This is a genomic window from Acinetobacter sp. CIP 64.2, from assembly GCF_000369645.1.
GTDB lineage: Bacteria > Pseudomonadota > Gammaproteobacteria > Pseudomonadales > Moraxellaceae > Acinetobacter.
Window position 1 is genome coordinate 448048 of the sequence record NZ_KB850122.1, and the last position, 115343, is coordinate 563390.

General features: G+C 39.5%; 101 protein-coding genes, 5 pseudogenes and 1 other annotated feature (2 of these 107 only partly in view). Of the genes and pseudogenes, 36 read left to right on the forward strand and 70 right to left on the reverse strand.

All coding sequences use genetic code 11. The features are described from left to right. The 3 genes from F895_RS08960 to F895_RS08950 all read left to right on the forward strand — a co-directional run. Positions 1-366, forward strand: the 3' end of a protein-coding gene (locus F895_RS08960) for an MBL fold metallo-hydrolase (RefSeq protein WP_005241566.1). It extends 654 nt beyond the left edge of the window; the window shows 366 of its 1020 coding nt (coding positions 655-1020); its start codon lies off the left edge, out of view; the stop codon is at positions 364-366. 198 nt (positions 367-564) lie between these two features. Next, entirely contained in the window at positions 565-1113 is a 549-nt protein-coding gene (locus F895_RS08955; protein ID WP_005241568.1) for an RrF2 family transcriptional regulator, read from the forward strand. Positions 1114-1271: 158 nt separating this feature from the next. Beyond that, positions 1272-2477: an NAD(P)/FAD-dependent oxidoreductase gene (locus tag F895_RS08950; protein WP_005241570.1), complete on the forward strand. Its 1206-nt coding sequence runs from the start codon at positions 1272-1274 to the stop codon at positions 2475-2477. Between the two features lie 683 nt (positions 2478-3160). Here F895_RS08950 and F895_RS20165 read toward each other — a convergent pair. After that, a complete protein-coding gene (locus tag F895_RS20165; RefSeq protein ID WP_193787490.1) occupies positions 3161-3550 on the reverse strand; it encodes a hypothetical protein in 390 nt (129 codons plus the stop codon). A gap of 155 nt (positions 3551-3705) precedes the next feature. On the opposite strand from F895_RS20165, the gene F895_RS0118940 reads away from it, so the two are divergent. Continuing rightward, positions 3706-4218: a DUF4377 domain-containing protein gene (locus tag F895_RS0118940; RefSeq protein ID WP_005241575.1), complete on the forward strand. Its 513-nt coding sequence runs from the start codon at positions 3706-3708 to the stop codon at positions 4216-4218. Between the two features lie 147 nt (positions 4219-4365). On the opposite strand, the gene F895_RS08945 is transcribed toward F895_RS0118940, so the two are convergent. The 3 genes from F895_RS08945 to F895_RS08935 form a co-directional block, all read right to left on the reverse strand. Continuing rightward, a complete protein-coding gene (locus tag F895_RS08945) occupies positions 4366-9522 on the reverse strand; it encodes a DUF4011 domain-containing protein (RefSeq protein ID WP_005241576.1) in 5157 nt (1718 codons plus the stop codon). A gap of 172 nt (positions 9523-9694) precedes the next feature. Continuing rightward, a complete protein-coding gene (locus F895_RS08940) occupies positions 9695-11029 on the reverse strand; it encodes a flavin monoamine oxidase family protein (protein ID WP_005241577.1) in 1335 nt (444 codons plus the stop codon). Positions 11030-11164: 135 nt separating this feature from the next. After that, positions 11165-12691, reverse strand: coding sequence for a TerC family protein (locus F895_RS08935; RefSeq protein ID WP_005241578.1), 1527 nt, complete (start codon positions 12689-12691; stop codon positions 11165-11167). A gap of 502 nt (positions 12692-13193) precedes the next feature. On the opposite strand from F895_RS08935, the gene F895_RS08930 reads away from it, so the two are divergent. Beyond that, complete coding sequence (locus tag F895_RS08930) at positions 13194-13625, forward strand: SgcJ/EcaC family oxidoreductase (RefSeq protein WP_005241579.1); 432 nt, start codon at positions 13194-13196, stop codon at positions 13623-13625. A gap of 137 nt (positions 13626-13762) precedes the next feature. Here F895_RS08930 and F895_RS08925 read toward each other — a convergent pair whose 3' ends face one another. After that, positions 13763-15961 carry a TonB-dependent siderophore receptor gene (locus F895_RS08925; protein WP_005241581.1) on the reverse strand — a complete coding sequence of 733 codons (2199 nt, stop codon included), beginning with the start codon at positions 15959-15961 and terminating at the stop codon, positions 13763-13765. A gap of 314 nt (positions 15962-16275) precedes the next feature. On the opposite strand from F895_RS08925, the gene F895_RS08920 reads away from it, so the two are divergent. From F895_RS08920 to F895_RS08885, 8 genes are all read left to right on the forward strand, one after another. Then, on the forward strand, positions 16276-16866 hold the full coding sequence (locus F895_RS08920; RefSeq protein ID WP_005241582.1) for a hypothetical protein: 591 nt from the start codon (positions 16276-16278) through the stop codon (positions 16864-16866). Between the two features lie 281 nt (positions 16867-17147). Further along, a complete protein-coding gene (locus tag F895_RS08915; protein WP_005241583.1) occupies positions 17148-19379 on the forward strand; it encodes a TonB-dependent receptor in 2232 nt (743 codons plus the stop codon). A gap of 465 nt (positions 19380-19844) precedes the next feature. Further along, positions 19845-21356, forward strand: coding sequence for a hypothetical protein (locus F895_RS08910; RefSeq protein WP_026040221.1), 1512 nt, complete (start codon positions 19845-19847; stop codon positions 21354-21356). Between the two features lie 211 nt (positions 21357-21567). Then, positions 21568-22428, forward strand: coding sequence for a siderophore-interacting protein (locus tag F895_RS08905; RefSeq protein WP_005241585.1), 861 nt, complete (start codon positions 21568-21570; stop codon positions 22426-22428). A gap of 233 nt (positions 22429-22661) precedes the next feature. After that, entirely contained in the window at positions 22662-23123 is a 462-nt protein-coding gene (locus F895_RS08900) for a DUF2946 family protein (RefSeq protein ID WP_005241586.1), read from the forward strand. A 146-nt stretch (positions 23124-23269) separates the two neighbouring features. Beyond that, entirely contained in the window at positions 23270-24712 is a 1443-nt protein-coding gene (locus tag F895_RS08895; protein WP_005241587.1) for a cytochrome ubiquinol oxidase subunit I, read from the forward strand. Further along, positions 24705-25709 carry a cytochrome d ubiquinol oxidase subunit II gene (gene cydB, locus F895_RS08890; RefSeq protein WP_005241588.1) on the forward strand — a complete coding sequence of 335 codons (1005 nt, stop codon included), beginning with the start codon at positions 24705-24707 and terminating at the stop codon, positions 25707-25709. The genes F895_RS08895 and cydB overlap by 8 nt, the downstream gene beginning before the upstream one ends. Before the next feature lie 468 nt (positions 25710-26177). After that, positions 26178-26609 carry an SRPBCC family protein gene (locus F895_RS08885; protein ID WP_005241590.1) on the forward strand — a complete coding sequence of 144 codons (432 nt, stop codon included), beginning with the start codon at positions 26178-26180 and terminating at the stop codon, positions 26607-26609. Positions 26610-26674: 65 nt separating this feature from the next. Here F895_RS08885 and mhpT read toward each other — a convergent pair whose 3' ends face one another. Continuing rightward, positions 26675-27931 carry a 3-(3-hydroxy-phenyl)propionate transporter MhpT gene (gene mhpT, locus F895_RS08880; protein ID WP_005241591.1) on the reverse strand — a complete coding sequence of 419 codons (1257 nt, stop codon included), beginning with the start codon at positions 27929-27931 and terminating at the stop codon, positions 26675-26677. A gap of 163 nt (positions 27932-28094) precedes the next feature. Between mhpT and F895_RS20290 the strand changes: the two are divergent. After that, positions 28095-28528: pseudogene (locus tag F895_RS20290) on the forward strand (hypothetical protein). On the opposite strand, the gene F895_RS08875 reads toward F895_RS20290, so the two are convergent. From F895_RS08875 to F895_RS08825, 11 genes are all read right to left on the reverse strand, one after another. After that, a complete protein-coding gene (locus F895_RS08875; protein ID WP_005241593.1) occupies positions 28523-29197 on the reverse strand; it encodes a YjjG family noncanonical pyrimidine nucleotidase in 675 nt (224 codons plus the stop codon). The pseudogene F895_RS20290 and the gene F895_RS08875 sit on opposite strands and share 6 nt — an antisense overlap. 113 nt (positions 29198-29310) lie before the next feature. Then, complete coding sequence (locus F895_RS08870) at positions 29311-29757, reverse strand: YbaN family protein (protein ID WP_005241595.1); 447 nt, start codon at positions 29755-29757, stop codon at positions 29311-29313. 28 nt (positions 29758-29785) lie between these two features. Next, positions 29786-30385 carry a biliverdin-producing heme oxygenase gene (locus tag F895_RS08865; protein ID WP_096911078.1) on the reverse strand — a complete coding sequence of 200 codons (600 nt, stop codon included), beginning with the start codon at positions 30383-30385 and terminating at the stop codon, positions 29786-29788. 31 nt (positions 30386-30416) lie between these two features. Then, positions 30417-31331, reverse strand: a complete 915-nt coding sequence (locus tag F895_RS08860; RefSeq protein WP_005241598.1) for an energy transducer TonB — start codon at positions 31329-31331, stop codon at positions 30417-30419. Between the two features lie 10 nt (positions 31332-31341). Next, a complete protein-coding gene (locus F895_RS08855) occupies positions 31342-32832 on the reverse strand; it encodes a hemophilin secretion modulator (RefSeq protein WP_005241607.1) in 1491 nt (496 codons plus the stop codon). An 83-nt stretch (positions 32833-32915) separates the two neighbouring features. After that, positions 32916-33707, reverse strand: coding sequence for a Slam-dependent surface lipoprotein (locus F895_RS08850; RefSeq protein ID WP_005241609.1), 792 nt, complete (start codon positions 33705-33707; stop codon positions 32916-32918). A gap of 187 nt (positions 33708-33894) precedes the next feature. After that, a complete protein-coding gene (locus F895_RS08845; protein WP_010589931.1) occupies positions 33895-37053 on the reverse strand; it encodes a hemophilin receptor HphR in 3159 nt (1052 codons plus the stop codon). A 201-nt stretch (positions 37054-37254) separates the two neighbouring features. Next, complete coding sequence (locus F895_RS08840; RefSeq protein ID WP_005241614.1) at positions 37255-38265, reverse strand: FecR family protein; 1011 nt, start codon at positions 38263-38265, stop codon at positions 37255-37257. Then, positions 38266-38787 (reverse strand): sigma-70 family RNA polymerase sigma factor, encoded by a 522-nt coding sequence (locus F895_RS08835; protein ID WP_005241616.1) that lies wholly within the window; start codon positions 38785-38787, stop codon positions 38266-38268. 145 nt (positions 38788-38932) lie between these two features. Beyond that, positions 38933-39337, reverse strand: coding sequence for a hypothetical protein (locus tag F895_RS08830; RefSeq protein WP_005241618.1), 405 nt, complete (start codon positions 39335-39337; stop codon positions 38933-38935). A gap of 81 nt (positions 39338-39418) precedes the next feature. Further along, the gene (locus tag F895_RS08825) at positions 39419-40111 is read right to left on the reverse strand and encodes a type 1 glutamine amidotransferase domain-containing protein (RefSeq protein ID WP_005241620.1); all 693 of its coding nucleotides are present in this window, start codon (positions 40109-40111) and stop codon (positions 39419-39421) included. 92 nt (positions 40112-40203) lie between these two features. Between F895_RS08825 and F895_RS08820 the strand changes: the two genes are divergently transcribed. Beyond that, positions 40204-40617 (forward strand): MerR family transcriptional regulator, encoded by a 414-nt coding sequence (locus F895_RS08820; RefSeq protein WP_005241621.1) that lies wholly within the window; start codon positions 40204-40206, stop codon positions 40615-40617. 107 nt (positions 40618-40724) lie between these two features. Next, complete coding sequence (locus tag F895_RS08815) at positions 40725-41525, forward strand: type 1 glutamine amidotransferase domain-containing protein (RefSeq protein ID WP_005241622.1); 801 nt, start codon at positions 40725-40727, stop codon at positions 41523-41525. A gap of 222 nt (positions 41526-41747) precedes the next feature. Here the strand turns inward: F895_RS08815 and F895_RS08810 are convergent, their stop codons facing one another. Both F895_RS08810 and F895_RS08805 read right to left on the reverse strand, forming a co-directional pair. After that, entirely contained in the window at positions 41748-42986 is a 1239-nt protein-coding gene (locus F895_RS08810; protein ID WP_005241623.1) for an NADH:flavin oxidoreductase/NADH oxidase family protein, read from the reverse strand. Positions 42987-43143: 157 nt separating this feature from the next. Further along, on the reverse strand, positions 43144-43974 hold the full coding sequence (locus F895_RS08805) for an alpha/beta fold hydrolase (protein ID WP_005241624.1): 831 nt from the start codon (positions 43972-43974) through the stop codon (positions 43144-43146). Positions 43975-44396: 422 nt separating this feature from the next. On the opposite strand from F895_RS08805, the gene F895_RS08800 reads away from it, so the two are divergent. Next, positions 44397-45293, forward strand: a complete 897-nt coding sequence (locus F895_RS08800; protein ID WP_005241626.1) for a hypothetical protein — start codon at positions 44397-44399, stop codon at positions 45291-45293. 37 nt (positions 45294-45330) lie between these two features. Next, a complete protein-coding gene (locus tag F895_RS08795; protein ID WP_005241628.1) occupies positions 45331-46575 on the forward strand; it encodes a saccharopine dehydrogenase family protein in 1245 nt (414 codons plus the stop codon). A 293-nt stretch (positions 46576-46868) separates the two neighbouring features. Here the strand turns inward: F895_RS08795 and F895_RS08790 are convergent, their stop codons facing one another. After that, complete coding sequence (locus tag F895_RS08790; protein WP_005241630.1) at positions 46869-47843, reverse strand: NAD(P)H-dependent flavin oxidoreductase; 975 nt, start codon at positions 47841-47843, stop codon at positions 46869-46871. Between the two features lie 434 nt (positions 47844-48277). Between F895_RS08790 and F895_RS08785 the strand changes: the two genes are divergently transcribed. Beyond that, positions 48278-48577 carry a DUF3817 domain-containing protein gene (locus F895_RS08785; RefSeq protein WP_005241632.1) on the forward strand — a complete coding sequence of 100 codons (300 nt, stop codon included), beginning with the start codon at positions 48278-48280 and terminating at the stop codon, positions 48575-48577. 74 nt (positions 48578-48651) lie between these two features. On the opposite strand, the gene F895_RS08780 is transcribed toward F895_RS08785, so the two are convergent. The 5 genes from F895_RS08780 to F895_RS08760 all read right to left on the reverse strand — a co-directional run bounded on the left by F895_RS08780 (position 48652) and on the right by F895_RS08760 (position 51448). After that, complete coding sequence (locus tag F895_RS08780) at positions 48652-48834, reverse strand: zf-HC2 domain-containing protein (RefSeq protein WP_005241634.1); 183 nt, start codon at positions 48832-48834, stop codon at positions 48652-48654. Beyond that, positions 48828-49448 carry an RNA polymerase factor sigma-70 gene (locus tag F895_RS08775; RefSeq protein WP_005241635.1) on the reverse strand — a complete coding sequence of 207 codons (621 nt, stop codon included), beginning with the start codon at positions 49446-49448 and terminating at the stop codon, positions 48828-48830. Before F895_RS08775 ends, F895_RS08780 begins: the two co-directional genes overlap by 7 nt. Then, positions 49445-50257: an HvfC/BufC N-terminal domain-containing protein gene (locus F895_RS08770; RefSeq protein WP_005241636.1), complete on the reverse strand. Its 813-nt coding sequence runs from the start codon at positions 50255-50257 to the stop codon at positions 49445-49447. The genes F895_RS08775 and F895_RS08770 overlap by 4 nt, the downstream gene beginning before the upstream one ends. Then, entirely contained in the window at positions 50208-51071 is an 864-nt protein-coding gene (locus F895_RS08765) for an HvfB family MNIO-type RiPP peptide maturase (RefSeq protein WP_005241644.1), read from the reverse strand. Before F895_RS08765 ends, F895_RS08770 begins: the two co-directional genes overlap by 50 nt. A gap of 68 nt (positions 51072-51139) precedes the next feature. Then, on the reverse strand, positions 51140-51448 hold the full coding sequence (locus F895_RS08760) for an HvfA family oxazolone/thioamide-modified RiPP metallophore (RefSeq protein WP_005241645.1): 309 nt from the start codon (positions 51446-51448) through the stop codon (positions 51140-51142). A gap of 162 nt (positions 51449-51610) precedes the next feature. On the opposite strand from F895_RS08760, the gene F895_RS08755 reads away from it, so the two are divergent. From F895_RS08755 to F895_RS08745, 3 genes are all read left to right on the forward strand, one after another. After that, the gene (locus F895_RS08755) at positions 51611-52225 is read left to right on the forward strand and encodes an HvfX family Cu-binding RiPP maturation protein (protein WP_005241653.1); all 615 of its coding nucleotides are present in this window, start codon (positions 51611-51613) and stop codon (positions 52223-52225) included. Between the two features lie 154 nt (positions 52226-52379). Next, on the forward strand, positions 52380-53063 hold the full coding sequence (locus F895_RS08750; RefSeq protein ID WP_004653555.1) for a heavy metal response regulator transcription factor: 684 nt from the start codon (positions 52380-52382) through the stop codon (positions 53061-53063). Continuing rightward, the gene (locus F895_RS08745; protein ID WP_005241655.1) at positions 53053-54435 is read left to right on the forward strand and encodes a heavy metal sensor histidine kinase; all 1383 of its coding nucleotides are present in this window, start codon (positions 53053-53055) and stop codon (positions 54433-54435) included. Before F895_RS08750 ends, F895_RS08745 begins: the two co-directional genes overlap by 11 nt. 61 nt (positions 54436-54496) lie before the next feature. Here the strand turns inward: F895_RS08745 and F895_RS20060 are convergent, their stop codons facing one another. Beyond that, a complete protein-coding gene (locus F895_RS20060) occupies positions 54497-54646 on the reverse strand; it encodes a hypothetical protein (RefSeq protein WP_005241657.1) in 150 nt (49 codons plus the stop codon). A gap of 364 nt (positions 54647-55010) precedes the next feature. On the opposite strand from F895_RS20060, the gene F895_RS08740 reads away from it, so the two are divergent. From F895_RS08740 to cueR, 3 genes are all read left to right on the forward strand, one after another. Beyond that, positions 55011-56543 carry a flavin-containing monooxygenase gene (locus tag F895_RS08740; protein WP_005241658.1) on the forward strand — a complete coding sequence of 511 codons (1533 nt, stop codon included), beginning with the start codon at positions 55011-55013 and terminating at the stop codon, positions 56541-56543. Positions 56544-56725: 182 nt separating this feature from the next. After that, positions 56726-59212 (forward strand): heavy metal translocating P-type ATPase, encoded by a 2487-nt coding sequence (locus F895_RS08735; RefSeq protein ID WP_005241659.1) that lies wholly within the window; start codon positions 56726-56728, stop codon positions 59210-59212. Between the two features lie 11 nt (positions 59213-59223). Further along, positions 59224-59682, forward strand: coding sequence for a Cu(I)-responsive transcriptional regulator (gene cueR / locus F895_RS08730; protein ID WP_005241660.1), 459 nt, complete (start codon positions 59224-59226; stop codon positions 59680-59682). A 91-nt stretch (positions 59683-59773) separates the two neighbouring features. Here cueR and F895_RS08725 read toward each other — a convergent pair whose 3' ends face one another. The 3 genes and pseudogenes from F895_RS08725 to F895_RS0118950 all read right to left on the reverse strand — a co-directional run bounded on the left by F895_RS08725 (position 59774) and on the right by F895_RS0118950 (position 63461). Continuing rightward, a complete protein-coding gene (locus F895_RS08725; RefSeq protein WP_005241661.1) occupies positions 59774-59962 on the reverse strand; it encodes a heavy-metal-associated domain-containing protein in 189 nt (62 codons plus the stop codon). A 163-nt stretch (positions 59963-60125) separates the two neighbouring features. After that, positions 60126-62330, reverse strand: a complete 2205-nt coding sequence (locus F895_RS08720; RefSeq protein ID WP_005241662.1) for an OsmC domain/YcaO domain-containing protein — start codon at positions 62328-62330, stop codon at positions 60126-60128. A gap of 258 nt (positions 62331-62588) precedes the next feature. After that, positions 62589-63461 (reverse strand): annotated as a pseudogene (locus F895_RS0118950) (LysR family transcriptional regulator). 89 nt (positions 63462-63550) lie between these two features. Here F895_RS0118950 and F895_RS08715 point away from each other — a divergent pair. The 3 genes from F895_RS08715 to F895_RS08705 all read left to right on the forward strand — a co-directional run bounded on the left by F895_RS08715 (position 63551) and on the right by F895_RS08705 (position 65345). Continuing rightward, positions 63551-64444 carry a DMT family transporter gene (locus tag F895_RS08715; RefSeq protein WP_005241665.1) on the forward strand — a complete coding sequence of 298 codons (894 nt, stop codon included), beginning with the start codon at positions 63551-63553 and terminating at the stop codon, positions 64442-64444. Positions 64445-64537: 93 nt separating this feature from the next. After that, positions 64538-64897 (forward strand): ArsR/SmtB family transcription factor, encoded by a 360-nt coding sequence (locus F895_RS08710; RefSeq protein ID WP_005241666.1) that lies wholly within the window; start codon positions 64538-64540, stop codon positions 64895-64897. Beyond that, on the forward strand, positions 64875-65345 hold the full coding sequence (locus F895_RS08705) for an SRPBCC family protein (RefSeq protein WP_005241667.1): 471 nt from the start codon (positions 64875-64877) through the stop codon (positions 65343-65345). The genes F895_RS08710 and F895_RS08705 overlap by 23 nt, the downstream gene beginning before the upstream one ends. 68 nt (positions 65346-65413) lie before the next feature. On the opposite strand, the gene F895_RS08700 is transcribed toward F895_RS08705, so the two are convergent. The 6 genes from F895_RS08700 to F895_RS08675 form a co-directional block, all read right to left on the reverse strand. Then, on the reverse strand, positions 65414-66580 hold the full coding sequence (locus tag F895_RS08700) for a hypothetical protein (protein WP_005241668.1): 1167 nt from the start codon (positions 66578-66580) through the stop codon (positions 65414-65416). After that, on the reverse strand, positions 66580-67893 hold the full coding sequence (locus F895_RS08695; protein WP_005241669.1) for a TolC family protein: 1314 nt from the start codon (positions 67891-67893) through the stop codon (positions 66580-66582). Before F895_RS08695 ends, F895_RS08700 begins: the two co-directional genes overlap by 1 nt. Further along, positions 67890-69476: a GH3 family acyl-acid amido synthetase gene (locus tag F895_RS08690; protein WP_005241671.1), complete on the reverse strand. Its 1587-nt coding sequence runs from the start codon at positions 69474-69476 to the stop codon at positions 67890-67892. Before F895_RS08690 ends, F895_RS08695 begins: the two co-directional genes overlap by 4 nt. Beyond that, complete coding sequence (locus F895_RS08685; RefSeq protein WP_005241673.1) at positions 69473-70294, reverse strand: hypothetical protein; 822 nt, start codon at positions 70292-70294, stop codon at positions 69473-69475. Before F895_RS08685 ends, F895_RS08690 begins: the two co-directional genes overlap by 4 nt. Before the next feature lie 153 nt (positions 70295-70447). Beyond that, positions 70448-71995, reverse strand: coding sequence for a DHA2 family efflux MFS transporter permease subunit (locus tag F895_RS08680; protein ID WP_005241675.1), 1548 nt, complete (start codon positions 71993-71995; stop codon positions 70448-70450). A 24-nt stretch (positions 71996-72019) separates the two neighbouring features. Then, positions 72020-73081, reverse strand: coding sequence for an HlyD family secretion protein (locus F895_RS08675; protein WP_005241676.1), 1062 nt, complete (start codon positions 73079-73081; stop codon positions 72020-72022). Between the two features lie 740 nt (positions 73082-73821). Between F895_RS08675 and F895_RS0118955 the strand changes: the two are divergent. Further along, positions 73822-74494 (forward strand): annotated as a pseudogene (locus F895_RS0118955) (bile acid:sodium symporter family protein). 49 nt (positions 74495-74543) lie between these two features. Here F895_RS0118955 and F895_RS08670 read toward each other — a convergent pair. The 11 genes from F895_RS08670 to F895_RS08620 form a co-directional block, all read right to left on the reverse strand. Continuing rightward, the gene (locus F895_RS08670) at positions 74544-75557 is read right to left on the reverse strand and encodes a 2-dehydropantoate 2-reductase (RefSeq protein WP_005241677.1); all 1014 of its coding nucleotides are present in this window, start codon (positions 75555-75557) and stop codon (positions 74544-74546) included. Between the two features lie 116 nt (positions 75558-75673). Beyond that, positions 75674-76375: a winged helix-turn-helix domain-containing protein gene (locus tag F895_RS08665; protein WP_026040170.1), complete on the reverse strand. Its 702-nt coding sequence runs from the start codon at positions 76373-76375 to the stop codon at positions 75674-75676. Positions 76376-76597: 222 nt separating this feature from the next. Beyond that, positions 76598-77473, reverse strand: a complete 876-nt coding sequence (hchA, locus tag F895_RS08660) for a glyoxalase III HchA (protein ID WP_005241680.1) — start codon at positions 77471-77473, stop codon at positions 76598-76600. 99 nt (positions 77474-77572) lie between these two features. After that, complete coding sequence (locus F895_RS08655; RefSeq protein ID WP_005241681.1) at positions 77573-78586, reverse strand: NAD(P)H-quinone oxidoreductase; 1014 nt, start codon at positions 78584-78586, stop codon at positions 77573-77575. Between the two features lie 4 nt (positions 78587-78590). Further along, entirely contained in the window at positions 78591-79469 is an 879-nt protein-coding gene (locus tag F895_RS08650) for an AraC family transcriptional regulator (RefSeq protein ID WP_005241682.1), read from the reverse strand. A gap of 147 nt (positions 79470-79616) precedes the next feature. After that, complete coding sequence (locus F895_RS08645; RefSeq protein WP_005241684.1) at positions 79617-80321, reverse strand: GntR family transcriptional regulator; 705 nt, start codon at positions 80319-80321, stop codon at positions 79617-79619. Positions 80322-80327: 6 nt separating this feature from the next. Further along, positions 80328-83933 (reverse strand): urea carboxylase, encoded by a 3606-nt coding sequence (gene uca / locus F895_RS08640; protein ID WP_005241686.1) that lies wholly within the window; start codon positions 83931-83933, stop codon positions 80328-80330. An 18-nt stretch (positions 83934-83951) separates the two neighbouring features. Continuing rightward, positions 83952-85778 (reverse strand): allophanate hydrolase, encoded by a 1827-nt coding sequence (gene atzF / locus F895_RS08635; protein ID WP_005241687.1) that lies wholly within the window; start codon positions 85776-85778, stop codon positions 83952-83954. Between the two features lie 249 nt (positions 85779-86027). Next, positions 86028-86384 carry a winged helix-turn-helix domain-containing protein gene (locus F895_RS08630; RefSeq protein ID WP_005241689.1) on the reverse strand — a complete coding sequence of 119 codons (357 nt, stop codon included), beginning with the start codon at positions 86382-86384 and terminating at the stop codon, positions 86028-86030. Between the two features lie 58 nt (positions 86385-86442). Beyond that, a complete protein-coding gene (locus F895_RS08625; RefSeq protein WP_026040171.1) occupies positions 86443-87552 on the reverse strand; it encodes an S-(hydroxymethyl)glutathione dehydrogenase/class III alcohol dehydrogenase in 1110 nt (369 codons plus the stop codon). A gap of 48 nt (positions 87553-87600) precedes the next feature. After that, positions 87601-87876: a metal/formaldehyde-sensitive transcriptional repressor gene (locus F895_RS08620; RefSeq protein ID WP_004653592.1), complete on the reverse strand. Its 276-nt coding sequence runs from the start codon at positions 87874-87876 to the stop codon at positions 87601-87603. A 293-nt stretch (positions 87877-88169) separates the two neighbouring features. Between F895_RS08620 and F895_RS08615 the strand changes: the two genes are divergently transcribed. Further along, positions 88170-89678, forward strand: coding sequence for a phospholipase D family protein (locus F895_RS08615; RefSeq protein ID WP_005241691.1), 1509 nt, complete (start codon positions 88170-88172; stop codon positions 89676-89678). 20 nt (positions 89679-89698) lie between these two features. Here the strand turns inward: F895_RS08615 and F895_RS08610 are convergent, their stop codons facing one another. From F895_RS08610 to F895_RS19915, 4 genes are all read right to left on the reverse strand, one after another. Beyond that, positions 89699-90289: a uracil-DNA glycosylase family protein gene (locus tag F895_RS08610; protein ID WP_005241692.1), complete on the reverse strand. Its 591-nt coding sequence runs from the start codon at positions 90287-90289 to the stop codon at positions 89699-89701. Between the two features lie 249 nt (positions 90290-90538). After that, the gene (locus F895_RS08605) at positions 90539-90838 is read right to left on the reverse strand and encodes a hypothetical protein (protein ID WP_005241693.1); all 300 of its coding nucleotides are present in this window, start codon (positions 90836-90838) and stop codon (positions 90539-90541) included. A gap of 83 nt (positions 90839-90921) precedes the next feature. After that, positions 90922-91647, reverse strand: a complete 726-nt coding sequence (locus F895_RS08600; protein WP_005241695.1) for a phage antirepressor KilAC domain-containing protein — start codon at positions 91645-91647, stop codon at positions 90922-90924. After that, positions 91644-91802, reverse strand: a complete 159-nt coding sequence (locus tag F895_RS19915; protein WP_005241696.1) for a toxin-antitoxin system HicB family antitoxin — start codon at positions 91800-91802, stop codon at positions 91644-91646. Before F895_RS19915 ends, F895_RS08600 begins: the two co-directional genes overlap by 4 nt. A 113-nt stretch (positions 91803-91915) precedes the next feature. On the opposite strand from F895_RS19915, the gene F895_RS08595 reads away from it, so the two are divergent. Next, positions 91916-92212: an Arc family DNA-binding protein gene (locus F895_RS08595; RefSeq protein ID WP_005241697.1), complete on the forward strand. Its 297-nt coding sequence runs from the start codon at positions 91916-91918 to the stop codon at positions 92210-92212. A gap of 117 nt (positions 92213-92329) precedes the next feature. Here the strand turns inward: F895_RS08595 and F895_RS08590 are convergent, their stop codons facing one another. From F895_RS08590 to F895_RS08580, 3 genes are all read right to left on the reverse strand, one after another. After that, entirely contained in the window at positions 92330-93226 is an 897-nt protein-coding gene (locus F895_RS08590; RefSeq protein ID WP_005241698.1) for a hypothetical protein, read from the reverse strand. Positions 93227-93341: 115 nt separating this feature from the next. After that, a complete protein-coding gene (locus F895_RS08585; RefSeq protein WP_005241699.1) occupies positions 93342-93932 on the reverse strand; it encodes a hypothetical protein in 591 nt (196 codons plus the stop codon). A 230-nt stretch (positions 93933-94162) separates the two neighbouring features. Continuing rightward, positions 94163-94966: a hypothetical protein gene (locus tag F895_RS08580; RefSeq protein ID WP_005241700.1), complete on the reverse strand. Its 804-nt coding sequence runs from the start codon at positions 94964-94966 to the stop codon at positions 94163-94165. A gap of 426 nt (positions 94967-95392) precedes the next feature. On the opposite strand from F895_RS08580, the gene F895_RS08575 reads away from it, so the two are divergent. The 3 genes and pseudogenes from F895_RS08575 to F895_RS08560 form a co-directional block, all read left to right on the forward strand. Beyond that, a complete protein-coding gene (locus F895_RS08575) occupies positions 95393-95731 on the forward strand; it encodes an NERD domain-containing protein (protein ID WP_005241701.1) in 339 nt (112 codons plus the stop codon). Positions 95732-95743: 12 nt separating this feature from the next. After that, positions 95744-96963 (forward strand): IS3 family transposase gene (locus F895_RS08565; RefSeq protein WP_107114716.1). Its coding sequence is split into 2 segments (ribosomal slippage): positions 95744-96020 and positions 96020-96963, totalling 1221 coding nucleotides; the frame shifts between segments, so codons are not numbered across the junction. Further along, positions 96019-96135: a sequence feature (AL1L pseudoknot), on the forward strand. It overlaps the preceding gene by 117 nt. Before the next feature lie 38 nt (positions 96964-97001). After that, a pseudogene (locus F895_RS08560) lies at positions 97002-97847 on the forward strand (molybdenum cofactor biosysnthesis protein MoeA); the annotation flags it as partial. A gap of 173 nt (positions 97848-98020) precedes the next feature. On the opposite strand, the pseudogene F895_RS20295 reads toward F895_RS08560, so the two are convergent. Next, positions 98021-98149: pseudogene (locus F895_RS20295) on the reverse strand (glycoside hydrolase family protein); the annotation flags it as partial. Between the two features lie 181 nt (positions 98150-98330). Here F895_RS20295 and F895_RS08555 point away from each other — a divergent pair. Continuing rightward, a complete protein-coding gene (locus tag F895_RS08555) occupies positions 98331-99131 on the forward strand; it encodes a GNAT family N-acetyltransferase (protein WP_005241704.1) in 801 nt (266 codons plus the stop codon). Positions 99132-99190: 59 nt separating this feature from the next. On the opposite strand, the gene bla is transcribed toward F895_RS08555, so the two are convergent. The 4 genes from bla to F895_RS08535 all read right to left on the reverse strand — a co-directional run bounded on the left by bla (position 99191) and on the right by F895_RS08535 (position 103705). Beyond that, positions 99191-100048 (reverse strand): class A beta-lactamase, encoded by an 858-nt coding sequence (bla, locus tag F895_RS08550; protein ID WP_005241705.1) that lies wholly within the window; start codon positions 100046-100048, stop codon positions 99191-99193. A 207-nt stretch (positions 100049-100255) separates the two neighbouring features. Next, the gene (locus tag F895_RS08545; RefSeq protein ID WP_005241706.1) at positions 100256-101368 is read right to left on the reverse strand and encodes an OmpW/AlkL family protein; all 1113 of its coding nucleotides are present in this window, start codon (positions 101366-101368) and stop codon (positions 100256-100258) included. Positions 101369-102161: 793 nt separating this feature from the next. Then, positions 102162-102422 carry a hypothetical protein gene (locus tag F895_RS08540; protein WP_005241707.1) on the reverse strand — a complete coding sequence of 87 codons (261 nt, stop codon included), beginning with the start codon at positions 102420-102422 and terminating at the stop codon, positions 102162-102164. A 185-nt stretch (positions 102423-102607) separates the two neighbouring features. Next, a complete protein-coding gene (locus F895_RS08535; RefSeq protein WP_005241708.1) occupies positions 102608-103705 on the reverse strand; it encodes an LLM class flavin-dependent oxidoreductase in 1098 nt (365 codons plus the stop codon). A 303-nt stretch (positions 103706-104008) separates the two neighbouring features. Between F895_RS08535 and F895_RS08530 the strand changes: the two genes are divergently transcribed. Further along, positions 104009-104494, forward strand: coding sequence for a DUF2867 domain-containing protein (locus tag F895_RS08530; protein WP_005241709.1), 486 nt, complete (start codon positions 104009-104011; stop codon positions 104492-104494). Positions 104495-104574: 80 nt separating this feature from the next. Here F895_RS08530 and F895_RS08525 read toward each other — a convergent pair whose 3' ends face one another. The 12 genes from F895_RS08525 to F895_RS08470 form a co-directional block, all read right to left on the reverse strand. Continuing rightward, the gene (locus tag F895_RS08525; RefSeq protein WP_005241710.1) at positions 104575-106905 is read right to left on the reverse strand and encodes a TonB-dependent receptor; all 2331 of its coding nucleotides are present in this window, start codon (positions 106903-106905) and stop codon (positions 104575-104577) included. Positions 106906-107068: 163 nt separating this feature from the next. Continuing rightward, positions 107069-107941, reverse strand: coding sequence for an MBL fold metallo-hydrolase (locus F895_RS08520; RefSeq protein WP_005241714.1), 873 nt, complete (start codon positions 107939-107941; stop codon positions 107069-107071). Beyond that, positions 107922-108362 (reverse strand): YeeE/YedE family protein, encoded by a 441-nt coding sequence (locus F895_RS08515; protein WP_005241716.1) that lies wholly within the window; start codon positions 108360-108362, stop codon positions 107922-107924. The genes F895_RS08520 and F895_RS08515 overlap by 20 nt, the downstream gene beginning before the upstream one ends. After that, positions 108362-108778, reverse strand: a complete 417-nt coding sequence (locus F895_RS08510; RefSeq protein ID WP_010590017.1) for a YeeE/YedE family protein — start codon at positions 108776-108778, stop codon at positions 108362-108364. Before F895_RS08510 ends, F895_RS08515 begins: the two co-directional genes overlap by 1 nt. A gap of 205 nt (positions 108779-108983) precedes the next feature. After that, positions 108984-109736 carry an ATPase gene (locus F895_RS08505; RefSeq protein WP_005241718.1) on the reverse strand — a complete coding sequence of 251 codons (753 nt, stop codon included), beginning with the start codon at positions 109734-109736 and terminating at the stop codon, positions 108984-108986. A 4-nt stretch (positions 109737-109740) separates the two neighbouring features. Continuing rightward, the gene (locus F895_RS08500; protein WP_005241725.1) at positions 109741-109995 is read right to left on the reverse strand and encodes a hypothetical protein; all 255 of its coding nucleotides are present in this window, start codon (positions 109993-109995) and stop codon (positions 109741-109743) included. 78 nt (positions 109996-110073) lie between these two features. Then, positions 110074-110550 carry a DUF6438 domain-containing protein gene (locus tag F895_RS08495; protein WP_005241726.1) on the reverse strand — a complete coding sequence of 159 codons (477 nt, stop codon included), beginning with the start codon at positions 110548-110550 and terminating at the stop codon, positions 110074-110076. Between the two features lie 149 nt (positions 110551-110699). Continuing rightward, positions 110700-111404 carry a 2-C-methyl-D-erythritol 4-phosphate cytidylyltransferase gene (gene ispD / locus F895_RS08490; protein ID WP_005241727.1) on the reverse strand — a complete coding sequence of 235 codons (705 nt, stop codon included), beginning with the start codon at positions 111402-111404 and terminating at the stop codon, positions 110700-110702. Continuing rightward, a complete protein-coding gene (ftsB, locus tag F895_RS08485; protein ID WP_005241728.1) occupies positions 111388-111759 on the reverse strand; it encodes a cell division protein FtsB in 372 nt (123 codons plus the stop codon). The genes ispD and ftsB overlap by 17 nt, the downstream gene beginning before the upstream one ends. 125 nt (positions 111760-111884) lie before the next feature. After that, positions 111885-113174: a phosphopyruvate hydratase gene (gene eno / locus F895_RS08480; protein WP_005241729.1), complete on the reverse strand. Its 1290-nt coding sequence runs from the start codon at positions 113172-113174 to the stop codon at positions 111885-111887. A 45-nt stretch (positions 113175-113219) separates the two neighbouring features. Beyond that, positions 113220-114077 carry a 3-deoxy-8-phosphooctulonate synthase gene (kdsA, locus tag F895_RS08475; protein ID WP_005241730.1) on the reverse strand — a complete coding sequence of 286 codons (858 nt, stop codon included), beginning with the start codon at positions 114075-114077 and terminating at the stop codon, positions 113220-113222. A 33-nt stretch (positions 114078-114110) separates the two neighbouring features. Further along, positions 114111-115343 carry the 3' portion of a CTP synthase gene (locus F895_RS08470; RefSeq protein WP_005241732.1) on the reverse strand. It continues 399 nt past the right edge of the window, so only the last 1233 of its 1632 coding nucleotides appear in the window; its start codon lies off the right edge, out of view — the gene reads right to left on this strand; the stop codon is at positions 114111-114113.

Genomic DNA, 115343 nt, shown 5'->3' on the forward strand with positions numbered 1-115343 from the left:
ATTGATAATGATCTACGGGTATTTTTTAGTGGTGATACTGGTTATTTCGATGGATTTAAAGAGATTGGACATCGTTACGGTCCCTTCGATCTCACCATGTTAGAAACTGGTGCCTATGATCCAGAATGGCCAGATGTTCACATGCAACCTGAACAAACTTTACAAGCACATCTCGATTTAAAAGGACGTCATTTGTTACCTGTCCATAATGGGACTTTTGACTTGGCGCTTCACGCTTGGGACGATCCGTTTGAACGGATCGTGGCTTTGGCTCATCAAAATAACTTGGCGATTAGTACACCTCAAATGGGTGAAGTATTGAACTTAAACGAGCCAAATGTCGAAAACCATTGGTGGCGTTCGTAATTTTATCCGATAATTTTTAAATTATTTACGGCCCCCAATCTTCGTTTAAAGGTATTTAGATTCAGTGATATAGCGCTATTCTTTTGAACTTGCATAATCTCTCAATGAAACTAGGACTAATGTTGTCTTAGTTTTATTGCTGACTTAAAACACAGACTCTATTAGTCTGTGTTTGTAATTGATCAATTATGAAATTAAATGGCTTATATCACTAGTAGCGTCGAGTATGCGATTCACTGTCTTCTTTTTCTTGTAAATAATGAAGATAAACCATTGAGTAGTAAGGATCTGGCTGAATTGCAAGGCGTTTCGCCAAGCTTTATGGCCAAGATTTTTCCTAAACTTGAAAAGGCAAAGCTTGTTTTGGCACAAGAAGGTGTTCGTGGTGGGTATTTACTGGCTCGCCCTGCTCATGAAATCAGTTTTCTTGATATTGTGAATGCAATCGAAGGCGAAAAACCACTTTTTGAATGCCAGGAAGTTCGTGGCAAATGTGCGGTCTTTAATAATACTCCCCCAGATTGGGCAACACATGGCGTGTGTGCTGTACATGCGGTTATGTTGCAGGCCGAGAAAGCCATGCGAGATGCGTTAGGTGCACATACATTGGGAGATATTGCAGACCGTTTTGGTCGTTATGCCCCTGATGTATTTTTTAGTGATGTAAATGGCTGGATCAATGAACGCATCGAAGGAAGAACAGCAAAAATGCGGAAAAGTAAAATCTCACGGGATACTCCCGACTAATTAGCTATAGGGCTTCGTGCCCTCAAATAATAACCTCCCCTAACTTTTTAACTCCTTCTCAGATTTTTTGGACAGTCAGAGAAAGGATTCGCTCATCCTAAATTTTATGATGAGTAGAAATTTGTGTGTCCGAATCAATCGACCAAAAGGATCATTAAATGAGTAAGCGTATTATTATTGCCGGTTCTGGCTTTGCTGGTCTATGGGCTGCACTTGCCGCACAACGCGCAATTCACTTAGCGGCACAAGAACAAAATATTGAAGTTCTGATGATTTCCCCTAGTCCGAATGTTGATATTCGTCCCCGTCTTTATGAAGCTGTACTTGAAAATATGTACCCTGACATTTTAGATATATTAAATGTTGTTGACGTTAAGTATGTCGCAGGTTGGGTGAATGAAGTTGATGCAACGGCCCAAAATATTATGATTACAACAACTCAGGGTGATCAACAAAGTTTAAGTTATGACCGTTTTATTTTGGCAACAGGCAGTACTGGCTATATGCCACCAATACCTGGTCTTAAAGACTTTGGATTTAGTGTAAGTACATTAAATGATGCAGAAAAATTAGATCAACATCTTAAAAGCTTGGCTAATAAACCTGTAAGTGTGGCTCGTAATACTGTGGTTGTTGCAGGTGGTGGACTCACGGGTCTTGAAACAGTCACTGAAATGCCTGAACGCCTGCGTAGCATTTTAGCTGAAACTGATATTCGTGTAGTTTTGGTTGATTCATCAGCAGAAATTGGTGCGGCAATTGGTGAGGAAGCAGCAGCTGTGATTCGTGAAGCGCTCACCGAACTCGGTGTTGAAGCTAAAGCTGGGTTACGGGTTACTGCACTTGATGCTACTGGTGTCACCCTTTCTAATGGTGAGAGAATTGAGACCAAAACTGTCATTTGGACAGCAGGTATGCGAGCTAATTCGCTTACTGCTCAAATTGTAGGTGAAAAAGATAATTTGGGGCGTATTCTAGGTGATGCTTATTTACATGCACCTGAAGCAAAAAATATTTTTGTGACAGGCGATACGGTAAAAGTTCCAACTGATGATTTAGGTAATTTTAACGTCATGTCTTGCCAGCATGCTATGAGTTTAGGCCGTGTCGCAGGTTATAATGCAGCTGCAGAGCTGGTAGATTTACCATTACATCCATATAGCCAGCCGAAGTATGTGACTTGTGTTGATTTAGGTCCATGGGGTGCACTATATACTGAGGGTTGGGATCGACAAGTTCAGTTTGTGCGTGAAGAAGCGAAAAAAATTAAACAAGAAATTAATACCGTATGGATTTATCCACCAGTTGCAGACCGTGAAGCAATTTTTGCAATAGCAAACCCTGATTTTGTTATTGTTCCTTAATATTTAGATATCCTAAAAGCAAAGCCATCGATGGTTTTACTTTTAGGATTTATTTTTGAGTTATTAAATTATAACTATTTTATTATCATGGTCTTTAAATAATAAATTTTTTATTCAAAATATGAAAAACTAAAAAACATCATTTCTAATAGCCCATACAGCCACAATCAAAGAAAAGGTAGTTAACAAGCTAAAAATCAAAGACATAAATAAAGCATATATTGCTAATTGATTAGGCCCGTTTATTGTAAAAAAACTCATATTGTTCCAATCTTCAGGAAAAAGAATTGAAAAAACAAATAAAGACAGTAAAAAGCTAAAAGAAAAACAGAATGGTGTTAAATACCTTAACTTCCATTTTGTCTTATGCAAAAAATATCCGATTATTAACAAAGTTGCAAAAAAATACCAAAATTTAAAATAGACATGATTTCCTCTTTAAATAGGCAAACGACACATATATGTACAACCTAGCTGAAGAGTACCACCAGAATTAAAATAGATTGTTACGCCTGTCCCGCTATACACACCATTAATATACATATCGACATATCCAGCACGGTATCCATTATCTTGATATCCTTTAAAGCCCAAATAATCAGAACCTTGAGGTAATCGTACTCGATTAGCTTCTCCACCACCGTATCTAGATGATGAATTCCGCTCGTTAGTATCATTTAATATTAAATTTGTAGTTTTTTACCTACGAGCATATTACCCATTAAAACCATATCAGCAGGCCTAGTTAGCTCTCTGAGCTTATTAACTTTAGTACTTTGCACCATATTATTGACAGCATTTAAACCTTTTAGCCCCCACTGCTTTATAACAGATGAACCTTGTGGAATCGCTGTAGGTACCGCTTTACTAACAACATGTACATCTGCTGCTAGAAATGCAGCTTTACCAATACCACCAAAAACAGCGCCTACAACCATTTGTTGTCCTAATTTTTTAATCGAGAATGAGTTTGAAAAATTATTAACTATTCCTGCTGCTCCAGTATTATCAGTATATGCATCATATACAGCCCCAATAAAAGTTTCTCCCGTATAAAATATACCTCCAACCACGGCACCCCATTGCAATTAAAATTGGATTCTCACCTGTCATATCGACATACCATGACAGGATGGGTTTAAGCCACCAGCTAAACCTTCAATACCAACCACTGTTTTAATATTGGATAGATCCAGCTCAATCAGATTTTTCCAGGACATTTCCGAATATGGGTGCCCATGAAAACACTTATTTTTTTAACAATATATTACTTCATCATTTATTTAAGTCTTATATGATCAAGTCTTCAACATTAAAATTGCAGATTAAAATGAAAAAATTTTTATATATTACAGTACTGGCTTTAGCATTAGTTGCATGTTCTAAAGAAGCAAACAAGTCTACAGAAACTCAGGCTGCAACTGAAGACAAAACCGTTGTCGCCCAAACTCCAAATAGAATCTCATATCTTGAAATTTCCCCTAAAACCGTAAAATGTGATGCTGGGGCGGCTCAACTTGATTGCTTGCAAGTAAAAAAAGTCGAATATAAAGATGGGAAAAAAACCTATTTGAGTCAAGATTGGGAAAACTTCTACACTGAAATTGAAGGATTTAATCACAACAATAATGAGCAGGTTTTCATCAAAGTAAAAGAATTTGATATTCCGAATCCACCTGCAGATGGATCAAGCATTCGCTATGTGCTTGACGAAGTTATCGAGCAAACTCCAAGTAAATAGGATGGATAGAAAAATCCTATCTGATAATACGGGGATTTTTCTTATGAAGATCTCATACCTTGATTTAAAAATGCATTCATGAGCTTGCATATTGTTATTGCTGTTCTACCCCCTGTCTTTTTGTGACATAAAGACAGGGGGTTATCGTTAGGCAACTGATTGTGATGCTTTTAACTCCAGCAATAATTTATTCAGATTTTCCATATTTTGTTCTGGGTCTAACCACCAATCTACAGTCCAAACGGATAAAACTTGCCAACCTAATCCATTTAATACCATTGGTCTGAGCTGATCTCGATCTCTTGCAGTCGCTGCTTTGGCATAGTTTTCACCATCGACAAGAATACCCGCAATATAACAACCCGAATTTAGATCATCTTTTATCGCTAAGTCTACACAGCTATCACCTTGACCGATCTCTATATCGACATTCCAACCGCGTTTTTCCAACATGGTTTGTAAATATTGTACAAGTTCTTTTTTAGCTTGCTTTTTCGCTTGATCGACATAATTCAGGTGTAATTGACCACTTCTGGCAAATATCAAAAAGTCTTTTAAATCCCGAACACCTTCGCTATTGGTACGTGCTAAATTAATTTCTTCTGGGCTTAGGGCAGAAAAAACATGTAAACCTTGCCGTGCACGAGTAATCGCAACGTTTAGACGGCGTTGTCCACCTTGCCGATTCAGTGCACCAAAATTCATTGATAAACGACCATTCTGATCTTTGGCATATGTAATTGAAAAAACAATAATATCTCGCTCATCGCCTTGTACATTTTCCAAGTTTTTCACGAATAAGGGTTCAATACCTGCTTTACTTAAACTTTCTAGTTCAGGCTGATGTGCCAGTTCATTATCCAGCAAGTCCTCGATCAGTTTCTGTTGAGTCATATTGAAAGTTACAACCCCCAAGGTCAAAGGATTCTCTTGTCCTAACTGTGACTGTAAATGCTGAATAATGAACTCTACAATCGCTTTTGCTTCATTGCTGTTGGTTCTTGTATCACCTTTATCGTAAACACCCTCAACCATATGTAATTTTACAGCGGTATCCTTGGCAACTGGCGCAGGGAAAGTAAATAACCCCCCTTTGTAATACTTTTGATTACTGAATTGAATCAGGCTTTCATAACGGCTACGATAATGCCAGTTTAAAGCCAGCTCAGGCAGTTGGGCAGCAAGACATTCATCCAGAATACTTTCCAAGTCTTCAGTAACTTCTTCATCAACCTCTTCTTCAGAATCACCTTTACCAAAGAAACTTGTTGGTGGCATTTGCTTATTATCTCCCACCACAATCGACTGCTTACCTCTGGCCAATGCACCAATCGCATCCCATACTGGAATCTGGGAGGCTTCATCAAAAATCACCACATCAAATTTTGCCTCTGTATCCAGATATTGAGCAACAGATAAAGGGCTCATTAATAAACATGGCTTTAAACCGACCAAGACATCTGGAATTTGACGCATCAATTCGCGAACAGGAATATGACGGCGTTTTTTGCCTAATTCTTTGTTTAATACTGTCCATTGCGCTTTATATTGATTCTGCTCAGTAAAAATATGATTCCATCGATGGATAATTTCCTGACTTGCAGCAAGCTGATGCTGTTTATCTTGCTGAGCAAAAGATTTTACCTTTTGCTCATGTTGTTGACTGTTGAACTGATTGAGTTCCGGATGCTGGCTAAATTGATGGGTAATCCAGTGTCTCGCTATATTGATATTTAGGCGCTTTAATGCCTCATCCAACGCGAATGGAGCCTGTAGCAGCTCAAAGGCCAATGGTTTTAAACCATTTTTAACCAATTGCTCTTTCATTGCTTGCCAATTTAACCAATGTCTCCAAGCTGAAACGTGATGCTGTAATTGCTGTTGTCTTTCAAGAATCTCTTCAAAATTAATATTTTGATATTCAGTGATTAGACCATCTTTTTGCAGTGCATGATCATTGAGCAATTGACTGAATGAAGTTTTCACATCCGTTATATTTTGTATGAGCGCATCCAAATCATGATTCTGACTAAATGCTAAAGCTTTGAATAAGGTTGATTGATTCGTGCTGGTTGCTGCCATAATCTGCATAATCTCTTGCCACTGATTATGCATCTTTTCAAAACTTTGCCATGCACTGTCTTCACCCTGCCAGTAACCACCAAGTTTAGCTGCTAACTGATTTTCACACTCAGTAAATTGATGTTGTTGGCGCTGAATATTCTGTAAAATTGGCAAGTCATGTGCAACGGCCGACGTTGTCGGGCGTTGTGCTGAAATTTGGTAGGTTTTAACCAGATTTCTCAACTGGAACTTCGCAAACCATGAAAATGGAAAAATTTTTGCTTCCGCTTCGCGCCATTTAAATGCAATTTGATTTAAGTCGACTTGATATATTTGAGGCTGATATTGTCCAATCAACTCGGCACGTTGTTGTTTAAGATCTTGAGCCAACTGTTGTGCATGCGTAATAGTTCTTAAATCAATGTCCTTCATCAGCGCTAATAATTTTAAATCTGTTTGCTGGACAAGAACAGATAAGGCCTTAAAAATTGAAACATCTTGTTCAACCTGACCCAGATTGTGCTTTTTATCAAATTCAAAAACATCTTGCCAAGCAGAAATGGACTTTTGCAAATTCTGTATTTGTACTATCAGTTGGTCTTGTAATCGTTGATATTGTTCCTGCCACGCTAAACTCCAAATTGGTTCGGATAGACCTTCTGCAAAACCATTTAAGACATTTTTAGCATTTTCATTTACTAGCTGACGTAAGCTCACCGCCTGTGTCACAGTCTCATTCAGTAACTCGCGTTTCTGAGCTGTCAGGGTGGCAATATTGAGATCAGGAAAACGTAATTGAGGCGTTTCCCGATAGCGGAGTTCATCACTCATTGCAGCGTACAGACTCCAGCCAATTGCATGTGTTGTATGAAGATTTTTTACATGCTGATTCAGTTCATCACGAGTGTGGACTAATTGATCTGAAAGTTTCTGCCATTCTGTTTTTTGGGGTTGAGTAGTTAAAAAATAAGGATCATTGTTTTTCTGAGCCCGTTCTCTCAGTTGATCCAGCACCTCCATTTTTTGTGCTTTAGAGGAGTGTAGTTGCAAACACAATTCGCTTAAGCCGATTTGTGTCAGGCGACGATAGACGACTTCTAATGCCGCCATTTTTTCAGAAACGAATAATACCGATTTACCATCAGCCAAACACTGCGAAACCATATTGGTAATGGTCTGTGACTTACCTGTACCTGGAGGGCCTGACAATACAAAAGTACGTCCCAAAGCAGCGGACATGACTGCGGCTAACTGCGAAGAATCAGATGATAAGGGTGTAAATAATTGTTGGGGTTGATATTTCTCATCTAGCTGAGTTGGTTGTGGAAACTCAGCTTGTTTAATAAACGGTTCGCGTGGAGATTCAATCAGATGGTTAACTACAGCCTGATTTTTTAGCTGATCCATTCTTGAAGATAAATCAAGCCACATTAAATATTTTGAGAATGAGAACTGGCCAATAGCAGCCTCTGCTTTTACTTCCCAGCCTGCAATATTGACAATCGCCTTACGAACAATATGTAATATCTGATTGACATCCACACCAGACTCATCAGTTGGTAACGGATTTAAACCCGCAATGTCCAACTCAAAATCCTGTCTTAATAATTGTAATAATGTGGAGTTAAAACGCGGCTCATCATCATATATAAACAACCGATAACCGGTTTTAGCTGTCTCACGGGTGATTTGTACCGGGATTAGTAGAAGCGGTGCTTTAAAGGTACGTTTCGAACGTTCTGACTCTTTCCATTCTAAAAAGCCAATTGCAAGAAATAATGTATTCGCACCACCTTCTTCCAAAGCAGTCCGTGAAGCACGATAGACTTCAATCAACCGCTTTTCCAATAAAGGTGTTTCAAGTGGACTAAATAATAATTTTCTAGACAGGCTTTCATCGACATATTGGTCGATATGCTGGCTTTCATTGTCGCGTTGAACATCTTTAAGCGAAATACTTTCAGTGCTCTTAAATAAAAAGCCTTCCTGATTCGCCAACGCATCTTCCAGTTTGCTTAAGGTAAGTTCAGAGCACTGTAAGGGAATGCTGTAACGATTATCTTTAAAGTTTAAGAGCTTATTGCGAAGACTTAAATCCAATAAACGACGTAGCCAACGGTCAACTCGCGTAGTTTTATTTTCAATGGGACGTTCAATATCGTAAACAGGAATAGATGCAGATGCCCATTCTATCTCAGTTTCATCTAGATGATTTCTCTTCTCCAAATAAGCAGCAATTGGTTTAATACCACGTAATCGAGACTGCCGCACATCAATTGCAAGATAGAATTCATTTTGGCGGGATTCATCCTTAATGTATTGTTTCGCTGTTTCAAGTGCCGAAATAAATTTTGCTTGTTGTGTGATGAGCGTCGTTTCTATAAAAACAATCTCACCTAAATCGTAACGCTTTCTTAAAAGCTGAATATCATCAATGATTAAATCAGCATTGGGCGTTTCATTTAACCAGACCCCAAGATATGCGTGTCGCTCTTCAATAATAACCAGAGTATCTAAACCAATCTGTTCCGCCAAGGCACTTAACAACAATGTGGAGTCTAAACAGCATGCTAGTTTTTCTTCAAAAACTTGTTTTGCCAAACGGACGCGTTGCCCTGCTTTTACAAAACTTGCAGGGCTTACAATGTAATGAATCTGTTGCTGTAATAGCGACTCCCAGAGGGCATTCAACTGAGATAAAACAGCATCCCGATCTCGCTCCAGATATCCAGTTAATGAACCTGATTGCTTGTTTTTTAGAATTTCACTGGCTTTAACCAGAACGGGGCTGAGGGCTGCTGCATTGGGTTGCGAAAAACTGGCCAACAATTCAATTGGCTGACGTTCCCCACCCCATGTATCAATGGTCAACAGATCAATCTCTACCTGTTGTTCTGCTAGTACCTCGCCTTTTTCATTTACCCAAATGGCTTCGATATGCCCCTTTATATTTTCAGGTAACTCTTGCAATAACTTGATATCAAAAACTAATTTTGGCTTATCAAGTGCCAAAACTTGATTAGCCGCCAGATTTGCAATATGAATGGTGTGTGCTTTGAAATATTCTGGATTAGAACGCAGAATGACTTTTGAATCGGTAATATTGTCTATAGATGAGATTAAGATTTGTCTGATTAGAGGGACTGAATTTTGCTGTAAAACAAAATTTAAAGCTGAAGTGCAATCAACTTGTAATGAATATTTAGAACCAAGTTGTTGTTTACTTTCAACTTCTGACATTATTTTCCCCTTATCGATTTTATAGGATCTAATTAAAGACATGCTTAAAAATTAAAGTCACAATATTAAATGATTTATCTCATATTTAAAAATTAAACCTGATATTGAACAAATAAAGCTTATACATATAAAAACAGCCTATTCATGGTCGGCTGTTTTTTATCACTTCAAGCTATTTGGTGTATTTTTGAATCGCTTCGCTTACTTCTAGACCAGAATGATAAGCACCATGTACCGTTCCGGCTCCAAATGAAGCCAAATGTTCGCCTGCAAAAAATACTTTGTTCTGGATAGGTTGCTTAAGTATTTCAATCTGATCTGACGTCTGCCCAACAGAATGATAACTAAAAGAGCCTTCTGAAAATTGATCTTTCCCCCATTCAGTCTTAAATATCTGTATTGGTTGAGGAATTTCATCAAAAATGAGTGCTAAAGATACTTTAATGTTGTGCCAAACCTCTTCACAACTTGTATCTTCAAGCCAAGTTGCAGATGCACCACCGAATAAAAATAATAATGTTGGCTGATGATAAAGTTCACTCACATCTAAAAAGTTGAGCCAACCATGCTGGTTATGAATATAGATGTTTTTGCTTTGGTCATATTGTGCCGATTTCCAAAAATTTTGATCAAAACTCACAAAAAGTTTATTAAACGTGCCAAATCCTAAATGGTTAATGACCTGCTTTTTTTCTTGAGATAAATCTGGAAAAAATTGGAGACGCTGCTTTTTAAGCACGCCCAATGGCACAGTAACAATGACCTGACTTGCACAGAAGCATTCGGCATTTTCAGTAAAAATTTGAATTGTATCTTGAGTATAGTCAATCTGTTGAACAACTTTGTTGGTCAATACCGTAATGTTTCTAGACAAGAATTCGATTACCTGTATATAACCTTGAGGAAAAATAACTTCATCTCCAGGGTAATACCCTTCATTTTTCCAAAATTCAGCAGATAAATGCGCTAAATCACTTGCACAAGGGTCTTCCGCTAATAGATTAAAAAAATCAAACAGCATTTTTTTCAGTTTTATCACTGCTTGTTCATCGAGATCAAACTGCGTGTTTATATACAGCAAAAATTCTTCTTCATTCATCCACAGTTGTAAGGCTGCTAATGCATGAGGATAGTGCTCATGTGGATCAATTTCTTTAAACCGATTCAACAAATAGTCCAGACTTGTTTCAAAAATTAATTTTTCTTCTGAATTAAAGGGTTGCTGTTTACCTTGGTAGTAAATGGACTGATCATAATTAAATACGGTAGTTTGAATCTGATTATGCTGAACAATGTTCCAGATTGGATTATTTTCAATCCCATGAATCCATGAAGCACCAAGATCATAACACTCGTGCTTAATTTCTTGACTAAAAATGCGACCGCCCAATCTATCTCTGGCTTCTAAAACCAGTACCCTTTTCCCCATCTTTTTCAGTTCACGCGCAGCTGTCAGGCCTGCTACACCAGCGCCAATTATAATAATAGGCTCTTGACTTGTATTCATTGGAAAATCACCTTTAGCGCACTTAAAGAAATGATTAAGGCCGCATTGAAATGAAAAAAGCAGCATGTATGTCACATGCTACTTCTGGTATTCAACTACAGTCTTAATATTAATCTAATGCTTTTATTAAATTAACTAGTTAAAATTAATGATTACCGTTTTAATCCGATTACCATCCATCTCGGTCACTTCAAAGTTTAAGCCTTGATAATCGATAACTGTGCCAGCGTCAACGATCCCATCCAGCTTATCTAAAATGAGTCCAGACACGGTAATGTATCCTGTTTCATCATCAATTAAATCTACCCCGAGCTGTAACTCGAGTTGATACAAATCTAAGGTGCCGGATGCTTTCCACGTTGTTTCCCCCACCTTGATCAATTCAAGCTGCTCATCTGCATCGGGAAACTCACCTGCGATTGCTTCAAAAACATCCAAAGGGGAAATTAAGCCCTGTACATTGCCAAACTCATCATTGACTAAAACCAATGAACCTTTCGATGTACGTAATGTATTGATGACATCAATGACTTTCATCTTTTCAAAAATAAAAATCGGTCGCTGTGCTTTGATCAGAGATTTTAATTCTGCTTCATCATCCAATACATCCAAAATTTCTTTTGCACGAACGACACTCAACACCTTATCTAAGCTGCCACGGCATACTGGAAATAAGCTATGCGGGACAGATAAAATTTGCTCGCGTATTTTTGCTGACGTTTCATTGATATTGATCCAAGAAATTTGGCTGCGTGGCGTCATGATCGATGCAACAGATCGTTCTGCCAGCATTAAGACGCCCCCAATCATATAACGTTCTTGGTCAACAAAGGTGCCTTGTGCTTCTGCATGCTGCAGAGGACTTGTCGTGGTCGTTTCTGATTTCCCACCCATCAACTTTAAAATCGTATCTGCAGTACGATGACGTAATGGAATCTTAGATTCATGCTTTGATCTATTCCGTTGTGTGAATTGATTGAATGCTTCAATAACAATCGCAACACCAATACCTGAGTAGATATAACCTTTAGGAATATGGAAACCAAAACCTTCGGCAATCAAACTAATCCCGATTAACAATAAGAAACTTAAGCAAAGAACAATCACCGTTGGATGTCGATTGACAAAGCTGGTCAATGGTTTCGAGGCAAGCAGCATCACAAGCATTGCCACGACCATTGCGACCATCATGACATAGATATTATCGACCATACCAATTGCTGTAATGACGGAATCTAATGAGAATACAGCGTCCAGAACAACGATTTGTGCCACAACTGCCGTGAAGCTTGCATAAACAACATTGGTTGTAATTTTGACTTCAGGTTTACCTTCCATTCGCTCATGTAATTCACTGACTGCTTTATACAGTAAGAATAAGCCACCAAACAAAAGAATCAGATCACGACCAGAAAAAGACCAGTCAAAAATAAAAATAAGCGGTTTTGTTAAGGTGACTAACCAAGAGATGGCGAACAATAGACCTAAACGCATAATCAATGCGAGAGATAAACCAATGACTCTGGCCTTATCCCGTTGGGAAGGAGGAAGTTTATCTGCCAAAATGGCAATAAAGACGAGATTATCAATCCCTAAAACAATCTCTAAAACGATCAGAGTAAGCAAACCTACCCAAATCCCAGGATCTAATAAAAATTCCATTATTTACTCCCTAAACAAAAATAAGGAGTCATGAAACTGTACTTTAAGATCTTCCCAGGCGAAGGATCCATATATATTGACCTTTTCTACAATAGTTGCCTTGATTATGCCTAAGTTTTAAATGCTAAGTTTATATTTTTAAAAAAATAAAAAAAACATAAATGAAGTTTAAAAAAGCAATAAATATCAGATTGATATGTTTAATAAGACGTTATAGAACTTGGCATAAAATATTGAATTAGAATAATTACTTACAAAATTATCTAATGCTCGGATTTGAAATGACGCTCGATCATCAACGCCACTTACTATTTGTTCAACGGTTAGAAATCTATATTTAAGCCATTCGAGCAGCACAAATGCGTGGTGAAATACGTGCAGGCGATGCCAAGGAAATCAAAAATTTTCTGCTCTGTGGTATTCTTGAATAGGCTTGGGGAAATCCAAAGAGCTTAAAAGAAATGACTATCGGTGCACTCATCCTTGGATTGAGGTAAGAACTATGCTTGCTAAAACATCAACGCCTGAACAAATTCCACACTTATTCCAAATGGCTTGGAATGAACATGACATGGCTGCTTTTGCTTCATTGTTTTGTGAAGATGCCAGTTTTGTAAACCGCTTTGGACACTATGTGAAAGGTGTTGATGAAATCATTGCCATGCACGCTCCAATCCATGCAACGATATATCGTGACTCTACCCTTCAAAATGAAATCATAGAGCTAAACTCTATCTCAAATGAGGTTACCATCATCCATTTCTGGAGTCGTTTAAGTGCAGGTCTTGCACATCCGGCTGGACCACATCAGGTAGATACCCTGATTCTCTGCGTACTCACCAAACAAAATGACGCATGGTTTATCCGTGCTTTAGAGAATGTAATGCTCACCAATCCGCGAACTGGACAAACCATTTTAAGAGATCACATCTAATCTAAATTACATTTTCAAATGTGATTTATTTGAATGAAACATTTGCCTCATTTAGGTTATATATTGAATGATAAGTATTAGATCAGAACAAATAGCCACCTTTATTGGTGGCTATTTAGATATGAAATTTTTAAGAATTAGAAGTTAAAGGTCCATGCCAACTGTGCTGTCCGCGGTGCTCCAAGGAATAGATAATCATCTCCAAAGAAACTCCCTGCATCTCGCCAGTATTTTTTATTCAAGACATTATCAACATTAAAACGAAGTGTATTGTCATAACCATAAGCACGGAAATTATAAGCAGTACCGAGGTTGAATATGGTATAGCCAGAAACTTTGGCTGTCGCCGTTTTATTGGCATATTTACTGCTGCTGTACTGCATACCTGCCAATAAACGTAATCCATCCATTTGTGGAACTTGATACGATAGATAACTGGCAAAGCGAACCGTTGGTACATTCTGGGTTTGGTGCCCTTGGTATTCAGCAACGTCTAGGTCTTTTAAACGTGAATGGGTAAGTGCCAAGCTTGATGTTATATCAAGATTTTGCCCCAATCGTCCCTGTACACCGAGTTCCAGACCGATATTATGCTGTTGACCTTCGCTAACATAAAAATTGTCTGCGTTGGTATATTGATTATCCTGTTTTAAATCAAACAATGCCGCCGTAAAAAGTACATCTTGCCATTGCTGTTTAATCCCCAATTCATACTGTGTTGAATGTACCGGCGCTAAAGTTGCAAAAGCATTTCCCGCGATCCCTTTTTCTGGATTTCCTGTAGCAAACCATGGCGCTTGTCCGCCATCACTTAGACCTTTGGCATATGAGGCATATACATGGGTGTGTTCCCACGGCTGATACATCAACGCCAATTGCGGTAAAAAACGATTAAAATTGGCATCTCGAATGTTGTTGCCATCTACATCATAAGCATGTTCATTTAAATGTAGTAGTTTCCCACCCGCAAGAACTGACCACTCTTTATTAAAATCAATATGATCGAGTAAGGTTATTGCTGTTTGCTGGCTTCTTAATGATGTATAACGATTACCTAAAGTTGCATTAGATGGCGTAAAGGTCACACTATCGGTATATATGTTTCCTGTTCCAATTAACTCATTCATCGCATTGTGCTGAGCATGGCGTTTATAACTGTGTGATAATTCTAAATTGAGTGTATGTTGCCAAGTTACAGTGTTGAATTTACCACTTAATCCTGTCTTAAACTGATTGGTTAAATAGCTATCATCTGGGTTGCGGAAATCATAGATATCATAATTGCCGTGTTGATCAAAGCTATTCCCTAATCCTGCGGTTTGACATATTTCGCTATCACAACCCCAAGCAAATGAAGAATAATCATCGACTACGACACGGCTTTGAGATGCACTCAGATTCGCAGTCCAGCTGTCATTCACTTGATAAATATATTTTAAACCCGTGTTAAGACTTTCATTGGTGATTGGGGTACTCCAGCTTTGATAACCCAATAAACGATCCCAATCCACGCCAGTAGGCACAGTTTTACCATCCAGTAATTGATAGCCAGGCACTGATCGTTGGCGTTGGCGCTGTGATTCAAGATCAAATTCAAGCTTTGAACGATCTGAGATTTTCCAATCCAAAGCTACAGAACCAAATAAACGCTGACCGTTAGCATGCTCAACATTTGGATGAAGCTCTTCTTTCGCCACATTCACCCGATAACCAAATTGCTGATCTGGTCCAGTTAGACCACCAATGTCCGTTGCAATACGATTACCGCCGCGACTATCGACTTCAACCGTAATAGACTGGATATCTTTTGGTCGCTTGGTCACATAGTTCACCACACCACCTGGTGTAGACATCCCACTTTGAATGGCACTGATGCCTTTTAATATTTCAACTTGTTCTTTATTTTCAAGTGCAACGTTCTGCTCGCCGCGTAATAAATTACCATTCAGTAAATAACTTGATCCCAAGTTAAGGGCAAAACCACGCATCATAACATTTGGATAATAGCCAATTGGCGCATAACCATCGCCAACCGCTGCATCATTTTTCACAACATCTGTCAGGGTTTTGGCATGTTGGTCAGCAATGCGTGTAGCTGTCACGGTGCTAATCGATGCAGGAATTTCCGCAAGCGTTTGCTGAGTAAAGCCTGATAAATTGACTTTAGGCTGATAATAGCCCTCTTCCCCTGTTTGTGCTTTAACCGTAATTGTGGCCAGACGGGCTGTATCACCTTCGATTTCAGCATATACGATTCCAGAGCTGAGGCTTAGATAAGAAAATGAACCTACAGCCAGTAATGCTTTTTGTAAACGAGAAAATGGATACGTTTTCACAGTTGTTGTCTAACCCCAAAAGAGAATGATACAGCTTAAACTTTGCGGGCATGAGTATTCACAATTTTCTCAGATTGAACAAGCATGTTTTTCAATATATCTATTTTAATTAAGGTTGAAATTCACTGGTGGTCGTATCGAAGCAACATTCAAGTGAAAATACGGAATCTGCTGTGGCATCACATATTGACCAAAGGATAAAACCAGCATATAAAAAGTTAAGCTTGCTGCTCATTTAAGCAATTCAGAACTTTTTACAAGCTTTTAAACATGAATAAACAGTGGAAATAATTGATCCAATTCAGAGCATATAAATGATTAAAACTAGTCAAATTTATCCATCCCTGATGGTTACAACACTTTTAGTTCTGAGCTCGACTGCCTGTTTGGCAAAAAATTTAACACTTTTACTTGATCAAAATAATGAACAATCATCGATTCAAATTACTGCTACTGAATTTATTGAAAAGAACAGCATAAAAACAATTGCAAATAAGCGTTATCAATATTTTTCTGTTAAGAAAGCAGATGGAATGATCTATGAGGCTTATATCGTCCCATGTGCACCTGACTATTTAGTAAATCTAGATAAAAATGAAGCTAAGACGCTTCAGCAATGTACAGATCAAGTCATCAATGCAGTCGATGAATTAATGCACCAAACCAAAAATTCACTTCTGCATTTCAGAGGCACACAATATGTTTATGATGGATACGAAGACTCCAGCCAATATCACTACTATTCTTTTTTTAATGTAAAAAATTACTCTAGATCAAATGATGGTAAGCGACCGCTGCTTGGGGTGATCTATCGCTGTAAAGTCAAAGCATCAGCAAAGGCATTAAAGCCTTTTATCGAACAAGCCAAAAACAGTTGTGCCAATACCATGATTGAAGCCTCATAGCATTGGATGATCAAGGCTGGCTACGATTTTTCATATTTACAACTGCTCAAGATCATCAAAGGCTCCACACATCGACCCCATTAAAACCATCATATAGATGCTTATAAACAAAACTAACAATAAATCGAATGTGCTGTTAAATTTAGAAGTATTTCACTTTATCAAATTAATGTCCTCGTAGGCTGAATTTATTCCAATTCCATATTGTGAATAACAATCATTCTCAAATATACTTCAGATCAATTTAAAAGCAATCTCAGGGTAAGATCAAAGGACATAAGATGAAAAAAGATAGTATGTTTTTTAATAGGAAAAATGACGTAAGAAATATCATTCCCCTTTTATCGATTGGTGGATTCATCTTCTTCTCAAACTCATCCTTTGCAGCCTCTACAACCGAAGTAACAAATCCAGAAAAAAGTTCAGAAGTGCTTCCTACCATTACAGTTACTGCCTCGCGCGCAGATGAGTTATCTTCTTCGGCTAAACAAGTCACCAAGCTCGATGAAAAACAAATCGAGCTGTTAAAAAATGCCTCATCAGGCAACATTGCGACAGTATTAGCCAAAGTCGTTCCAGGATTATCGGATTCGAGTCGCACAATTACAGATTATGGACAAACATTACGCGGTCGTAATGCCCTGATCTTGGTCGATGGCGTTCCGATGAATTTAACACGAGATACCTCAAGAGGACTTTCGGCAATTGATCCAGAAAGTATTAGCAGTATCGAAGTCATCCGTGGCAGTAATGCCATTTATGGCAGTGGTGCAGCTGGGGGGACTATTTCGATTACCACTAGAGCTGTAGGTGGTGAACCGACAGCAAAAACAGTTATTGGGTTACAAACTGGCTTAACGAATCTTCGTTCCGATGCCTTAAGCGGTGACATTCATCAATATTTCTCTGGAAGCCTAAATAACTTCGACTATGCGCTCGATTTTGGTTATCAACGGATTGGCAGCCCATACGATGCACGTGGAAAACGGGTTGCACCTGAACCAAGTCAAGGCGACCTGTTTGATGCAGATGCCTATAGTATTGGTGGTAAACTTGGCTATCATGTTGATGACAATCAGTATCTACAATTTGCAGCAAATTATTATAATGCGGAACAGGATTCAGACTATGCCTCTGACCCAAGCGTTGCTCAGCTCCCTGCGGGTACTATACCAGCCAAGGCAATCAAAGGTCTGAAATTAAAAGACCAGAATAAAAATGAAAATCAGATCTACAATTTAACCTATACCCATAAAGACTTTTTCGGCAATAAAGTCGATGCGCAAATCTATTATCGTGACTTTTTTACCCGCTTCGCGCCATTTGATGCGCGTAAAGTCGCGACACGCGGTGGACAAGTTGATCAGGTCTATCAAGAGAATAATGTGCTTGGCAGCCGCTTAACCGTCAATACGCCACTTGAGTTCTTAGGTGATACCTCACTGGTTTGGGGCGGAGATTTTAGCCGCGAAAAAAGTGAAATGCCTTTAGATACCTTTGACCCTAAAATTTACGACCAATCTGGTGGACTCGAGTTTGTTAAAACTGGCAAACTGATCTATCTTCCTGAATTAACTACTCAAAGTATCGGTGGATTTGCTCAATTGAAACATCGTTTCAATGAGCAATGGTCAGCAGAAATAGGTACACGTTATGAAGACAGTTATGCCAAGATTGATCGTTTCGTCCCTTTATCTCAATTAGGTAAAACAGACCCTTATACGGTCAAAGGCGGTAAAGTAAAAGCAGATGCATGGCTCTACAATGCCAATGTCACCTTTGCACCAACTGATGAACACTCTATCTATGCATCTTTTAATCAAGGTTTCCAACTCCCCGATGTCGGTATTGTGATACGTAATGCGACCGCAGGCTTTAACCTCGCATCATCGTTCTTAGAGCCTGTAAAAGTGGATAACTACGAGTTAGGCTGGAATGGTCATTTTAATAACTTTAGCTCTAGTCTTGCAGTGTTCCACTCCACTTCAGATCTGGGTGGTGTGCAATCCTTTAATAATGGTTTGATACTTACTCGAACCAAAGAAAAAGTGACGGGTATTGAGGCAACACTTGATTATCTTGAAGATGCCAAAGTGTGGGGAGCTGGCGGCAGTGTGACTTGGATGAAAGGCCGCGAAACGCCACAGAATACCAATATCGAACAAGATATGACGGGTTACCGTATTCCACCGCTAAAAGTCACAGGCTATATTTCATATAGTCCTACAGGTACTTGGACCAACCGTATTCAAGCGACCTATTTTGGCTCAGAAGATTATCGCTTGAATGGTGTAAATAGTTTTGGTCGCTATGATGTCAAATCATATACAACAGCAGACTTACTGAGTAGCTTTGCACTAAATAAGAAAGATACCATGACCATCGGTATCGAAAATATGTTTAACCGCCAATACTATCCACTCTATAGCCAACTTATGAGAAACAGCAACAATACCAGCCACTTAGTCGCAAATGGTGTGACACTGAAAGTTTCTTATAGCCATAAGTGGTAATTTAAAAAGTAATAGTCGCTTAGCGCGGCTATTACTTAATTCTATAAGCGCTTCAAATTTCCCTTTTTGTTCAGTTATTGTGCCCTAATAATAGCAAAACCATTCAATACTATGATGTATCCATCGTGATCAAAGGTATGATTCATTCAGGACAGTGTCTTGCTCGTTCAACTAGAGAGCCAGCTGCCTATCTAAATGATTTAAGTCTATATAAAGTAATATTTTACCTATTCTAACCAAGATCAAAAAATCTTAAAAATTAATATAATGAATTGTATTTAATAAATTTATTAATAAATATTTTCCTTTTAACTCAAACAACAGCTGTTTAAAAAATCTTAAAAATTGCCTTCTTTTCGCTATTTTTAATTTCTTTTTTTCACCTTATGCTGAAAGATTAAATGGATGAAGCAAAAAGTCACACTGCTTTTTGAATTTTTGCATTCAATAGATTGGAGCAATAAGTTGAGTAATAAATTACAGTCTAAAAATGCTGGAATACAATTCCCCATTCAATCTGGTAAAAAAACACCGAGTACGACAGATACTGCAAAACAGATTTTATATGCAGCCCTTCACAGTGTTAATTCTCCCTATACATCCCAACTCAAAACCGAGAAAAATTGGAGAAAGCAATATCCATTTTATTTTCAAGAACTTGTCAAAGTTGGAATTAGCTCTATCCATCACCCACTGTTGATTGCGCAACATGGACTTGAAGCAGCTCAAGACCTGTTTATTTTTAATCGGGCTGGTCATGAAACAACATTAGCACAAGCAATGACGCAGATTGATGAGCAACCTTTTGATACTTACATTCTCAAAGGTACTGGCAGTGCAGAGATTGAGCCTTGGTCTATTCCTTTTGAAGGAAAAAAACTACAAGGACAGGCATTATTAGCGCAAATTGATCGTTGGGAACAACAACAAATCATTGAACCAAGTCATGCAAAAGCGTTACGTCTACTTCAGGCTCATCCTGAATGGTTTGATTTATCTACACGGACGATGGTGCTTTTTGGTGCAGCATCAGAGGCAGGGCCGCTCAGCTGGCTTGCAAAATGGCGCGCCAATATTGTCGCCATTGATTTACCAAATCCTAAAATCTGGGAAAAGATCACTCAAACCGTTCAACAAGGCAATGCCACTTTAATTGCACCACAACAGACGTTAGCCCATCAGGAAAAACAGCTTGGTGCAAACTTACTGACTCAAACACCAGAAATTGCCAATTGGCTCAAAACATTTAAAGGGCCTTTAGATCTTGCTGGTATTGCCTATCTGGATGGTGAGAAACATGTTCGTGTTTCTATTGCCATGATTAGCATTATGGAACAAGTGAGCCAGAAAAAACCGGATAGCAGCATTATGTTTATGCTGACCCCAACCGATATCTATGCAATTCCAAAGTCTGTGGTTCATTCGATTCAACAGAAAACACAACAGCGCCCAGTATTAGAAAAATTACTGACCAAATCAATTCACAATGTTTCTTTGAGCAACTTTTTTAAACCGAATCTTGAACAACTGATTGCTTCAGATAATGGGCAACAGTACGGTATCTCGGATTGTATGGTCATTGAACAAGGTCCGAACTATGCACTTGCCAAACGAATGCAACAGTGGTTTGCAATCCAAACCCGTGCACGTGGTCAAAAAACTGTAATCAATATTGCACCTTCGACCACGACACACTCTGTGGTTAAGAATCCAATCCTGAAAGCAGCTTTTGCGGGTGCTGATTTATTTAAAGTTGAAACCTTTAGTCCTGAAACCACCAATGCCATTATGGCTGCACTCTGGGTTCATGATCTGAATAATCCCGACAGTGCAACAAATCCTGAAAAGCAACTAGCACACCCACTTGAACTGATCATGGAAAATGCTAATCATGGTGGTTTATGGCATGTTCCTTATTTAGCGAGAACAGCTTTGCCATTTGCAGCAGCCTACGGTTGGATCCGAAATAAGTTCTAACCCATCTTTTCTTTTAATGGGACTAGTTGTTTTACAAAGCACTGGTTCCTATTCTTTTTTGACTAAAGTTTCAGCGTTTCCCTGTTTCCCTTCTATCAATCAGTTGATGGTGTAGCAAACGCCCGAGAGCATTTTAATACCAATTTGTAAATGATTATCATTAGCGAATATAATGGGTGAAATTTCACGAATAACGATGAGCATATTGAAAATGACCCAACAAGAAACAATCTCAGATGCTAAAAAACTGCTTAAACAAAATGATCATATGAGGACGTTAGAACAAATTGAGCTGACGATCACCGCGATTTCTAGACCATTTCCAAGTATTCTAAGATTACGAGGTAAAATTGATACTCTCCAACCCGATATGTGGGAAAAACCAAATCTTGCTGTTCGTATCGGGGTTGCTCAAGACGCTGAACAGAGCTTAATCACCCGTGTTTATACCATTCGCTCATTTGATCCTGACCGACATGAAGTTGAAATTGACCTCATTGAACACGAAGATGAAAGTCCAGCAATGCAATGGATACACTCTGCTAAGGTAGGAACCAAAACCCAATTGATTGGACCAAGACCTCATTTTGTTCCTGACTTTAATACAAAAAAGCATATTGTTATGTTTGCTGATGAGACCGCACTTCCTGCGCTTTATTCTATCCTTCAATTTTGGCCAGAAGACATCCATGCCGATATTTTTATAGAGAGCAATGAGCCGAATATCCTTGAATACTTGCCAAAACATAGTCAAGTACACATGCATTTACTTCTTCGCAAACATCAAGATCAAGCTGGAAAAATGGGGCTGTTGCTTAAAGCAGCTTATCAATTTAGAGAAACAGACAATATTGCTGTTTGGGCTGCATGTGAACGAAATGAAGCCAGAGCGATTCGTCAATTCTTTGTAGAAGAAAAGTCTCTTGCGAAAAAAGATGTTCAAGTCACAGGCTATTGGAATGTTGGTCTTTCAAGTAGTATTTTAGATGAAGTGCGATTTGAATATTATCAAAAACATATCAATGCTGGAAAAACTTTAGAAAGCTTTGATGATTTAGATATGCCCGTGTAATTAGATGCATTACCAATTTAGAAAAAATAGATCAGTATAGATGCTGATCTATTTTTCTTCGCGGTCAGAACTTCATTTTTATACAATGGATAGCCCGAAACGCTATTGGCTTTATCATCTGGTAAAAAACCTTTTTTATTATGAAGAAAAAGTTAATTATTCCCTTTAAAAAAGAAATTTCTTTGTTATAGTATTTATCCAGTGATTTCCAGAAAGAGATCAATCGGGTGTTGATGATTGGAAGGTTGCTAGGCTTCTATGCAATCTTTTTACAAATCGCTGTATTCTTACAGCCATTACTGCCAGAGAAATATCAAGTTTCTCCAGTATGTGAAACTATTGCCCAAGTTTTATTACAAGACCATTCTTCTTCATTCCATAGCCATCATACAACAGATCAGCAGCATGTGTTTATCTCACCACATGATATGGAACATCAACAGCACTCCTTTTCAGCTGAAGTAACAACACGAGCGAACCATCACCACCATCATGATGCCAACCATCAGTGTCAATACTGTGTGGTATACAGCCATGTACTACCTCTACCTGATATTGATCTGCGACACATCCTGATCAGGATTCAAGTTCGGTTTCTTGCCTTTATTGAAAACTATTTCCATGTTTTCTTTCAGCTTCAGCAACTCTTTCTCACCCCTCAAGGTCGAGCACCTCCACTCTTAATCTCATTCTGACTTGAAGCTCAAAACTTTTTGGTTTTGAAAAACTTATATTTTCAAGAGATTAGAGTAATGTTTTGTTTTTTAAATCATACCTGTAAATTGGTAGGAACATCTGTAGCTATACCTTTAGCTCATCAGTTACAAGATGAGGTGTGGTCATGACTTTAGGTTTTACCGCACTCGAACTGGCACGTATACAATTTGCCTTTACCGTTTCTTTCCATATTATTTTCCCAGCTATCTCCATCGGATTGGCCAGCTTTTTAGCGGTTTTAGAATGGCGTTGGCTACGTACCAAAGATCCGATTTATAAAGATCTGTTTAAGTACTGGATCAAAATTTTTGCAGTTGCTTTTGGTATGGGCGTTGTTTCAGGCGTGGTCATGAGTTACCAGTTTGGGACCAACTGGAGCGAGTTTTCCCGTGTTGCAGGGAGTGTTACAGGCCCATTACTCACTTATGAAGTATTGAGTGCCTTCTTCTTGGAAGCAGGTTTCCTCGGCATCATGTTGTTTGGTTGGGGACGCGTTAGTCCCAAAGCGCATTTCTTTGCCACCTTGATGGTTGCGATCGGCACCTGTATTTCCATGTTCTGGATTTTGTCCTCCAACAGTTGGATGCAAACCCCTCAAGGCTTTGCCATTGAAAACGGGATTATTGTGCCAACCGATTGGTGGGCCATTGTGTTCAATCCCTCTTTCCCGTATCGACTGGTACATATGGCGATTGCTGCTTTTATGGTTGCGGCACTACTCGTTGCTGCAACAGCGGCTTGGCATTTACTCAAAGGCCGTCGTGATGCCTTGGTCAAGACCTCATTCTCGATGGCAATGTGGCTTATTCTTGTATTAGCCCCTTTGCAAGTTTTTGTTGGAGATGCCCATGGCTTAAATACTTTAGAGCATCAACCTGCAAAACTTGCAGCAATGGAGGGTCATTGGGAGACCAACTATGATGAAGGTATGCCGCTGTACTTATTTGGCGTTCCAGATATGCAAGAAGAACGTACCAAATATGCTGTTGCAATTCCAAACCTAGGCAGCCTGATTTTAACCCATTCTATGGATGGGACTGTCAAAGGTTTAAAAGACTTTGCCCCTGAAGACCGACCAAACTCGACCATTGTATTCTGGAGTTTCCGTGTCATGGTGGGTTTAGGCATGTTAATGCTGTTACTTGCCTTTACTGGTGCTTGGCTCAGAAAAACTGGAAAGCTGTTTGAAAGCAAATGGTTTCATCGCTTTGCTTTAGTCATGGGCCCATCCGGATTTATCGCCGTATTGGCAGGTTGGTTTACTACTGAAGTGGGCCGTCAACCTTGGGTGGTGTATGGGGTAATGCGCACCAAAGATGCTCTTTCTCCTGTTTCAGCTGAACAAGTTGGTCTCACTCTGATTATTTTTGTAGTGGTGTACTGTGTTGTGTTTGGTATCGGGATCTACTACATGTTGAAACTGATGCATAAAGGTCCTCAATTTGTAGATGCGATTGATCTTGAACCTGCAGGTCATGGGCATTTCAAAACGCCTATGCGTCCTTTAATTGCTGTCGATGAAAATATCGATACACCAGACTCAAGCAAGGAGAAACACCATGATTGATTTATCTCTGATTTGGGTTGGAATCATCGGCCTTGGTGTTCTGATCTATGTCATTTTGGACGGCTTTGATCTCGGGATTGGCATTCTGTTCCCTTTTATCAAAAGCAGTCAAGAACGTGATGTGATGATGAATACCGTCGCGCCTGTGTGGGATGGCAATGAAACCTGGATGGTACTCGGTGGTGCTGGCCTATTCGCAGCCTTTCCACTGGTCTATTCAACGGTGCTTTCAGCCTTGTATATGCCGATTATCTTGATGGTAATTGCACTGATTTTCCGTGGTGTGGCCTTTGAATTTCGCTTTAAGGCCAATCGCACCAAGTATTTATGGGATCAAGCCTTTATTTGGGGATCAGTTCTCTCCAGCTTTCTGCAAGGCGTGATTCTGGGTGCCTATATTCAAGGCATTCAAACCACCAATGGTATTTTCTCTGGTTCAGGCTTGGACTGGCTGACTCCATTCGCTCTATTTACAGGGCTGGGTGTGGTTGCGATGTATGCCGCTTTGGGCTGTGGCTGGCTAATTATGAAAACTGATCATAAGTTACAAGATCAGATGTATGGATTGATGCCTAAACTGATCATCTTGCTGTTTGCGGTCTTTGCAGGGGTGAGTCTATATACCCCACTCACCCATCCTGAAATTGCAGCACGTTGGTTTGCCTTGCCAAATCTACTGTACTTTAGCCCAGTGCCGATCTTGGTGTTGTTGTTTACCTTCCTGATTTTAAAGGCATGTCAACAACGTCAGGAATTAAAACCTTTTATCTATACTTTGGCGCTTGTGTTTTTGGCCTTTACTGGATTTGTGATCAGTCTCTGGCCCAACATTATTCCGCCGTCCGTTACCATTTGGGAAGCAGCTGCACCGCATTCCAGTCAAAAGTTTGCTTTGGTTGGTGCATTGATTCTGATTCCGATCATTATCGCCTATACCATCATGTCCTACTGGGTATTCAGAGATAAAGTACGAGTTGGTGATACGGGCTATCACTAGGAGGCGATGTCATGAAACTATCTAAGACACAATGGTTTATTGTACTTTGGCTCGCTGGATTCTTCGGTTTATTGGTGATTGCCATGTTCTTTAGAGTGTTGTTAAAACTCGCTTATTAAGCTGAATTTTGTTCTTTCTATTCAAAAGACTATACTTCGGTATAGTCTTTTTTCCAGTAAGTAACTGATCACTTTTTATTTACAGTGTTTTGGTAAAACTGATCAATCGCATCCACCATTTGTGATAAATCAGGCTGTTCTATCAGCAGAATTACAACAATTTGTTATCACATATTCGATATTAGATTACCAAGTCAGTTTAAGAAAAAAAATAAGATCAAGCCTTAAGCATAATTGGCATGCAATAGAATCAGAATTTCCGACCAAGTAAAATTCAGACAGATGAAAAGCATGCTAATATTCAGATACTGACAATACACTATGTCAATTTATTTGGAAGGGTTCCAATATGCTAAAAACACAACAAGTTAAGATAACACAAGAATTCGATGCGCCAGTAGACAAGGTCTTTGCAGTGCTCAGTGAACATGAAAACCTCAGTAAAATCTTTGCACCTGCAAAAATCACGCGGATTAGTAATGGTAAGGATGCACGAAATGGCGTGGGTTCTGCACGTAAAATGTCGATCCCTTTAGCCCCTTCTTTTGTTGAAACCAACTTGGTCTATCAAGAAAATGAATTGATTGAATATGCAATTACCAGTGGAATCAGCCCGATTAAAGCGCATCGAGGAATCATGAAGTTTAGTGATTTAGGCGCAAATCGTAGTCGATTGGATTACACCATTAGCTTTAAAGGACGTGTTCCTTTTATTGGCCCAATTATTAAAGCAGCGCTACAAAACGGGATCAATCGTGGGCTTAAAAAACTGAAATTTTGATGTGATTGATGAGTATCTCCTTGACAGTTTAACTCTCTGTTAACGTCAAGGATGATCTGCCTGAACTATGATCCAACTATGCTGAGTTGTTCTTTTCGAGTTGCTGAATGGTCTGGATTTCGCAGTAAAATTAATGCAGAGATTGCAGCCAATAAAATCATTGGAATACTGGATGCAATTACCACAATTTCACTTTGTCCCGTTCCCAATAAATAACCTGCCACCAATGGGCCTGTAACTGCACCTAATCGCCCCACAGCAACAGCAGCACCAACCCCTGTTCCTCGCATTTCCGTTGGATAATATTTTGCTGCTAAGGTATATAAAATTGACTGGCAACCAATTACAAACATTCCGCAACTTGTCGCAAACAAGATGAAACTCGACGCGCTATTGGAGTAAGCCAAACCAATTAAAGAAGCCAGAATGCCAACATAAACAATGGCAACAATAAAGAATTTATTGAGTCGATCCAGCATCAGACCTAAAAGTAATACACCAATTGAACCGCCTAAATTAAAACCAATCTGGATATAACTGGCTTGTTGTTTATTAAGTCCTAGCCCAGAAATTAAAGTCGGTAACCAGTTTTGAAATAAAGCCAAAACCAGCAAAGTACCAAAAAAACTGAGCCATAGACTAGAGGTCACCACAACACGTGGTTTGGCAAACAGTACCGACAACACACTTTGTTTTTGTATTGTGACCTGAGGAATTTTATTCAAATATGCTTTTGATTCAGGTAAAAATAAAATCAGGATAGGCACAAGAAGTAGAGGTGCGATCCCACCAATATAAAAGATATGCCGCCATTCGTGATCTGCTGTTAGCGATAAAGCCACCACTGAGGTTAAGACCCCACCGATCGGCATACCACAATACATGGCACTGACCGCTGTTGCTTTATACTTTTCAGGTACTGCTTCAGAAACCATGGTAATAACAATCGGTAAAGCCCCACCCATACCTAAACCAGTCAGAAAACGGACTAAAAGTAAGGAGTTTAAGTCCCTAGTAAAAGGAGTGAGTAAGGACATCAGGCCAAAAATGGCGATCGAAGTAATAAAGACCTTTTTACGCCCTATCGAATCAGCAATTCGTCCCGCAATCAATGCCCCAGGTAATGTTCCTAACACGGCGGCACTAAATACCCATCCCATCTCAGCACTATTTAAGAACATTTCTGCTTTCATCCGCGGTGCAGCAACGCCCATAGATTGCAAATCGAATCCTTCAATAATCGCAAAAATAAAACAGAGCACTAATGTGATTATGATTGCTTGTTTTGAAGCTCCTGCCTCTACATTGGTCTCTTTTAACATTGTTATCTTCCCTTTTTTGCTTCTTCCAGTTGATTTATCTAAAATTCCAAATATAGATTTAAAGATCTTTATGACCGTTAAAAAGACTAGCAGAGCAAATATAGTTACGCAATATGCATTAAAATTATGCAATATGTAATTCATACAGCTCGAGGCATTTCATTTGAAATATAAGAAAAATACCACTTTAAAATCCCTATTCTTGGCACCTGTTCCTTTGCTGTTCTTTATGGCCGTTGTTTTTATCCTACTGAACAGTGAATTTAAACTGAGTTCAATCTTTACTGTGATTGCTGGACACATACTGGTTTATTTGGCTTATTGTCTTTTAGCCGTCCCTTTATCATTTTTACTCTCACTGCTCTTGAATCATTATCAGTATTTAAATTTTTTCACGATCTGTCTTAGCGCATTGATTATGGCGGTACCTTTTTTATTCTTTTAGGTTGGAGCCACACAGGTCAACTTCCTGAGTGATGGTGGTTGGTCTATGCGGATATTTTTGTCTTATTTATTGCGCTGATTCCAGCAGTCTGTTACTGGCTGTTTTTAATTAACTTTAGATCTGATCAAAGAACAAGCCAGCTTGATTCATAAAATCTTAGCCAAATCAGATAAATGCTGAATGGTATGGGTGATATTTAATTGCAACTTATTCGGTAGATTGTTGGGATTATACCAACAGGTCGAGATCTGACATGAGGCTGCACCTTGTATGTCAGCTTCGAGACTATCCCCAATGAACAGGACTTCCTCTTTGGCGATCTGGCTTCTATGCAGACATGTTTCAAAAAAACGCTGATCCGGTTTTTCAAAACCAATGTCATCAGAAATATATAAGTCAGAAAAATGTGGTAATAAACCTGCCAAATCTAAACGCGCTTTTTGTTGACTCAGTATGCTGTTGGATGCAGCAAAGAGCTTATATTTTTGACTTAAATAATGAATGGTTTCAGCAGCACCAGCTTCGAGGGTATGCTCTTTGGCTAAATTTCCCTGAAAAGTATCGCGGAAATGGTCATGATTAAGTTCAACATTTAATGCTCGGAATAATTCTTTAAATCGATTATTAATCACATCCTGTACTGTAATTTGACCTAGCTTCTGCTTTTCCCACAAATGATGATTAATCTCTTTATAGGTCGAATAGGTCAAATCATCATGATCTAGATTAAACTCAGCAAAAGATTGAATAAATGCAGAACGATTGGCAACGCTAAAATTCAGCAAAGTATCATCAATATCAAAGAATATAGCCTTGTACATCTGGGCAATCTTACAACCGAAGTAAATATTAAGATAATTTTATTATACCGATAGATCAAAGAGCAAGCCAATGTGGCCTGCTCAATAGTCGATATTCTATTCTGACAATGCGCTCAATCTTTATCTCGCATCCACATCCAGAGCAATACAGCTGCCATGCAGGCAATCAAAGGATAGACCACCCATGGATGTGGAATAGTCCAGATCATAATGCCAGCTGCAATGCTCATGCTTACGGTCGAGATATATTTTGCTTTTTTGGGGATACGTCGGTTTTCTTGCCACTCATGGATGATCGGTCCAATCAAACGATGGTTGAGAAACCATTGATGCAGCTTTTCAGAGCCTCTCGCTGCAAAGAATACTGCCAACAGAATGAAATCAACCGTTGGTAGACCAGGAATAAAAATCCCCAGAATACCTAAGCCGATGCATAACCAAGCCAGACAGATAAATAATAATCGCCACCAAACCGAACGCGCTAACTTGCTTACTGACTGCGGTGATTGCGACAACAGTTCTGTTTTCACATCATTATCCATACGATGAATGCGCTCCATACCAAGTTATGCCTCTGCTTTTCATTGATTATTTCAATTCGTCGAGCTGGTCCAATGCTTTACCAAAATAGCCAAAGGCATCTAGCGCACCTTGTACAACCCGATCCTGTAGCACCTGATCAAAAGCAGCCTCATCCAGTGCTTCAACAAAGCGTTTCCACACTTTCGCCCGACCTTCTGGATAAGCCGCCAGATTTCGTGCTGCAAAGGTTTCCGAGAAACCTAACTGCTTCTGCGCTTGTTTAAACAGAAATGCGGCACCTAAAGTTGAACCTTCTGACACATAGATCCACCCCAGTGCTTCAGGTAATTTAACTTCTGCACTTTGTAATGCCTGACCTGCGGGCTGAATACCCAAATCCTGCAAATCATCGAAAGCTTGTTTAGAACGACCACGGATGCCCAAATCTGGAATCAGTCCGGCGACCCCGTCTTGTTCAAAAAGATGCTCAATTTCCTGCTGGAAATAATATTGTGACAAAGTAAATTGGGCGTATTTCTCCTTGCTTGAAAATACATCTGCTTGCGCCATTAACTGGTGCATACGCTCATGTTCTGCCGCTGTTTCCTGCTTTAAACGCTGAGAAAGGCTATTGGCAATCATTTGCTCTGTTGCTGCGTTCATCATCATTCTCCTAAAAAAGAATAGTATTCATCGGTTAACGACTCCGACTAAGTTTGAGTTGCACGGGGAAATCCACAACAACGGTCACTGCACGACCGTTGACTTTGTAGGGTTTGAATTTGGACTGGCAAGCAGCCTGTAGAACACGCTGATCCAGGCTGCTAATGCCTGAACTTTGTTTGATTTGAATCTCGATGGGCTGACCGTTTTCATTGATACGTAGTCGTAATTCGACCACACGATTCTGTTGTTTAAGTTCCCGATCATCGTAAGCAAGCTTGCCAAAGCTCAATACATCAACACTACTGACTTGAACAGGTTCATCACGATCAACTTGGCTTTCAGGTGCACGAGCCAATTCCTGTTGTGTTGCTGCAGTATTTACACCGCCCCACTGGGATTGAACCTGCCCAGTTTGTTGTTTCTGACTGAGCGGATTTTCGGTCAACATCTGCGATGATTGATCCGCTTGGATATCTTGTTTCACTTTATTTTCTGAAGATTGAGCCGCTATTGCTGCTGTGGATGTCGCAGCTAAACTCGCAACTTTGTGGCTACTTTGTTGCTTAGCCACTTCATGCACAGCACTCTGACTGCTTATCACTTTTTGTTCTGTGTTTTCAGTATTGGTCGGAGCAGCGCGAGTGCTTATTTGTTTTTCTAATGCGGGTATTGTTGATGCTTGGGCAGCTTCAACTTTTGCAGTTGCTTGAGGTGATGCATGTTCTGAAGCTGATAAAGATACAAAATGCACTTTCAACGCATTTACTTTGGGTGAAGCTGCCAAAGTATAAGGCTCTATAAAATGGCTCAATGACCACAATCCTAATAGATGCAAAACAAAAACCAGAATGACCGTGATCCACTTTTGCTGAGCGCGTGTGTAAACCCAGTCCATGGGCTGCTTATTCGCCAATACATCACCTAGATCGAAGAATTTTGATTTCATCGCCATCCCCCTAGAAACGGTGCTCAAGCTTTAAGCTGATATTATGTTTGTCGTAGGAATACAACCAATCCACATTGCTGTTATTACGGTTATAGCGATAGGTCAGGTTCGGCGTCATGCCATAGAATTTGAAACGAGGCATTTGCAATACAAAGGTGTAGTTTTGCTCAAAATCTTGACGACGTGTCTCAAATGCTGCCACATAACGATCAAACTGACGCCAACGATAGGAACTGAACAAGGTCGTGTTTAATCCAATATTCCACGGTTTGCTCAGACCCAAACGAACACCTTGTTGCTGATAGGCTGCCATATATTTTTCTTGAGTATCGTGATCTAAGACATCCACACCACCAAACAGAGTCCATTGTTCAGGTAGGATTTTCCAAAAGGTCAGCATGGCGGAACTTTCTTTACCATCTAAAGTTTTATATGTTTGATAATTTAAATCTTTGATTTCAGCTTCAAGCTTGAGTGCTTTATCGGCGGAGATAAAGCGCATCCATTCTGCACGCGCGCCCCAAGCATTGTACAAACCATCATTGGCATAACGTTTGTGCTCAAATAACGGTGCAATGGTGATTTGATTTTTTAAATCAAAAAAACTATAGCCTGCATTGATATTGAGGGTGGATTCATTAAAGTCGGCATGATCGTCATAAGACTGTCCATAAGCCAAACCACGTAAGGAAACCCCATGATTGCCATACAGAGAAAAGCGTTTCATTAAACTGGCTTCGTAGTCCACACCCGTTGCCGACTCAGCTTTAGGACTTCCACGGGTAATCTCCTGAATGGGGATCACATTGCCCTTTTGGTCAATGCCATACAACATCCAAGTTTTACTTTGTTCAGAAGAACTATTTAGATTCGTGGCGTAGGTTGGGCCAATCGCAACACTGCCTTGCCATGCATCACGCTGATCAAGTGCTTTAACAAACAAATTAACCGTTTGTTCAACCTCTGGTGGAATCACACCACGATCACTCTGCCCCAATTTGTTTTGAATCGATGTAAAAAGGCGTGCTGCTTGTTTGTTCTTCTGCTGTTCAAACAGCACGCGCGCTAACTCAAGTTCACAAATAAGGTTATTCGGTTGTTTATTGAGACTGCTTTGAAATTTTTGTTCGGCTAATTTGAGCTGGCCTTGCGCACGAGCCAATGCTCCCTCGGCAAAATCGGTTAATGCTTGGTCATAGCCATCATATTGTTGATAATGCTTTAGATAAACAGCAGCATTACCCCATTGCTTTTGCATAACAGCCAAATATAAAGCTTTTGCGAGGTCATCTTGATTTTTTGCAACTTCGAATACTTGACCGTTAATCACAATATTCGGTAGTTCATCGGTGCTTCGAATTGCACCTTGTTGTTGTAGTTGGTGCTGTTGTTGTAATAAATTCTGATCAAGGCTTTGATTCAGGCGAAGTTGTGTCTCATCATCTGCATGGAGTGATGAATTCGCCAATAAAATCAAACAGCACAGCAATGTTCTTTTCATAAAAACCGTAAAACAAAAGTAAAAAATCATTCAGTCATAAACAAGAAAAAGGAACCTACAGTTGTAGATTCCTTTCGCCCTGATTAGTTTTTCGCACCACCAAATGCAGTGTTATAAGCAGCATTATTAAACTCGGCAATACCCGCTAAAGCTGCGGCATTTGCACCAAAGAAGTGTCCTTGAACAATACCTGAATTATTTAGCCCAGCCGTACCATTTGCACTTGCACCGCCACTGAATGCCGCAGTACCTGGATTAAATGTCACACCGTCCAAGCTTAAGCTTGAAACAGCAGTCCCTGTTCCAGTTAATGACCCTTCTAAAGTGCCTGCACCAAAGTTAGCAGTTAAATTACCACTTAACAGATTGGTTGCTGAACCATTAATCCCTGCAACGGTATAAGTCGCCGTACCAGAAGTCGGTACTGTCGTATTGGTATTGTCACCTGCGTAATAAACAGTATGACTTGCATTTGCTGCTGTATCGCCCGCTTTCCACCATTCACCAAAATAGACTTCCTGTGTGCCCACCTGACCAAAATTGAAATTACCTAAGGCACTATGTGAAGGTGGCATTGCCGAAACAGGAATATGGGAGATATTAAAAGTTTTAGTACCGACAGTAACATCAGTATTGCTAGCACCACGTGCAGAGAACGCTTGTGCCAAACCTTTTAACGAGCTAAAACCTGTAAATGCATTGTATGGTGCACCAGCCGCTTGTACAGAAACAGCTGCTACACCGCCTGGGTGGCTGGCATTTGCAGCAGCACCAATAATGATATTGTTTTCATTACTTGAAGCACCATCAATACCTGCATGTGCAAACACAGCAGAACATGCAACAAGACCGATGAACAGTTGAGAGATTTTCATTTATTGTTACTCCATTTTTCTAAAGCTAAGTTATTGTTTCAATAAAGATAACGCTATCGTTATCTATTTAGTTATAGGAACAGTAAGATCTATAACCGCCCCTAGTTTTGTAAATAATAATCATTCAATATCATTATTTACCTTTATCTAATCCCGACTAATTTGAAAGTTGGAATTAAATTCTGTGTTAAAACTTGGTGGTCCAGCTGACTTTCAACGTACGGCCTGGTGCAGCCATCGCACTGCGAGTGAGTGGATCGATATAAAACTGGTTTGAAAGGTTATTGCCAACAAATTCAACTGTGTTATAGGTATCAACTTGATAGCGTGCATAGGCATCAAAAATCCAAGTATCATCCCAAGCAAGAGGCACATTGAGGTAATAGCCTTTATTGATACCTGCATCATTATTTTTACGTAATGGACTTTCATAGCCTTTGTAGAAAGTTGCTCGCGCACCCAGCTCAAGCCTTTCATCTAGAAAGCGCGCGCCGAATAAAGCATGTGCGCTGAGTTCAGGTGTCGACATCGTCACGAGATAGCCGTTTGGAAAACCATCATCGATGCAACGTTGATAAGCATCGCGGAATTGAATGCCTTGATCTGTTTGTATTGTGCCGCTATTAATCATTTTATTAATGGCGCTATTACTGTCACAGACTTCATTTTTAAGGTTATAAGCCATGCTTAAATCAGTAAAGAAAGCACCATTGTCAAAACGGCTTTGCAACTCAAGGCCAGAAAGATTTTGCTCATCCATATTGGTAAAAATCAGATTTTGATTTCGCTCAATTACATTTTTGGTTTTGTTGTAGTAATAGGCCAACTTAATATCGGCATTGCGAGCTGAACTGAGCCAGTTACGCATGTCATAAACATAACCCACTTCATAATTAAACGCATGTTCGGGTTTAATCGCTTGAGATGGCATCATCGCCGAGAAGCCGACTGTACTTTCAAATAAGCTGGGTAAGCGATATTCCTCTGCATAGCGTACATAAAGCCGATTGTTTTCAGTCAAATGAATGGATGCGCCAAGTTGAGGTGCCCAACCACTGTCTTTTACTTTCTGAGCCGATTCAATCGGAGTTTGCTCAATTACAACAGGTTGGAAACCACTGCCGATCACCACATACTTCTGCCCTAAGGCATTCAGTTGGTTTAATATATTATCAGCTAGGGCCAAATGACCATTTTCATCAGCTTTCCAAGTGAGTGTATTTTTCTGTGACCAAATTCGGCTGTACAAAGCCGTTTCTGATGCAGGCACCGTTTCTAAACGGCCATCCCAATCAGGATTATTGGCTGCATAACGTTGCGTTAAAAGGTTTAGCATACGTTGTTGCTGAGCATCATAACTCTTAGGCATGGTTCGATATTCAAAGTTGTATTCTTTGACTTTACTTTTCTTGGTAAATAACGGATTTAAAGAGGGATCAATACCATCTCTGATCGATTTATTTAAGAAGTCATCAAAGGCCCAATAAGAGCGATAACGCATACCCACATCAAAGCTTAGCCAAGAAGCTGGTCGATAGTTGAAATTAAAATCAAAGGTCTTTTCTTCACGGCGTCCCGCACGAGGTAAAGCCTGATATAAGGAATAACTTGGGCCATATTCACCATAAATATCATCAGAAGTGAGCTTTTCTTTTAAGAAGCTTCCGCCTAAAGTTAAATCGAGCTGACCAGTTAATTGTGCTTTATTACTGATACTAATGCCTTGACGTCGGTTGTCTGAGTGACTGATTGCTGTATTGATCAGTCGATTATCTCTAAAATCAATAATCGTTGGCCATCCGCCTCGTGTGTAAGTTTCGCTTTCGGTATCGGTTTGCCAAATATTGGCATAGAAATCGACCCACTGATTGGTCTCAGGTTTAAACTTATATTCTAAGCTGTAGGCTTTAGAACGAATATGACTGAGTGGCCATTGCGGTACACCAATTTCAGGGGTGAGTCCCCATTCAATTCGTGAAGGCATGATCTCACCAAATCTATTTTTGGTATCTCGATAAGTGAATTTCAGCGCTTGATCATCGCTTGGTCGATAACCTGCCTTAAATAGCCAAGACTCCATCTGACTTGAGGTGTTCGGTACTTCATTGCCAGGCTTATAGGAGTGAGCGAAATATGGAATAAAATCAAGACTATTGCTTGGCTCAGCCCGTTTGTAATAGCCGGCGCCATGTGTGCCTGAAAAATAATTGCCTCGTTCACGAACAGCATAAACAGCCAATAAATCAAATTTATCCTGTTTCATTGCCAATGCGAGCCGGCCCGCTAAATCATCCCCAGAGAAGTTAGAATTATCATTTCGGGTTCGGTTCTTTTTATAAATATCTGGATCGTATTTTTGACCATTAATATCCTCCCACGGCGTCGTATCATTATAGTTCTTGCCAATTTTACTCATGTCGGGCAATGAAGGATCAATCGAGTTGGTAGAGCCTTCTACTTTTAATTCTGCGCCAAAGGTTTTACCTTGACGAACAATATCATCTGCTTCTAAGGTCTTGACTACAACACCACCACCGACTGAGGTTGTAGTATTCCGTTCCAGTGATGGGCCTTTAATGACTTCAATGCCCGCAATCAGATTTGGATCAATATAATTCCGGTTGTTCACCCCATTATAGCCACGCCACACAGCAATCGACTGCTCAGTGCCGTCAATGGTTAAGGGCACTCGACCTACCCCTTGCACACCACGTACACTCGGATCTAAAGCACCACTATTACGGGCATCACCACTATAGACCCCAACCATACCTTGCAAAACATCGGCAGGATTGGTGCCTTTAAAGCGCTCAATGTAGTCTTTACCTGCATAAACAGAAGATCGATTGGCATCATAAACCCGGTTACTGCCTTGTGTATCACGATCTTCTTGGCCATAAACCACCAATGGTGTCAAACGAACGGAGACTTCTTTATCACTGGATTGAGCAGGTGCTGTTTGAGTTGTAACTGTATCGAAAGTATTTGATGTCGCATTGCTATTTTTAGCTGTCTTTTTTGTCAGCGTATATCCTTGCCCGACTTTGACTGCATTAAATTCTGAAGCAGCAAGAATATTTTGAAAGCCTTGTTCTAAAGCATAAGAGCCCTTTAAGCCTGAACTGTATTGTCCTTTGAGCTGCTGTGCATCAATCGCAATTGCAGTCCCCGATTGTTCTGCAAATTGGTTCAACACATTGGCCAGTGTACCTGCTGGAATATTGTAGGATTTTACAGCAACTGTTGCTGCATAAGCCGGTTGTAAGGGAAAAGCCAAGCTGCCAATACACAAGCTATGTACTGCAAATGCAAGTGTTGAGAATCGAAATACGTTCCGATTTCGCATTTGACCTTTTCCGACTTTCTTCATTTTTACCCGCCCTAGTAAATGTAAATAAGAATCATTAAATCTATTAAAATAAAATGATCCCAAATTTATTGCTTCTACTTACTATGACGAACAGCTTTTAAAAAAGTGGAACCTGAATTTTAAAAAATTTAAATTTTTTTCTTGAATACAAATATTCAAAGCACTTATTCAGGTATTTTAAATATTATTTTTTGATGAAATAACAATAACATAAGGTGTTATTTTATAAATCTTTAAATTTGGGAAAACCGTTGCCAATAATTTGAGCGCATCCTGTGTTTGATCCAAGGGCAAAACGGCATTCACTTGGATATGACTTAAAGCTTCTGCATTAAATAGGATTTTACCTTTATAATTTTGATCTAATTCCTTTAATACCTGATCGAGCGGTAAATCCTCTACCATCAACTGATGTTTATTCCATTTTTGTTGCTCATTATAAATATTGAGGGCTGGAAGTGGTTGCACTCCGTTCTGATTCATACTCACAGCCTGCCCTGCACTTACAATCACTTGCTGTTTTGCATAGGGATTTGATGCGGCCTGTACACGTACCCGAGAATGCAACATTTTCAGCTCAGTTGCCGCAGGTGTATAACTCACACTAAAAGCAGTTCCAAGCGCTTGAATCTGCCCATGTTTGGTTTTGACTAGAAATGGTCTTTGTGGATCTTTAGCAACATCGACATAGATTTGCCCCTGCACCAATTCAACAACGCGCTGATTGGCTTGGAAATCGAGATTAACTGCACTTTTACTACGCAGAATTAAATGGGAACCATCTTGCAAGGTTTGTGTAGTCCACTGCGCTGAATCGCCCTGTATATCAGCGCTTAAATATGCAATCGTGTTATCGGTCAAATAAAAAATACTACCACTGACTGCGAGCAATGCAATTACAAAAGCACTGCCTGCCCGCAGATGCTTATAAGATTTAGCGGAACCTAGACCCGCTTTAAGTGCTGACTTCACCACTTTTTTATGATGCGTACTTTGGGATACTTTCTGAATTGAGCGGATACACTGCTCAATATCTACTGCAATTTTTTGATGTTGCAGGCTGCTTTGTTTCCATTGATTAAACTTTAATTGTGCATTTTTTCGGATCGACTCATCATCTGAACTGAGCTGTACGATCCATAACGCAGCTTCCTCTACCAGTTGGTGCTGCTGTTTATCCATTGCCATTTAAATACCGACATCCATTTCTAAGCGAGTCTGATAACATCGAATTAAACAACTGGCGAGATATTTTTGGATCATTTTGGTTGAGACACCCAATTGTTCTGCGGTCTCTTTATGGGTATAGCCTTCCAGATAATGCAAGATAAAAGCTTGTTGTGCTTTGACAGAAACATCTTCCAAGGCTTTACAGAGTTGGTCGAGTGCTTGAATAATCTGCATCTGATCTTCAGGCGAAGCAACCGCATCCAGCATGTATTCCATCTGGCTTAAGCCATCGAGATATGCTTGTTCAATACGTTTACGGCGAACCTGATCAATCAGTAAGTTTTTTGCAATGGAAGTAAGGTAAGCACGTGGTTCCTTGATACCCAAAAGCTCGTCACGCGTCTGTAGCAGCTTAATAAATGTATCTTGAACCAGATCAGCAGCCTGATCAGTATTCCCAAGTTTTTGCCTCAACCATTGGTGAAGCCAACCTCTATGGTTTCTGTATAATTCATCTATAAGCAGAGGTGTTCTGTTCACAATGATCTGACTCAAAACAAAGTGTTTTTAAATGATAATAATTATCATTAACAAAAGTCAAGACCGAATTTCGCTTTCGCTATTTTTTATCTTAAATACATGAATTTTTATGAATTTATCAACTAAAAACCAAGTGTTTTTTAAACTACTTATTCTCAGCTATTTTTTTCCTAATCTCTTTTCTCCATTTCGCAGCATTTTCCTGCTGTTTATTCAGTACAACCCCCAACATATAGGCGGTTATTGCGGCACCGATCAATGCAACACCACTTTCATAGAGAATATCGTAAATAAACTCAAATAAACCATCTGCTAAAAAACTCAAGGCTCCAGAAAATTTAAGCGCTTTGGCAATAGCGACAATAAAAACTCCCAGCAAAGCACCGACCCACAGGAATATTTTATGGATATTTATAGGCGCAGTCACTTCATCAATTTGATCTGGGTACTTACGGTAATATTCAATCTCTTCTGCTGTAACCTCTGACGTAGATTTAAACAGTAGTCTAAAAAACAGCGTGTCATGATCCAGTTTTAAATCTTTTTTCATTGGTTTTATCTACACTTTTAAATATTTCTTATTTTTGCACAGTCTCTTTCAGATGATTTTACCCACTTTGTGCTGCAAAGTTTAATCTGCTTCTAATCCCTCAATAATCGCATAGGCCGTGATACGGGCAGAAAATGGATTTTGACCTGTAATCAAGTTTTCATCTCGTACTACATTGGGTAGAAAAGGAATGAATTTTCTTTCATAGAGCGCACCACGTTGTTTGGCAAGTTCTTCAGCATTATAAGGAACTTTCTTTGCGACGCCAGCCAATACCTCTTCACACCACGCAAAACCGGTCAGCTTTTTCCCTTGAATTAAATATTGTCCATTTGATAACTGAACATTAAGCAATCCACAATAGCCATGACAAACACTGGCAACAATGCCACCCTTTTCATAAATATTTTTGGTGATGTTCTGCAATTCTGCATTGTTCAAAAAGTCCCACATCACACCATGTCCACCCGTGTAATAGATTGCATCATAATCTTGCCAATTAATCTCGGACGGCTTTTTGGTTGTCTCAAGCAGTTGCATAAATGCTGAATCATTTTTGCGTTTCAGGACAGATGAATCGGCAACAAAACGCTCTAATGATTTAGGTTCTATTGGCGATAAGCCACCGTTTGGACTGACAATCTCTTGAATATAATTTTGCTTTTCAAACTCATCATAGGCATGGGTAAGCTCACCCAACCACAGTCCAGTCGGTCGATTAATGCCTTCATACTCAGAGACATTGGTTACAACATGCAGGATACGTTTTGACATCTTTCACCTCGGTTTTTAACTTTATTGTTAGGCTTGCTTTTACATCACTATAAGCTTAAAGTTTGCTTGAATGTCAAGAGGAAAACAGCAAGATGAATATCAGCGAATTATCAAAACAAAGTGGTTTAAGCACGCCAACCATTCGTTATTACGAACAAATCAAGCTGTTACCTAAGGCAAAACGTAAATCAAATGGTTATCGTGAATACAACGAAAATGATCTGAAACAGTTATTCCTGATCCAGCAAGCACAGCAAGTTGGCTTTTCTTTGACAGAAATTAAATCCTTTCTCCCTTCCAATTTAACAACATGGAACCATGATATTTTAATTGGCCTGCTGGAAAGTAAAATCAAAGACATTGAAGAACTTGAACAAAAATTAGCAATCAGTAAACAAAATCTGCAATTGATGATTATGGCCATTAATAATAAGCCGGATGAAATTACCTGTGAGGAAAATGCACAGCGCTTACTTAATCTTTACTATGTTAAAGATAAAACCTAAGCATGGTATCCAATAAAAGCCATTTGTCAGAGATCGATAAAAGCACTTGACCTTAAACCCAACTTTAAACATAGCATTTATCTCAGCTAATCAATGAGGAGCCTGTCATGTTTAAAGCGTGGAATTTTAACAACTGGGTAATCCGTATGTTCATGCTGATGTTGGCGAGTAGTCCAGTCTATGCCGCTGACGCTGCGAAACAGCAAGCTAAAATCAAAGACAAGATTTTAGTGGTCATGACCAACCACTCTGCTTACCCCACTCGATCAGATCACACTGGCTTATGGCTGACCGAACTCACCCATTTTTATGATGTCGCACAAACTGCAGGTTATGACATGGATTTTGTCAGCCCCCAAGGTGGTGCAGTCCCCTTGGATGAGCGTAGCCTCAAGTCAATTTATATGGATCAATCCGCAAAAAAACATCTGGCTGATCCTCAATTTATGCAACGCTTAAACAATACTCTGATGCCCGAAGCTATTGATCCTTCCCACTACAAAGCAATTTACTATACGGGTGGTCATGGCACCATGTGGGATTTTCCCAATAGCCAAGGCTTAAAGCAGATCAGTGAAAAGATTTATCAGCAAGGCGGTGTTGTATCTGCGGTATGTCACGGCGTAGGCGGATTATTGCCGCTTCAAACCGCAACGGGTCAAGCACTCATTGCAGGTCGTACGGTTACAGGCTTTGCCAATATTGAAGAGACCTTTTCAGGGATTAAGTCCCAAGTTCCGTTCTCTTTGCAAGATGGATTGATACAAAGAGGAGCAACATACAAACGAGCTTTTCTCCCCTTTACTTCTTATGTAATCACTGATGATCGGATTATCACTGGACAAAATCCACAATCCAGTAAAGAAATTGCAGTGGCGGTCGTTAAGCGCTTAAAAATATTAAATTAAACATCAGGCCTAAAGCCAGCTCAAAAGAGTTGGTTTTTTATCGGCTCGATGATAGTCAATGGCACAGTCTGTCTGAGGAATTAAATATCTTTGAATTTGGACAGAAGCTATTTCATAAAATCTCCAATTGGTTCACAAAAACCAATGACAGATTTTTCTATCATTGGTTTTTGCTCGATCAATCTATTCTATTGCCCTAGTATTGACAACTTCTTGCTCAGTTTAAGATGAAAATGAATAGGTGCGCATCCGTTTTTTATATTGGCGCGTACGGCAAGTCATTGCTGTTTGCTGTAACGCCAATGCCCAGAGTGGAGATACCTTTGGATTGGTGGTTTTACCCAGACTGAGTTTACGTAACTGGAACTTCACTGTTGCCATGTTGGCAAGCGATGCTAAAGTTTTATTTTCCCATCTAATCGGTTTGAGTTCAGGTGCGTTATTTTGCCCTTGTTTCCATTCATTGGGGAGATTGGGATCAATCGCGAGTGCTGTGGCAATCCCCACCATGTCAACACCGCTTTCAATCACCTGTTCCGCCACTTGTTTACGACGAATACCACCCGTCACCATCACAGGCATTTTTGCAACTTTAGCAATCTCTTGGGCAAATTCTAAGAAATAAGCTTCACGTGCCAAAGTACGCCCATCGCGTGCCTGACCTTGCATGGCAGGTGCTTCATAACTCCCACCAGACAGTTCGACCAAATCAACAGCCTGTTCATTCAACATCATAACCACTTGCTGCGCATCTTCAGCACTGAAACCACCACGTTGGAAGTCAGCAGAATTGAGTTTGACTGCAACTGTAAAAGTGTCTGAAACCACAGCACGTACTGCTTTGACAATCTCGATCAAAATACGCGCACGGTTTTCTAAAGAACCACCCCATTGATCTTGACGTTGATTGCTCAAGGGCGAAAGAAACTGACTCAATAAATAACCATGTGCTGCATGAATCTCAACACCAGTAAAGCCAGCTTTTTCTCCCAATCGTGCAGTATTGGCAAAACGTTGGATCACTTCATCAATCATGTCTTGAGTCATTTCAATCGGTGTATTAAAACGATCTGACATTTTGCCTAAATCCAAGGCAACTGCTGAAGGTGCCCAAGTTTCTTGACCTAAATTGGCTTGCATTTGACGACCAGGATGATTGATTTGCAACCAAACTTGCGCCCCTTTAGAACGGCCAATTTTCGCCCAGCGTTTGAATGTATCCAAATAATTTTCATCTTCCAGAACCACGCCACCAGGCCCTGTCATGGCACGACGATCCACCATCACATTACCCGTGATAATCAAACCAACACCACCATCTGCCCAAGCTTGATATAAGCGCATCAGTTCTTCAGATGGCGCATGATTTAAATCCGCCATGTTTTCTTCCATTGCAGCTTTTGCAATACGATTTGGGATATACGAACCATTTGGGAAAACTAATTTTTCAAACACTTTCATTTTTGTCACCTCTTTGACGATGTCTTTACTTTAAGATTAAAGTAAACTTTAATGTCAAGCGGTTTTATCTCCGTTCATATATACGTTCTTAAAAATAAAAAAGAGAGGCATCAATGCCTCTCTTTTTCAGTTTAAACTTGAATATCATCAATCATACTTATGCGCGGATAAATGCCAATAGATCTGGATTAATCACATCCGCATTGACAGTGAGCATCCCATGTGAGAAACCTTTATAGGTTTTTAAAGTCCCATTTTTTACCAACTTTGCAGACAATACCCCAGAGTTTTCATAAGGTACAACCTGATCATCGTCACCATGCATTACCAGTACAGGGACTGAAATCTTTTTTAAATCCTCAGTAAAATCAGTCTGAGAAAAAGCCACAATACCATCATAATGTGCTTTGGCACCGCCCATCATGCCTTGGCGCCACCAATTCCAGATTACTGGCTCAGAAGGTTTCGCATCTGGACGGTTAAACCCATAGAAAGGACCTGCGGGTAAATCATAGTAAAATTGCGAACGGTTTTTAAATAACTGGTTTTGCAAGTCATCGAAGACTTCTTTCGGCAACCCATTTGGATTACTCGCTGTTTTCACCATAATTGGCGGAACTGCACTGACCAAAACTGCCTTAGAAACATTTGCTTCACCATGGCGTGCAATATAGTGAGCCACTTCACCGCCACCTGTTGAGTGACCAATATGCACCGCATTTTTTATACCGAGATGTTGTACCACCGCAGCGACATCGTCTGCATAATGGTCCATATCATGACCATCCCAAACCTGACTTGAACGACCATGACCGCGACGATCATGTGCCACAACACGGAAACCTTCATTCAAAAAGAATAACAGTTGAGCATCCCAATCATCTGAGCTGAGCGGCCAACCATGATGAAAAAATAAGACCTGTGCATCGCGAGATCCCCAATCTTTATAAAAAATATCTACACCATCTTTTGTCGTAACGTAAGCCATCTTTGTTTCTCCTGTGTAAGATTTACACTGTCGAGTTCTGATCTATGTTCTAATCAATGTTCGTGGAATCACATATTTTTCAAACTATCCGCATGGATAGTGACTCTATACTAAGATTAAAGTTAGCTTTAAGGTCAACATAATTAGTCCCATTCTGATAACAAAAATGTAATTTAATGCTTAATAACTCATAGTGATTGATCCTGCTTAATATTTGAAATCTAAATTTTTATTTCTATAGCACAGACTTTTAGTACGAATTATCTTTACATTGTTATAACGAATCCGTGATGTGTGTTTCAAATCATCAATTATCCTACTTGACTTTAAAGTTGGCTTTAATCTTATAGTGACTCTCAAGCAATCAATGTGCAGGTCTTGGCATAAGACTGGATGGATTGGGTCAATATAGGTTAACCAATATGAATAGTCGTCAGCAATTTACTGAAGTTGAATTTGGACAGCAAAAAGTCAAAGTACCGAAAGGTGGTTACTATGATCGCTTTAGCATGCATCCCGATTTAGACCAAGTCGCTCAAGATCCTGCAGCGGGGAATATTGATTTCTTCCGTAAGATTCCTAAAAAACTGCTTGAATCCAGAGTCGGCCCTGTTTGGGCTCCCAATTTTTATTATCGTAGCGCTAATGTGCAGGTCCTGATGCTCGCACCGCTTAAACAACTCAAGAAAAAACTGCCTGCTCCTTTAGAACCGCTACAGGCTTTTCCGGGTTATGGACTGGCCGCACTCACCTTCTTTACTTATTCTGTTTGTGATAACGACCCATATAACGAAGTCTCAGTCGCAATTGTAGTGCGCCAACCCGATGCACGTGGCCCACATGCACTGGAACTGATCAACTCGATTCGGCAACGACATTTCTATGCTCATGTTTTAGCTCTACCAGTTGATACAGAAATAGCACGGGTACGCGGCGTTTATGGCTATCAGTTGCCCAAGTGGCTGACTGAGATTAATGTCGACATCAACCCGATCGAGGTGAATGCCAATTTGATGGATACGGAAGGAAAAATTGATTTAAGCCTCAGCGCAGCAACGCCACCTTTACAGCAAGTGCAGTCAGAGACACGAACCAGTGAAGCAACAATGCTACATTTGGTAGATCACAAATGGCATCAAACACACGTGCAATCGAATATCCTCTCTTTTGCACAAACCTTGTTGCCGAGAAAAGTGAATTTGGTTCGTCATGGTGGGCCTTTAAGCCAGTTATTGGATGAACTTGGTGCATCGAAAATTCTTCGTTTAGATGTGATTCATGACGCTCAAGTTGCGCTACATTTACCGCAAGCACTTTAAAAATTCAAACGATCAAACAACTAAGGAAAAATAACGCATGAACCAAACAAAATATGATCTTGTGGTCTTCGGCGCCACCAGTTTTGTTGGCCAGATCCTCACCCGATATCTGGCAGAATACTTTGCTGACCACAAAGAACAGCTGAATTGGGCAATTGCAGGACGTTCACAGCAAAAACTACAACACGTAAAAGATGCTTTAGGCACAGCAGGACAAGCTATCCCGATCTTGGTTGCTGATGCCAACAATCAAACCGAACTCGATGCGCTTTGTGCACAAACCCGTGTAGTGGTCTCAACGGTTGGCCCATATGCTTTATACGGTGAACCTTTGGTTCAAGCTTGTGTAAACAATGGGACAGATTATTGTGATCTGACTGGAGAAACCCAGTGGATTAAACAAATGATCACTAAATATGAAGCGCAAGCCCAGCAATCAGGTGCGCGTATTGTGCATTGCTGTGGTTTTGACTCAGTTCCATCCGACATGGGGGTCTATTATTTACAACAACAAGCACAGCAACAGTTTAATGCACCTGCGACCCAAGTCAGCATGCGAGTCAGAACCTTAAAAGGTGGTGCATCGGGTGGCACAGTGGCAAGTTTGATCAATGTCGTTCAAGAAGCAGCTGCCGACCCTGCTTTACGTAAAGATCTGCTCAATCCCTATATCCTTTGTCCTGCAGATCATGGCAATACCCAAAGACAAATTTATATCAAAACAGCCAAATTCGACCCCGATTTTAATGCATGGATTGCACCTTTTGTGATGGCTGCTGTCAATGAACGTGTGGTCCATCGCTCAAATGCCTTATCTGGCAATGCCTATGGCAACAACTTTAGCTATAACGAAGCCATATTGACGGGTGAAGGGCTAAAAGGACGATTAAAAGCTTTAGGCGTGGTTTCTGGTCTAGCTGCTTTTATGCTCGCGGCAGTGAGTAAACCAATCAGCCAAGTCATGGAACGTTATTTATTGCCAAAACCAGGTGAAGGCCCAACTCCAGAACAACAGTTAACAGGCCGATTTGACCTACGTTTTGTGGGTAAAACAGATGCAGGACAAAGCCTGAAAGTTAAAGTCACAGGTGACCGTGATCCTGGTTATGGTTCTACAGGAAAAATGTTGGGACAAGCTGCATTGAGTCTTGCAATTGACCATGCCAAAGACAGTGAAAAAGTTGGACGTAACGGTGGATTTTGGACACCTGCGACGATGTTTGATGATCGCTTCATTCAACGTTTAACTGATCATGCAGGGCTCAAATTTGAACAGATTTGAAACATTCTCTTATAACTGCTCTATCAAATTACTTAAGTTTAAATCGAAAAATATTCATGTGTCCCCTACATGATGAATATCAAGGAATCACATGACAACATTCTGTTTATTCCTGATGATCTCGGCTTAGGTGAAAGCGATATTTTTTTGAAATCTTTATGATGGTTTAGTCGCATTTATTGCCACAGGCCGAATTCCGTGACAATAAGGTAAGCATAGTGAGCGCTCATCATTTAAAAAACCCGCCTAATAAAATGTATCAGGCCTTAAAGATTAAGGCCTGATATCGAAACTTAAAGCTTAAGACGTGTTCTTGCTGCAAAATATTCTCTTTCAAGCCGACTCACTAGTTGCTCGACTGAAGTCGTGGCTTTAATTGCATTTAACCCTTGTCCGCATCCCCAAATATCACGCCATGGTTTGACCTTGTGCTGTGTACCATCTTCATTCGGGGTACTGAAATCCATATCTTTCAGATTACCTTCAGGTAAATCAGCAGGATCAAGACCCGCCGCGCGAATACTTGGTGCAAGATAGTTACCATGCACACCAGTGAATAGATTGGAATAAACAATTTCATCTGAATTGTGATCGACTATCGCCTGCTTATAAGCATCTTCAGCATTGGCTTCATGGGTGGCAATAAATGCTGAACCAATATAAGCAAAGTCTGCCCCCATTGCCTGTGCTGCAAGAACCGCATCACCTGTAGAGATCGCACCCGATAAAGCCAGCGGTCCATCGAACCATTCACGGATTTCCTGAATCAATGGAAATGGACTCTTCACGCCGGCATGACCACCTGCACCTGCTGCAACCGCAATCAAACCGTCCGCCCCTTTTTCAATCGCTTTCTTGGCAAAGGTATTATTGATGACGTCATGCAAGACCAAACCACCATAGCTATGGGTGGCATCATTAATCTCGGTTCGTGCGCCCAAAGACGTAATCACAATCGGTACTTTGTATTTGACGATGAGTTCCATGTCATGTTCCAGACGATTATTACTTTTATGCACGATCTGGTTAATTGCAAAAGGTGCCGCAGGTCGCTCTGGATGTAAAGCATTATGTTCAGCGATTCCTTCGGTAATTTCTTTTAACCATTCTTCCAGTTTTTCGGCAGGTCGTGCATTCAATGCCGGCATCGAGCCAATTACACCTGCTTTACATTGAGCCAACACCAACTGCGGCGTACTAATAATAAACAAGGGCGACGCAATGACAGGGAGTTTCAGGTTTTTCATTAATTCTGGAATTTTTGACATCACTTTTATCCTTTAGATATTCATTATTTCAGATAGATAAAGCCAATTTTAGAAATAATAAGCATTTCGCTATTCTTTAAATTCACTCAATCATATCGGGATAAAAGTTTTTATGCAACAAGTTGCATAAATTCTATATTCACTCCACTTGCTTGATAAAAAATGATAAGCTCATCGAATAATAAACACCTATAAAAATTATAAATATTAATAACTTAATATTTTTTAAAATTATTTTTAATCTGTAAGACAATTATATATCGTCGTGAATTCTTGAAAAAATTTAGAAATTTCTGCTTTTAGAACATGCTTTTATCCGCTTTTATAAAGGTTATTAAATAAGAATCGTTACCAACAATATCAATGCGATAGCGCTTAAAGATGATATGCTGCGTTAATTTTTGATTCTCTTATTCATCTCTCGGAGCTATGTTATGAGCACAATGACAGAAAAATTGCGGCAAATGCGGTTTGCTTCTGTACTCGAAGCAGTAACCTTGTTGCTGTTATTTGTTGTGGCAATTCCCTTAAAGTACGCATTTGATTTACCGATCGCGACAAAAATCATGGGACCTATTCATGGTCTGGCGTTTTTATTCTATCTTTGGAATTTGGTGCGCACCGCTTCGCTTTGGTCTGGTATCGAATTGTTCAGATTATTTGTGCTGGCCTTTATTCCGTTAGGTGGTTTCTTTAACGAAAAATACATCGCACAACGTCAAACCAAGCTATAAGTTTTAGATGCTGATCATAAAAAAGGAAATCCGATGATTTCCTTTTTTGTTTTGGAGCACATCACAAAAGCGGTCTACTCTTGATCAACTTGCCTAAACGCTTGTGCAAGTTGGCTTAAGCTTTTGATCTGTTTGCCATAACGGCGACAGGAACGACAAGCCAACAAGTGTAGTTGTAGATGAGTCTGCTCACGAAGTAATAAAGGTCTATCCTGCTTTTCGGATAATAATTGGGTGGCTTGGCGGCATGTCAACATGAACAATCCTCCCGCAATAACCATTTATTTTCTAAACATTCACGTAACCGTGTTCGGCTGCGATACATCAGTACGTTAAAATGTGAAACCGTCAGTTCAAGCTTCTCGCAAATTTCAGTGCTACTCAGCTCAATCATTTCACGTAACATAAATACCTGCGCATATTTAGCAGGTAAATGATTGAGACAAGCATCAAAGATTATCCAGAAATCTTGTTGCTCCATCATCTCTTCAGGGCTTTGCCATGCTTGTGGCGCTTCATATTTATGCCAATGACCTGAGGCGTCAAATAACGCTTCGATACTCAGCTCACTCTCTTCATCCTTAAAGAATTCACTCATACTGACTAAACGAGATTTCTGCCGAATCAAATCTATAATCTTATTTTTTAAAATTGCAAATACCCAAGTTTTAAACGCCGCCCGTCCTGTAAATGAATCTAGATGTTGAAATGCGCTGGTCAATGCTTCCTGAACCACATCCTCTGCCTGCGGCAATGAAGCAAGCTGCAAGACAGCAAACTTAATCATTTGCTGTCTTAAATCCTGTAAAAAAGCAGGATTATGCAACTGATGGAATAGGTCATCATGTTTTGCTGCTGAAGCTGAATTCATCCCTGTATCTCATCATTATTATGCGGAACGTGAATTAATCTTAACCGAGTTAATAATGCTTTTAACCCATAAATTTGTAGTTGAATTTGCTCTTCATCAAAATCAGGAAGTACTGATTGAATCAGTCGCTGTAGATCTTGCTCAATAACCCTATTCTGTTGGATGAGTTCGATCATCGCAGCATATAAAGGTGACACAACCTCAACGCGAACCTGATCGAGATCATCTCGCCATACCAAAATCACACTTGGCGCTTGTTGTACCTGTTCAAGCTTCATTGTCGTCGTCCAACGATAAACAGGATATTGATAGACTAATATCCAAACTTGGGTGGTCAACTGCCAATCTTGATCTTCTATCAGAATAGGCGTTTCGATTTCAACCGTATCCAAATAGAGTTCTAACCATTCATACTGTAATAATTCGTTTAACCAGGGATAGTCTTGTAATATCTGATGCTGCTGTTCAGTGAGATACTCTCGAAACTGTAAAGAAATATCGTTATAGAACGGTGATTGACATTGCGACTTCTGGAAAAATTCTGCTAATAATTGTTGCCATTGTTGCCATTGTTGCCATTGTTGCCATTGTTGCCATTGTTGCCATTGTTGCCATTGTTGCTCAGCAAACATGCTACGTGCAACAGGAAATACCAAGTTGATAAAAGAGCAGACATTATTAAATAGCAAATCCCGATAGACTTGCATACGATTCACTGCAAAATTTTGAGGGGGCTCTAATTCAGGATCACGAATCCAGTCACAAAACTGTCGTTGCGTAGTGTGAAAGGATATTGGCTTTGCTTTCATCACGACTCTCCTGTTGTTGCATGATTTTGATTCTGTTCAACTCATCTTGTAGCTGCTGCCATGATGGAATATTAAAGTCACGTTCTAATAAGGTCGGTTTAACACCATAAATTTGATAAGTGTATTGTAAAAGCTGCCAAACAGGATCATTGATTGCAGCTCCATGTGTATCAATCAATAGATTTTTTTCAACTTGTTCATGACCTGCAATATGTAAGTAACGAATCCGCTCTTTGGGCATTGCATCAATAAATGCATAAGCATCACTGCCATGATTCATGCTATTCACATAGACATTATTCACATCAAGTAGTAATTCACAGTCTGCTTTTAACAGTACTTCACGTACAAATTCGGCTTCATGCATTTCTGCATTGGGCATTAAATACGTAGAGACATTTTCAATCACCAGTCGCTGCCCCAAAATATCCTGTACACGTAAAATTCGTTCCGCTACATAATCAACAGCAGCTTCTGTCATCGGGATCGGTAATAAATCATATAAATAACCACCATCGTGGGTATAACTTAAGTGTTCTGAGTAAATCGGTACTTGATAGCGTTGTAGAAAATTTTTAACTTGCTGGATAAATTCAAGATTGAGTGGATGAGGCCCACCAATGGATAAAGACAGTCCATGACAGATTAAAGGCGCTTTCTCCACACATTGCGAGAGTAGCTTGGCATGCCGACCGCCAAAACCCATCCAGTTTTCAGGAGCTACTTCGAAAAAATCTGCAGCAGTCTCAGCATTTAAAAACTCATCAATGAACTCACGTCTTAAGCCCAGACCTACACCAACCAATTCAGCCATGTTTAGACTCCTATGATCGAATGATGTCGATCTAAAGCTTAGACCGACATCATTCATGATTGAATGGTTTATTTTGCGCCGCACTTGCCGTCTGCAACTTTTTTATCCGCACCGCATTTTGCATCCGCTGCTTTTTTAGTTGCTCCACACTTTGCATCCGCTGCTTTTTTGGCTGCACCGCATTTCGCTTCAGCAGATTTTTGCTGATGTTTTGCTTTATTGGCACCACATTTCGCTTCACCACACTTTCCATCCGCGGCTTTGCTGGCATGTGTTTCTGTGGTTGTTGGTGTTGCTGCAACAGCGACATGGGTTAAGCCAGCAACTGAAAGTGCCAATAATGCTGCAACTGAGGTCATTGAATTAAGTTTGCTCATTGTTCTATTCCTTTTAAGGTTATTTCTCGGTTTGTACACAGGTACATAAAGTTAGACGGTATAAATCCCAATTTATTACAGTGCAAATAAAAAAAATTTATGTAAGAAACAGAATCCTCACCCGACTAATGATCATTCAATCCTATTCGGTGTGAAATTATCATGAAGAACTTTTTGTATGCTCTCGCTCAGTATTACCCAAAAATTTGCTCTGCATTCAAACATGCAGATGGCATCGCGGCACTTGCCTTACGTTTTTATTTAGTCCCAATCTTTTGGATGGCAGGTACAAATAAGCTAATGCACTTCCAAGATACAGCTGAATGGTTTGGCAATGCAGATTGGGGTTTAGGTTTACCCTTTCCTTTTCTTATGGCGGCATTGGCAACATCGACCGAGATCGCAGGTGCTGTGCTATTAGCACTCGGTTTATTCACCCGTTTGATTAGCATTCCCTTGATCGTTACCATGCTGGTTGCCATTGTCACAGTGCATCTGCCGAATGGCTGGCAAGCGATAGCTGATCCCAACGCCTCCTTTGCCAATGCTCAAGTCTTGGCCTCGGCTGAGAAATTGGAAAAGGCACGAGAAATTTTAGAAAACTATGGCAATTATGACTGGCTGACATCGAGTGGTTCATTTGTTATTTTGAATAATGGAATTGAGTTTGCCGTGACATATCTGATTATGTTGATAGCATTGATTGTTCTGGGCGGCGGTCGTTATTTCAGCTTAGATTTTTGGCTTAAACAAAAAATGGCTAAGCACTTTTCCTAACATCAAATTGGAGATGCATAATGCTGTTATTTTTGAGAATGTTATATCGTTAATGTCGAGAAGCTGACAGCAGTATTACAATTTTGTTATTTATAAAACTCATATTCTCTTTAACGCTAAAATGCAACCATAAAACTTTGAGCTTGATGAAAACATGCGAATACTTCTAGTTGAAGATGAACAAAAAACGGGGGACTATCTCCAAAAAGGCCTAACCGAAGCTGGTTATGTAACTGATTGGAGTCAGGACGGTATCTCAGGTTTACATCTGGCCGTGACAGAACAATATGACCTGATCATTTTGGATGTGATGCTGCCGAAACTGGATGGCTGGAAGATTCTCACGGAGATTCGCAAAGTAAATACCTTCCTCCCCGTGCTGTTTCTGACGGCCAAAGATCAAATTGAAGATCGAGTCAAAGGCTTGGAACTCGGTGCAGATGATTTCCTGATTAAACCCTTTGCCTTTGCTGAATTGCTCGCACGGATTAAAACCCTGTTGAAACGCGGTCAGATTAAAGAAGAACAAACTTTTTACGCAGTTGCAGACTTACATCTTGATTTGATTAAACGGCGTGTGGTGCGTTCTGGACAACGGATTGACCTGACCGCCAAAGAGTTTTCTTTATTGGAACTCTTTATGCGCCGCCAAGGTGAAGTATTACCCAAGTCACTGATTGCTGCACTGGTTTGGGATATCAATTTTGATAGCGATACCAATGTGGTCGAAGTTGCGATTCGACGCTTGAGAAATAAGATTGATACCGACTTTAGCCCTAAACTGATTAGAAACATTCGTGGTATGGGCTATGTCTTAGAGATTGAAGATGAGAAATAAATTATTTCGTTCCATCGCTTTTAGGATCAGCTTTATTTCAACCTTATTCACGACGTTGATCCTGATTGTCATGGGGATATTCGTTAATCAACATGTCGTCAATTATTTTTATCAACAAAACCAAAAAGAAATTGAAGGTAAAATTCAACTGATTGAAAACTTATTCCAACAAAAACCCAGCAATTTTAAAGACAGTTTAGATGAGGCGCTGATTGGGCATGATAATCTGCTGATCCAGATCAAACTTGCCAATGGCCAAATTCTTTATAACAAAAAAAATATGCACGCTGACCTCAATCAATTGATTCAACAAAAGAATGGGCGTTGGATCAATTGGAAACATAATAATCAGAGCTATCAAGGCATTGTTGTCAATAAAACCATTCGTTATGACCAAAGTAGTCAAAACATGCAAATTATTGCTGCGATTGAAGTTACCGATAACTATTATTTCCTGCACTCGTTTAAACAGCAGTTGCTCATGGTTGGCCTACTCGGGGTGATTGGCCTGATGTTTTTAGGATGGTGGGCAACTTGGCAAGGGCTAGGCCCGATTCGAAAAATGGCAAAACTTTCAGAAAATATTTCTGCAAATAATCTTTCTAACCGCCTCGATCTGAGCAATGTACCAATTGAACTAGCCCCACTGGCCACGGCATTTAATGACATGCTGAATCGTTTGGAAATCTCAGTTGACAAACTTTCTGCATTCTCAAGTGACTTGGCTCATGAAATTAGAACCCCAATCAATAATCTGATGATGCAAACCCAAGTTTCATTAACCAAGCCAAGAACGCTAGAACAATATCAAGATGTACTATTCTCAAATCTGGAAGAATATGAACATCTGGCCAAAATGATTTCAGATATGTTGTTTCTAGCAAAATCTGATCATAATCTGGCACTGAAAAACAAGAAAAATATCGATTTAGCGCAAGAAATGGAAGTTCTGTTTGAATATTTCGAAGCTTTTGCCTCGGAAAAGCAGATTCAATTCAAACTAACAGGTCAGGCATCGATTCAAGCTGAACCAGCCATGATTCGTAGAGCCTTCAATAATTTAATTTCCAATGCAATTAAATACGGTGAACCAGATTCAATCTTAGAAATCAAACTGAGCCAAGATGATCGACACTCGATGATTCAGATTAAAAATAAAGTATCTGCTGAAATGCAAGTGCTTAGCCCTTTACAGCTTTCACGCTTTTTTGACCGATTTTATCGGCTAGACTCATCCCGACACAAAGCGGAAGATGGCACCGGCTTAGGACTGGCAATCACCAAATCGATTATTGAAATTCACCATGCAACAATTGATGTCTTTATTGAAGAAGAAAATATTGTCTTTAGAATGGTTTTTAAAGTGGAATGACTGAAAGATATAAAGGATCATAAAACTTGGGGGAAGCTTATGATCCTTACAAAATCAAATCTTATCTTGCCTGGTTTTGACCATTGCTACCTTGTACAGTTGTATTGCGTTCTTGGTTTTTCTCCAGGAACATTAATCCACCATCTGCATAGCTTAAGCTTGCTGTTGTTGCAAATGATAGGATAAAGATGAGTTTAACCAATGCTTTCATTTCTATTCACCTATTCTCTCTTAACTTCTTATAAGATAGAACAGGCAGCCCAACAGCAGCATGACCTGAAAATGACAATTTTGTCATTTCAATAGAAGCTTGACAGTACAGTTGATCTATCAAATATAAAGATCTCTCGATTCGATCTTATGGTTGATCTAGAGCTGTTCATAAATGCGTGACAGCTTGACCTACATATCAAACCACGTTCCATCAGACTACTGCTTCATATATCCATAAATACTTCAATCAGATACGCTCAGTGGCCTCTAATCACAATATTTTGGCCTCATCCATCCTCTAAATCAATCTATGAAACGATTATTCTGCAAACAACACATGATACTTTTAACTTGAGTGCATTATGTCTAAACAACAATTCTCTTCAAATAACAATATTCGTATCGCCATTATCGGAACTGGATTTGGTGGCTTAGGTTTGGCGATTCAGCTTAAACGTGCTGGTTTTGAACAGTTCACCCTATTTGAAAAAGCCAGTGATGTCGGTGGCGTGTGGCGGGACAATACCTATCCGGGAGCGGCTTGTGATGTACCCTCGCATCTCTATTCATTTTCATTTGAACAAGATCTGGGATGGAAAAACCGCTATGGCTCATCACAGGAAATCCATCAATATTTGAAGCATTGCACAGAGAAATATCAGCTGTATCCGCATATCCAGTTTAATACTGAAATTGCCAGTGCTGACTTTGATGCAGCACAAGGTGTTTGGCAAATCCAGAGTGTAACGGGTGAAAAATTCGAGGCCGAATTTCTGATTGCAGCGGTCGGTCAACTCAATCGACCTGCCTACCCAAAGATTCCAGGACTAGACACCTTCAAAGGCAAGACTTTTCATTCAGCGCGTTGGGATCATGACTATGATTTAAATAATAAACGTGTGGCTGTGATTGGTACTGGTGCCAGTGCGATTCAGTTTGTGCCTGAGATCGCTAAACAAGTCGCCCACTTAGACATCTATCAGCGTTCTGCACCTTATGTCATTCCCAAGCCAGACCGTATTTATTCAGACTTGGAACGTAAGGCTTTTCAAAAGCTGCCTGTTTTACAAAGTCTGGATCGTGTCTTTCAATACAGCTATAACGAGATTCGTCTGAAAAGCTTTACCGCAACGCTGAATGAAATTCCTTTAGCAGAATATATTTTTCAGCGCCACATTCGTGAAGAAATTAAAGATCCCCATTTCCGCCATCGTCTTATGCCCGACTACCCAATTGGCTGTAAACGTATTCTGATTTCTAATCATTGGTATCAGAGTCTGGTTCGTCCCAATGTCGAACTTATCAATAACTCAATTCAAGAAGTGACTGAAACCGGTATTATCGATAAAGATGGGAAAGCACGTGAAGTCGATGCCATTATTTATGGAACAGGATTTACGGCAACTGACTTTATGGCACCGATGCACATTGCAGGACTCAATGGCAAGACACTGAAGCAACAATGGCAGGATGGTGCTGAAGCGTATTTAGGCTTAACTGTGAGCGGTTTCCCTAATTTCTTTATGCTGTATGGCCCAAATACAAATTTGGGGCATAACTCAATCGTGTATATGATCGAAAGTCAGGTGAACTATATTTTGGATGCAATTCGAACCCATATCCAAAACAATTTATCCTTCACCAACCTGAAAGCTGAAATCCAGACCCAGTTTAATCAGGAAATCCAAGAAAGAATGAAGTCAACCATGTGGTCACAAGGTTGTAGCAGTTGGTACCAAACCGCGACAGGAAAAAATACCAATAACTGGCCGGGGTTTACTTTTGAATATCGTCAACGTACCCGTCATTTTGATCTGGAAAACTATATCCAAGTACAAAAATCAGTATTGGTAAAAGAACAGATGGAAAATCCAGTCAAACAAATAGCCGTCTAAGTCTCCTCATTCAGTCATACAGCATTTGGGTAGTCCTTTGTTTGAATATGATAAAGGACTATCCATACATAAGCTTTGGCCCTGTTTGCATACAATCCTAAAAGTTGATTAATCCGCTTGACCTTCCCATAATGTCAAGGTCTATGCTGAAAGCAATCGGATTATCTCTATAGGTCTATCTTATGGAAATGCAAACAAATACAATCGCTCAAGACATGAAAGTCACCCTTCAAGTAGAAGGCATGACCTGTGCCAGTTGTGTCGGTCGGGTTGAAACAGCGCTCAAAAAGGTAGATGGCGTTGCATCTGCTTCGGTGAATCTGGCAACTGAACGTGCCGATATTACTTTGGCAAAACCTGTTGATCGTCAGGTATTGATTAAAGCGATTGAGCAAACAGGTTATGACGTCCCTGCCAACAAGGTGGAATTGGCAATTGAAGGCATGACTTGTGCCTCATGTGTCAGTCGTGTCGAAAAAGCCCTAACTGCTGTTGCAGGCGTACAAAGTGCCAATGTTAATCTTGCAACTGAACGTGCAACCGTGAGCGGTAATGCCAGCATCGATAGTCTCATCGCAGCAATTGATAAAGCAGGTTACGATGCTAAAGAAATACAGGCCTCTATTCCAGATCAAACTGAACAACTCGAAAAAAAAGATCAAGAACGAGCTGAGCTTAAACGTGACTTGATTATTGCGACAGTTCTCGCCTTGCCTGTGTTTATCTTGGAAATGGGTTCTCATCTGATCCCCGGTGTTCATCAACTGATTGAACAAACCATTGGCATGCAAAATAGTTGGTATCTCCAATTCGTTTTAACCAGCTTGGTCCTGATTATTCCGGGGCGCCGTTTTTATCTCAAAGGTCTTCCCGCCTTATTCCGTTTAGCACCTGATATGAACTCTTTGGTTGCTGTCGGTACACTCGCTGCCTATTTATTTTCATTGGTTGCAACGTTTACACCGAAGCTACTCCCTGCTGGAACGGTCAATGTTTATTACGAAGCCGCCGCTGTGATTGTCGCTTTAATCCTGCTTGGTCGTTTTCTTGAGGCCAAGGCCAAAGGACGGACATCTGAGGCGATTCAGCGCTTAGTTAGCTTACAGGCAAAAGTGGCCCATGTTTCACGTGATAACCATGTCATTGATATCCCAATTGATCAAGTCGTCTCTGGTGATTTTGTTATTGTCAAACCTGGTGAACGAATCCCTGTTGATGGTGAGGTGATTGAAGGACAAAGTTTTGTCGATGAATCGATGATTACCGGTGAACCAATCCCTGTTGAGAAAAATCTCGGCAGTCAGGTCGTTGGTGGCACCATTAACCAGAATGGTACTTTGAGTTTTAAAGCTGTCGCTGTCGGTGGTGACACCATGCTGGCGCAGATCATTCGTCTGGTCGAGCAAGCACAAGGCGCTAAAATGCCGATTCAAGCCGTAGTCGATAAAGTGACCTTATGGTTTGTACCTGCGGTGATGATTGCTGCGCTGCTCACCTTCCTTGTCTGGCTAATTTTCGGCCCTTTTCCTGCTTTAACCTTTGCACTAGTGAATGCGGTGGCCGTGCTGATTATTGCCTGTCCCTGTGCCATGGGCTTGGCAACACCAACCTCGATCATGGTCGGTACTGGACGGGGTGCAGAACTTGGCATCCTGTTTCGTAAAGGTGAGGCACTACAGTTATTAAAAGATGCCCAAGTGGTTGCGGTGGATAAGACGGGTACCTTGACTGAAGGTCATCCAGTACTGACTGATTTTGAAGTGACATCTACCTTTGATCGGAATAACGTCCTCAGTCTGGTTGCAGCAGTTGAAGCGCTTTCTGAACATCCCATTGCCAAAGCCATTGTCGATGCGGCAAAAAATGAAGGTTTAGATTTGCCAAAGGTTGATCGCTTTGATTCAGTCACAGGTATGGGTGTCAATGCCACTGTGAATGAAAACCAGAACATTTATATTGGTGCAGACCGTTATATGACTGAACTTGGTCTGGATATCACGCCATTTTCCCATACAGCACAACGTTTGGGCGATGAAGGTAAATCTCCACTGTATGTGGCGATTGATGGTGCTTTGGCAGGGATTATTGCAGTTGCAGATCCAATTAAAGACACCACCCCTGCTGCCATTCAAGCATTGCATCAACTGGGTCTAAAAGTAGCCATGATTACGGGGGACAATGCGCGTACCGCACATGCGATTGCCAAACAACTCGGGATTGATGAAGTAATTGCCGAAGTTCTACCTGAGGGTAAAGTCAATGCCGTGCAGGAATTGAAAGTAAAATATGGCAATATTGCCTTTGTAGGTGATGGTATTAATGATGCACCAGCATTGGCTCAGGCCGATGTCGGCCTTGCGATTGGAACAGGTACGGATGTTGCGATTGAATCTGCGGATGTCGTACTGATGTCTGGGAACTTGCAAGGCGTTGCCAATGCAATTGCACTGTCTAAAGCAACCATCGGCAATATTCATCAAAACCTGTTCTGGGCCTTCGCTTATAACACGTTATTGATCCCTGTGGCTGCGGGTGTACTGTACCCTGCTTATGGCATCCTGATGTCTCCGATTTTTGCCGCAGCTGCGATGGCGCTTTCAAGTGTATTTGTACTTGGAAATGCACTGCGTTTACGCCGTTTCCAACCACCGTCTGTGCACAACGTGTAATGGAGGATATGATGAATATTGGTAAAGTCTCTCAAGCTTCAGGCGTAACCAGCAAAATGATCCGCTATTATGAACAGATTGGTTTAATTCCAGCAGCGGGACGTAGCAATGCAGGCTATCGCTCTTATTCAGATAATGATGTGGAACGTTTGAAATTTATCAAACGCAGCCGTGAATTGGGCTTTTCGGTCACAGAAATTACCGATTTGCTTGACTTATGGAGTAACAGCAATCGCCATAGTGCTGATGTAAAACATTTGGCTCAATCACATATCCAAAAACTGGAACAGCGTATCCAAGATTTACAGCAAATGGTGCAAACATTGCAAACTCTAGTGGATTGTTGTGCTGGCGACCATCGACCTGATTGTCCAATTCTTGAAGGGCTTAAAGAGCCTTTAAATGAAAGCAGAGACATTCACTCTCACAATGATCTACTTTCAATTTCACCCTTGGCAGGGAAAAAATAGAATCAGCAAAGGCTATAGCAATATAGCCTTTGCTTTTGAAATATTTCCAAATAAAAAAGCGGCTGATCGCCGCTTTTTTAACACTATATGCTTAACGTGGTGGGAAACCCGCTTCTGATAATGCATCAGCAACTTGCTGCTGCGTTGCCGTGGTTTCGACTTTCACACTACGGTTCGGGGGATCAGCAATCACTTTTGCATTTGCATCTACGGCCTGAATAGCGCGCGTTACACCACGTGCACAACCACCACAAGTCATATTTTCAACATGAAATTCCATCGCAAAACTCCATTCAGTTTTTAAGAAGATGAATAGACTATAAACCTTGCCATTATGGCAAGGTCAAGTGTTTAAAGTGGCACATGTATAAAAAAACTGAGTCTGCATTCAATAAAAAAGTGCATGATCAACATGCACTTTCTCAACGTGTTTTAACCCAGTTTTAAACAGCTAAACCAACAGCTTTGGCACGTGCTTGATGTAGCTTTTTATAACTATCGATCAGACGTAAATGACGATCCAATCCTTCCAGTTTCATACTGGTTGGGGTTAAGCCATAAAAACGAACTGTCCCCTCAACTGAACCGACCACCGCATCCATACGTTCATTACCGAACATACGACGGAAATTAAACTCGTAATCTTCCAATTCCATTTCATCATCAAGCATAACTTCCAATACCACATTCATGCATTGATAGAACAAGCCACGCTCAACTGTATTGGTGTTGTATTGCAAGAAGGTTTCTACCAATTCCTTGGCTTCTTCAAACTGCTGCAATGCCACATAAATCAGCAGCTTTAGCTCAAGCAAGGTTAACTGCCCCCAAACGGTATTATCATCAAACTCAATACCGATTAAGGTAGTGATTTCAGTATAATCATCCAGTTCGCATTCTTCCAAACGCTCGACTAATGCTTCCAGTTGCGCTTCATCTAAACGATGCAGATTGAGAATATCTTCGCGGAACAGCAAGGCTTTATTGGTATTGTCCCAAATCAAGTCTTCAACCAGATAAATTTCAGAATAATCTGGAACAAGAATACGGCAGGCAGTTGCACCTAAGTGCTCATACACAGCCATGTAAACTTCTTTACCCATTTCTTCAAGGATGCCAAATAACTCTGCTGCTTCTTCTGCATTTGAGTTTTCACCTTCATTGGTGAAATCCCATTCAACAAAGTCATAATCCGATTTGGCACTAAAGAAACGCCAAGACACTAAACCACTTGAATCGATAAAGTGTTCCACAAAGTTGTTTGGTTCAGTGACTGCATTGCTTTGGAAGGTCGGTTGTGGCAAATCGTTTAAACCTTCAAAACTGCGACCTTGCAGTAATTCAGTCAAACTCCGTTCTAATGCCACTTCAAGACTAGGATGTGCACCAAATGAGGCAAATACACCACCTGTACGTGGGTTCATTAAGGTCACACACATCACAGGGAATTGACCACCTAATGAAGCGTCTTTAACTAGCACAGGGAAACCCTGTTCCTCTAACCCTTGGATACCTGCAACAATGCTTGGGTATTTTGCCAGTACCTCTTGTGGTACGTCTGGTAATGCAATTTCACCTTCTAAAATTTCACGCTTAACCGCACGTTCAAAAATTTCAGATAAACATTGAACCTGAGCTTCAGCCAAGGTATTGCCTGCACTCATTCCGTTACTCAGATAGAGGTTTTCAATCAGATTCGATGGGAAATAGACGATTTCATCATCTGATTGGCGTACAAAGGGCAATGAACAAATGCCACGTTCCGTATTACCTGAGTTGGTATCGTATAAATGTGTACCCAGTAATTCATCATCAGGGTTATAAATTTCTAGACAATATTCATCAAGAATTTCTTTGGGTAATTCGCCATTTGGACCCGGTTTAAACCACTTTTCATCTGGATAATGCACAAACTCTGCATTGGCAATCTCCTCACCCCAAAATTGGTCGTTATAGAAGAAATTACAGTTTAAACGTTCAATGAATTCACCCAAAGCCGATGCTAAAGCACTTTCTTTGGTTGAGCCTTTACCGTTGGTAAAACACATTGGCGATTGCGCATCGCGGATATGCAATGACCACACATTCGGTACGATATTGCGCCAAGATGCAATTTCAATCTTCATGCCTAAACCAGCCAAAATCTCGGACATATTGGCAATGGTTTGTTCTAGCGGTAGATCTTTACCCAGAATATAAGTATTGTTTTCCGAAGTCAGACTCGGCATTAACAAGGCCTGAGCATCCGCATCAATGCTTTCGACTTCTTCAATGACGAATTCAGGACCGGTTTGAATCACCTTCTTTACGGTACAGCGATCAATCGAACGTAAAATCCCTTGGCGGTCTTTTTCAGAAATGTCAGCAGGTAATTCAACCTGAATTTTAAAAATCTGTTTGTAGCGATTTTCAGGATCAACAATATTGTTCTGCGATAAACGAATGTTGTCGGTTGGAATATCACGCGCAGCACAATAGACTTTAACGAAGTAAGCTGCACATAACGCAGATGACGCAAGGAAATAATCAAATGGACCGGGTGCAGAACCATCGCCTTTATAGCGAATCGGCTGATCGGCGATTACCGTAAAGTCATCAAACTTCGCTTCTTGTCGAAGATTGTCGAGATAATTAACCTTGATTTCCATGCGTGCACCTAAATATTCTTACGTGTTGCAAGCACATAAGATTGAAAATATTGAACTATAAGCCGAATCGTGGATAAGCAATAGACTTAGAAAAGTGTGGCTAAGGTCATCTCGTCACGGTATCTAAACACTGACCTTAGTAATGATGGAAGCTATTATAGAAGTATTTTAGGCAATTGATAACTTTTGTCTGTTTTTCTAGCTTTTTTATGAACAATTAAGACGATGAATGTCTGAAAAACCAGACGGTAACCATGTTCAAAGCTGTTTTGCCATTTCAATGAATGCTTGTGCAATCGGGGTTATTTGCTTATGGTTTTTGACAGCCAAAGCGATCGATCTTTTGATATTCGGCATGAGTGGACGTTTTACCACATTTGGATACAGTTGAAGAATATTCTGGTCTAGCGCCATGTCGGCAACAATGGAAACGCCTGCATTTTCATTGACCATATTCAAAATCGATAAAATTTGCGACAAGTTATATTAAATCTGTGGTGTCAGTTGCGCCGCCTTAAACAGTTCCATGACATGATTTTGACTTCCCGCCTGAGTCATCAAAAATGGATGCTCAACCAAATCCTCCAACCGTACTGAACTTTGCTGAGCTAGCGTTAGCTGAGCAGGAATTAAAGCTACAAAAATGTCTTCTAAAAGAGGATAGGTATCTAGGTGTTCTTCAGGTAAAACCACGAAACCAAGATCCACTTTTCGTTCCTCAATCCATTGCATGACCTCCTGATCTGTACCTTCCATAATCAGTACTTCGACCTCAGGATATTTTTGGCGAAATGCTTTCAGAATCAGTGGAATCAGCACATTGGAAGATGATGCACCAAAGGACCCAATCCTCAAAGTACCTGTTTTTAGACCTTTAAGATCCATCACCTCTTGATGAATAATATGAGAAACATTCAAGATTTCATTTACATAAGGCAGCAAGCGTTGCCCTGCGGCTGTCAGCTCCACTTCATTGTTATTTCGATAGAATAGTTGAGTATCCCACTTTTTTTCCAATGCTTTCAGTGCATGTGAAATTGCTGACTGCGAAATATTGAGTTGCTGGGCGCTCAGGGTAAAATTTTTGAATTCTGCCAGTTTCGAGAATATTTCTAATTGAGTCAGGGTCATGATCCATCATTCATGAGCAAAAGCTCATTTTACTATAAAAATAAATTAATTTTACGATTTGATTCAATTCTGTATTGATTGAAAAACTCATGCGTCATTTAGTCACTTCTCTCTCGAGTTCTACGGTTTACTTTAAATTGATCGCTGTTGCTCTAATGTGGGGTGGCACCTTCATTGCAGGGCGTATCCTCGCCTCAGAGATTTCTCCAACATTGTCTGCATTCTTACGTTTTGCACTTGCAGCTCTCTTACTTATTATCCTCTTGTTTAAAAGTTCTGGAGGGTTTCCAAATCTTTCTGGGCAACAACATCTCTATGCCATCCTAATGGGGCTTACAGGTGTATTCGCTTATAACTTATTTTTCTTTGCCGCTTTATCTAGAATTGAAGCAGGACGAACAGCCTTATTTGTGAGTTTATCGCCTATTTTAACCGTTTTGGTCATGCGTATTTTCTTCCTTGAGAAGCTTAAAAAAATAAATTACCTAGGTATTTGTATTGCATTGCTGGGCACCTTAATCGTTGTGACCAAAGGTCATTTTTTTGCCGCTTTCAATCAGGCTGTTGGTACTGGCGAACTGCTTATGTGCGGAGCGGTATGTAGTTGGGTTATTTATACCGTTTGTTTTAAGCAGACCAATGTGCCAGCCTTGACCATGACCACCTACTCCGTGCTTTGGGGCACACTTTTTCTCTTCATTAGCCTGATGTCCCAATCCATACAGTTTTCCATAACTACAATTTCTCTCAGTAGTTGGCTATCCATTCTCTATTTAGGTGCTTTTGGGACAGTATTGGCATTTATCTGGTATGCGCAAGCCATTCAGAATATTGGAGCATCTAAAACCATTGTTTTTACCAATCTGGTTCCGATTTTTGCGGTATTACTGGCCTTTTTTATTCTTAATGAGCCGATCACATGGTCAATGGCTCTGGGAGCAGCACTCAGTTTCATCGGTATCTTGTTCGTTAATAAACCCTAAAAACAAAGTGATATCGATCATCTGTAAAAAAACTTAGCCTTCTAGCTAAGTTTCTATTGACATCAGATCAGTAAATGCACAATACTTAGCTTTATGGCTAAGTATGATTCTAAACTCGATTTGTTATTCAGTGCACTCAGTGATCCGACACGTAGAGAAATCTTAACACGACTATCCGCTGGACAGGCATCAATTACAGAGCTGGCTGAACAACACGATATGGCACTTCCTTCTTTTTTAAAACATTTAAATAAATTAGAGGAAGCTGGACTCATTCATTCTGAAAAAAATGGGCGAGTAAGAACCTGTGCTTTGGCACCAGAAGCTTTTACTCCCATCCAACATTGGTTAAGTGAGCAAAGAGCAATCTGGGAACAGAGACTCAATCAATTTGACCACTACGCATTAGAACTAAAAAGGAAAAGAGAAAATGAAACTGGATCCAAAAACTGATCTAAAACTCGAAAGAGTGATCGATGTTCCTCGTGAATTGGTCTGGGAATGCTGGACAACCCCTGAGCATATCAAACACTTTTTTATCCCTCGCCCACATTCAATCAAATCTTGTGAGATTGAGTTAAAAGTGGGTGGAAAATTCAATACCACTTTTGATGTCGATGGTCATGAAATCAAAAATGAAGGTGTTTATCTAGAAGTGATTGAGGGTGAAAAACTGGTCTTTACCGATACCTATACTGAAGATTGGAAACCAGCTGAAAATCCATTCATGACCGCAATTCTGTTGCTTGAAGATGCAGGCAATGGCGCAACCAAATATACCGCAATTGCCAGACACCGTACTGCTGAAACTCGCCAACAACACGAAGACATGGGCTTCTTTGAAGGTTGGGGTACCGTGATTGATCAACTGGTTGAATATGCGAATAGTTTGAAAGCTTAAGATTTATTTGTCAGATATAAAAAATCCTCAAAATCTTGAGGATTTTTTTATGCTCAAATCAATCAATATTAAATCCGCCCAACTTCCAGATATGGAATCAGGCTCTTATCAAAGTTGGGACGTGGATCCCCCTCAAAACTAATAAAACCATGCATGCCCGTTAATCGCTCGCCTTTATAAAACTGATTAAGCTGAAAGCGTGGATCTTGATGTGACAAAGTAAAACTCACCACGCCAACCCCTCGTTTTTTAGACCATTGTTGTGCATCTTCAAGCATTAAATGATGCAAGGCTAGCTGCTCTGGATGACAAAGCAAAGTATGTAACACGTGGTATTTTAATGAATCCCCAAGTTTAGGTAATGGCATGCCCTTGGTGATTTTGGTCAATAAATTATAGACGGGCCGAAATACGCCAATCGCTGAACTGTAATGCAGAATTTTGGTTTGTTTAAGACTATGCTGATCCCATAACCCAAACATTCCGACCAATTTTTCATTTTGAAAATACAGTTGGAAGTCAGAAAGTTTTAAGCCTGTAAAATAGTGGTGTTCTGCAAGTAGCTCTTCAAAATTATACGCAGGGATAAAATTAAAATATTGCGACATTTCAGCAATAAAGCTATTCATTGCGCTGATATGTTCAGGTCTTGCTATACAGGACCGAATCTCACTCATTTCAGATTGAACTTGAGAATTCTGCTCTAAAAAAGCCTTAATTTTTCTTTTTGTCCCCACATGCGTCAAGGTTAGAGTTTCAATTAACCCTTCATCATAATAATCAGGAATTCCTGTTTTACCTGTTTGTATGGCTGCTCTCGCAGCATGATTATCATCAAAAATAATCATTTGACTAAAATTAGGTTCATGCATGGTTTGTTTGACATGCACGCCCAAAGCCTTGACCAATGATTTACCGCGATAGTTTTGGTCGACACGTAAGTCACTGGCATAGCGTAGATTTTGCACAGTTTTATCAACATAACATGGCCGATGACCATTGCTATAACAAGCGACATTTTTCTGATTCTCTGTATCTTCAATCACCACATGTAATTTATGACGATACAAAATATCAGACGCTTTAAAATAACTGGGTTCGCGCTGGAAACTGATCTGTACCCCTTTGGTGGTCATGGGCACGGCAATGAGTGATCTTAATGCTTGATCGTCAGCCAAGGTTGCTTCACGCGTCACGAGACTGCTTTCAGTGGATGTCGGTGGATTTGTTTTCATTAATTATTCACCTGCTGTGTAGTTTGTGTTGGAACCAAATCATTTAAATGGCCCATTTGGTCTAGTAATTGATAGACGAATACAACTTCATCTTGCTCATTGACTGTCTTTTGAGTTTGTACATCTAATAATTTTTGCTCGGTATTCAGCAAATCAAAAGTTGTTTTTGTTCCTAACTCAAACTCTTTGCGGGTATAAACAAATGCAATCGAGGCGGCATCAATGGCATTTTGAAGTGCATCTTTATTTTGTCGAATCGTTTGAAGCTGCGCATAGGTGGTTCGAGCGCGCTGATTTAAATCTAATTCTAGACCCCGAATTTTTTGGTTGGCCAGATCTACATCGGTTTGTGCTTTTCTGGTATTGGCTCGATTTAACCCATCATCATATAGCGGCACGTTCAGTTGGACACCGACCATATAGTTATTGCTTTCCGAGCCAATATAACTTGCTTCATGTTGCCTTCCTAAACGACTGGTCAACATCACCGTTGGCCAGAGTTCTCGTTTAGTCAAGGCATATTGTTTTTCGGCTGCCTGCTTTTCATATTTGGCACGGAGTAAAGCAGGATGATTTTTTGTATTCGCCAAGATTTCATCTAAGTGGTTTGAAATCTGTGGTAAACGCTTAATGGCAACCAGATTTTCTGGTGTAACTCCCGTAATTTGATAAAACTGCGCTTCACTTACAGTCAAATTTGATTGTGCTTGAGTAATATCTGCCTGACCTTGTGCCACTTGCGCCAAGACTTGTGCCAAATCAGCCTTGGTAATCATCCCGACATCAAAGCGCCGTTGTGACTCATACAAAGAACGTTGCAAATTGGACATGGTTTTCTTTCTCAGCTCCAGAATTGCTTTCTTCTTTAGCACGTCTGTATAGACCATGACGGTATTCAAAATCGTTTCCGAGCGTTGATCCGATAATCCTTCCGTGTGTGCAGACAGCTGATTTTTAGCCACATCAATTCCCAAACGATGTCGCCCAGATGTATAGACGGGGTAATCCATTTGTAATTGCAAACTGCGACCCTTTCGGTTTCCTTCAGTGGGAAACATGACATTAGTGGGCGTTTCGACTCTTTCATAGTCGAGCTGCCCCACCAAATTCACTTTGAGTCCATCGCGTTGTTTGGCTTGTTCAAGCATAGCTGTCGATTGATTGACACTTAACCGACTCACTTCTAACTGACTTTCATGTCTTAAACTTGCAGACAGCGCATCATCTAAAGTCATGGCATCAACCGAGCTTGAAATCCAAAAAATAGATAAATATATGAATGACTTTTTAAACTGATTCATTCCTCTACTCATAGTTGTTCCAAACTCGTTAAGCTCACCTTCTTCAACGGTTCAGGTTTAATATTACCTTCGATAATGCCATCAAACATCACCAGTTTTTTATATGCATTCCAACCGTTCTGCGCTTGACGAATCTGTGGTTGGTCCAATTGCCCTAAGTTTCGAGCCAGTTCGTAATGGAAGTTTTGACGTAAGATACGATCAATATATTCATCATTAATACTCTGATGAATCTCGCCCTCAAACAGAACACAATAGAATGGTTTGACTTGCTGCTCAGTATCAATTGCCAATAGCGAAATTGCTTTGGAATCCGTTTCATTCAGCTGTGAAAGCAGTTGTTGTGCCGTTTCAGGCGCCAGCTTCTCACCAACCAAATCGACGCCGAAACGGCGACCCTGAAACTCGAAACATGGGACTTGCTCTAAAAAGCCAGTGACCAGTAAACAATCGTCTAGGCAGTAACGCAGTAAACCATTGCCTGATGTAATCAGCGGGCTAACCACATCTCCGACGTTGAGTTGCCAAGACGGAATTATCTGTCCCTTTTTCTCACCTTCTAAGTACTCAAATTCATAGAAATGACTTTGATAGGCCAGCGGATATTGGTCGTTATAAGGAATGGTCACCACGCCTTCCGTGGCCCACAAACCTTTACCCTCAAACTGCACAGAAGGAAGACGTTGCTTTAGCTTCTCTGCCCAGGCTTTAGAACCTGCTGTATCCCAACTCGACACCAGACTCAATTTAGGCCATAGCTGATTAAAATCAATTTTCTCGCCATTGGAGCTGTCCATTAAACTCTTGGCACCTTCGGAACTTAAAGGCGCTTTAACTTCTTTTAATGAGTTTTGACGACTTCCCCATTGACCCGTTTCCAGAACTTCGACCACCTCTTGCTGCATCAGCTCTAAACGATCTAGAAGTTGCAATGCAAAAGTCGGACTCCAAACCGAGATCATGGCGAGATTACGGTTGGCAACCAGATAACAGATCGTCGCAAATAACGCATCGTCAGCATTGGCAGCAAAAGCCACATTACTTGGAACTGCCTGCGTAAACTTAGATAGAATTCGCTTGCCAAAACCCAATAATGCACTGTCATCATTAAGATTTTTGTCTTTAAGTACTTCTCGTTGACTTTCGGGCAACCATGACACTGACCAATAGTGCGTACCCGAACGGAGTTGAGGACATTTGCGATACATACTCGCCATCCACGGTGCAATCGCATGATCCAACTCATCTAAAAACAATTTGGTGTACGGAATAAATTTAATCTGTTCACTCGAGCCACTGGTGGGTTGAAAGCGAACTAACTTACTGCTAGAAAGAGATCGTTTTTGCTCTCGATATTGCTGAATATCCTCCCGCCACGCGCTATAGCGCGAAGCAGGAAAGCTGTTTGCAAATTGTTCATAATTTTGCACTTGCTTATTTCTGGCTAAACTTGAAGTCTGCAAGATCGAATGTAAAATTTGACGTTGCGTTGTCTCCAATGCGTTGAACTTTTGCTTAAAGTTTCGATCGGATGCATCACACCATTGCTTTAAAATGATGTGAGAACCTGACGTCAGCCATTCTGTATGCTTCATTGCAAAACCTCCCGACGCGTTGCTGAATTTTTTAATAAAGCATCGCATCGCCCTTTACTGGCAGGTTTGGTCATTAATTTAACCGGAAAACGTGCAATGTCCTTCCAGCCCAAACGACCAATACAAGGAAGTTCTGTACCAGCACTCCAAGTTGGATTTTTTTGTTCAAAGAAATGAATATTCGGATTTTTCTCTCTCATTTCTGCAGTAATTGGCGCCACTTCCCCTTTAAGTGGTTGATAATCACTACCAAAATTTAATAATCCCGCTTCTTTGTCATAATATTCACCAAAGAAATTCTCGCAATAATGCTCAATGACTGTTGATAAATGCTGGTTGTCATCATTGATATTTGGATAATAAACATAATAATTATTGGCAAGCAGCAGATAAGTTTTATAACCTTTAGAAATCAATAGCCAATACAGTTCATTAAAGGGATACTTGACTCTTAATTTAATCATTAATTTAAGCATGGTACTTTGCAGGGTACGCGTGCCCCAGAACTGTCTGAGAATCACAGTATCGCCACTAAATAAAACGGTGTAGTCTTTGCCGTTTAAATAGAAATGCTGTACGACCACAGTAGAGAAACCAACAATCTCGTCCGTTTCCGAGTCGAAAATTAGTATTGCACCACTTTTCTTTTTGAAATCATCAACAAAGATCGAAAACCTCGTATTCTCATAATATTGCTCATAAATTGAGTACATCACTTTCAGGCGCTCAATATCGATTTGTTCTTTCTCGACATATTGCCCGTAGGTAGATTCTTTACTATTGAATCTTGAAATCAGTTTATATGTTGTATTAATCATCAGCTTCCACCTCTAAATTTGGATACTTAAGTTCCCCTATCTCATAAAGAAATATTAAAAAACCCGTATCACTGTTTTTTGTTATCAAGGGGGTACGTTGTATACGCCCTATTATTTTTCGTTATATGAAAACAACCCTCTAGCTTTGAATATTTACATGTCCATCTTTTTCCCCCTATCCATAAATATGGTTAAAAATGCTGCCACAAACATGATGATGGCCAGCATCCGTAATAAGTCATTAAAACTGGATGTAAGCGCCTGGTAGTGGATATCGCGATAAATTACGCTGAGCGCGATTTGTTGGGCATTGCTGCCCACTTCTTGATATTGCGCCGTAAGCTGGTCTAATCTTTCAATAAAAATCCAGTTCTGTGGATTCATGTACTGGTTTAACTGCGTAACATGTATTGCCGTTAGCCAATCTAAAGATGAGTTAATGAGTGCTAAACCTACCGCGCCACCAATGTTACGCATCAGGTTGTAAATACCACTCGCGTCTGCAACCTTAGTGAGTGGTAATGTGCTCATGGCTAAATGCGAAACCACAATCAGACAGATCATGAGACCAATACCTCGATAGATCTGCGGCCAGAACATGAAGTCATAATCACTGTGGATACTGAGATGTGAATTGAGCCAAACACCAAATCCAGCTAAGACCATGCCAACAAAGACGGTTTTTCGGGTATCAAAATTCGGAATGAGCCACGCGAGGAATGGTGCAAAGCAGAACATTACAATGCCCGTGACCATCATGATATGACCGATCTGGCTACTGTTCATTTCTCGTACCTGACCAAGAAATACGGGAATCATATAGCCCAAACCATATAAAGCCATTCCGATCACAAAAGTAATGATGCAGCTCAGTGTAAAGTTTTTGTTCTTAAATACACTCAGATCCAATAAAGGTTTGGGCTGAGTAAAACTGCGTGAAAAGAAAATCATGCCGCCAATCAGGCAAATGATAAATGCGACACGAACTCCTGTATCTGCAAGCCAGTCATGCCGTGCACCTTCGTCCAGAAAATATTCCAGTCCACCTAAAAACATCGCCATACCAATCAGGCTGAACCAATCCATACTCTTGATGAGTGAATAGTTCGCACGATCAATGTTTGGACCTGAAAAGATCACGGTTGCAATGATAATGCCCGGAATAATGTTGATCAGGAACATCCAGTGCCATGAAAAATTGTTGGTCAGCCACCCACCAATGGTTGGGCCAATTGCAGGACCCAGAGTACTGATCATGCCAAACATGACTAAAGGTAAAGCACGTTTTGCCTCGGGAAACAATAAATACAACGCCGTCATCGAAGTTGGAATCATGCCGCCTCCCATGAATCCTTGAAATGCCCGGAATACCAGCAGACTTTCAAGATTCCACGCCAAGGCACAGAGCAAAGAACTGATTGTGAATCCAATTGCACAAATGGTGTAATAGATGCGTGTCGAGAGTACCCGCGATACGATACTTGACATCGGAATGGCAATAATTTCAGCAATCAAATAAACCGTTTGTACCCATGTCACTTCATAACGACTGGCACTCATACCGGCTTGAACTTCATTCAAAGAACTGGCCACAATTTGAATATCAAGAATCGCCATGAAATTACCAAAAATCATCGCCGCAAAAATGAGCCATGCTGTTTTTGGCGCAAACTTCCACTCATTTTCGCTAGGTTTATTCATTTTCTTATACCTAAAACGTGGTGATTAAGTTCTTAGATCAACAGTTGCACTGACTGACATTCCAGGTTTTATAAGTTCAATGTGTGGACTGGCATCAATTGCAATACGTACAGGGATACGTTGTACGACTTTATTAAAGTTTCCAGTCGCATTGTCTGGTGGCATAAGAGAAAAAGTTGCTCCTGATGCGGGAGAAAAACTTTCAATTTTGCCTGTATAAGTCAAACTTGGATAAGCATCTATTTTTAACTTAACTTCTTGACCAATATGCATTTTTTCAATCTGAGTTTCTTTAAAGTTTGCTTGTACATACAAACTGTTCTCAGGAATAATGGCCATTAAACGCGTTTGTGGAGAAACACGAGAGCCTTTTTGGATTGAAAGACTTCCCACTTTTCCCGTTACAGGACTGACTACTTTCGAAGATGAAAGATCAATTTGATAAAGATCTAGTGTCGCATTGGCATTTTGAATATCTGCAAGTAGCTGTGCGCGGCTGGCCTGTAAGCTGCCTAACTGTGCTTCTGCTGCATTAACCGTAGCTTGCGCCTTACTGAGCTGTGCTTGAGCAGTTAAATATTGGGATTGTACACCTTCAAAATTTTGTCGAGTAATCACCCCGTCCTTTAATAAATCTTGATAACGAGTAAAATCTTTTTTCAAACGAGATAGATCTGCTTGGGCTGCAACAACACCACTATTCGCTTCACTAATTGATGACTTTGCGGACTTTTCATTTTGTTGCTGCACATCAAGCGCAGCTTGTTTTAGTGTCACGACAGATTTTGCCTGATCATAACGCGCTTGGTAATCACGATGATCCAATAGGGCTAAGGGTTCCCCTTTTTTCACAAATTGATTGTCATTAATCATTAACTCCATCACTTCGCCAGAGATCTTTGGCATCACCCAAGTGACATCTGCTTGCACATAGGCATTATCGGTAGATTGATAGAAGCGATAGACTAAAAAATAATACGCAATGCCTAAAATCAGAAATAAAATGAGCACACTAAACACAGCCCAGGTTATTTTTTTTCGACTTTGGAAATTAGTATCAGTTTCAAGCTGAGCTACGTTATCCATATTTATTCCGCTATTTGTGATATACAGTTTTTATTTTGAGCTACATCAAAACATTCATATTTTCACGTAACTTTTCACTTATTTATGCATAAATTAATAATTGCAATGTAATAATCGGCGCAAATTATCATGCTTAATGAAAGAATATGTCATTGACCTTTTGTTCATATCATTTTTCTATTTCTGCCAATTGTCCAAATGGTATAAAGCTTTTATTACACATTTGTGAAATTCTAACATAAACATGAATGATTCGTGTTTTCATTTGTAAAAAAATAAATTTAAGCTATTGTTTAATTTAACTATATTACTAAATTTATCTTAATTTTAGTTTTTACCATTCAGTCGAATATCTTAGTTAATTTAAGAAATTTGTAAACAAAAAAATGAAGTGATGACAAAAAAAGTAAACGTTATGAAAATGTAATTTCTGTGAAAAGTTGATTTTTCCCCTATTTATTTATGCATTTTAATTCAATCAAATTGTGCGCTATCACACAAATTGTTTTTGAAAAAGCGACTAACGTATTTAAGCTAAAGAAATCATTAGAATGAATAACCTAAATGTGTTAATTCATTACTTTGCATAGTAAAAATTTAAAGTATTGCTAAATACTGCTGTTTATAGGTCTTGCTCAGATGTGAACTATATCAACTTAGATACCGGTAAGTTGTAATCTGATCAGACAAAACAACCAGAAAATTGGAAAAATAATATTGATCTAAAAGAAGGACTGCTTATGGATTCTGGACTAATCACACTTTTTCTACCGATCGCCTTGACGATTGTCATGGCCGGGCTGGGTTTGGGCTCACACTCAAAGACTTTGCACGAGTAAGCAAACATCCCAAAGCGGTGATCATTGCTTTGTTTTGTAAGTTTATTTTATTGGTCGGCATTGCATTTTTAATTTGTAAAATATTGGCTTTACCGCCGCTTCTGGCAGTCGGTTTGATGTTACTTGCCGCTTCACCTGGGTGGATCAACGGCAAATCTATTCAGCTATTTATATAAAGGTGATATCGCACTGAATATTACCTTAACTGCAATTAACGCCCTTATCGCTGCCGTTTTTTTGCCCATTATTGTCAATTTTTCCATTCTTCACTTTATGCATGAAGGTCAACAAGTGGGACTACAATTTGCAAAAGTATTGCAGGTCTTTGCAATTATCAAAGAACGAAATAATCTAATCGTTTGGGATCAGTTCATATCAAGCTCGTGCCTGTGCGTTTGAGATCGGGATTCATAACAGTACCCTTGCCATGATCATTGCACTGACGATTATGGCAAGTACGAACATAGCGATGCCAGCTGTTGTCTACTCAATCTTCATGTATATCTTCGCTACGATCTTTGGCATGTTGATTACACGATTTGGCACGCAAGAAGTTATGAAGCTTAACCTTTAGTTATAAACGGCGACATAGCATATACATACAACGCTATATGCTATGTCTTTTATCCAGCATTGTTTACCGTCTTTAATTCAGCTATGAGTGCTTCTGCTGACCATGTTTTTGGTGTGATTTCAGCTTGTTTAATTAACTCAATCAGCTTTTGATTGATTGGTGCTTTTAAATTTAGTTGCGTTGCTAAACGAACAACTTCTCCATTAATCCAGTCAATTTCCGTTGCTCGCCCCGCCATAAGATCATCTGCCATTGATGATCGTGCCAACGGATCAATCGCCAGCATTTTCTTGCTCAGCAGATTGAAAATCGTATTTGGCAGTTTTAATACAAATGGAACGAACTGTGCAGGTAAAGCGGTCAATTGTGCAGGCTTAATTTTTGCGATTTTAAGTAGCTCTAAAGCTTCAATCTGCGCCATTGCCAAGCATTGACGATAATCTCTGATTGAAAGCTGTTGCTTTAAAGGAATCTGCGACAAGGCATTCACTGCATTATTTAAATTCAGCAATAATTTTGCCCATTGAATCGCCTGCATATCTTGTTCAAGTTTCAGTTCAAGTTTGGCATTTTTGAATGCAGCCACAAGCTCAGTTAAAGCAGCATGTTGTTTCACATACAAAGCACCATCCGTACCTTGATGGAAGACCCCATTTCCTAAAGCAGCCACATTAAAAGGCACCATGCCTGCAAGAATGGTTTGCTCTGGTAAAATTTGTTTTAAAAGATCGACATTGCTTAAACCATTCTGAAAACTAATCACGATGGTCTTTTTCTTCAAAACCCCTTTTAGCGCCTGTGCAACTTGTTCTGTAGCTGCTGATTTTACGCAGACCAGAATCAAATCTGCCTGAGCCGCAATATTGGGATCATTACTCAGTTGAAGTTTAGTGATCGGGATAGTTTGCTTATTTGCTAAATAATCTGAAACAATAAGACCATATTGTTGCAACTGTTGCTGTATTTTAGGTCGTACAATGAAATCGACATCTGCTCCTGCAGCAGCCAGTCGCCCACCAAGATAACATCCAATACTACCTGCACCATAAATACATATCTTCATGCAATGCCCCAACTGACTTCAATGCCTTTACTATTTCAATATAATCAAAAAATAGCTTGAAGTTGTCACATAGCTGACAACTCTATTTTTATCAGACTATTTTTTAATAGAAGTCGTCACTGATTTATTTCCAATACAGATTCTTCTTTAGGTGTTCGTATCCCACGCCATTCTTCAAGTACGTATCCCATGCCATAGACATTATGAATGAGCTTGGGAATGAAATTGCGATCAATTTTATTTCTTAACCGACTGATTGCAACCTCAATCACTTTACTATCACGATCATGATAGCTATCCCATAGTTGTGAAGCAATCAAAGCCCGAGGCAGAATTTCCCCACGTCGACTCATAAACAGTTCAATGAGTGCATATTCTTGAGCCGTAAGATTGATACGTTTTCCTGCACGACGTACACAACGTTTCCATAAATCGAGTTCAAGATCGGCAACACAAATCTGGTTGGTGTTATCATTTCGCTGTTCTCTACCCAATAAGTTTTTGATCCGATTAAGCAGTTCAACAAAGGTAAATGTTAGGCCAAAATCTTTAATACGCTCCTCAATTTGATCACGCGCAATTAAAAACAAGAGCGGCATCGTTTTTCCACTCCTCCCGACATCTTGCAAAATATTCCAACCATTCAAGCCTGCGAACATTACATCCAGTATCACAAGATCATATTCACTAAACAATAATGCAAGGTGCTTTCCTGTTATTTCATCTGTAACCCAGTCAATCATATAACCTGCATCTGATAATTTTTGGTTCAGATAGCTGCCAATTTTTTGCTCATCTTCGACTAGTAATATTTTCATCTTAAACCTGTTAAAGCCTTGCTTAAGAGGATAATAACGTTGTAAAACTTTAAATAGTTTCAAATGACAGAAATGTAATTTTGGTGTCAGCCAAATGTTCATTTTTGGAATAGTGCAATAGATAGATATCGAAATCTGGTTTAACAACATCATTTATCTCGATACTTTATAGGTAAAAGCCCAACAACAAGGTTGGGCTCTTATCTATTGCAACATCTACAATTATTGAAGATCAGGATCTGCCAATAACGTTGTAGCTGCAAGTTTTCCAAGGTTATTTGACGCCAGCGGGCTATCGCCTGTTAATAATTTACGATCTTGATGAACTTGTCCTGTGATTCCTTTATTCAGTATTTCGACCCCAAGCTTTTCAAGGTTTTCACCAACCAACCAAGGTAATTGACCTGGCATATAACCAATATCAATATTGGCACCTTTATCGAGTGAATCAGGGAATACACAAACTTGATAATCTTTAAAAATATAATCTTTTGGATTTTCATCAACTGCTGCTGCAAGTAATGAGGCTGGGCCATGACATAAGGTAATCACGTATTTATCATTTGCAACTGCCCATTTTAACAGTGCTTTGACCTCTTTACTTTGTGGAATCTTCGCCAGTACACCATGCCCACCTGGAATAAAGATACCTGCATAAGGTGAATCTGCACTTAAGGCTTGTTCCAAAATATCTGCCAACTTCAGTGGTGCTTTGAGTTGTTTTTCATATTTTTTATAGGTATCTAAGACCACTTGCTCTTCATGCGGCATTGCCCACATTTCTAACTTAACCGGATTGCCAGACAGTGTTGCAACATCAAAAGCAAAACCAGCATTGTCCAGATGAAACATCGGCAATAACATTTCGACAGGGTGATTGCCTGTGGAAAAGAATTTTTCGTTTTGCATCAAGATATAACGTTCATCTGTTGCAATCATTAAAATCTTTTTATCGCCTTTGTATGGGTTTGGATACGTTGTACCGTCATAATCTGTTTTTGCCGATGTATATTGGCTTAACGAATACGGCGATGGGAAAAAAGCATTGTCTTCTGCATGGTCTGGACTAGGATTGCGATCATCAGGATTTGTTGTCATTTTCAGATTCCTCATCAGGTCGTTATGTTTATATGCATACTGCTTTAATGGCCTGTTACACTCAAGTTCTGAGTATGAACAGGCATGGATTGAATACAATTAGGCAAATTCAGATTTAATTTCGAGTACCACTTTGCCCGTATGCTGACTGCTTTCCAAACATTGATGCGCTTGAGCAACGTCATCAAATGCAAAGGTTTTATAGATCATTGGCTTGCATTGATCTGCTTCTATCAGAGGCCAGACAAACTGCTCAAGTTCTTGGGTAATTTGGGCTTTTTCAGCATTGGTTCTGGCACGCATGGTCGAACCTGTCACTACTGCACGTTTTAGCATTAGTTCCTGTATATCAAAACCATCAACTTTTCGACCACCCATAAAACCGATAATGACCAATCGACCATCACGTTTTAACAATCGCAGGTTTTGATTGAAATAGGCGGCGCCAATAATATCAAGAATCACATCAACGCCCTGACCATCCGTTTGGGCCAAAACTTCTTTTTCAAAATCCTGTGTTTTGTAGTTAATTACCTGTGACACCGAAGCTAATTTTTCAACTTTGTCATCACTCCCAACCGTAGAGAAGTTTTTAATACCCATCGCATGACATAGACTAATCGCGGTCGAACCAATACCACTGGCTCCACCATGAATCAGTACGGTTTCACTCTTCTTTAATTGTCCAATCTGAAACAGATTGGCCCAAACTGTAAAATAAGTTTCAGGGATAGCAGCCGCCTCAACAAAACTCAAATTCTTGGGGATTTTTAAAGTTTGATTGGCAGGTACCGCACAGTATTCCGCATAACCACCACCATTGGTCAGTGCACAGACTTTATCTCCAACTTTAAATTGTGTGACGTGTTCACCTACTTCACTAACCACGCCTGAAACTTCTAGTCCGGGAATTGGCGTTACCCCTTTAGGCATCGGATAGAGACCTTGACGTTGTAAAATATCAGGTCGGTTAATTCCTGTTGCGTAGACTTCAATAAGCACTTCATCTGCTTTAATCTCTGGTCGAGGTCCTTGAGCCACTTGCAAAACTTCAGGACCGCCAGCTTGTGTAATTTCGATATATTTCATTTGTTCTACGCTATTTTGATTCATTTAATCATGACTCCGTTTCAGTATTAAATTCAGCGTGTTTGGGTGGAAAACCAAACTGCTTTTTAAATTCTCGGCTAAATTGAGAAGAGCTCTGATATCCAACAGCATAAGCCGCTTGAGCCACACTTTGGTCTGCGTTTTGCAACAATTGTTTTGCCTTATGCAACCGAACCACTTTCAAATATTGTAAAGGCGAATGCTGCGTCACCTGTTTAAAGGCTTTATGGAAGGCAGAGGTACTCATATTGGCTTGTTCTGCGAGCATCTCAACCGTTAACTTTTCGGTAAAATGATGTTGAATATATTCACAAATTTTATAAATCGGTCTGAGATTGCCCTGAGCGACCAGCCCTTTTAATGCATCGGCACCTGAATGTTGAATAACGCGATAGAGCAACTCCCGTTTAATTTGATCTCCCAAGATCAATACATCCTGTTCAGACGTCAAGGTATTTAATAAACGGATGAGGACATTCGATAGCGTTTGATCATATTGGATCACACTCATTCCTGTGGTGAGTGGCTTAAACTGGTAATTTTCAAAATAGGTTTTAGCCAATAGCTCATTCACCATATCCGCTTCCAATTTCATACTGATCGCAATCATCGGTGTTTCTGGACTGGCTACGGTGTCACAATCAAATGGCATAGAAACCGAAACAATTAAACATTCGCTTTGCTTGAATGAATAAGTTTCTGTACCAATATAGCCACGCTTTTGACCTTGCAAAACAAACACTAAGGTTGGTTCTTGTAATACTGCAATCGGTGGTGTGTTGTGATCGACACGCATCAAGGTTATGCCATCAATAGATGTGGCAAAAAAGCCTTCTTTATGTACCAGTTTTAGGAATAAATTGATCAGTGTCTGGTCATTCATCATATGTCATCTGATGATTGGAAATGTGATTTTTATTATTAAATAGCAAAGAGATAAAAACTGTTAGTTTTATGCAGAATTAGGCATGGAAAAGAGAGTTTTAGCAAAGGTTTTATTACCTCTGTGAGTGCAAATCTAGATGATTCGAGCCTAATAAAACTGACTCGAATCCAGCATCTGTAAAGTAATCTTCTTCACTTCATCACGACTTTGCATAATATGCGCTTCAATTGCATTGATCGCGTGTTCAGTGTGTCGATCGAAAATAAAACCTAAGATTTTTTGATGTTCCTGATAAGTCGCCTCGACTCGATAATCTTTGGAGAAGTCCAAACGGCGGATAATACGAATGCGTTCACTCAAATCACGATGAATCCTCGCCATTTCATTATTGCCCGAAGCACGAACCAAGGCACAATGAAAGTCCTCATCTTGCTGAGACAACTGTTTGATATCTTTTAAATACTCAGACGGTTGCACCAACCATAATTCTTTTAAAACCGACAACTCAACCGAGTTTTGATGATCGATTTGACAGAGTTTTCGAATTGAATCTTTTTCCAGAACGATACGGACATCATAGACTTCTTCGTAGTAACGAAAGTTAAGCGGTCGAATCTGCCAACCGCTCCGAAAGCTCACATCAACATAACCTTCTTGTTGCAAGCGATACAAGGCTTGTCGGATGGGAGTACGACTCACCTCATAGGCTTTGGCAACTTCTGACTCAGTAAAACGTTCACCTGGCATCAATTTGAAATCAAAGATGTCATTCTTGATGCGTTGGTAAACCAGCTCAGACAAATTGTCTGAGCTTTTTGCTGTGTTTTTTATGTTGATGCTGGCTTCTTTCATTCAAGCTTATTCCATATATACCAATGGCTCACCACTATGTACGGTTTGACCTGCTCGGCAGATAATGGCTTTGACGATACCATCTTCCTCTGCATAAACTGGTAACTCCATTTTCATGGCTTCAATAATCGCAACAGTTTCCCCTTTCTTGATCTCTTGACCATGTTCCACAAAGATCTTCCAGATATTTCCTGTCATTGAGGCATTTAATGAAGAAAGATGACTGTAATCGACGTGATTGGCTTGCTCAACATGTTGTTCCGGTTGTGCAGCAAATTCCTCTTTCCAACGACTGACTTCACTACTAAACGCCTGTTGTTGCTTCTGTTTAAATGCGGCGATGCTTTCCGCTTCATTGTCCAAGAACTGCACATACTCTGCATAGTCAAACTCGGTTTCTTCAATCTGAATTTGAGCGCGACCATTTTCAAAATCTGCACGCCATTCATTCAATTCAGCTTCAGTCACAGGGAAGTATTTAATCTGGTCAAAGAATTGCAAGAACCATTGTTTATCACCAAATTGCTTGTTCTTTTTAAACTTGTTCCAGATCGGCAGCGTCCGTCCAATCAACTGATAACCACCGGGTGAATCCATGCCATAAATACACATGTACATCCCACCAATACCGACAGTGCCTTCTGCAGTAAAGGTACGTGCAGGATTATATTTAGAGCTGAGTAAACGATGGCGCGGATCAATTGGTACCGCACATGGTGCCGTCAGATAAACATCGCCCAAACCTAACACTAAATAGTTGGCATCAAAAATAATGTCTTTCACTTCATCACGATGTGCTAGGCCATTAATCCGTTGGATAAAATCAACATTGTTCGGTAACCACGGCGCTTTGGCACAGACACTTTCCTGATAACGCTCTACTGCGCCTAAAGTGGCACTATCCTCAAAAGCCATTGGTAAATGCACAATACGTGATGGAATTTTCAGTTGGCTTAAATCGCCCATTTGCTCTTCAAGTTTCAGCAATTGCTGAATCAGTTCGGCTTGAGGAATCACCAGACCATCATATTTAATTTGTAATGAGCGGACCCCTGGTGACAGTTCCAAAACGCCTGCCAAATTGGCATTACGAATCATCTGAATCAGTTGGTGCACACGCAAACGTAGCGCTAAATCTAAAACGTTTTCACCGTATTCTAATAAAATATAGCTATCACCCGCTTGGCGATACACGGTTTTTGGCGAGAGCTCGGTTGGGTCACGTTGGGCTAAAATGGTGCTAAAGACATCTTGAGCAGGCTCAATGGTTTCAACAACTTTGGCAGCATCTGCAAAGTTTTGGATATTATCAATTTGTTCCCGTTCTAACGCATTGGCTTGTTCTGCCGTGATTGGATAAAAACGGATTTTATCATCGGCTTTCAGTTGGCCTACTTTCCACAGCTCGGCTTTGGCAATCGTAACTGGACAAACGAAACCACCAAGACTTGGGCCATCTTTTGCCAAAATCACGGGGAAATCACCGGTAAAGTTGATCGCACCAATTGCATATTCACAATCATGCACATTGGATGGATGTAGACCTGCTTCACCACCATTTTCTCGCGCCCAACTTGGTGTTGGACCTGAAAGTCTGACCCCTAAACGGTTTGAATTAAAATGCACCGTCCACTCAGAGGCAAAGAACTCTTCCACATATTCAGGTTTAAAGAAATCAGGTGCACCGTGCGGCCCATACAACACGGCGATTTCCCATTCATTGCTATATTCAGGGATGAGGTCTTTGGATAGCGCTTGTGGTGTATCTGTTGCCAGCGGTAATTCGGCACTGGCCAGTTCTGCATCAACCATTTTAATCATGTCACCAACACGTAAAGTCCGTCCTGCATGACCACCGAAATTGCCCAATGCAAAGGTTGAACGGCTACCCAAATATAAGGGAACATCCAGTCCATCACGCACGGCCAAATAAGTGCGGCAGCCTGATGCCACTTGCCCAACTTTTAAGGTTTGACCGGCTTTGACTTTTATCGGCTGCCAAAACGCAATGCGTTGCTCATCTAACACTGCTGTACAGCTTGCACCAGTCAGTGCAATGGTGGTATCGGCATGGAACTTTAAAGTTGGCCCGACCAAGGTAAATTCAAAGCCCGCTGCTTTGGCATCATTACCGACAATACGATTGGCCAGCTGGAAGGCATAATCATCCATTGGCCCTGAAGGTGGTACACCGATATCCCAATAACCAGTACGTCCTGGATAATCTTGAATTGAACTCAATGTTCCTGCTTGTACCACCTCAATCACTTTTGGTGAATAGTTGAAATCATCGAGCATCCGTGTCCAGATTTGCATAGACTCAAAACGTTGGTCTGAAACAATGGCTCGAGCATAATCCAAGTTGGTGCTGATACCATTTAAACGGGTTTCAGCCAAAACTACTTTTAATTTTTCAATTGCAGCTGCCCGATCTTCGGCATGTACAATAATCTTGGCAATCATAGGATCAAAATATTGTGATATTTCGGTCCCTGTTTTGACCCAAGTATCGACGCGAATACCTTCTGGAAAAGAAACTTCGGTCAGAATACCTGGACTTGGTTGGAAGTTTTTAACAGGGTCTTCAGCATAGACACGGACTTCAATCGCAGCACCTTGCGGTTGGATATTGCTGAGATAGTCCCAATCCAAGGCATCACCTGCCGCGACTTTGAGCATACACTCGATTAAGTCGAGACCTGTCACCATTTCCGTCACAGGATGCTCTACCTGTAAACGTGTATTCACTTCAAGGAAATAAAACTCATCGCGTTGTGCATCATAAATAAACTCAACCGTTCCTGCACTGCGATAATTGACAGAGCGCCCCAGTTCCACTGCGGCCTGATGTAACTTTTTACGGGTTGCTTCAGGTAAGTTCGCCGCAGGCGTTTCTTCAACCACTTTTTGGTTACGGCGTTGCAATGAACAATCCCGCTCACCCAATGCCACAACTTGACCTTGACCATCACCAAAAATCTGTACTTCGACATGCCGTGCTTTATCAATAAAACATTCAATAAACACACCTGCATCTTTAAAGAACTGCTCACCTAGACGTTTCACACTTTCATAAGCATCCGTGAGTGCTTGTGGAGTATCACAACGGGTGAGACCAATACCACCGCCTCCAGCAGTGCTTTTTAGCATGATTGGATAACCAATACGCTCAGCCGCACTCAATGCTTCCTCTAAACTGTCCAGTAAGCCTGTACCGGGTGTCATTGGAACATGAGCTGCTGCGGCAAGTTCACGTGCACGGTGTTTTAGACCAAATTCCAGAATCTGCTCTGCGGTTGGCCCCATAAAGGCAATATTGTTTTCTTCACAAGCACGAGAGAAATCTGCACTCTCAGACAGGAAACCATAACCCGGAAAAATCGCTTCAGCCCCAGTCTGTTTAGCAGCTTGAATCAATTTTTCGATGCTGAGATAAGTATCAGCAGGCTTTAATCCATCCAGTGCAATTGCAACATCTGCATCCTGCACATGTTGAGCATAACGGTCACTCTCCGAATAGACCGCGACACTGGTGATACCTAATTTTTTTAGTGTTCGAATTGCACGGACAGCAATTTCACCACGGTTTGCAATAAGTACGGTCTTAAACATGATGATTCCCCTTAAAAATTAGTTGGCTGCATTGGCTGATTGACTGTTGCGATGCTGGATATAAGCTCTCCAACCGCCAAAATGGCTGATATTCTCTGCATCACCTAAGCCATACGGCTCACAAATAAAGCCTTTGACCCAGCGACCATCTTCCAGTTCAACATTACCCATGCCCAACGGCGTTGGGATTTCTGCCACAAACTCGCCAAAGCGCGCTGTAGGTACATCCCACAATTCGACAATGATGTTTTGCCCCTCTTGCTGACGTGCCAAGCCTGGTTTTGGGGGAACAGTGCCATTTAAGGCATATAGGGCATAATCCTGAGAGGTTTTGGTGGTTTCGACATGTACTGCACCACGTGTGGTGAGCTGAAAATTCAATGGCATGCCGGTCAAATGTGCACCGACAACCGCGACTCGGATATGATGAGGAGATACCAAAGTTGGTGCACTGATCGATGATGTTTTATCTAAAGCACCGAGTTTCAGGGCCAAGTAGTTTTGCCAAGCTTTACCAAAATGTACCAAGGCTGCATCATGCCAAGCAGGTGCAATCAAAGTGATACCAAATGGTAAGTTGTCTGCTCTAAAGCCAGCGGGTAATGCCAATGCGCTTAAATCGGCGAGATTGGTGAAATTGGTATACGTGCCGAAATGTGCGTTATATTCAATCGGATGCTGCTGTATTTGTTCAATGGTATAAATCGTTGGCGAAGTTGGCACAATCAACGCATCAAATTCAGCCAAACTGTCCTGAATCTTTCGAGCCAAATCCAATCTTAAATATTCAGCGTTGTAGGCATCGATAGCAGAATATTTTTCACCTTGCCGCACAATTTCCAGTACCGTCGGATCAAAATCATCAGCATTGCTTTTGAGTAAATCTTTGACCGCAGCAGTACGTTCAGCGACCCAAGAGCCTTGATAAAGCTGTGCCGCCAATTGTTGAAAAGCTGAAAAATCAATTGGAGTAATTTCAGCATTTAAACTTTCCAGTAATTGGATGGTCTGTAAAAAAGCTTTTTCTGCCTGCTCATCACCAAAGAAGTTCAATTGATCTGGAATTGCAAACTTCAACTGACTTGAAAAGCGTGCCGGTACATTCTTAGGATGCTGACGTGAATAACTATCTAAGGGATCATAGACTTCGGCTTGGGCGGCAACTAATTCAGCATCTGCAACAGTTAAGGCAAAGATTGAAATACAATCGATACTTTTTACTGCGGGTAATAGGCCGCGATTGGAAAAACGACCTTTGGTCGGCTTTAAACCCACAATATTATTGAAGGCTGCAGGAACTCGACCCGATCCTGCGGTATCAGTCCCGAGAGAAAATGGGACCAAACCACGTGCCACTACACTGGCCGAACCTGAACTTGAACCACCGCTGACATATTCAGATTTAAAACTATTCGGTACTACTCCAAAAGGAGAACGTGTTCCAACCAACCCTGTTGCAAATTGATCAAGGTTAGTTTTACCAATGACTATCGCACCCGCTTGTTTGAGTAGACGCACTGTTTCAGCATCTTGGGTGGCAACTGTAGTGAGTGCCTTACAAGCTGCTGTGGTGACAAAACCAGCCACATCAATATTGTCTTTAACGGCAAATGGTATACCGTAAAGCGGAAATTGTTTTTGCAGGTTATCCGTATCTTGGGTTCGTTGCGTTAAGGATTGGATTTGTTGTTGCAACAAATCGCTGCTTGCAACAGAAATCCAAGCAACATCATTAGGATCAATCGCTGCAACCAGTTCTTTTAAAATATCCAGCTGGATCTCTTGTTTTGAATACGCCGTTTGCCATTCAGAAATTGTCCAGCCTAAAGTTTTTAGTTCGCTCACTTTATGAATCCTATCTTGTATACAAGTTTGAATAGATAGAAGCAGAAAGCGTGCCAGTTTTATTTTTTATATAATAATCAATATCTTAATTATTTACTTGGATCGATGATAACTTACATGGCTCAACACGGGTGCCAAAACACGTACCACAATAATGCCTATGCCTTATAGGTCAGAACATTTTCAACAAGTAAAATTGAGAACAATAAATTTGGGGAAGTTTCATTTAAGCTAATTATTTTTATAAAATTATTTATTTACTTTCAAATAATTAGATAATTCTTCGAACTCAGCCGCTACTGCCTGAATCGCTTGCTGTTCCATCGCTCTAAATTTTTTGAGCACGACTTGCCCCAATTCGGTCACCACTGCACCACCACCATGCGTTCCGCCTGTTTGGGTGTCGACCAGATTGGAATGAAAGCATTGATTCATGGTATCCACCAGTTGCCATGCACGGCGGTAACTCATATCCATGGATTTTGCGGCTTGAGAAATTGATCCTGTACGCTGAATTGCATCCAATAATTCTGCCTTACCCGGGCCAAAGGCAATCTGTTCATCAGATAGAATACGAACATGCAGTTTTAAGCGTGGTTTTGACATCAAGATCTACTCAAGATTTGATGATGTATCGCACACCATCAAATCTTATCTTTAAAATTTAGAAATGAATCACGGTACGAATCGACTTGCCTTCATGCATCAAGTCAAAGGCATCATTAATATCGTCCAACGGCATGGTATGTGTTACGAATGGTTCAAGTTGGATCTCACCCTTCATTGCGTCTTCTACCATTTTTGGTAATTGGCTACGACCCTTTACCCCACCAAAAGCAGTTCCCATCCATTTACGTCCTGTCACCAACTGGAATGGACGCGTTGAGATTTCCTGACCTGCACCAGCAACGCCAATAATCACAGATTGTCCCCAGCCGCGATGTGCGCATTCCAGTGCTGAACGCATCACATTGGTATTGCCGATACATTCAAAAGAATGGTCAACCCCCCAACCCGTCATTTCAACAATTACTTGTTGAATCGGCTGCTCATACTCTTTTGGATTGAGGAAATCAGTGGCACCGAACTGTTTTGCCAACTCAAATTTATCTGGATTGGTATCCACTACGATAATACGTCCTGCTTTGGCTTGGCGAGCGCCTTGTACCACAGCAAGGCCGATACCGCCTAAACCAAAGACAGCGACGCTATCGCCTTCCTGTACTTTCGCCGTATTATGTACCGCACCAATCCCGGTGGTTACACCACAACCCAATAAACAGACTTGTTCATGATTGGCTTCAGGATTGATTTTTGCCAAAGAGACTTCCGCAACAACGGTGTATTCGCTAAAGGTTGAACAGCCCATATAGTGATAAATCGGTTGGCCATTATAAGAGAAACGCGTTGTACCGTCTGGCATCACACCTTTACCTTGAGTGGCACGAACCGCAACACAGAGATTGGTTTTACCCGATTTACAGAATAGGCATTCCTTACACTCAGCGGTATACAACGGAATGACATGGTCACCAACCGCAACACTGGTCACACCTTCACCGACCTGAACCACCACCCCAGCACCCTCATGCCCCAGCACTGCAGGGAAAACACCTTCAGGATCATCACCAGATAACGTAAAGGCATCGGTATGACACACACCTGTATGAGTAATTTTAATCAGAACTTCACCTGCTTTCGGTGCTTCAACATCAAGTTCTACAATTTGTAATGGTTCGCCTGCGGCAAAAGCCACGGCTGCACGGGATTTAATCACAATGATACTCCTTAGGGTCGGTTGATATTTCAGTTGCCCTATTTTTTACTTTAAATAAGATTTAAGAATTTTACTGACTTGAATCAGCTCTTGACTGCGTTGCAACTCAGAAGATTCACCGACAACCAAAGTATCTTTTAAATGAATTTCGAGAAGTTCAGTCATCAAACCATTTAATGCACCACGAACTGCACAGATTTGCTGCAAAATATCAGCGCATTCGGTGTCATTTTCCAAAGCACGTTCAACGCTCTGGACTTGACCTTGAATTCGCCTTACACGTGTGAGAATCTTTTTTTTATCCTCTAGTTGTTTAGGCATAATGAGACCAGATTGAACCCAAAAATATACTATACACCAGTATAGTAATTTAGCTCAATATTTACTGATTTATATTCTATAAAACTTAGTTTACAGAAAGTTATTTACGGAGAAAGAAATGAGGAGTGCGATAAGATTTTGATTATAATAAGATTTACATTTAAAGCTTGGAAATGAATAACATTTAGATATATAAGAAAATCAATTAGCTATAAATTACTGTTGGGCTCGCACGTTTGATCAATAAAATGATAAACAAATCATACCATTTCAAGATCATCACACTTGCTATCATGTTAGGAATTAGTGGCTGTTCTTTGCCACCCAATCAGAAACATGATCGGAGTAACTCCTTGCACACTAAAACAAAGTGGATGAATGATCCACAAGCCGATCTCAATATTGAAAAGGGTTTAACAGCTTATCTAGCTTTAGATGATGCCTTTTTAAGTATTGCTTCTCGTATTCACTTAATTCGAAATGCCAAGCATACACTTGATTTACAATACTATATTTGGAATGATGATGCGATTGGCAACCTGATGTTGCATGAGCTGTTAAAAGCGGCTGATCGTGGGGTGAAAGTCCGTTTATTGATTGATGATCAAAATGGCATAAAACTGGATAAAACCCTAAAAGCCCTCGCCCAGCATCCAAATTTTGAAATCCGTATTTTTAATCCTTATAAATTTAGACACTTACGCGTTATTGATTATGTATTTAGACTGAAACAAATCAATCATCGTATGCATAATAAACTCACCATCGCCGATTACTCGATTGCAGTGACAGGTGGTCGTAATATCAGTAGCGAATATTTTGAAGCCAGTGATCAATTCCAGTTTAGTGACATGGATATCTTATTCTACGGAAAAGCCGTTGATCGAGCGGAACAGGTGTTTGATGAGTTCTGGACAAATCATCTGAGTTATTCGACTGAACAATTAATGGGCTCTGGTACACCTCAACAATTAGAGCGTTTAAGAAATACTTATAAAGCTTTAGATCAAATCAATACACCAACTGACGATAAACTCGAAGCCGCTCAAGATTATTTAAAACTACGTCTGCAAAACTATCCAATCCAATGGGCGAAAGCACATTTTGTGGCCGATCATCCCAATAAAGCCTTAGGGCAAGCAAAAGATCAGCAATTATTATATTCGCAAGTTCTCAACATTATGGGAAAACCAGAACAACATATGGAGTTGGTATCTGCTTATTTTGTTCCTACCAAACGGGGTACAGCATATTTAAAGCAACTTTCTCAAGATGGTATCAAGGTTCGTGTTCTAACCAATAGCTTGGTGGCCAATGATGTCGCCGTAGTGCATTCTTTTTATAGCCAATATCGCAAACCACTATTACAAAGTGGCGTGCAGCTCTTTGAGTTTAAGCCGAATATTGAACGTAAAAAACGGACTTGGTATGAAATTGCCACTGGTAGTGTGATTCCGGTTAAAGGCAAGAATCGCTCTAGTCTGCATGCTAAATTCTTTGATGTAGACGGAAAAGTTTTTATTGGTTCATTTAACTTCGACCCCCGCTCCGCCCATTTAAATACAGAAGTTGGTTTAGTGGTTGAATCTGACCATTTACAAGACCAAATTACCGCCATGCTTGATCAGCATTTATTACAAGTGGCATATCAACTGAAACTTGATTCAAATGGCAACATTGTTTGGTATGAACATAAACAAAATGGTGAAGTGGTTGAGCATCATCATGACCCTGAAAGCACCAGATTCCAGCGTTTCACCATGCATGTTGTGTCTTATTTTCCAGTGGAATGGATGATGTAGCACATTATCCACTTATACAACTACACTAAACCAATTTGCTCAAAAAACTGTTGGTATGCTTCTGCTTTCTTATCAAGTGCTAAAGGATACGCCCGTGATGATGAAGGTAAGCGATATAGATTCAGCTCACGATCAGCAAAATTTACCTGTACAGATTGTCCAATCATAGGCTTATTTACTTGTTCTGGAAAATGCTGCATCAGCGTATCTGTTGCTTTATCCCCCGTTGTCATTATGGTGTGACACAGTGGTATTTGCTCGAGTAATTTAGATAGATTTGTAGGTGTGACAATTTCTAAAAACTTATCTGAGGCATTACCTTGCAAGCGTTTCACTTGGTAAGCGGTGTCAAAAATTCCAATGCCAATCTGGGTTAAGAACTCACGGATCAGTTGTTCTTTAAAGTTTCTATTGGGTAAATCTAAAAAGTGATCTTTATCTTTAAAAAAGATCAGACCAAAGATACGCCACATATCATTTTGATAGTTAGGATAGTAAAAATCCATCTTCCAGCGGCTTTGTGGCGGTGGAAAACTGCCCAGCATCAATAGCTTCGCATTTGAAGGTAAAAATGGTTGTAATGGGTGTGTTTCTATTTCGATATCAGTCATTTATATAAATAGCCAATTTTTAAATTGAGTGAATCATGTTGTTTATTTTATAGAATTTTCCAGTATTTTGCTTGGTTCTTTTACTGGTTAAAATTCCACCTTCACAAAATTTTCACAAAATATTCACAATATCATTTTTTTCTTTGAGCTTTGAGTTTGCCGATCTGACAGAAGCTAATTGACAGAAATACCTGCTCCAAAAACGTAAAAAAACCGCTTAAAGAAGCGGTTTCAGTAGAGGTCAACAAGTTAAGAAGCCTTGCCTTCATCTAAGCTTTTATAGGTGTCCTCCTGCTCTTTACTGAAAGTCATGGAATCTTGAATCATGCTTTCAGTGATTCGAAAAAGTCTAATCATTTCTTTAAATACGGATTCAGGTACGTTGTAGACCTTGGCCAGATATTCAATGGTTCGCTCTTGCTTGTACTGGATTGCATCCAACATTGCTGCAATATCGGCGACTTGCTCATATGCCAGTGCAAAGCCCTCAGCAACATCACTTGCATCATAGGCTTGATTTTCAGCTACTAACTGCGTCATACTGTTCATGTAGTTTATTGCTCCATGCGATGACAACACGAAGCCCTTTGTTTTCCGCCAAGAAATTATCAAGGGCTTTTTTATTGTCTGAATTATGCATTGTGATTTCCTAAAAGCTTTGAAAGCTTGGTCAGTCCCTTTGGCGTTACTCTCACCTGCTCTGTGATCTTTTCTGAGCCATCAGGACGAGTAATCACTTCGGTTTTATGTTCCAGATAACCTGCCTGTAGCTTATCGCTATAACCATGCCATGCGACATTGCCCGGACGTTTATAAATCCAACCATTTAACTGGAGCCATTTGATTAGATCACTTTGGCGCATTTGTAAGTTATTTGCTGTGTCACGCAGGCAAAAGCTCCCATCCGCTTTAGCAATACGATCAAAAGCCTTAACAGTTGGCTGCATAACTTCCACTTGCTGCTCTAACTCAATTACTTTTTCTGAATATGTCAGCAAAGCATTTCGTAAAGCATGTGGATCTGCCAATAGTTTCATTGGATCAATTGGTTTAGCAACTTGAGCTTCTAGCTCTTGCCAGCGGTCTACTAAGCGAGCTGTGAACTCTGGGCAAAGTTGAGCGACTACAATGATGCTGTCTCGTTTACCTTGTTCACCTACGAACTGATAAATAGCAACTGTAATTCTTAGACCTAAGTTATTGATTTTTTCGACATTCGTCATTGGCGAATGTTGTATTACACCTTTTTTCATAAGCCTTTCAATCGAAACCTTTACATTTCGGTGCTCAGTTTCTACAAGTTCAGCAATTTCTAAACTTGTCATACATTGAATCAATACTGGGACAATTGCATTCATACTTTTACCTCTTGGGATTGGTTTACCATTAACTCAACTGCTTTATTGATTAAATAATTCATTGAGCGTTCTTCTTGCTGAGCTTTCGCTTTCAGCTTCTTGTGTAAGTCAGCATCAAGCCGACCTTTGATATATACAAACTCTCTAGATTTCATTTTTACTCCAAATGCCACAATTTGTGGCATTTAACTAATATAGCCACACTTTGTGGTAATGTAAATAAGTTCGTTATAATATTTGCCACATTTTGTGGCTTTCGAGGTCATTCATGAGTAACCAAGCTGATCACACCATCGTTAGATTACGTGTTCCGCCTGAATTAAAAGAAAAAATTGAAAAAGCTGCGGAGGAAAATAATCGCTCACAAAGTGCTGAAATGGTTTCTAGGCTTGAGGAAAGTTTCGATACACCTATGTCTTTTGATTCTGATAGTGCCGAAATGGTTACAAAACTTGTTGCTAAAAGCATGGAGCATTTATTAACTGCTTTACATAACCAAGGTGTTGATGATGTCCAACTTAATTCAGCAATTAAAGAAGTTGCTGGGAAGTCTAAATTAAATTGATTCATAAAAAAGCCTCATCGTGTGGATGAGGCTAGTATGAACGGCTTATTAAAATGTTTAGCTCACTTGCCAGCAATTAAACTTGTCTGCCAGTAAAGTGAATAGTCTGCTAGTAGACTATTCACTTTCCAAAAACTCTTTAACCCAATTTTTAACTGTTGATTCCTTAAGCCATTTACTTTCATCTGCAATACTTCGGTTGTAATTCATACAAAAATATTGTGCGAACTCATTTCTGCTACGCCACCGCTCTCGGTTTGCTAAAGAAGGTGTACAATAAAGACTAAGCACTCTATCTTTTATAGGTTGCATTAATTCTCTTGCACTTTGGGCTTTCTTGATTCCTCCTTTTGCAGCCTTCACTTTATTATGAACATTAATAAACTCCTCAATCTTAGGATCAATAACTATCTGAGTTTGTTTAAAAAATTCGAGGCCTATTAAATCAGTTAGCGATTGAATGAAAAAAATAGATTCACCCATAATTGTGAGAAAAAATTCTTTGTCAATAATAAGCATACCTTCCGACTTTTTTTCATCAAAATACTTGTCAATTTTTCCTTTCAAAATACTTGGATAAAGTTGGGTATTTATAACTTCTTCAGCCATATCCTGAATAAGTTTGTTTTTACAATCAGAAAAATCATGTGATGAAAAACATTTAATTACATTAATCATTAAATCTCGCATATCTTCTTTTTCTATACTTTTGTCTATATTTATATTTATTATATTTTCCACAATAAATTCATGAAATATTTTTTGGCTAGGATCATCATGTACAATCAGATCATATAGTTGTATTACTATTGATTGAATTTTAGGGTTTTTACTAAAAATTATATCTTGAATTTCAAAATTATTCCCCATTAGACTTATTAAATTTCTCATTAATGGTATTGGTTTCTTAAATGCTGTAAACATTAAGTGAGAACCACTAGCCAACATCTTTACATCTTGCTGTATACTTTTATGAACTATATTTAATATTTCATCATCAATTACAATTTCCATTATCTAGCAACTCACATCCTTTCACTCAAACCCTAAATATACCTCAACTTAGGGTATTAAGAAGAGCATCTGCAAGAAAAAAAACATAAAAAAAGCCCCTATAGGGGCTTTTCATCTAGTTTTTATGAACTCTTTCACCTAGATAATAGAGACTCAAAAAAGTCATCATTATGAGTTGAACAAGTCCAAATGCAACTAAGAAACAAGCAACAAAATATGTAGAAAAAATCAAATAGGTATTCGTACTATATATATCTAAACTATAAGAAAATCTTATTAATAGCAGTAATACAAATATTACAATACTAATAAAAGTAAGATAAGAAAATAGCCTAGCCAAGAACCGTCTACGATTCATGTCAATCCAAAATACCTGATATGGATTATGCTCCACATATTTCTCTTTAGGTGGATCACCAGCCATTGGCTGATCCATAGTCGAGCTATTTAAAGTGGAAATTGCAGCTAATGCAGCAATAAAAAAACCTGGCATTGTTTGCAAAAAACAGATTAAATAGTATGAAATATCATTTGTAAAGATATTGGCTTTTGGTGTTCCAACCAAAAACCATATTGTAGTAAAAAGAACACTAACTAAAATAGAAATTATAATAGGTATAACAAAATCAAATCTCGTTTTATTAATAATCCCATTATCCCATCTTATGCTAAGATAGTTTAATGGCTTAAAAATCAATTCAAGCATAACTACCCCCTCTAGAGACTGGACTACATTTTAGCTAGCATTCTATCACACAGCCTAATATTGGTACGAGCAGGGTTTTCACCATTCTCATCATCTTCCGACATAGCTTGTCGTAGTTCTTCAGGAAAATACTCTTTCTTGACTAAACGAAAGACTTCATCTTCAGCATCATATTCTGCTGTACGAGGACTTCCATTATCATCTTTAAAATTAATAGTAAAGACAGAGCCTTACATATCTGGCTGCCCCTTCCTAAACCTTCTAAATACATCTTTAAGATCACCTTCTTTCGACTTAGAATTAGGATCTATGACTTTTGTATCTACTTTCATTGATACCCGAATCTTGTCCTGCGTAAAGTGCCCTGTAGCATCAAAAACTGTATTATTTTGTGCTTGCTTGTAAAAGTCTACATGCTGAATGCGTCCGTCTTCAAAAGCTTTGATGATGCTTGGATCTACTTCAGATTTGATTTCTAACTTTGGTTTATAAGACAATGGTTTAGGCTGACCGATTTTGGCACCTTTTTGATATCTTTCAACAGGATCATTTCCAACAAAATAGTCTTCAAAGCCTCCATGCTTTCTAGCATGTCCAAAGAAGTAATTTAAAGTATCAATAAGTTTAGTTACTGAAATACCTCTTTCATACTCTAAGGCTATTTTGGCAATTGCTTTATTTGTTCTATCTACTTTTAATACAACATTTATGCGCTTATCTGCACCTTCAATGCTAGTTCTTCTTAATGTTCGAGTTTTATTGGTCTCTAAATTCCGAGCAATTTGATTATCTGCATTTACGTCAGCAATGATAAATGTAAATTTAATTGCTAAATCAGCACTATCAAAATGAATATCTGATATCAACCCACAAAACCGATCATTTGCAAAATTTCTTTTAAAGTCAATATATCCCCACTCAACTAACTTTTCAAAATATTCATATAAATTGATTGTAGCTATTGCTTTAGGATTACCTCGCACCAAAGACTCAACTGATGCCGTCAATTCATGATAAGTAGCACATATTGACATATTAAAAATTCCTGCTGTTAAACTTTTAAAATTTATTTAGTCAGCTAACATGCCAACTTTTTACTTGATCATTTATGCTTAGATCACTGCTAAGCCTTCAAATTTTTCAAAAAGCTTTCAAACAATAATAGTCCGCTTAATGAAAATTTAAACTATACCTCATAGTGGGGTATTGTATGTTCAAAATTAACTCCTTTCAAAAGATTTCTGATTAAAACCAAAAAAACAATTTAGGAAATTTTTTAAAACGTTATGGGAATTATTTTTCTATCAGCAAAAAATACCCCACTCTGAGGGTATTAAGGGGTATCATTTACACTATTTGTTACGGTATCATTTTATGATCTTATAATGTTTGTTTAATTAGCAAGCAGCCAACAATGCACAAGAAAATTTTGATTTAACGAGTGAACAAGGAAATAAATCATGGTAGACATGGTGCCTACAACACTAACTAACGTAGACAACATCACACCGGGCGAAAAAAAAGTTTATAAATTTTTACAAGACCTATTCATAGATCAAGATGCTATTGTCTGGTATGAGACAGAGGCTTTAGGACGTTATTCCGATTTTATCTTATGGCTCCCCACCCATGGTTTACTTGCTATTGAGGTCAAGGACTGGACCAAAAGCAATTTTAAAGAAGTTAATCCTACACACTTTAAGGGCAACTTTTATCGTAAAGATAAACCAGATGTTGTAACCAACCCTAGAATTCAAGCTCTGAACCGTACCGGGTTTGTCGGAGACTCAATATTCTGAGAGACTATTCCGATGAAAAAACCAAACTATACCCCCGAAATTAGAGAAAGAGCGGTTCAATTACTAATTGAATCTGAAAAAGATTATCCATCGAATTGGGCAGCAGTTTCCGCAATTGCTCCTAAAATTGGCTGTACTCCTGAAACACTTCGTGTTTGGTATCAAAAATACTTAGATCAACAAAATCCCGCCAAAGTACAACAGGTATCTGACCAAGAAAAAATGAAGCAAATGGAACGTGAAATTAAAGAATTAAAACGTGCCAATGAAATTCTACGTAAAGCAGCCGCTTTTTTCGCCCAGGCGGAGCTCGACCGCCCACACAAATAATGGTGGATTTTATCCATAACAATAAGGCGTTATATGGTGTTGAAGCGATTTGTAGAATTTTACCGATTGCAGCTTCGACCTATTATCGGGCTTTAGATTTCGTTGATAACCCAGAACATCGAGCGAAACGTGCTCTGCATGATTTACATCATGCAGAGCAAATCAAACGTATTTGGAAAGAAAGTTCAGGTCGATATGGTGTACGTAAAGTTTGGCAAAAATTGAAACGTGAGGGTTATGTTATTGCACGTTGTACAGTTGCTCGATTGATGCAAAAGCTAGGTATACAAGGTGTTTGGCGTGGTAAGAATAAACAAACCACCCGTAGCCGAGATGATCAAAAACGAGCAGATGATTTAGTGAAACGGAATTTTAGTGCTGATCGACCTGACCAATTATGGGTCAGTGACTTTACGTATATTCAAACACATTCAGGCTGGGTCTATACCGCCTTTATTATTGATGTGTTCTCACGAGCAATTGTTGGATGGAAAGTATCTACACGGATGAATACAGATATGGTGCTCGATGCATTGGAGCAAGCATTGCACGATCGAGGCATGCCAAAGAATGTGATTCATCATTCCGATAGAGGTGTTCAATATCTTTCTATTCGCTATACCAATCGTTTAGATGCTGCAAATTTACGAGCATCAGTCGGTACGACAGGTGATTCATACGATAATGCTCTGGCTGAAACGGTGAATGGCTTATACAAAACAGAGGTGATTGAATATTTAAAAGCAGATTGGCAAGGTTTAGCAGATGTACAACTTGCGACACTAAACTGGGTAGATTGGTTCAATAAAAAGCGTGTACACAGTGCACTGGGTTATGTATCGCCTTTTGAGTTTGAAGCAATGTACTATGATAAGATTAACCCGTTAGGTCAGGTGGCCTAACTTAAATAAAAAAGTCTCCGACAAACCCGGTACGGTTCAAACTAACAATTTATAGAGATCCACGAATTCTTGTTGTTAGCATGCATACTTTTGATGATGAGCATACACTTTGTGAAGAAAGCTTGTATGTTAAAGACTTATTAAAAACGTGGGGCTATAACCACGTTGAGATAAAACTGCTTAAACCACAGCGTTATGATTCAGCATTTAATAGCCTTAAGAAGCACGGAGATCCAACTTTAGATGATACATTAACTACTAATTGGGAGGATTATAATCAATTTTTTGAAGATCATATTCCTAATTTTGATGTGATGATTCTGTGTTCTCATAAGGACATTGGTGGTTCAGTATTTTCAATCGGTGGACTTGCTGCCTTTGATCCTAGCAGTATGACCTCAAATTTCCAAACACGTTCTATCCCTGCGAATGAAATGAGCATCATTAGGAGTATGCCTAGAACACCTCCTGTGCGTGAAACGGTTCAACTGTACGATGATCAGGGAAACCATAAAGGCTCAAGAGTCATCACCACAGAAGATAAGGCGACGATCATCAATTTACCTGGTGATATGCAAGATATTGCCTTACTCATGCATCTCATGGTGAAGTATGTTTTAAATAAGCATGATCCCGATTTTCTCAACAGAATATTTATTAAAGGTCGTACCAATCAAGAGATTGAAACTGATCAAAATAAAAGAAAATTGTTATGGGGTAAATATCAGTTGCAAGATGATGGTCAATATTCATTAGAAATCATTGAACAGCAGCACGCATATCAGATCGAACCTTTTCTTACTGCAAATTGTATTGTGATCGTCCCCTTTGCAGAGCAGCCGATTCAAGTAAATGATGTTATTTATTTCATGAAGATTAATTAACTATAATTTTAGAAATCAACTCTATGAAATGCATAAAAGCCCTCATCAGAGGGCTTTCACACATATGCCGACATGAATATTGTTATTGGTCATATGTGCTGTGCATCCAGATAAAAAGCACACAATGCAGGCGCTTAAGAGTAGTGAAATCACTGAGCGCCTGCAGTGATAAATTACTTTTTTATGAACAGCTCACATTCAGCTTCACAGCGGCGAACAAGCCCTTTCATAACTTTGCCGCCACCTTTGTTCCATTGTAGGAACTGATCAACAGCACCCACATAGTCTTTTGCATTCAGTTTTTAAGCGAGGTAGATCCTTTAAATTAAGTGAATTAAATTACATTTATGCTTGTCACAGTAGATGATTTCAGAATCAAACTACGCTATAAATTATAACAATGGTTAATTCAACCATCTGTTCTTAATAAGTTATTTATCATTTTTTTGTTTTTATAATTTTTCCACTTGATAAGGTAATTTCATGTCAAAAAATAAAGATCTCCTCGAAGCCATAAATGGATACACACGTGCTTGGAAAGAACTATTCAATAGTTCTAATCCAGCAGATCAGTATGAAGAAATTGGTATTGCAATGCGTTGGGAAGACTCAAAATTCCCTTTTTCAAATGCGGCATTTTTAACTGGTGAAATTAGTGACTCAACGATCCTAAAACAGCGATTAGAAACAGTCGTAGACCGTATGAAAAAGAAAGAAAACGGTGGTTTGCTTAATATATGTAATGATCTCATCACGGGTGAAGCAGCAACTTCCTTTGATCAAATACTTAAGGATGTTGGTCTAGCATATGTTATGCCGCTTAATGGGATGGCTGGAGATATCCTGCCGCTTGAACCGAAACCAATTAAAGGGCTAGAAATTAAAAGAGTAACCTCAACGTCAGAATTTAATGACTTTTCAGATATGAACTGTTTAGCTTATGGATTTGACATTGCATGGGGGCGTACGGGATTAGGCAATGTATGGATTGATAACGCTTACTCTTTTGTCGGCTATGTTGATAACCAGCCTGTATGTGCTGCATCAACCGCTCAAATCGATAACGTGCTCTACCTCGCTTTGGTTGCAACACTTCCTAACGCTCAACGTAAAGGATATAGTGAAGCAATTGTACGACACGCATTAATTGAAGGTCATAACGCAACAGGATTAAAGCGCACATTACTGCATGCCACTCCTGCCGGTGCACCTGTTTATGAACGTATTGGCTATTATAAGTCTGCCAATATAAGTGCCTATCAATTAAACAGCTCAGATGAATAAAGTTGGGCTAAAAAGCCCTCTCCAAAGGGCTTTTTAGCTCAACAAACAAATGTTGTTCTTTATTTAAGCAAATGCTCTTTTACTATATGTTCACTTAATAGTTTAATCACCGCTGAACGCTCATCTAAAGAGGTTTCACTCTTTCTTACATAAATACTAATAAAAACAGGTGCATGATTTTCTGACCAAACCATAGAAGTTATTCCCCGAATGCCATAGTCACTGGCACCGGTACGATCTGCGATTTTCCATCCTTTAGGTAAAGCTGCTCTCAACATATTGTCTGCAACTTTATTTCCTATCATCCATTCTTTTAATTGTTCTTTCGAGCTTTTAGATAATACATCACCCATTAATAACTTTTTCATACTATCATTCATAGCATTAGGACTCGTTGTATCTCGAATATCACCTTCTGGATTAATAACCAGATCTGGCTCATATCTATCGGATCTCGTAACCTCATCACCAATGGAACGCATAAATGAAGTGAGACCCGCAGGCCCCCCGCCAGCCTCAATAGCAAAGTTCGCTGCCGTATTATCACTATATGCCGTTGTAATTTCACACGCTTGTTTGATCGTCAATTTTTTATTTACATAATCTTTGACAACGGGTGAGTATGTAACAAGATCTTTTTGTCGGATCGTTTTTGAATGATCTAACGTAAGTTTTTTTGCATCAACCTGAGCCAATACATGAGCGCAAGCAAGAGCTTTTACAGTACTGTCTAGCGGAAACCGTTTGTCTCCATTGATAGAAATCCTTTTATTCTCCATATCTAAAATAGATACACCAACCTGCCATCCCTTTTCTGATAGTGATTTAACCTGCTCTTCAAGAGTCGCAGCCATAGTAACTGACAGCGAAGAACCAAACAAAACAACAGCTATGGCAGATTTCAATAAAGATCTCATCTTGTATCCGTATATCATAAAATGAAGTAAATACCGCCAAGTATACCTTTAATTGATTGTTTGGCTTGCTTATACTTTATGAGCCCAATTATCTTAAAATTCAAAAAACAGAAATGCTCAAAATCACAGATGATAATGAGCATTTATAGTTAAAAAACTTTAGTTATATTTGTATTTTCGAAAAATCCTTGCAATAAAATACCTTTTTTAGAAACGATAACCTACACCAACATAGGTGATGAGCGGATCAATATCGATCTTAGTCGTTGCGTGAATTAACTTATTCCCTGTATTCTTGTTAACGACATTAATTGTTGCCTCGTTATTCAACTTGGCATACGAGACAGAGCCAACACCATACCAAGAATTATTAAAGTCATAAGTAAAACCAACCGAAACAATTGGTGCAATTGTATCATCGGCATCAACTTTAACAGTCATATCAGCACTGGATACTTTCCGGTCCAATGCAGCCCCTGCTTTTCCATCTAATACATTCTGAATCATATGTCCAGCCGAGATTAGATCAGATCGAATACCGCCATTTAGCTTAATTTGATTAAAATGGGCATACATTAAACCAGCGCCAATATATGGTCTAAACTTGTCTACCCCACTTTTACCAAATTGATATTGTGCTTCTATTGCTGGTGTCCATGCACGAGCCGTTGCAGCATTAGATTTATTCCCTAAGTTAGTAATAGGAATTGCTTGACCTAATTCAATGCCATCAGGAAACAGGTATTTGACTAAATCTGCCGATGACATAGCTAGTCCACTTAATGGCGCAAATATTTCACCTTTGCCTTTAATATCAACCTTAGGAGGTACTCCACCGATTAGCTGTAAGGACACATTGTCATTTATATAATAATTAAACATAAGACCCAATGTATCTACGTCATCAACTTCTAGGCCTGCATCTTTTTGCTGCCAGTTTTCTAATCCATTAATTCTTGCGGTGCCCGAAACTTCAGCTAAAACATTCCCATTGCCATCAGTTAGTTGGTTTTGGATATCAGGCTGTGCCAGAAACTCGGTAAGAGTATCTTTTAAATTCCAGACCTCTCCTCCTAAATCCGTCATAGTTGTATTAGGGTCAACCGAGTTCAAGAAACTATTCGTTGAAATGCTTCCAACTTTGGCTACAGTTCCATTTTTAACATTCGTATTAATATTAAAAGGATTTGCTTTACCCTGAGGCATAACATGCAACCAGCCTGCTGAAACAGAGAACCGCTTGAATTCCTGAGCATAAGTTAGGTGAGTTAAAGTCATTAAAGTCGTTGCTATTGCAATTTTTATTGCTGTTTTTTTCATTTTATTTCATCCTGAAATTCCACATTACCTGATTTAGTAATATGTATTCTGAATATAACCATAAACATATTTTTATCAAATATTAAATTTTACTTCCTGATAAAAGGTGATTAATCACTTAACTATGTGAACCAATTAACAAATAAGCATATCATTATTTATTATTTTTAAAGCTATATATTAGATTAATTTAATTATCTGTATTACAATCAAAAATAATAAGAATCATAAAATTCCAGAATAATGAATAAAAAAATCAGTTCATCAATACCACCATATGAACCAAAACAAACAACACTCTATGCTAAAAATAGAAGATTTAAATAAAATTCCATACTACCTAAAATCTATAATTATTAATTTAAAATCAATTAATTGAAGAATAAAACAAAATAACCCACATATTACCAAGACATAAAATAAAGTAAAAAACAGGATAAAAATACAATAACGTCTTACATCATATCTCACCCAAAAATGCGCACAACAAGATAACACTTTATAATAAGTTTCACATTAACACCAAAGCAAAAATAATTTAAAATTAATAGCAACCCTAAAATTAATTCAAAAGCTAAAAATACTAAAAATTATTTAATAAAATAACATTAAACAAAGCAATAATTTTAAAAAACCTAATTTTTTTAATTCAAAGTTTTTTCAGTTAGATTAGTTTTTCTATACAAAAAAAGACTATTTAAAATAAATAATTTAACCTAAAAAACGCCAATCACTAAAATTAGCGTTTTATCAATCTAAACTTTTAAGAGTTAAATCAACCAGACCTTCATCTCTAAGTATTGAACTGTGCCTGTGTCATTTCTCCCAAATAGCTGATGGAGATTGCAAATAAATTCTCAGGCTGGCTCGTAGGATCATTCTTTTTGATCCACTCTGCTCCGATGACATTAAACTCATTTAATTTTGACTTCGAGACGGGTGGAAGGAATGTTTCCAAGGGTAATTGAATACTAAAATTCCGAGTACTGCCGTTATTGCTCTTATCACTAAAGGTATAACCAATTAAGTACCAATGATATTTCTGTTCAGACATTTGTTATTCTCAAGTTTAATTATTGAGGTTTTTTTATAGCATAAAAAACCAAGAAATCTATACTAAAACGCATCTCTGTAATAAGTTTTTTTCATATAAATAAAGGACTCACCACAAATTGTGACAATCTTTGGATGCTTAAAGACTGTCACGATATCAAACAGCGATCGAGAATATAGCTTCAACTATATATGAGCATTCAGCAAGCCTTTATCTTTCAAAATTGGCAAGACATGGTCTCTAAAATATGGAAACTCTTGAGTATAATTAAGAAAAGATAAAGTACATCCTGAAAAACCTGTTTCCTGTAACTGTATTAACCCTGCTGCAACTTGTTCAGCAGTACCAACTAATGGAAAACCGCCATGACCAACAGCAATGCGTTGACGCAGTTGTTCTCGTAAATCGGCGGGAAACGATTTACAAAAGGAGAATAAGGTATCTATTAAATTTTGTACTGCATCATGATCAGCATGATTCAGTTGTCGATCCCACTCGGCTTTGGCTTGTTCTTCCGTAGGGCGACAAATTACATGCGCAAAGGTCAGCACCTTGATGTTTCGGCCTAAATGCCCAGCTTCTTTTTTGAGTTCTTGAATCTCAGTCACTGAACGCGCCAAGTCAGATGCAGGTGTAAATAAAAAATCTGAGTTCTTTACCGCAAACTCACGGCCTTCTTTAGAACCTGCGGCATTAAAAATCGGTGGAAATATTTGTGGATTCGGTTTGCCATACGTACCTTGAGTTTGGAAAAATTTCCCATCCCAATTAAACGGCTCAGTGCTTTGCCATGTTTTTTTAATTAACTCGTACCACTCTTGTGCATAACCATATCGCGTTTCATGGTCATCTGGTAATTTTAAACCCATTGCATCATATTCAGGCTTGTTCCAACCCGCGACAATATTTAATCCAACTCGATTGTCACTGACTTGCGCCATAGTCGCGATTTGCTTTGCCACTACAATTGGATGATTCAGCGCCGTATGTAGTGTTGCAAAAATTTGAATATTTTTAGTTTTGGCCAATAAAGCCGATGTCCAGGTCACCGTTTCTAATACTGTTCCATGAAAATCCTTTTTACCACCATGACCAATAAAACGTGCAGTAGATAACATGAAATCAATTCCCGCCTCATCTGCCATTTCTGCCAATTTTAAATTTTGGCTCCAGCTGGCATCCCAGCCATCATCTAAGGTTGAAGGGGTTAGGCCTCCAGAACAATTAGCAGCAAAGATACCGAGTTTAAAATGATCAGATAAATTGAAGTTATGTTGAAGCATGTTGTTTCCTTTTTCATATAAATAGTAAAGGGGTACAAAATTTATTTATCAAGTAAAGTTCGTCGTTATAGAAATCATCACAACTTCCACGATCGTATTGCTTAACCAATTATGTGAAATGTGATTAAAAATTTAAGCAAATAAAGATAGTCTAGCAAATAATATAATGAGTGAATAACTTTTTATATTGTTAACCTTTCTCATCAATACCAGATTTGGCATATTTTCTTGATTGACACCTCTTTAAAATTTAACCTATAAATTAAAATCGTTTTCATGCAATTATAAGATCCAGGGATAGCAATGCAAAATCAAAAAGACGTTAACTCTTTGGTTGCACCATTAGAAGCGCTAAATTTTCTGCATCAAGATTATCAATACATCAATAAACAACTCAATGCTCTTCAAGCCTATTACTTGATGACGGGGAATCCACCATTTTGGCTACGTATCGCCTTTAGGATCAGAGATTTCTTAAGCTTAAAACTAGCAGGTGTACAACCTATTCAAGGTTTTGGCTCGCCCAAGGCACAAACTGTTAAAGTGAATGATAAGTTGGATTTTTTTGATGTAATCAAAATCACAGAGACAGAATTATTTTTACAGTCAGCAGATAAACACCTACGTGTATTAGTAGCTTTGCAAATTCATGAGCATGATGACATCAAGAATAAGCTGAGCGTTACAACCAGTGTGGTGACTTATAATTTTTTTGGAAAGGTCTATATGCTGCCTGTTTCTTTGGTTCACGGACTGATTGTCAGGAACTCATTCAGAAATTTAAATTAAGCAGTTGAATGGGCTATCTAAAAGCGAACATTCAATATCGCTTTTAGTGAACCGACTCGAAGTTTGTAGCTCAGAAAGAACTATATTTTCATGTTAATCCCCAGTTGAAAACCTCGTCCAGGTAAGGGAGCAATATATTTCAACGGTGAATTATGCGGTCTCGCTTCTTCGTTGAGTAAATTTGAACCGTTGAGGAACACATCAATATCTGAATTTTTTAATTTTAGATGCTTACTAATCTGCATATCGACCATATTAAATGCTGGCAATGGTACTTCTTCTGACACATTCTTACCCAGATATTTAGGTTGATCATAATAAATACTCGACAAACGTGCTGCCCAATCTCGTCTGCTCCATTCTACGTTGGCACCATAACGATTAGTGGGCATGTTTGGTAGATAATTACCATCATTAAATAAACTGGTCCGACTTGGATTTAGATTCTTATTTTTCACCAAATCAGCAAATGCACCCACTGTAAAAACACCCCATTGCTGAGTATTGATTTTTTGCTTGAGATCAACTTCAAAGCCTGTAATTTCAGTATCGGTTTGGGTCCAGTATTTGAGAGGGAGTCGATTGGCCGTCTGCATGCCAGAGTGCGTGAGATAGAAATAGTTCTCATATTTCATCTTATATACTGTCGCTTCCAGATTAAAATCTTTATAGCTAAATAAGCCCGTAAGCTCGGTATTTTTAGATTTTTCTGGTTCTAGTTTTTGATTGCCTTGCTCATTGATCATAATGGAATAATGATTACCGCTGGCATAAAGCTCATTAAGCTCAGGTGCACGCTCAGACACCGAATATCTGAGTTTCGCTCCAAAATAGTCATTGATTTTAAGATAGGAACCAAAACTATAACTTTCCAAATCAAAACGGGTGTCTTGTAGCTTACTATTGGCTGAATTACGTGCAACCTTAAAATCACTATCTTTGATTGAATGATCAACACTTTCTTGGCGATAACCTGCATCAAAAGAGAGTCGTTCCAAATCAATCTTCTCTTGAATAAAGATGGCTTGGGTCTTGGTATTGACATTGGGAAGATAACGTAGCTTGCCCTTTCCTTCGACGCTTCGGTTGCTCTGACTCACACCTAGTAGACCATTCACATAGCGACTAGGTTGATGTCTCAATACAATCTCGGCTTGTTTGGTATCAAAGCGGTAATCATTTGCAAGCTGCGTACCGAGATATTCCCCCGAACGATTGATCACCTGATTCGCTTTCATATCGATACCCTTTAGAAATGGGATATCAAAATTAAACTGGCTATCTAGGCTATATTTTCTTTGATCGGTTTTGACGCCAACGGGCAAACTATCCTCATAAGAAGATTGAAATGACTTATTTTCTAAAGAAAAACCAGGTACACCATAGGCATTTTTCTTCGAATCCGCGCTCAGGCCAATATAACCATTTTCCAAGAAATAGGTACTGCCAATTGCATAATGCTGATTTTCTAAATAACTATTCCCTAATTTACGATGGTAATTTGGGGTCACATCTTGATTAATCCTGTTTTCTTTAAATTTAGGTGTATCAGGCTTATATTCAGGATTGACTGGATTGGTATAAGTCTTACCACTCCAAACAGATGTCGGTTTATCGGTATAAAATGAAAACTGGCCATCCGCCCAATCTGGATTTTCAGTCATAAATTGGTCGATATATTTTTGCGATGCGGTGTTATAGATTTGCTGTATACGTGCATCATTTTGGCACGCATCTGCCAAGGCTGAACTTACCCCACCCGTTGCAGGAAAAATTCCACTATTACATTGTTCAGCTTTGCTATTCCCCGGAATTTTATACGACGAAATGTCCTGTTTAGAAAATAAGAAGTTGGTTGAAAAATTACTTTGGTTATTTAAATTCAGCTTAAAACCATGGGCATCTGTATTATTCCAACCTTTTCTCACTGCCAGTTCAAGATTGCTATTTTTGTCTGGCATATCTTTACTGATCAAACCGGTCTCGACATTGACACTTCCTCCAATCGCATTGCCGCCGTATCGAACACTATCTGATGATTTATTAATGTGAATGGCTTGGCTGAACAATGGGTCAAATGGAATACTGATATTGCCAGTCATGGCATTCATGCCATAAATCGACTGCCCGTCTTCAAGAATCTGTACACGATTCCCGCTTAAACTTCGAATAACAGGTGCGCCTGCGTTGGGGCCAAAAGCACTATTTTGTACGCCTGACACCTGCTTAAGTGTATCCCCTAAAGTTTGATATTGTGAATTGTGATTCTCTACAACGGTATTGTTCCCGATTGAAAGATCTGTTTCTGCTTTTAAACTAATCTTTGGCAAAATTACAGGACTATCCTGCTCATTTGCAGAGGCTTGATGATGAATAAATAAAATGGCGATTGCTAAGACTTTGTGACGCACGTTGAACTCCTCAATTCTAATTGTTATGTTATAACATAACAATTAATTGTTCAAACAAAACCTAAGCTCCATTTTTTCTGCTAAATATAGAATGTATGCAGAAATTTGATAGAGAAAAGCCCAGATGACTCAAAAAAATCTGAGCAATCTGGGCTTTTCTCTCTTAGTGACTAAAGTAGTTTAACGGCAGTTTTAGATAGCGAATGCCATTCGATTCCGGTTCTGGGAAGCGCCCTGCATCCATGTTAATTTGAATTGCAGGCAGAATAAGCTTGGGCATCGACAATGTCGCATCACGGCTTTGACGCATCTGTACAAAGTCCTGTTTAAGGGTTTTCATATTGATATGAATATTATGCTGCTTTTGCGTGCTAATACTGGTTTCATACACATATTCATCTCGACCTTCAGGCTTATAGTCATGACATAAAAAAACACGCGTTCGATCAGGAAGTTGATAAAGCTTTTGTACAGAATCAAATAACTGATCAGCACTTCCTTTGGGAAAGTCACAGCGCGCCGTTCCATAATCTGGCATGAATAAAGTATCACCAACGAAAATAGCATCACCAATGATATAACTTAAGCATGCAGGAGTATGTCCTGGTGTTGGTATGTTATATGCATCTAAGTTTCCGATACTGAAGTGCTCATTGTCCTTGAATAAATAATCAAACACTTGATGCGTATTAAAATATTTAAGATCAAAATGATAAATTGCACTAAAGGTATCCTGAACAATCGCAATTTTCTCACTCATGGCAATCTTGCCACCGAGCTTTGATTTTAGATATTGGGATGCGGTTAAATGATCTGCATGAACATGCGTTTCCAGTATCCATTCAACTGTGAACGCTTGAGATTGAATGTAGGTAATAATCTGATCTGCATGTTGTGTGGAAGTCGAAGCCGAGGCAGCATCATAATCCAAAACACTGTCAATAATTGCACAATACTTTGTTTCAGGATCATGCACAACATAACTAAATGTATTGCTCTGTTCATCAAAAAAGGCTTTAACTGTTGGATGTTGCATCGCATTTCTCCTGTTGTTTCGACCATAAACGATGGATTAACATCCCGATCAACATTGCGCTAATAAAATACCACACTTCAGAATATCCAAGTCCAATCAGAGTCATCGCGGGTGCTGGACAAATGCCTGAAATCCCCCAACCGATCCCAAACAAGATAGCGCCAATAATCAATTTCTTATCAATTTGATGATTGCTAGGGAATGAAATGGTTTCACCAGATAATGTTTTGGGATTGCGTAAGGCTCTTTGAAATGGAATGAATGCAACTGCAATTGCACCAATCATCACAAACATCAAGCTAATATCCCATACACCAAAAATATCTAGAAAACTTAATACTTTCTCAGGATTTGACATGCCTGAAATCAATAGACCCAATGCAAATATACTGCCAAAAATAAATGCAAATAGATTTTTCATTATGCGGCTCCCAGAATATGACGTACTAGATACACCGTAACAAATCCAGCAAACATAAATGTAATTGTGGCAACCATCGAACGTGGAGATAATCGGCTAATCCCACAAATGCCATGCCCACTGGTACAACCTGAGCCTAAACGAGTCCCAAAACCCACCAACAGCCCAGCAATAATCAAAGCTAAGGGAGACGACTGCATAATAATTTCAGGTTGCACAAACATTTGGTAAATAAATGGTGTAATGATTAAACCCAGTAAGAACCAAAACGCAGAACCTCTGAATAAAGTTGTAGGTTGTAAGAGCTGTGCTAGTAGGCCACTGATCCCAGCAATACGACCATTGACGTATAAATAGCCAACAGCAGCTAATCCAATCAACGCACCACCAATTAAAGCTAACAGAATACTTGTCATCATCCACCCACCAATCAATATATATATTTATAATATATTATTTTAAATAATATTGAAATTAATCTATTCAATATCCGCGTTTGAATCGTAATTTTTGCAAAAAATGACACATATTGGTCAATATTTTCTAAAATCAAGTAATTTAATTTGAGTATTGGGCATAAAACATAATGCAAACAAGCACTGTATTTCTTGAAAAGATTGACTATTCGAACTCAGAAAGTACTCTTTCTGCAAACCAAACAGGAAATACTGTCACGATAGGATTGATTTTTAGTCGATCAGCCTGTTCAATTTCTGCTAAAAAAGCTGCTTTTTCACCATTTGAAGAATTGTCAAATATAAAAGCTCTATCACTCGCTTCAATGGCTTGCATAAGTAAGTTCATGCTGCGGTAATAACGATCACGAATTTTCGGTTCTGGTACAGCATGTCCACCGGTACTCACCCGATACTGTACCCGTGCAATATTGATTTCAGGATCAATCGTTGAAACATAATACAGATAAGTTTTAAACCCTTGCTCCTGAGCCATTCTCAGAAATTCAACTTTACTGATATGCGACATAACAGTTTCAAAGGTAAAACTAATTTTTAACCTTAGAAATTCTAAACGAATAAAGTCGATAATTCGTGCAGCGAGATATGAATCAATATCCTGAATAGCAAAAACAATATGATGCTCACCTAGCAATTCAGGTTCTTGGCTTAATAAATCACAGATTTTTTGATTCAGTTTCTTCTTTTTGGTTTTTAAAAAAGCAATCAGCTTTAGTGCATCTAGAGACTCGTTATAAATCTTTAAGTCCAAGCTATGAGTCTGATTTAAGTTTTTTTCGAGTTCATCTGCATTTAGATATGCCCCAATATGGCGGGGCAATAAATATTCCTTAATCGTACTTTTACCAGAACCATTTGGGCCGGCAAACATGCGAATTCTAGGCGTAGACTGTTGCATTAACTTATACAACAGCCTTCTTTTTTTTACGTTTCAACAGAGTACGAGATGGATAAATAACGGTATAAGCGCCTGATATATCCTTGATCACTTCGGTTTCACCAGTTGAATGCTGCTTTAACAGTTGATGACCTTTGGCATAGACCACAGTAGAAGATTCACTTGCCTCTTCAAACGCATTACGGAATGCTTCTACAGCAAGCTTAGGAAGAAGGTTTTCCTCTTGCCTACTCATTTTCATGATTGTAAAAGCTGTCATTAAAGACTCCTCCGCCTGATTGCGCTTATACCTATACTAGCATAAATGTTAGTTTTGTCTATTTTTACAGCAATCAGTTTAACGAACGAGATCTTCAATACCAATCAACTTTGGTAATTTCTCAATCACCTTGTTTAACTCAGCGTTTGCAGGTGAAATACAGCCCGTATAGTGGCTTAACTTAGTGACTGTACCATCTGGACGTTTCCAAGCAAAATAAGCACTTTGCTGATCACTGGCAGTTTCAGCACAGCCGGTCGTTTTTACATTTGCACCTGTTGCCGGGCGATAGGTTTTTAACTCTTGTTGCAGCTTGTTATAAACAGAAGGATCAACGGTTAAGTCCTGAGTACCTGTTACTTTGGTATATTGTTTGCCATCAAAATGAACAGCCCCTTCAGGTGTAATTTCAACAGAATAAATTGGGCATGTACCGAAACAAGGACTAGTCGAATAACGAATGCTTTCTTGTACAGTATCCTGAGGTTGTTGAGGTGTCGTTGCGCAACCAACTAAAGAAAAAGTGAAAAGGCCCGCAAGTAATAATTTTTTCATCGGTTGATCCGTTATAAAGTATGTTATTCAAATTTAACAAATAGTAGAAATTTTGTCATTTAGATTGATGTAAAAAAAATGGAAAAATCACTTAAATTTACTTAGGCTATTTTGAATTAAACAAAAAATAAGAGCCACTCTTAGGCTAATTAAGCATGGTTTTGAGATTGAAGAATTAATCGTGCCAGCTCTAAATCATCAGCATAGGTAATTTTGATATTATCAGAACGACCTTGTACCACCTGTACAGGTTCATCCATATGTTCTAAGGCACTCGCTTCATCTGTTATCGTAATATCATGGGTTAAAGCTTTTTCAATCGCATTTTTTAGTACACCGAGTCTCGCCATTTGTGGCGTTTGTGCTTGCCATAATAATTCACGGCTTACAGTTTTTTTGATCTGGTTTTCACTGACCACCTGCTTTAAGGTATCGCGAACTGGAATAGCCAAAATTGCACTTTGATTTGAAGCTTCTGCTGTCTGAACCAACCGAGTAAGACATTCTTTCGTCACACATGGTCGCGCAGCGTCATGGACCAATACCCAATCCTCTTCATGGGCAATTTCAGATAAATAGATCAAGGCATTTAAAACAGAATGTACGCGCTCGGCACCACCTAAACAAAAATGCAGTTTATCTAGATGCTGAAAAGACAGGGTTTTTGCAAAATTATCTTGTACACCAATGGCAAGTACGCAACCTGCTAAATCTAGCGAATTCAGTCGATTGACGGTGTGCTCAAGTACTGTATGATCTTGAATATACTGATATTGTTTCAATTCAGTTTGTGAAAAACGACTGCCCGAACCTGCTGCTGGTACAACCGCCCACAGCCTAGTCTGGGTTTTCATTAGTTGCAGTGTCTTCTTTTGCGTTTGGATCAATATAAATTGGTTTGTAGTGGGTACTAATGGTACTCATTTGCACAAACGTCTCATTAGGTTTGATTAAACCCAAATCTAAACGTGCATGTTCTTCAATGGCTTCGCTACCATTTTTTAAATCAAAAACTTCTGCGGCTAAAATACGATTCCGCTCTTTTAGTTCAGTATTAATTTCTGCTTGTTGCTTAATTTGCTGAGTTAATGCTTGATGAGGGAAATACCCTCCCTCACCCAGCCAAAATTGATACTGTAAGCTTGCCACCAAAGCGATGACAAGCACCAGAATCAATTTACTCGAGGTCGATCGAAACATCTCTATCATGAAAAATTCCTTACATCCTTCTAAGAGGAAGATCACTTGCAAATTCTATAGGATTATGAATTTGCAAAGTTTCTCTCTTTTGTAAAGAAAGATGATCAGACGTATTCAACATAGAGAAATTGACCTTATTTTAGACCTTTGAATTCAGCTTTACCGCGGTAAGCTGCTTTCGTTAATTCTTCGATACGAAGCAATTGGTTATATTTCGCTACGCGGTCAGAACGGCAAAGTGAACCCGTCTTGATTTGACCCGCTGCTGTACCTACTGCCAAGTCTGCAATAGTTGAATCTTCAGTTTCACCAGAACGATGTGAGATTACAGTGCTATAACCATTTGCTTTCGCAAGATAGATTGCATCTAGCGTTTCAGTCAACGTACCAATCTGATTATATTTGATCAGAATCGAGTTACCAACTTTCTCATTAATACCACGTTGTAAAATCTTAGGATTGGTTACGAATAAATCGTCGCCAACCAATTGGATTTTGTCACCGAGGATTGAGGTTAAGTAGCTCCAACCTTCCCAGTCAGACTCATCCAAACCATCTTCAATCGAAATGATTGGGTATTGGTTTACAAGACCTGCCAAATAGTCAGAGAACTGGTTGCTTGTGAATGCTTTATTGCCTTCACCTGCAAGCACATATTGACCATTTTTGTAGAATTCTGAAGATGCGCAGTCAAGTGCCAGCATAATATCAGAACCAGCTTTGTAACCCGTTTGGCCAATCGCTTCAAGAATAACAGTGATTGCTTCTTCGTTTGAACGCAAGTTTGGTGCAAAACCACCTTCATCACCTACAGCAGTATTTAAACCTTTTTTGTTTAAAACTGATTTTAGCGAATGGAAGATTTCAGCACCTGCACGTAATGCTTCAGCAAAAGACGTGAAGCCTACAGGCTCAATCATGAACTCTTGAATATCAACATTATTGTCTGCATGCGAACCACCATTGATGATGTTCATCATTGGTACAGGCATGGTCAAAGTCGTTTGACCGCGAAGATCAGCGATATATTGGAAAAGAGGAATTTTCTTTTCATCTGCGGCAGCGCGAGCAGCAGCCAATGAAACGGCTAAAGTTGCGTTAGCACCTAATTTTTCTTTATTTTCAGTACCATCAAGTGCAATCATCGTATTATCGATGTCTTTTTGTTCGAATACTGATTTGCCCACTAAAGCATCACGGATAATCGTATTTACGTTATTAACCGCAGTTTTAACACCTTTGCCCAAATAACGTGCTTTATCGCCATCACGAAGTTCTAAAGCTTCACGAGAACCAGTTGAAGCACCAGATGGTGCACATGCACGACCAACAACCCCAGATTCTAAAATAACGTCTGCTTCGATGGTTGGGTTACCACGAGAGTCCAAAATTTCACGTGCGCGGATGTCAACGATTTGGCTCATGAACAATTCCTCTGTTGAATGAAAAACAAAATGCAAGTTACTGCATCAATGGGTGTCTAACTTCTTGAATCCTTTAACTAAAGTATCCAATTCTTTTAATTGTGCCAAGAATGGCTCAAGCTGAGATAAACGCAATGCACATGGTCCATCACATTTTGCAATTTCTGGTTCTGGATGTGCTTCCAAGAATAACCCAGCTAAACCTGTCGCCATACCTGCACGCGCTAAAGTCGTGATTTGAGCACGACGACCACCTGCAGAATCTGCACGCCCACCTGGGGTTTGCAATGCATGAGTGACATCAAAGAATACTGGCACATTCATTTCTTTCATGATATCAAAGCCAAGCATATCAACAACCAAGTTGTTATAGCCGAATGCTGAACCACGTTCACAAAGAATGAGTTTGTCATTCCCAGCTTCCAAACACTTATGCAAAATATGACGCATTTCATGTGGCGCTAAAAACTGTGCTTTTTTGATATTGATAATGGCTTGAGTTTTTGCCATTGCTTCAACAAGATCAGTCTGACGACTTAAGAAGGCAGGAAGTTGGATAATGTCGGCAACTTCAGCAACAGGCGCTGCTTGGTAAGGCTCATGAACGTCTGTGATAATCGGCACATTAAAATGCTTTTTAATCTCAGCAAGCCACTCAATTCCCTTTTCAAGACCTGGGCCACGGTAAGAGTTTAGGCTTGAGCGGTTTGCTTTATCAAAGCTCGCCTTAAATACATAAGGAATATCCAAGCGCTTGCAAATATCAACATAAGTTTCAGCAATTTCAAATGCCAAATCTTTTGACTCTAATACGTTCATTCCGCCAAATAATACAAATGGCAAATGATTTGCCATTTGTATATCGCCTAAACGTACAACTTCTTGTGGTTTTAATTGTGACATTTAAACTTTCCCAGTTTATTTAAAACTCATTACTTACTTTTGGTGCTGATTTTTAGCAGCCCCGATAAAACTAGCAAATAATGGGTGTCCATCGCGTGGTGAACTTGTAAATTCTGGGTGGAATTGTACAGCAATAAACCAAGGATGTTCAGGAATTTCTACAGTTTCAACTAAATGTTGTACTGACGAATAGCCTGAAATTTTCATACCTGCTTGTTCAAGTGCTGGAATAAAACGATCATTCATTTCATAGCGATGACGATGACGCTCAGTAATTTCGGCTTTACCATAAACCTCACGCGTCTTCGTGCCTTCAACCAATTCAGATTTTTGTGCACCTAAACGCATGGTTCCGCCCAGATCGGACTCAAGGCTACGCTGTTGTAATTCACCACGCTCATCTAACCATTCAGTGATTAAACCAATCAATGGATATTTGGTTGAGCGGTTAAATTCTGTTGAGCTTGCTTCAGGCATTGCTGCAACATTACGTGCATACTCAATCACAGCGAGTTGCATACCTAAACAAATACCAAGGAATGGGATCTTGTTTTCACGGGCATATTGAATAGCTTTCATTTTGCCTTCAGTACCACGCTCACCAAACCCGCCTGGAACCAAGATCGCATCAGCAGTACTTAAAATGCTAATGTCTTGCTGCTCAAGCTCTTCAGCATTGACATAATCAATCTGAACTTTGACACGGTTTTGAATACCAGCATGTAAAAGTGCTTCATTCACAGATTTATAAGCATCTGGAAGTTCAACATATTTACCCACCATCGCAACACGAACTGTGTATTCAGGGTTCAATAATGCTTCAACTACATTATCCCAATCTTCAAGATTTGCTTCTGGAAGATCATTGAAACCAAAACGTTCACAGATCAAGTCATCAACATTCTGTTCGTAGAATGTACGTGGAATTTGATAAATTGTTTTTGCATCTTTACATACTACAACAGCACGTGCTTCCACGTTTGTGAATAATGCAATCTTACGTTTCGTATCAACATCGACATCATATTCAGTACGGCAGATCAAGATATCTGGCTGAATCCCGATTGAAAGAAGCTCTTTCACTGAGTGCTGAGTTGGCTTGGTTTTGAGCTCCGCCGCTGATTTGATATATGGCAATAAAGTCAAATGCATAAGCATAGTACGTTTATGACCAAGTTCCACCATCAATTGACGTACTGATTCCATAAATGGAAGTGATTCGATATCACCAACCGTACCACCAATCTCAACGATTGCAACGTCATA

Excerpts from the sequence above, each read along its gene's own strand:
- F895_RS08955 (WP_005241568.1), top strand. The coding sequence starts at position 565 with ATGGCTTATATCACTAGTAGCGTCGAGTATGCGATTCACTGTCTTCTT.
- F895_RS08950 (WP_005241570.1), top strand. The coding sequence starts at position 1,272 with ATGAGTAAGCGTATTATTATTGCCGGTTCTGGCTTTGCTGGTCTATGG.
- F895_RS0118940 (WP_005241575.1), top strand. The coding sequence starts at position 3,706 with ATGGGTGCCCATGAAAACACTTATTTTTTTAACAATATATTACTTCAT.
- F895_RS08945 (WP_005241576.1), bottom strand. The coding sequence starts at position 9,522 with ATGTCAGAAGTTGAAAGTAAACAACAACTTGGTTCTAAATATTCATTA.
- F895_RS08940 (WP_005241577.1), bottom strand. The coding sequence starts at position 11,029 with ATGAATACAAGTCAAGAGCCTATTATTATAATTGGCGCTGGTGTAGCA.
- F895_RS08935 (WP_005241578.1), bottom strand. The coding sequence starts at position 12,691 with ATGGAATTTTTATTAGATCCTGGGATTTGGGTAGGTTTGCTTACTCTG.
- F895_RS08930 (WP_005241579.1), top strand. The coding sequence starts at position 13,194 with ATGCTTGCTAAAACATCAACGCCTGAACAAATTCCACACTTATTCCAA.
- F895_RS08920 (WP_005241582.1), top strand. The coding sequence starts at position 16,276 with ATGATTAAAACTAGTCAAATTTATCCATCCCTGATGGTTACAACACTT.
- F895_RS08915 (WP_005241583.1), top strand. The coding sequence starts at position 17,148 with ATGAAAAAAGATAGTATGTTTTTTAATAGGAAAAATGACGTAAGAAAT.
- F895_RS08905 (WP_005241585.1), top strand. The coding sequence starts at position 21,568 with ATGACCCAACAAGAAACAATCTCAGATGCTAAAAAACTGCTTAAACAA.
- F895_RS08900 (WP_005241586.1), top strand. The coding sequence starts at position 22,662 with ATGATTGGAAGGTTGCTAGGCTTCTATGCAATCTTTTTACAAATCGCT.
- F895_RS08895 (WP_005241587.1), top strand. The coding sequence starts at position 23,270 with ATGACTTTAGGTTTTACCGCACTCGAACTGGCACGTATACAATTTGCC.
- cydB (WP_005241588.1), top strand. The coding sequence starts at position 24,705 with ATGATTGATTTATCTCTGATTTGGGTTGGAATCATCGGCCTTGGTGTT.
- F895_RS08885 (WP_005241590.1), top strand. The coding sequence starts at position 26,178 with ATGCTAAAAACACAACAAGTTAAGATAACACAAGAATTCGATGCGCCA.
- mhpT (WP_005241591.1), bottom strand. The coding sequence starts at position 27,931 with ATGTTAAAAGAGACCAATGTAGAGGCAGGAGCTTCAAAACAAGCAATC.
- F895_RS08875 (WP_005241593.1), bottom strand. The coding sequence starts at position 29,197 with ATGTACAAGGCTATATTCTTTGATATTGATGATACTTTGCTGAATTTT.
- F895_RS08870 (WP_005241595.1), bottom strand. The coding sequence starts at position 29,757 with ATGGAGCGCATTCATCGTATGGATAATGATGTGAAAACAGAACTGTTG.
- F895_RS08865 (WP_096911078.1), bottom strand. The coding sequence starts at position 30,385 with ATGATGAACGCAGCAACAGAGCAAATGATTGCCAATAGCCTTTCTCAG.
- F895_RS08860 (WP_005241598.1), bottom strand. The coding sequence starts at position 31,331 with ATGAAATCAAAATTCTTCGATCTAGGTGATGTATTGGCGAATAAGCAG.
- F895_RS08855 (WP_005241607.1), bottom strand. The coding sequence starts at position 32,832 with ATGAAAAGAACATTGCTGTGCTGTTTGATTTTATTGGCGAATTCATCA.
- F895_RS08850 (WP_005241609.1), bottom strand. The coding sequence starts at position 33,707 with ATGAAAATCTCTCAACTGTTCATCGGTCTTGTTGCATGTTCTGCTGTG.
- F895_RS08845 (WP_010589931.1), bottom strand. The coding sequence starts at position 37,053 with ATGCGAAATCGGAACGTATTTCGATTCTCAACACTTGCATTTGCAGTA.
- F895_RS08840 (WP_005241614.1), bottom strand. The coding sequence starts at position 38,265 with ATGGCAATGGATAAACAGCAGCACCAACTGGTAGAGGAAGCTGCGTTA.
- F895_RS08830 (WP_005241618.1), bottom strand. The coding sequence starts at position 39,337 with ATGAAAAAAGATTTAAAACTGGATCATGACACGCTGTTTTTTAGACTA.
- F895_RS08825 (WP_005241620.1), bottom strand. The coding sequence starts at position 40,111 with ATGTCAAAACGTATCCTGCATGTTGTAACCAATGTCTCTGAGTATGAA.
- F895_RS08820 (WP_005241621.1), top strand. The coding sequence starts at position 40,204 with ATGAATATCAGCGAATTATCAAAACAAAGTGGTTTAAGCACGCCAACC.
- F895_RS08815 (WP_005241622.1), top strand. The coding sequence starts at position 40,725 with ATGTTTAAAGCGTGGAATTTTAACAACTGGGTAATCCGTATGTTCATG.
- F895_RS08810 (WP_005241623.1), bottom strand. The coding sequence starts at position 42,986 with ATGAAAGTGTTTGAAAAATTAGTTTTCCCAAATGGTTCGTATATCCCA.
- F895_RS08805 (WP_005241624.1), bottom strand. The coding sequence starts at position 43,974 with ATGGCTTACGTTACGACAAAAGATGGTGTAGATATTTTTTATAAAGAT.
- F895_RS08800 (WP_005241626.1), top strand. The coding sequence starts at position 44,397 with ATGAATAGTCGTCAGCAATTTACTGAAGTTGAATTTGGACAGCAAAAA.
- F895_RS08795 (WP_005241628.1), top strand. The coding sequence starts at position 45,331 with ATGAACCAAACAAAATATGATCTTGTGGTCTTCGGCGCCACCAGTTTT.
- F895_RS08790 (WP_005241630.1), bottom strand. The coding sequence starts at position 47,843 with ATGTCAAAAATTCCAGAATTAATGAAAAACCTGAAACTCCCTGTCATT.
- F895_RS08785 (WP_005241632.1), top strand. The coding sequence starts at position 48,278 with ATGAGCACAATGACAGAAAAATTGCGGCAAATGCGGTTTGCTTCTGTA.
- F895_RS08780 (WP_005241634.1), bottom strand. The coding sequence starts at position 48,834 with ATGTTGACATGCCGCCAAGCCACCCAATTATTATCCGAAAAGCAGGAT.
- F895_RS08775 (WP_005241635.1), bottom strand. The coding sequence starts at position 49,448 with ATGAATTCAGCTTCAGCAGCAAAACATGATGACCTATTCCATCAGTTG.
- F895_RS08770 (WP_005241636.1), bottom strand. The coding sequence starts at position 50,257 with ATGAAAGCAAAGCCAATATCCTTTCACACTACGCAACGACAGTTTTGT.
- F895_RS08765 (WP_005241644.1), bottom strand. The coding sequence starts at position 51,071 with ATGGCTGAATTGGTTGGTGTAGGTCTGGGCTTAAGACGTGAGTTCATT.
- F895_RS08760 (WP_005241645.1), bottom strand. The coding sequence starts at position 51,448 with ATGAGCAAACTTAATTCAATGACCTCAGTTGCAGCATTATTGGCACTT.
- F895_RS08755 (WP_005241653.1), top strand. The coding sequence starts at position 51,611 with ATGAAGAACTTTTTGTATGCTCTCGCTCAGTATTACCCAAAAATTTGC.
- F895_RS08750 (WP_004653555.1), top strand. The coding sequence starts at position 52,380 with ATGCGAATACTTCTAGTTGAAGATGAACAAAAAACGGGGGACTATCTC.
- F895_RS08745 (WP_005241655.1), top strand. The coding sequence starts at position 53,053 with ATGAGAAATAAATTATTTCGTTCCATCGCTTTTAGGATCAGCTTTATT.
- F895_RS20060 (WP_005241657.1), bottom strand. The coding sequence starts at position 54,646 with ATGAAAGCATTGGTTAAACTCATCTTTATCCTATCATTTGCAACAACA.
- F895_RS08740 (WP_005241658.1), top strand. The coding sequence starts at position 55,011 with ATGTCTAAACAACAATTCTCTTCAAATAACAATATTCGTATCGCCATT.
- F895_RS08735 (WP_005241659.1), top strand. The coding sequence starts at position 56,726 with ATGGAAATGCAAACAAATACAATCGCTCAAGACATGAAAGTCACCCTT.
- cueR (WP_005241660.1), top strand. The coding sequence starts at position 59,224 with ATGAATATTGGTAAAGTCTCTCAAGCTTCAGGCGTAACCAGCAAAATG.
- F895_RS08725 (WP_005241661.1), bottom strand. The coding sequence starts at position 59,962 with ATGGAATTTCATGTTGAAAATATGACTTGTGGTGGTTGTGCACGTGGT.
- F895_RS08720 (WP_005241662.1), bottom strand. The coding sequence starts at position 62,330 with ATGGAAATCAAGGTTAATTATCTCGACAATCTTCGACAAGAAGCGAAG.
- F895_RS08715 (WP_005241665.1), top strand. The coding sequence starts at position 63,551 with ATGCGTCATTTAGTCACTTCTCTCTCGAGTTCTACGGTTTACTTTAAA.
- F895_RS08710 (WP_005241666.1), top strand. The coding sequence starts at position 64,538 with ATGGCTAAGTATGATTCTAAACTCGATTTGTTATTCAGTGCACTCAGT.
- F895_RS08705 (WP_005241667.1), top strand. The coding sequence starts at position 64,875 with ATGAAACTGGATCCAAAAACTGATCTAAAACTCGAAAGAGTGATCGAT.
- F895_RS08700 (WP_005241668.1), bottom strand. The coding sequence starts at position 66,580 with ATGAAAACAAATCCACCGACATCCACTGAAAGCAGTCTCGTGACGCGT.
- F895_RS08695 (WP_005241669.1), bottom strand. The coding sequence starts at position 67,893 with ATGAGTAGAGGAATGAATCAGTTTAAAAAGTCATTCATATATTTATCT.
- F895_RS08690 (WP_005241671.1), bottom strand. The coding sequence starts at position 69,476 with ATGAAGCATACAGAATGGCTGACGTCAGGTTCTCACATCATTTTAAAG.
- F895_RS08685 (WP_005241673.1), bottom strand. The coding sequence starts at position 70,294 with ATGATTAATACAACATATAAACTGATTTCAAGATTCAATAGTAAAGAA.
- F895_RS08680 (WP_005241675.1), bottom strand. The coding sequence starts at position 71,995 with ATGAATAAACCTAGCGAAAATGAGTGGAAGTTTGCGCCAAAAACAGCA.
- F895_RS08675 (WP_005241676.1), bottom strand. The coding sequence starts at position 73,081 with ATGGATAACGTAGCTCAGCTTGAAACTGATACTAATTTCCAAAGTCGA.
- F895_RS08670 (WP_005241677.1), bottom strand. The coding sequence starts at position 75,557 with ATGAAGATATGTATTTATGGTGCAGGTAGTATTGGATGTTATCTTGGT.
- F895_RS08665 (WP_026040170.1), bottom strand. The coding sequence starts at position 76,375 with ATGAAAATATTACTAGTCGAAGATGAGCAAAAAATTGGCAGCTATCTG.
- hchA (WP_005241680.1), bottom strand. The coding sequence starts at position 77,473 with ATGACAACAAATCCTGATGATCGCAATCCTAGTCCAGACCATGCAGAA.
- F895_RS08655 (WP_005241681.1), bottom strand. The coding sequence starts at position 78,586 with ATGAATCAAAATAGCGTAGAACAAATGAAATATATCGAAATTACACAA.
- F895_RS08650 (WP_005241682.1), bottom strand. The coding sequence starts at position 79,469 with ATGATGAATGACCAGACACTGATCAATTTATTCCTAAAACTGGTACAT.
- F895_RS08645 (WP_005241684.1), bottom strand. The coding sequence starts at position 80,321 with ATGAAAGAAGCCAGCATCAACATAAAAAACACAGCAAAAAGCTCAGAC.
- uca (WP_005241686.1), bottom strand. The coding sequence starts at position 83,933 with ATGTTTAAGACCGTACTTATTGCAAACCGTGGTGAAATTGCTGTCCGT.
- F895_RS08630 (WP_005241689.1), bottom strand. The coding sequence starts at position 86,384 with ATGTCAAAACCACGCTTAAAACTGCATGTTCGTATTCTATCTGATGAA.
- F895_RS08620 (WP_004653592.1), bottom strand. The coding sequence starts at position 87,876 with ATGCCTAAACAACTAGAGGATAAAAAAAAGATTCTCACACGTGTAAGG.
- F895_RS08615 (WP_005241691.1), top strand. The coding sequence starts at position 88,170 with ATGTTAGGAATTAGTGGCTGTTCTTTGCCACCCAATCAGAAACATGAT.
- F895_RS08610 (WP_005241692.1), bottom strand. The coding sequence starts at position 90,289 with ATGACTGATATCGAAATAGAAACACACCCATTACAACCATTTTTACCT.
- F895_RS08605 (WP_005241693.1), bottom strand. The coding sequence starts at position 90,838 with ATGAACAGTATGACGCAGTTAGTAGCTGAAAATCAAGCCTATGATGCA.
- F895_RS08600 (WP_005241695.1), bottom strand. The coding sequence starts at position 91,647 with ATGAATGCAATTGTCCCAGTATTGATTCAATGTATGACAAGTTTAGAA.
- F895_RS19915 (WP_005241696.1), bottom strand. The coding sequence starts at position 91,802 with ATGAAATCTAGAGAGTTTGTATATATCAAAGGTCGGCTTGATGCTGAC.
- F895_RS08595 (WP_005241697.1), top strand. The coding sequence starts at position 91,916 with ATGAGTAACCAAGCTGATCACACCATCGTTAGATTACGTGTTCCGCCT.
- F895_RS08590 (WP_005241698.1), bottom strand. The coding sequence starts at position 93,226 with ATGGAAATTGTAATTGATGATGAAATATTAAATATAGTTCATAAAAGT.
- F895_RS08585 (WP_005241699.1), bottom strand. The coding sequence starts at position 93,932 with ATGCTTGAATTGATTTTTAAGCCATTAAACTATCTTAGCATAAGATGG.
- F895_RS08580 (WP_005241700.1), bottom strand. The coding sequence starts at position 94,966 with ATGTCAATATGTGCTACTTATCATGAATTGACGGCATCAGTTGAGTCT.
- F895_RS08575 (WP_005241701.1), top strand. The coding sequence starts at position 95,393 with ATGGTAGACATGGTGCCTACAACACTAACTAACGTAGACAACATCACA.
- F895_RS08555 (WP_005241704.1), top strand. The coding sequence starts at position 98,331 with ATGTCAAAAAATAAAGATCTCCTCGAAGCCATAAATGGATACACACGT.
- bla (WP_005241705.1), bottom strand. The coding sequence starts at position 100,048 with ATGAGATCTTTATTGAAATCTGCCATAGCTGTTGTTTTGTTTGGTTCT.
- F895_RS08545 (WP_005241706.1), bottom strand. The coding sequence starts at position 101,368 with ATGAAAAAAACAGCAATAAAAATTGCAATAGCAACGACTTTAATGACT.
- F895_RS08540 (WP_005241707.1), bottom strand. The coding sequence starts at position 102,422 with ATGTCTGAACAGAAATATCATTGGTACTTAATTGGTTATACCTTTAGT.
- F895_RS08535 (WP_005241708.1), bottom strand. The coding sequence starts at position 103,705 with ATGCTTCAACATAACTTCAATTTATCTGATCATTTTAAACTCGGTATC.
- F895_RS08530 (WP_005241709.1), top strand. The coding sequence starts at position 104,009 with ATGCAAAATCAAAAAGACGTTAACTCTTTGGTTGCACCATTAGAAGCG.
- F895_RS08520 (WP_005241714.1), bottom strand. The coding sequence starts at position 107,941 with ATGCAACATCCAACAGTTAAAGCCTTTTTTGATGAACAGAGCAATACA.
- F895_RS08515 (WP_005241716.1), bottom strand. The coding sequence starts at position 108,362 with ATGAAAAATCTATTTGCATTTATTTTTGGCAGTATATTTGCATTGGGT.
- F895_RS08510 (WP_010590017.1), bottom strand. The coding sequence starts at position 108,778 with ATGACAAGTATTCTGTTAGCTTTAATTGGTGGTGCGTTGATTGGATTA.
- F895_RS08505 (WP_005241718.1), bottom strand. The coding sequence starts at position 109,736 with ATGCAACAGTCTACGCCTAGAATTCGCATGTTTGCCGGCCCAAATGGT.
- F895_RS08500 (WP_005241725.1), bottom strand. The coding sequence starts at position 109,995 with ATGACAGCTTTTACAATCATGAAAATGAGTAGGCAAGAGGAAAACCTT.
- F895_RS08495 (WP_005241726.1), bottom strand. The coding sequence starts at position 110,550 with ATGAAAAAATTATTACTTGCGGGCCTTTTCACTTTTTCTTTAGTTGGT.
- ispD (WP_005241727.1), bottom strand. The coding sequence starts at position 111,404 with ATGAAAACCCAGACTAGGCTGTGGGCGGTTGTACCAGCAGCAGGTTCG.
- ftsB (WP_005241728.1), bottom strand. The coding sequence starts at position 111,759 with ATGATAGAGATGTTTCGATCGACCTCGAGTAAATTGATTCTGGTGCTT.
- eno (WP_005241729.1), bottom strand. The coding sequence starts at position 113,174 with ATGAGCCAAATCGTTGACATCCGCGCACGTGAAATTTTGGACTCTCGT.
- kdsA (WP_005241730.1), bottom strand. The coding sequence starts at position 114,077 with ATGTCACAATTAAAACCACAAGAAGTTGTACGTTTAGGCGATATACAA.